The organism is Xylanibacter ruminicola 23 (genome assembly GCF_000025925.1).
In the GTDB taxonomy this organism is placed as follows: Bacteria; Bacteroidota; Bacteroidia; order Bacteroidales; family Bacteroidaceae; genus Prevotella; species Prevotella ruminicola.
In genome coordinates, this window is record NC_014033.1 from 575592 (window position 1) to 690934 (window position 115343).

Consider the following 115343-nt stretch of genomic DNA (forward strand, 5'->3'; position numbering starts at 1 on the left):
AACAAACGATGGCTTGAGTTCGAAGTACTTCAGCACATCGAAGGCCACCGATTTCTTGATAACGATGAAATCGTAACGCCCCCAGCGGTAGTGGTGGCGCTTGCGGGTTCTCACCTTCTTCAGTCGGCGCTCTATGCGTGTAATATGGTCACTGGCATCATCTACATCGACGAATGCCTGCAGTTTAATGCCTTTCTTGGTAAGATAGCCTAACGTCAGGTCGGCGGTGTCATCAAAGGTATCGTTGATGGCCTGCAGAATATCTGCGTTTACGGGCGCATGACTGGCGTTGGCAAAGATTAGCCAATCGTTTTTCGCTGCCTTGATACCAATGTTATAGGCCTGCTTTTTGCTCATGGCATGCCCTTCTGACTTGGGTAGGAAGGTGGTATAGAGGTTGGGGTAATCTTTTTTAAGAAGCTTGAGTATATCAGGCGTCTCGTCGGTAGAAGACTCATCTACCACCACAACCTCGTAGCCAGGCTGGTACTGCTGCGTGAGGAAGGCCGTTAGGTTTTCCTGCAGCTCGTACGCCTGGTCGTACACGGTCATGATAACAGAGAATCTCCGTTCGTCTTTATTCATTTTATAATTTTTACATTTTTACATTTTGCTTACAGCTCATCGCTCATGTAGCCCTTTGGCAGGCGGCGACAGTTGTACTGCGACGCCATAATCTCGCCATAGGCACCAGCCGATCGGATGGCCAGCAAATCGCCACGCTTAGCCTTGTTCAGGTCGATCTGCTTAGCAAACACGTCGGTGCTCTCGCAGATAGGACCTACCACATCATAAGCCTCGGGTGCTTCGTCGCTGGTGATATTCTCAATCTTATGGTAAGCCTGGTAGAGTGCCGGGCGGATGAGATCGGTGAAGCCTGCATCGACAATGGCAAACTTTTTAACTGCACCTTCCTTAATATATAAGGTACGTGTGATAAGGCTACCGCACTGAGCCACAACGGCACGTCCCAGCTCAAAGTGCAGGGTTTGTCCGGGTTGCAGTTTCAGCTTCTTGGCATAGGTGTCGAAGTAAGCCTTGAAATCGGGAATGGGCACACGGTTGGGGTGCGCATAGTCGATACCCAGTCCACCACCCACGTTGATATGCTCAACACGGATGCGATGACTGATAAGCTCCTGCTGCAGCTCGTTTACGCGATTGCAGAGTGCCTCGAAATCGCCCATATCCAATATCTGCGAACCAATATGGAAGTGCAAGCCTACAAATTTTACGTTCTCCATCTTCTCGGCCTCGCGAATCACCTTTACCATATCGCCCATAGCGATGCCGAACTTGTTCTCGGCCAGTCCGGTGGTGATGTTAGCGTGGGTGTGGGCACCCACATTGGGATTCAAACGGAAAGCCACGCGAGCCACCTTGCCCTTCTGGGCTGCCAGCTCGTTGATAACCTCGAGCTCGGGGATGCTCTCTACGTTAAAACAGAAGATGTCGTTGTCCAGTCCAAGTTTGATTTCCCAATCGCTCTTACCTACACCAGCATAAACGATTTTCTCCTTGGGGAAGCCTGCCTTGATTGATGCTTCAACCTCGCCGCCGCTTACGCAATCGGCACCCAGTCCGGCTTCGCGTATGATGCGCAGAATGCGTGGGTTGGCATTTGCCTTCACGGCATAGTGCACCACAAAGCCTTCGTGCTTGCTGGCTTCGCTGTTAATCGTTTGTAATGTCTGGCGCAGCAGAACTGTGTCGTAGTAGTAGAAAGGTGTCTCAATCTCGTTGAACCTCTCTACTGGGAATATTCCTTTAGCCATTGTCTTGTTTGTCTCTTTCTAATTTTTACATTTTTAAATTCTTACATCTTTATTTTTTAAAGATGGTGTCGCTCAGCTTCTGCAGGGCGCGCTTCTTATCCTCCTCGCGGATGAGGAACGAGATGTTGTAGTTAGAACCACCGTAGCTTACCATGCGAACGGGGATATCCTTCAGCGCGTCGAGGGCGATAGTCTCGAAGCCTACATTGCTCCAATCCAGGTCGCCAACCACACAGATAATACACATGTTGGTATCAACGGTAACGGTGCCGTACTTCTTCAACTCGTCCACAATCTCGCCCAGGTGAGCGCTGTTGTCGATACTCATCGATACACCAACCTCTGAGGTACAAACCATATCGATAGGAGTCTGGTAGCTCTCGAAGATCTCGAATACCTTACGCAGGAAACCGGTAGCCAGCAGCATGCGTGATGACTTGATCTTGATAGCGGTGATGTTGTCCTTAGCAGCGATAGCCTTGATCTTGCCATACTCGGTCTTGTTGCTGATGGTAGTACCCTCGGCCTCAGGATCCATGGTGTTGAGCAGGCGAACGGGGATACCAGCATACTTGGCAGGCTGCACGCAGGTTGGGTGCAGAATCTTAGCACCAAAGTAAGCCAGCTCGGCTGCCTCCTCAAAGTGCAGCTGGTGAACAGGCTCTGTGCCGTCAACCACACGTGGGTCGTTATTGTGCATGCCGTCGATATCGGTCCATATCTGAATCTCATCAGCACCGATAGCAGCACCAATCAGCGAGGCTGTGTAGTCGCTACCACCACGCTGCAGGTTGTCGATCTCGCCATAAGCGTTGCGGCAGATAAAGCCCTGAGTAAGGAATACCTGAACACCCTCGTGCTCCTGCATCAGCGCAGCCAGCTTCTCCTTGATATATACAGGATCGGGCTCGGCATTCTTATCGGTACGCATAAAGTCGAGTGCGTTCAGCAATACGGCCTTGATACCAATCTCGTTCATGTAGTTAACCACCATGTTGGTCGACATCATCTCGCCCTGAGCCACGATGCTCTTCTCCTCGAAAGAAGTAAAGAGCTCCTTGGTGAACGAGCGCAGGTAGTCGAACTCGCTCTTCAGGAACTCGCGGGTTGCGGCCTTGGTCTCGTCCTTGCTGTAAAGCTCGTCAACATGCTTGTCGTACTTCTGCTCCAAGCGGTTAATCACCTCGTTAGCACCATCGGGGTTCTTCTTGTAGAGATAGTCGGAAATCTCGACAAGACTGTTGGTGGTGCCCGACATAGCTGAGAGCACTACGAAAACTGGTTCGTTAAACTTGGTAACAAGTGCTGTTACCTCCTTCATTCTCTCTGGTGAGCCGACGGATGTTCCGCCGAATTTCATTACTTTCATAAGCCTTATATTTTTAATTTTCTAATGCTCAATCTTTAATGTTTAATCTTTAATGTTTAATGTTTAATGTCTCAAGCCTTTGGCTTGATCACCACTTGTTCTATCTTGCCATCCAGGCACTGGAAGGCTTTGCCTGGGTACTTGTTTACCAAGCCGATGTTGTGGGTCGACATGATAACGGCAGTACCTGTTTCGGCGATGCTCTTCAGCAGCTGCATAATGCTGTCGGCTGTGTCCTTATCCAGATTGCCTGTAGGCTCGTCGGCGATGATGAGCTTAGGATGATTCAGGATGGCGCGGGCGATGGCCACACGCTGCTGCTCGCCACCCGACAGTTCGTTGGGCATCTTAAACAGCTTCTCGTCCAGTCCTATCTGCTCCATCACCTCGCTAATGCGGTTGTTGATGGCATCGTTATCTTTCCAACCTGTGGCCTTGAGCACAAAGCGCAGGTTTTTATATACGGTGCGGTCGCTGAGCAGCTGGAAGTTCTGGAACACCACGCCCAGGTCGCGACGCAAGCCAGGAATATCTTTGCGGCGGATGGTCTTCAGGTCGCGATCCAGCACGATAGCCTCGTCGGCCTCGTCAACATCCAGTTCGCCGTAGAGTGTCTTCAGGAGCGAACTTTTACCCGAGCCTACGCGACCAATCACGTAAACCATCTCGCCCTCGTTAACCTCAAGGTTCACCCCCTCGAGCACCTTAATGCCCGAATCCTGGTAAACGTTTACATTCTTATAATTAATCAGCATTCTATTATTTTTTTTTGCCAAAATTTACTATTTCATTTTGCCTGCGGCTTTGGCTTCGCGGCGCTGCTTGTCCCAGTTGGGATCGTGGCGCTTGTGCAGCTCGTCGGCCACCTGCTCAATACGCAAACCCTTGCTGGTGAGCAGTACGGTGAGGTGATATAGCAGGTCGCTGGCCTCGTAAACCAGGTGCTCGTCGGTACCGTTGGTAGCCTCGATCACTGTCTCCAAAGCCTCTTCGCCCACCTTTTGGGCAATCTTGTTGATACCATCCTTAAACAGTTTGGTGGTATAGCTGCCCTCGGGCATCTCCTGGTGGCGCTTGTCGATAAAGTCCTGAAGCTCGGTCAGGAATGTTACGCCGCTGTCGTTGGTCTCGCCCCAACAGGTGTCGGTACCTGTGTGACAGGTTGGTCCGTCGGGTGTTGCCTTTACCAGCAGGGTATCGTTATCGCAGTCCACTTTGATATCTACCAGATGCAGGAAGTTGCCGCTGGTCTCGCCTTTGGTCCAAAGGCAGTTACGACTGCGACTCCAGAATGTAACCTTCTTGGTATCGATGGTTTTCTGGTAGGCTTCCTCGTTCATATAGCCCAGCATCAGCACGTTCTTAGTTTGGGCATCCTGGATAATAGCGGGCACCAGGCCTCCGCTCTTTTCAAAATCTATCTTCATTGTTATATTTGACAATTTGACTATTTACTATTTTACAATCTGACGTTTATACCCTCATCTTTTAGATAGCGTTTCAGCTCGGGGATGGGGATTTCGCCGAAGTGGAACACACTGGCGGCGAGGGCGGCATCGGCATGACCATCGATAAAGGTGTCGCGGAAATGCTCGCGCTTACCGGCACCACCGCTGGCGATGATGGGTATAGAGAGGTTGTCGGCCAATTCGCGGAGGGCTTCGTTGGCATAACCGTTCTTCACACCATCGTGATCCATACTGGTAAACAGTATCTCGCCTGCACCACGCTCCTGGGCCTCGTGTGCCCATTCAAACAGGCCGCGCTCAGTACGCTCGCGTCCACCTTTCAGGTAGCAATGCCATCCATCAGGATCGAATCTCGCATCGATGGCCACTACGCATACCTGCGAACCAAAGCGACTGGTAATCTCGTTAATCAATTCGGGGCGGCGGATGGCAGCGCTGTTCACGCTCACCTTATCAGCTCCGGCATACAGCAGGCGCTCTACATCGGCCAACTCGTTGATGCCACCACCCACGGTAAAGGGGATATTTATCTCTTTGGCCACACGTGTTACCATATCGGTAAACGTTTTGCGACCCTCGAAACTGGCTGTGATATCCAGGAAGCAGAGCTCGTCGGCACCTTGCTCGCTGTAGGCTTTGCCCAGTTCAACCGGGTCGCCAGCCGAACGCAGGTTTACAAAGTTGGTGCCTTTAACGGTTTCGCCATCCTTCACGTCCAAACAGGGTATGATTCTTTTTGCTAATCCCATCTTTATCTATTAAGTTTAATCAGTTCGCGAAGGTCGATCTTACCTTCGTAAATGGCTTTGCCGAACACAACGGCAGGTACGCCGATTGCTTCGAGGGCCTTGATATCTTCGATACACGATACACCGCCACTGGCTATCAGGTGCAAATCGGGATATTTCTTCATCACGTCAGCATAGAGTTCAAAGGCTGGACCGCCGAGGGTGCCGTCTTTCGAAATCTCTGTGCACAACACGTTCTTCACACCAGCATCCACGTATTTCTTGAGGAAAGGCAGCAGGTCTTCTTCCGAATCCTCCTTCCAGCCGTTGATGCTGATTTTGCCATTGCGCACATCGGCACCCAGAATCATGCGGTCGGGACCGTATTTCTGTAGCCACCAGGTAAACAGGTTGGGCTGGGTAACGGCAATAGAACCAACAGTTACCATCTGTGCGCCAGCATCAAAGGCAGCCTCGATATCGGTATGGGTCTTAATTCCACCACCGAAATCTACTTCGAGTGATGTTTCAGACGTGACCTGAGTGAGCACCTTGCTGTTAACAATATGTTTTGATTTGGCGCCATCAAGATCTACCATGTGCAGACGCTTAAAGCCGATGCGTTCAAACTCGCGGGCCATCTCTAAAGGCTCGCCGTACTCGGTTTTCTGGTTGTAGTCGCCCTTGGTCAGTCGTACACACTTACCAGCAATAATGTCGATAGCGGGAATCAGTTCAATCATAAATCGATGAAGTTTTTAATGATTTGTTCGCCCACCTTACCACTCTTTTCGGGGTGGAACTGGCAGGTATAGAAATTATCCTTGTGCATTGAGGCCGAGTAGGGCAGAATGTAGTCTGCCGTAGCGATGGTCTCGTTACACACAGGCACATAGTAGGAGTGTACAAAGTAAACGTAAGGAGCCTCCCCCGACCCCTCCAAAGAGAGGGGAGATAGGATGCCCTTGTATAGAGGATTAACGCCCCCCTCCTTTTGGAGGGGCTGGGGGAGGCTTATCTCCTGCCATCCCATACACGGCACCTTATCCTCGTGGCGCTGGGGCTGGAAACGTTTTACTTCGGCATCAAAAATGCCTATACACTCGGTATCGCCCTCCTCAGAGTGGCGACATAATAGTTGCTGACCTACGCAGATGCCGAAAACGGGCTGCTTCAGGTCGCGTATCAGCAGGTCGAGCTTGCGGGCCCGCAGATAGTCCATCGCTTCGCCAGCATGACCTTGTCCAGGAAACAGTACCTTATCGGCCTTCATCAGCAGTTCAGCATCGTCGGTCAGCGTGGGCTCTATACCCAGGCGCTTCAGTGCGTTCACCACCGAATAGATATTTCCTGCGTTGTATTTTACTATTGCAACTTGCATTCTTTTTCTCTTTTTTGCTAAATATTAGCTAAATATAATCGTTTTGTTCTTGTATGTGAGGATTTTGCGCTGGATGTGCTTGCTCACAGCGTGTGAGAGCACGATTTTCTCCAAGTCCTTACCCTTCAGCACTAAGCTCTCGGGGGTGTCCTTGTGGGTAATGCGGGTAACATCCTGCTCGATGATTGGACCGGCATCCAGCTCGGCTGTAACATAGTGGCTGGTGGCACCGATAATCTTCACGCCGCGCTCGTAAGCCTGATGATAGGGCTTGGCACCGATAAAGGCTGGCAGGAACGAGTGGTGGATGTTAATGATATGATGCGGATACTCGGCTATCATCTCGTCGCTGATAATCTGCATGTAGCGGGCCAGCACGATAAACGAGATATCCTCCTTCTTCAGCAGCTCCATTTCAGCCTTCTCTACCTCCTCCTTGTTGCTGTGGTCTTTCTTAATGCTCCACACGTAGTAGGGAATGCCGAACTGGTCGGCCACGTAGCGCAAATCCTCGTGGTTAGATACGATACAAGGAATGTCGCAGTTAAACTCGCCAGCCTTCCATCGTGCCAGCAAGTCGTACAGGCAGTGACTCATCTTACTAACGAAGATAGCCATACGTGGACGCTTATCGCTGAAGTACAAGCTGAATTTCATTTGGTAACGCTGCGCATAAAGGGTGGTGATGTACTCGTAAATCTTGTCGCGAGGAATCATAAATCCTTCCAGTTCCCACTCTATACGCATAAAAAACATGCCGTCCACCTTGTCAACATACTGATCCAGGTAAACGATATTTCCCTTATTATCGGTGATAAACTTAGTTACTTCCGAAATAATGCCCTGCTGATCGGGGCAGTGGAGTAGCAGAATTGCTGTTGTTTCCATCTCTACATCTTTATTTTTTTTACCTATAAAATTCAAGGTGCAAAGATAAATAAAAAGATTGTAAAAACTGCCGAAATTTGAATAAATATCTAAACTTTGCCAAAAATAGTGCTCTAAATCGTAAAATATGCGTTTTTTTTGCTAATTTTGCAGCCGAATTGATAGTAAATAACACGAAATTGTATCATTATGGAATATATGTCGCAAGAAGGCTGGGACAAGCTCGTAGCCGAATTGAAACAACTGGAGACGGTAGATTTACCTGCTTGTAAGGATGCCATCAGCGAGGCGCGCGATAAGGGCGACCTGAGCGAGAACTTTGAGTATCATGCTGCCAAGCGCGAGCAGGGCCGCCTGTTGGGTCGTATCAGCTTTCTGCAGAAGGTGCTCGAGAATGCACGCGTGATTGATACCTCGCTGTTGGGTAAGGACTGCGTGGGACTTCTGAGTAAGGTTGAGATGACCAATTTAAATAACAATGCTAAGATGACTTACACCATCGCAAGTCCCCACGAGGCAAACCTTCGCGAGGGTAAAATCAGTATCAAGTCGCCTATCGCTCAGGCCCTGTTAAATAAGAAGGTTGGCGATGTGGTAGAGGTGCGTGTGCCCGCTGGTATGGTGAAGCTTAAGATTGAAAATATCACAATGGAATAAATAACACAAAAATTATGAAAAAGATTGTATTGATTACAGGTGCCACAAGTGGCATTGGCGAGGCTTGTGCCCGCAAGTTTGCCCAGAATGGCGATAAGGTGATTTTGACTGGACGTAACCAGGTCCGTATGACAGCGATTGCCGACGAGCTGAAGGCCCAGGGTGCCGAGGTGCTTACCTTGATGTTTGACGTGCGCGACCGCGAGGCTGCCCGTCAGGCTATCGAGAGCTTGCCTGCTGAGTGGCAGGAGATCGACGTGCTGGTGAACAACGCTGGACTGGCCTTAGGTCTGGAGCCCGAATTCGAGGGTAACAGCGATGATTGGGACGGTATGATTGATACCAACGTAAAGGGACTTCTGACTATGACCCGCCTGATTGTGCCTGGTATGGTGGCACGCGATCGCGGACATGTGATTAATATGGGTTCGGTAGCTGGTGATGCTGCCTACGCTGGCGGTAACGTGTACTGTGCTACCAAGGCTGCCGTTAAGGCGCTGAGCGATGGACTGCGTATCGATGTGGCTAACACCGCCGTACGTGTAACCAACCTGAAGCCCGGACTGGTAGAGACCAACTTCAGCAACATCCGTTTCCACGGCGACGAGGAGCGCGCTGCCAATGTATATAAAGGTATCAAACCTCTTACCGGCGACGATATTGCCGATGTAGCTGTTTACGCTGCAAACGCTCCCGCTCACGTGCAGATAGCCGAAGTGCTGATTCTGGCTACCCATCAGGCAAGCGGAAGCGTGATTGTTCGCAAATAAAATCTATGCGGCTGCGCTGTTTTATTGCGCGGTGGCTTGTTTCATCCCCTCAACAAACTTGGCTTGTAACTGTGCGGCCAGTAGGTTGTGGGGATTTAATTTGAGTGCTTTCTCGAAGTTCTGTAGCACATCCAGATAGTACTTCTGTCCGTTCTGCGCTGGGTTCTGCACAATACGCGTCATGTACAGGAAACCACGCAGGGTGCACAGATCCGACTGGTCGGCTCCCTTCATCTGTGCCATCTGATTGATGGTCTGTTCGGCCTGTGCCAGCATCGGTTCAGCCTGGGCGGCATGCGGGTTGGTGATGGCGAAATTCAAACTGGCCAGCGCCAATTTGTACTTAGGTGCCACGCTGTCGGGCTGCATGGCCTCCAGGCGCTTCAGCATGCCAATCTGGTTCAGCATCTCATCGGCCGATGGCTGCTGTGCCTGCTGGGCATACAGGTTAATCACACTTGCAAAAACTAACACTACTGTAGCAACTACGTGCTTAAAAATTACTGATGTCATAAGCTTTATTATTTTTAAGTGAAACTAAAATGGTTACATAGAAAAATCTGTCGCGATTAGATATGATGCCCTTTCCGTTGGCATCGTAACGATGGATGTTGGTGCGGCCCAACACGTTATTGAGCGAGGTGTAGATAATCACCTTGGGACTGAGCAGATACGTCAGGTTTACATCTACGCTGTTGTAATGCGGGGTGGTGCCCTGGGCAAAATGTCGCCCTGTGGCATAGCTCTCGCTCACACCTAAGATACATTTGCCAATGCTGTATTTGGCTGACAGGCGCAGGTTGTGGCGCGAGGCAAAGCTGGGTGTGCTTAGCTCGGTATAATCCTGATACAGACGCTCTGAATCGTTCAGCGAGTAGGCGAGGGTGGTAACGAGGCGTGGACTGATAGAATGGTCCTCAACGAACACATCCACACCCCTGCTGGTGCCATAGCCATCAGCCAGCCACTCGCCCTGCGGTATTCGGGGCAGATGACGATAGCGCTTTAGATAAGGCTCGATACGCAGCAGACTCGATGCACCCTTGTACTGCATGCTCAGTATCACGTGATTAGCTGTGCTCTGGGGTAACGTGTTGTTGCTCTGAGCCAGCTGGTCGTCGTTAGGTGTCTGACTGTACCGGCCTGCCACCAGCGATACCTGCCACTGCTTGTTGGGTATATAGCTCAGGGTGGCGCGTGGCATCAGCTGCCAGCGGGTGCGCATCAGTTCGGCACGGGCGGATAGGTTCACAAATACCTTAGGCATTACGCGCAACTGGGCATCGGTGTGGGCACCAAATATGTTGTAATCAAGTGTGTACTGATAAGGCATGAAGTCCAGCGTGCTGTGGCGCAGGTAGTCTTCAATACCTGTCGACACCTTCAAACGGTCGTTCACCACCTTGCGCAGTTCGGTCTTCAGGTGTATCTCGTTGCGATGGTTGCGGTAGTGGTCGCCAGCGCTTACGGCATCATCGATATGATTCCAAACACTCGAGTTGGCTATGCCTGCAAACAGCGTGGTGCCGCGGGCGATAGGCGCCTTGTAAGTCAGGTTGGCATAAATGTTGTGTTCTTTCAGACTGAGGTGGCGATCGTCCTCATGCAGGCCTACCGAAGTCAGGTCGTAACCCACATACGATTTCAGCACGCCGCCACGGGTATATTCTTTTTTATATTGTGCCTCGCCCGATAGCTTGCGATAGGGTCGGGTAAAGTCCTGGCGCTGGGTAAACAATCGGTCGTACAGGGCCATGCTGGTATAAGTGGCGTTAAACGACAGGGCGCTGTTGGTAAACGCTTTGGTACCGCCTATGTTCCAATCCACCAGCGAGGCACTTACGCCCAACTTATCGCTGGTTGCCATATCGGTAGTCTCCATCGGCAGCACGGCACTCAGCGCTTGTCCGTACTCGCCGTTGTAGCCACCTAAGGTAAAATTGATACCCTTAAACAGGAATGGCGAAAAGCGGCCACGCACGGCGGTATTCTCGGTATTGGTGCTGTAGGGCACCAGCACGTGCATGCCGTTCACAAACGTCTGGCACTCGTCGCTTTCGCCGCCACGTACGTACAGCTTGCCGTCTTCGCCCACCTTCTGGGTGCCGGGAAGCGACTGCAGGGCAGCTACCACGTCGCCACATGAGTTGCCACTCATCACTACATCCAGCGCGTCCATCGTTTTAAAACCGTCGCTCTTGCCAAAGCTGTAGGTGCTGGCAGTTACCACCACCTCGCTGATGGCTGTGGCACGTTCCTGCATGCGTACGTCTATATCCTTCAGCGTGCTTACAGGGGCGGTGCGGGTGTAGTCGTCGTAACCCATATAGGTCACCTTCAGTGTTACGTCGCCCGTCTGGGTGGTCATAAAACTGAATCGACCTAAGGTATCGGTCAGACATCCGTCTATCGTACCTACAATAAATACATTGGCGGCGGGCAGGGGTGTGCGGCCGTCGGTTACTGTTCCCGTTACGGTGGTTTGTGCGGCCAGGTTGCAGGCCCAGAGCAAACCGATGATGATATGTGCAAACTTCTGTTTCATGCCGCAAATGTACGGCACGTTTTTCATAGTTCCAAATTTTGCTGACCATCAGCTAAAACTACTGACGGAAAGCTAGCTGCGCTGACGAATGACGCGTTTCGAGGACGAATGACTAGGCAATAAAATCCTTCAGTCGGGGCACGTATTGGCGCGAAACAGGTATGGTGGTATAGCTGTTGGTCAGGCGCAGCTGGTAACCGTTGCTGTTGCCTTTGGCCTGGGTGATATTATTCACGTTTACCACAAACGATCGGTGGCACTGAAAGATATTCTCGTACTGTCGCAACTCATCGATGGCTGCCGATAGGGTGGTGTGCAGCTCAATGGTGGTGGGCTTGTCGTCGCGCAGGTAACAAACCGAAATATTGTTTTTCTGCGCCTCAATATATAATAGGTTATTAATGGGCAGCTCCAGATCGTTGCCACGCACGTTCTGATCGTGTATCGTGATGGTAATGTCGCGCTGTTCCTCGGTGGTGTTGTTCAGCAGCGCCTCCATCTGGTGCTTCAGATAGCGGTTGTACTCTATGCCTACCGATATGGCTGTAATGGCGGCACCTATAATCAGCGTCCACCACAGAAACTGCAGGAACACACCCGCACTGAAGGGCACGCTGAACAACAATACCAACAGCATGAAATTGCCGATAGCAATAAACAGTATCAGTCCTAACACCGCCGCAGCATCGTGCCATACGCGCAGGGGTTTAACCAGTTTGGGTAAATTTTGCATCACCGTGTAGCCATACACTATGTAGCACACCATCGTTACCAAGCCGAAAGCAGCTGCCACCAGGCATTTGTTGCCCTGATACTGACTGAATCCGAACGGCTGCAGTAAGTAGAGTATGGCCCAGATAATCACACCATATATCACACTGTCTCTCAACCAGTGTTTGCTTTGCCCAAAGGGGTATTTTCGTGTCAACAGATTCTTCATCCTGCGTTAAAGTTTAAGCTATTATCGCCTGCAAAGGTAAGCAAAAAATCGCAATTCCCTCAAAGAAATAGGGATTTTCCTATCCGTCGTATCGAAAAATTTCGCATCTTTGCACCGTTGAACCAATCAAAACATGAAAGCGTATGAAAGAGAATCGACTGATTGCATCGGCACTGATAGCTATAGGTATCGTGCTTTTGGGCGTGTTTATCAAGGCTGGTATTGATAACTTTGCCAACAAGGATCGTAAGGTAACGGTTAAGGGTCTGGCCGAGCGCGAGGTGCCTGCCGATAAGGTTACATGGAGCATTGGCACCAAGGTTACAGGCAACGACCTGCCCCTACTGTACGAGAACATTAACCTGCAAACCAACAAGATTAAGAAGTTCCTGACCCAGAACGGACTCGAAGAGAAGGAGATAACGGTTAATCCGCCTACTATCAGCGACCTGGAGGCACGCGAGTGGGGCGACAACCAGAAGAACTTCCGCTACATTGTTAACACCACCATTACGGTGGCCACCAACAAGGTAACCGAGGTTAATAAGGCCATCTTTAAGCAGGCCGAACTACTAAAGCAGGGTGTGGCAATCGAGAACAGCAATCCGCAGTACGAATATGCCTCGTTCCAGCAGATGAAGCCTGAGATGATGGCCGAAGCCATTAAGAATGCGCAGAAAACCGCCGTACAGTTTGCCGAGGCCAGCAATAGTGAGCTGGGCCAGATACAAACAGCCGGACAGGGTCAGTTCGAGATCGAGGATCGCGACCAGAACACGCCTTACATCAAGAAACTGCGCGTGGTAACCACGATTACTTATTCACTGAAAGATTAGTTTTTTAAGGCGTACGGCCATCATCAATCGATGATGGTCATACGCATATCAATATCGTTGGTGGGGCGATCGGCACGGCCTGTAGCTGTGTTCTGAATCTGCTCTACCACGTTTAATCCTTCCTCAACCTCGCCAAACACGGTGTACTGTCCGTCAAGATGGGGTGTGCCGCCTACGGTAGAGTACAGCTGCATCTGCTGGTCGGTCAGTCCCTGCTTGCCAACCTTGTTCTCAGCTTCGGCTATCAGCTGGTCCTGCAGCTCCTGCAATCCTGCACGGTTGCGCTCGCGGCGCATCTGCATAATTTCTTCGCGACGGGCTTTGGCCAGGTCGTTAAACGCATCCTGCACCTTCTGCATACGTATCTGCTTACCCAGCTGGTTCAGCTGATTCTCCTTATACACCTGTCCCCATACAATGTAGAACTGCGAGCCGCTGCTACGGCGCTCGGGGTTAACCTCGTCGCCCTGACGTGCTGCGGCCAGCGCGCCACGCTTGTGGTACAGGTTGTCCTTAATCTCTGCCTCCAGTGTGTAGTCAGGACCGCCCACGCCCAGCATCTTGCCGGCAGGCGCTCCCTTCGAGTCGGGATCGCCACCCTGAATCATAAAGTCCTTAATCACACGATGGAACAAGGTGCCATCATAATAACCCTCCTTTACCAGTTTTACAAAGTTGTCGCGGTGGATAGGAGTCTCGTCGTACAGGCGAACGATGATGTCGCCCAATGTAGTTTCAATCTTAACTTTCATATGCTCAAATTTTGGGTGCAAAGTTACTAAAAATTTGGCTTTTGGCGCACTATTATCATCATTTTGTTTGGTGGTTTAAATCTAAAAGCGTATTTTTGCACCCCGAAACTGTTATGCGTCGTAAAGAAATCATGCAAGGCTTTCGCGACGGCATCCCCATAGCCTTAGGCTATTTTGCCGTTGCTTTCTCGCTGGGCATCATTGCCAAGCAGGCAGGCTTGTCGGCTGTTATCGGCTTTTTTAGTAGTTTCTTTACCCGTGCCTCTGCTGGCGAATATGGTGTTTATACGTTGGTGGCTGCCCAGGCCGCCTATGCTGAGATTGTAGCCATGTGTTTGGTGGTTAATCTGCGATATATGTTGATGAGTGCCGCACTCTCACAGAAAATCGCCCCTGGCACCTCGTGGCTGCATCGTGTGCTGATGGCCATCTGCGTAACCGACGAGATTTTCGGCATCTCCATCGCCCGTCAACCTTACTGCCCGCCCGCTTACACCTATTCCGCTGCCCTTATCTCTACGCTGTTTTGGGCGTCGGGCTGTGCGGCAGGCATTGTGGCTGGCGGCATGCTGCCTGCTAACATCGTAGCCGCCTTGAGTGTGGCCCTTTACGGCATGTTCCTGGCCATTATCATGCCCCCTGCGCGTGCCGATCGTAATGTGCTGTATGCAGTGGTGGCCAGTTTTGTGCTCAGTGGTCTCTGCGCTGTAGCTCCTGTAGTGAGTGGCTGGAGTAGCGGCACCCGCACCATCGTGCTCACCATCCTTATCTCGGCTGTTGCAGCCTGGTTGAAACCTGTTGATGTCAAGGAGGAGGCTTATGGATAATCGTAGTATCATTATCTGCATCCTGCTGGCCATCATCACCACCAATTTAATTCGTGTGGTGCCCATGTTGCTCATCAAAGGCGAAATAAACAACCGCTTTGTGCGCAGTTTCCTGTATTATGTACCTTATGTCACGCTGGCCGTCATGACCTTCCCCAGTATGATACAAACCACCATCTCGCCTCTCTCAGGTATTGTGGCCCTCCTTGTAGGCATTATCGCAGCATGGCGCCGTTTGGGACTCTTTCCCGTGGCTGCCATTTGTTGTGCCATCGTTTACCTGATGGATAGCGTGATGTAATAATATTAAAACAATGAGAAATAAACTATTAATGATGCTAATCTGCTGCATGGCAGCAAATGTATTGATTGCCTGTTCGTCGGCTTCTGGTAACGTTTCCGACAGCACCATCGACGAACCTACTGAGAATGAAGAACAGAACCAACAGGACCTGCCCTTTGGCTTTTGCGCCCTGTCTTCACGTACCGACGCTACCCAAACCTATCATATCACGGGCGGCGGCTATTATTCCTACCCTGTACCAGAAAGTGCTACAGGTGTGGTAGTATTGACATCTGATGGTCGGGACATGAAAGCTGCTATCGAAAGTGCCATCAAGAACAGTAAGAACAAAGTGATTATCTTCGATGGCTCGAATGGCGACTTTATCGTGTCATCTACTATCAAAGTAACCGTTTCGGGCAAAACACTGCTTGGCATCAATAATGCCCGTCTCTGCACCCAGTGGGCTTTGACCGATGAAATGAAAAAAGCCCTGAACGATGCTGGTGTGCTCAGCATGAGTACCAGCGATGGGGGAGGAGTGTTAGTAAACGGCACTGAGGTAAAAGAGCAGGCTGAATACAACACACGTAAGATACTGATTGAGATGACAGGCGATAAAAGCGAGAACTATCGTCAGGCTGGCATTTTTACCCTTAATAACTGCCAGAACATCATTGTACGCAATCTGAAATTTGTTGGCCCTGGGGCTGTTGATGTTGGCGGCACCGACCTTCTTTCATGCACAGGCACTAAGAATTGTTGGGTAGATCATTGTGAGTTTACCGATGGATTAGACGATAACTTTGATATCACGAAGTCGTCCGACTTCCATACTGTTAGTTGGTGCACCTTCAGTTATACCAATCGTTCGTATATGCACCAGAACTCCAATCTCATTGGTAGCAACGACAACGAAGCAACAGGTTTCCTGAACACCACTTTCGCCTTCAACTGGTGGGGTGTGGGTTGTCAAGGACGTATGCCTATGGCCCGTGTTGGTAAGATTCACATGCTGAATAATTATTTTAGCAGCACCACGGCCTACAATGGCATCAATCCACGTAAGAACTCAGAATTCCTGATAGAGGGTAACTATTTCGACAAGGGCGTTGCCAAATATTACAGTCAGAACGATGCTGTGGCTGTAACCTGGGCGGCTGATAACTATATAGCCGAAGCAACCAGCATCCCATCCTCTGTTGGCGCCACTGTTTCGGTGCCTTATCAGTATTCGGCAGTGCCCGCCAGTCAAGTTCCCACATTGGTCAAACAGGGTGCCGGCGCCACTCTCTTTCGGTAGTCATCAATTTAACAAGCTCACCCCGCTTCCCATAGAACAGCGCGCTCAGCGTGAGCCTTTTTTATTTCATGACCAGTGTTATTCATAAATGCTAAAAAAATAGAGCCGAAAGTTTTTTGCTTTCGGCTTTTTTCGTATCTTTGCGATAGAAATCGCGAAGATACTCACGCTCGGCATAAAAAAGATTGAAAATCTTTTGTTCTGCTCTCGACTTTTTCGTATCTTTGCAGGCATGAAACCAGCTCAGATATTTTACCAGTACATCTGGATTATTAATACGCTTAGGGCCTATCATAAGTTGACCCTGGGCGAACTGAACCAGAAGTGGATGGATGATGGCGTAATCGACGGCAACCCGTTGCAGCGTTCGACGTTTAACCGCCATCGCGACTCCATCCTGGCTATGTTTGGCATCATTATCGATTGCGAGCCGAAAACGTATAAGTACTACATCAGTAACATGGAGGCTCTGAGCGATGGTGCTGTAGAAAGTTGGCTGTTCTCCACGCTTACTGTGCATGGCGTGCTGGCTGATAGCGCTGCTGTGAAGGATAGATTGGTGCTTGAAAATGCACCTGCTGGCGAGGAATATCTCGACGTGATTATCCGAGCCATCCACACGAATCGTCGCCTGCGTATGGGCTATAAGAAGTTTGAGGCTGAGGGGTACGAGAAGCTGGTTTGTCCCTATGCCTTGAAGTTGTTTCACCAGCGCTGGTACTTGTTGGCACTTAACGATGAGGAGCAGATGCGTATATACGCCCTGGATCGCATGACGATGATGGAAATAACCGACGAGACTTTTGAGATGCCCGCCAATTTCTCGCCGCAGGAGTATTTTGCTGAATATTATGGTGTGCTGACGGATAATACGCCAATGGCACACGTGGTGGTGCGAGCCCATAAGTGGATGCCGAACTATCTGCGCACGTTGCCCTTGCACCACTCGCAGCGAGAGTTAGAATCGACACCCGATTATACGGATTTTGCGTTCGATATCCGACCAACATCCGACTTTTTGGGCGAGCTGCTGCGCCACAGCGATGGCATAGAAGTGCTGGAACCACAGGAAATTCGTGTGAAAATACGTAAAATGATAGAGAAAACGCTTAAAAGATATTAAAATTCAGGAGGGTGTCCCAACTTTTGGGACACCCTCCGGTTTATTTTGCACCCGATAACTTAATTGTCGAACTAAAAAATGATTATTGTTATGGAAGGTGCATTTATTATGTTTGTAATCGTGTTTGCCGTAGGTAGCATGGTGAGCGAGCTGATTAAGAATGTTGATACAGATTCAACGGTAACTGAGTAGGAATGAAGATTATTCATGTGGATATGGACCAGTTTTTCGCGGCTGTAGAGCAGCGCGATAATCCGGAACTGAAGGGCAAGCCGATAGCGGTGGGGCACGACGTGGAACGTGGCGTGGTGTCGACTGCAAGCTATGAGGCCCGACGGTTCGGGGTGCATTCGGCGCAATCTATACAGTTGGCTAAGCGTCTGTGTCCGCAACTAATCATCGTTGAGCCGCATTATCAGCGTTATAAAGAGGTGTCGATGCAGCTACACGAGATATTTCACGATTATACCGACCTGATTGAGCCGATATCGCTGGACGAGGCTTTTCTGGATGTAACGGAGAATAAGCGGGGGATAGAACTGGGTGTGGATATCGCACGCGAAATAAAGCAGCGCATACGTGAGACTACCGGACTGACGGCATCGGCTGGTGTGAGCTACTGTAAGTTTCTGGCTAAGATTGCCTCTGACTGGCGCAAACCCGATGGACTGACGGTGATTCACCCCGACAGGGCGCTCGACTTTATTGCACAGCTGAAGGTGGAGAAGATTTGGGGCGTGGGTCAGAAAACGGCTGAGAAGATGCACCGTATGGGCATTTTTACGGGTATGGATCTGAGGAACACGTCGCTGGCACGATTGACTCAGGACTTTGGTAAGATGGGGCAGGTGTTTTACGACTTTGCGCGAGGTATTGATACCCGTCCTGTAATCAGTGAGTGGGAGCGGAAAAGTGTGAGCTGCGAACAGACTTTTGAGACGGATATCAGCGAGAATGCAGCTGTTACCATCCACCTATATCAAACGGTGATGGAGCTGGTGCGCCGTATCGAAAAGAACGATTTTGAGGGGCGTACGTTGACGCTTAAGGTTAAATTCCTGGATTTTAAACAAATCACCCGCAGCATGACTGTGGATCATGTTCTTTGCACAAAAGATGATATTCTGCCATTGGCCAAACAACTGATGCAAGGAGTAGAGTTTCACTCGCATCCCATCCGTTTGTTAGGCTTGGGAGTATCCAATCCAGGAAGCCACCCGTTAAGCGGGGGGCTGGCCTCTCGCCAGGGGGAAAAATGGATAGAGCTAGAACTCCCCTTCGCCCCCTGGCCCGATGAATAAAGATACATCCATCGGCTTACTCACTAAGGAGGATATGTAAAAATGATATCTTTCTTTTTTCGATTTTTTAAGATGAAAAGTGTATTGTGTTTGACGTTTTTTTTGTACCTTTGCAGCCGTTTTTAGGATTTCGTAATTAATAGTGCTCGAAATTCTTCTCTGGATTTGTTCCCTAATCCGAGAGGTTTGTAGCGCATTGTGGCAAACGGGAGGTTTGTCCGAACCATGAAGGTTCATTATTCGTATTTCCGAGGGAAGGAATATTTTTAGTACGAGTAATGAATTATAAGAGAAAAAATTTCTTTGTAATGAGTAGTCGCAAGTATTTTTGTGCTCTGACAGTCTCGATGATCGTCGGAGCAGGGTGCTGTGTACCTACGTATGCACAGCACAAGATGAGTCTTCAGTCGCTTTTTGACCTGGCTGACCGTCAGAATCAGCGCATCAAGGTGAGCGAGGCGGCATTGAAGGCAGCAGAAGAAGGGGTGGCATCGGCAAAATCTGCCATGTTGCCAAGTGTTGAATTCAGCTTGCAAGGCTCTTACACGGGCAATGCTTTCCTGATGTCAAGAGGTTTCTCTACCAGTGGCACCACGGAGTATATCGTTCCTGGGTTGGGCCCTCAACAGGTGCAGAATGGCAAGCAGCCCACACCACATTGGGGCAACAGCTTTACCGCCCAGGCCAGCCAGGTGATCTATACTGGTGGGGCCATCAGCTCAGGCATTGAAATGGCAAAGCTGGGACGCCAGTTGGCAGAGCTTGATGTGGAGAAGAATCGCCAGGAGGTGCGCTTCTTGCTTACCGGTTATTATCTTGACCTCTACAAACTGCAGAACCAACTGCAGGTGATAGCGAAAAACATAGAACTGACAGAGAAGGTCATCGAACAGATGAAGGCGCGCCGCGAACAGGGAACGGTGCTGAAGAACGACATCACGCGATACGAACTGCAACTGCAAAGTCTTCTGCTTACAAAGACCCAGCTTGATGATGCCCAGAAGATTATCCGTCATCAGATAAGCACAGCCATCCATCTGCCTGAGGGTGAGGATTTCGATGTGGATACGCAGTCGTTAGAGCAGGAGAGTAGGGCACTAAAAACACTCACCTCTGAAGACGTGTGGCAACAGACTGCAGCTGAAAACAACATTGGCATTCGTCAGGCTTCGCTGGCCACAGAGATGTCGGAACAGAAAATCAGAAACACGCGTGCGGCTTCACTGCCATCGGTGGCTGTAGTGGCAGAAAACGACCTCGCGGGTCCATATACCTCCGATCTGATTCCAAAGGATGCCAACGTTAACGTGTGGTTTGTTGGCATTGGTGTGAAATATAATCTGTCAAGTCTCTGGAAGAACAAGCATGCTATCCGTAAGGCAAAACATGAAAACATTCAAGCAGATGAACGAGTGCAGTTGGCTCGTGAAGGCGTAGAGAATGGTGTACAGGCCTGCTATACCAATCTGCTGACCAGCTCGGTAGAGGTGAGCACACAGGAGAAACAGGTTGAACTGGCCAATCAGAACTACACCGTGGTGAGGAATCGTTACGACAACGACCTGGCCTTGCTCACCGACATGCTCGATGCCTCGAACATGAAACTTTCTGCCGATATGGCGCTGGTGAATGCGCGCATCAACATGCTATACAACTATTTCAAACTTAAATATATAACAAATACACTATAAAGATGGAAAAGAATAAGATTACGACTTATATTTATAATGCGATTGTGATACTTTGTATCGTAGGCGGCGCTGTTTATGCTGCCAGTCAGTTTATGCATTTCGGTGGTGGCGAGGTGACGGATAATGCCCGTGTGTGCCAGAATATCGTACCCCAGAATTGCCGCGTGCAGGGCTTTATACGCGAGGTGCGCTTCAATGAATTTCAGGAGGTGAAGAAGGGCGATACGCTTGTTGTCATTGAGGATGCCGAGTTCCGGCTTCGTCTGGCTCAGGCAGAAGCCGATTTGACCCGTGCTGAGCGCGGTTCGCAGGGTACAGCAAGCAGTATCCATACCACTAAGACCAGTATCGGCGTGACCGAAGCAGGCATTGAAGCTGCTCGTGTGCAGATGGAGAATGCAAAGAGAGAGGATGCGCGTTTTCAGAAACTTCTGGAACAGGATGCCGTTACACAGCAGCAGTATGACAATGTCCACACGGGGTATCTGAGCGCCAAGGCCGGATATGAGCAGGCACTTCGTTCGCGCAACACACAGACGGCCGTTGTGGCAGAGCAAGGACATCATCTCTCGGCCTCAGAAGCTGCCATCGAACTGGCACGTGCCCAGGTGGAGATTGCCCGCCTGAACCTCTCGTATTGCTACATCATTGCCACTTGCGATGGTGTGGTGGGTAGCAAGGATATTCATGTGGGGCAGCTGGTTAATCCCGGTCAGACAATGGTGAGCATCGTTGACAAACATGAGAAATGGGTGGAGGCCAACTATCAGGAGTCGCAGATGCCAAATATCAAGGTGGGCGACAAGGTGCGTTTTACGGCCGATGCCGTGCCCGATGTGGAGTATACCGGTGTGGTAGAGCGTATCAGCGATGCAACAGGTAGTGCGTTCTCGTTGGTGCCTATCGACAATGCCACCGGCAATTTCGTCAAGGTGGAGCAGCGCGTGACGGTGCGTGTGAAGATTGATGTCAACGATGAACTGCAGAAGCTGCACGGTGGTTATAACGTTGTTTGCAAGGTAGAAGAGTAATGGGAAAGCTGACTGAGTTTTTGATGAAGGCACCACCGCCACCAGCAGGTATGGGGTTCGCTATGCCGATGATGAAAGGGTGGGTGCCTCGCAAGTTGCAACCTTGGATTTACGTCCTTACGGCTCTGTGCTTCCAATTCTCGGGTGGCATCTATCTAGGTGCGCTCGACGAGATTCGTGGCACCACCAACTTCATGATTGAGGATGTGATGTTTCTGCTCTATGCCACGCTGGCAGGCATGGCCGTGTGGTTCCCCATGCTGTTCAGGATGAAGTTCCGCTTCACCAATCAGCAGCTGCTGTGCACCTCGGCCATCGTGATGGGCATCTGCAACGTTATCACCATGCATAGCCAGTCGATGCCAGTCCTCATGTTGGCCTGCTTTATTGCGGGCATAGCCAAGATCCAGGGCACGTTCGAGTGTATGAGCAACATCCAGTTGTGGATTACGCCAAAGCGCGACTTCGCCGTCTTCTTCCCTGTGCTCCACATCATCCTTCTCACCGCCATCGAGGGTGGGGGATGGCTTGCTGCCTGGATGGGGCATCATTTTACATGGCAGATGATGCACACCTTTACCGTAGGCACCATGTCGTTCGTGCTGCTGTCACAGATAGTGCTGTGTCGTCCGTTCTGTCCTATGCCCAACAGGTTCTCGCTGAAGGGGACCGATTGGCAGGGCGCTTTACTCATCTGCGTCACAATGCTTCTGTTCTCGTACATCTTTGTCTATGGCGATCACTACAGGTGGTTCGCAAACCGGCATATCAGAATGGTGGGAGCTTTTGCACTCATCTTTGCAGGACTCACCCTTTACCGGCTGATTCACAACCGCTATCCATACGTAGAGCTTCGCCTGCTGAAATGCCGCAATGTGGTACCCATACTCATCGTCACCATATTGGCAGAACTGGCTTTCGGTGCCGAGCATACACTTGAGGAGATACTCTACACAGAGGTCGTCGGATTGGAAGAACTCACCAAGGAGAGTCAGTACATGTGGGCATTGCCAGGCATGTTCCTGGGTATAGCGTTCGACCTCTACTGGCTAAAGGTTCAGAAGTGGAAGGTATGGAAACTGATAGGTATAGCCTTCCTCTCCATCAGCGCTTACGCCTTGCTGATGTATTCCACGTTGGGTATGGCGGTGAACATCGAGCAATACCAACTGTCAATCATGCTCCGCGGCTTTGGTTATGGTGTTCTTGCACCAACCCTGATGTGGGCTTTGGATGAATCGGTACCCAGTCTTGAGATGTTCTTTATGGGACTGTTCGTGTTCAACATCCCGCACATGTATCTTGGTGGTGCTATGGGCTATGGTTTCTATACCACCATTTTCTCGCATTTCCTGAATGAGGACATGATGAACTATGGTCGTCAGCTGACACTCACAAACCTCGACCTCTCACAATTTGATTTCGGGGCGTTCATGGGCAATAGTTATTTGCATTCTATGATGCTCGTAGCTATTAAACAGGTGTATGGTTACGTCATCTGGTTTGCCCTGCTTCTGGCGTCTGTCTTCCTGTTGTGTGATATTCCCGCTGTCAGAACAAACATACGCAAAGTGCCTCTATGGCCTGTATTGGCAATAGAATATCTGGCGAGGAAACATAAGAATGCTTAACTGAGTTTAATGGAGTGCCATACCTTCAATCGGTTACCACTTCATTGAAATGTTCCTTGCCCCAAGCTATCAGAGCCGTGAGTGCTGGCATCAGCGATTTGCCTGTCTCTGTCAGGGAATATTCCACTCGGGGAGGGACCTCCGGATAGACCTCACGATGTACCAGGTGGCTCTGCTCCAGATTCTTCAGCGTCTGCGAGAGCATCTTCTGGGAACAGTCCGTCATCAGACGACGGATCTCATTAAAGCGCAATATACCCGTCATTCCCGACCCTTGGTCGCCTACCCGTTGCCTTTCGCTGGTATAGAGCATATAGAGCACCAGCATAGACCACTTGTCGCCAAAACGACTCACTACTTGCCTGATAGGACAGGCTAAATACTCTGCTTTAATATCTGCCATAACTATTGATTTTGCCGCAAGGACAGTGCCGCTCGACCTTGGTCGCTTGCTACCATCGGGACGCAAGAAACCGAATGCAATCGAGCTCGCTCGAATTGCTGAGGTGCAGCCTGTTCTCGCTGAGTTTACTCAGCAAAGGTAGCAAAAAGTTACCAAGTAACATCATTATACTTGGTTAATCTAAGTTAAAGATGATTTTGCAAAAGTCCGAATCTGTCACAATTCCTACCATTTGGTAACTATGGCACAAAAAAGTGCCTTCTTGTGGGAATGAAAAACTTGCCGTACCTTTGCAGCGTCAAAACGAACAAATAACATTTTAAACGAATAAGAATTATGAAACAGATTGAGACAATTAAGAGTGGTAAGAATTACAGCGCAGTAAGCGTAGGTAAGATGAGTGAGATTATCGAGCACGTGCTTCCGATGGGCCCCAACGTAACCATTCAAGGTAAGGTATTCGCAGGTCAGGCCGTAGGTGCAACTGGCAGCGAACTGAGTTTCCAGACGCTCGTTCCTGGTCAGGACAGCGGTTTCCTGCACACCCACAAGACTCACGAGGAACTTTACATTATCCTGAAGGGTGAAGGCCAGTATCAGGTGGATGGTGAGATCTTCCCTGTCAGCGAGGGCACCATTATCCGCGTCGCTCCCGATGGCAAGCGTGCGCTGAAGAATACTGGCAGCGAGAACCTGACTATGCTCTGCATCCAGTACAAGGCCAATGCCTTCACTGAGGCTGACAGCCCTATGACCGACGGTGTAATTCTGCAGGAAGAACTGAAATGGTAAGCGAGATGTTCGACAAAGCAATTCAGTTTCTGAAAGACCACAAAGAGATTGCCTTCGCTACCAGCGAGGGCAATTTGCCTAAGTTGCGCATCTTCCAGATTATGAAGCAGGAAGGGCATGTGCTCTACTTCGCCACTTCTGCTAAGAAGGCTGTCTATCGGGAGTTACGCCAGAATCCCAATGTTGAGATACTGGCCTACGCAGATAATATTTCCGTTAGATGTTCTGGTATGGTGAACTTCAACGTGGAAGACGATGTGAAGCGATGGATTTATGACCATAATCCCGTGCTGTCCCGCCTCTATACGAGCTATGACCAGATGGAATACTTCTGCCTGCCAATAGCAGAGATGGACTATTTCGACCTGTCTCCAACACCGCCGGTATTCCAACATTTCGATCTCATTTCAGGCGAAATAGGCAACGGTTTCGTTGGTGAGAGATACAAGAAATTGCGATGCTCGCAGAAGTAGATACCCTGCCATGTGCCGAGATTCAACTTTTGTTAAAACTGATGGCAAAGATAGCGATTTTACGCTGATTATTGGTAATTTTGCAACAAAAGTTCTTTTTTTTATGAAAAGCGAACAAGTTCGAGCGGCGAAAATGGGCTGCATCTCAGCAAAAAGCAAGCTTTCTGCATTCGATTTGCACCATCTTTGCCACCATATTTAAATGAATTTAGGGCAAAAGAGTATTATAAAACAAATAATATGAAGAGTTTTAAGTCAACAGCGTGGCTACTGCCACAACCAGTGCTGATTATCGGCACTTACGATAAAGAAGGAAAGCTCAAGCATAAATGCTGCAAGGACTGTGGCCGTAGAGATTATTGTTCAGACCCGATAAAATAAACGAATATGAGGAAATCAAGCAGAGAAATGGATGCCACCTTCGCTTTTGAGGTGCTGGATAAGGCTCCGTATGTCACCGTCAGTTTTACACGACTAGATGGTAGCCCTTATGGTGTACCCTTGTCATTGGTACGTACAGACGATAAGACTTTCTACTTCCATTGTGCTATGGAAGGAGAAAAACTGGACTGTATAACAGCTAACCCGATTGTTGCATTGTCGGCAGTCACCAGATGCACTCCTACCGTTGGCCCAAAGGACGGAAGTTTTTCACTCCAATATAAATCAGCGATGGCAGTTGGAAAAGCAGAAATCGTATCAGATAGAGAAGAGAAGATAGAGGCTCTGAGGGCAATATGTCTGCGTTTTCTCCCCAAACATATGGATGCCTTTGATGATGCAATCCAGCGTAGTTTAGAAAGAACGGCAGTAGTTAAGATAACTCTTACAGCACCTCCTACTGGTAAGCGTAAACAGTATGACAAGCAGGGGGAAGAAATGAAATGGGGACGAATGGAATGAACAAAGTACGAATCACAGCCATACGTCAGACTGTCTATCATGATCAATCGATTTTTATCTCTCTTATGACATCAAGTGGGACTTTCTTCCCGTTTGTAAACTCGATGCACTTTTCGTATTCATCGATGCGTTTCACATTACCGGTATAAGACTGATAGGAACCTCCTGCCTTATGCTCGTCTGGCACGAAATACTCGATGGTCACAGAAGGATGCTCTGGCAATATGGAAACAATCAATTCCATTTTTCGATTCATTTCCTCATTGCCTGATTCACTCAAACCTAACCAGTCGTCCGTCAAACGGCCTGACTCCTGAATGGCTGCGTCGTAGCCAGTCAATGCGGCGAAGGGTGCAAACTGGGCTGCACGGTTCCACATCGACATCCTTGGATGATGCTTGGGCTCGTAGTGTGGCTGATTGATGATGTCGTCGTAATCGTTGGTCATGCCTTGTGTCCTCCTATTTGTTCGTTACGTTCCTTGGCAGTGGCTCCCTCCTCGAAATTCAGGCCTCTGAGGATGGCGTTCTTGCCGAAACGCTGTTTGATTTTCAACTGTGCTTCCTGCATTCGGCGTTCTTTGTCCAGCTTTGCTTGCTCCTCCTGACGCTGTTTCTCTAATGCTTCGTAATCAGTGAAGAGATCAAGCTGCTGGGGAGCATTGGCCTGTGCAAATACCGATGCCTCCGATACCACATGGTTCGTTGTCAGGTTCAGCCTGCGAATCAGCAAATCTGGATTCACATGGCTGTCAAACAACTCTGAAGCACCTTCCATGATAAGGCGCGAGGATGATGTGGGTTTCTCGAAATTGAACGTGCCGTGAGCATGTTTTGGCACATTCTTCCCGTAATAATTAGCAGTAATCTCACCGTGATATTTCTCACGAATTTCTGGTCGTGTCAGACATTCTGCATCATAACCTACGGTCAGCACCAGCTGGTCAGTCATCAGACGCTTCGATACGAGATCGAGTGCCATTCCTTCTGCCATTTCCTGTATCACCACACGGGCTTTCTTGAATGTGTAAGGCTCCTGCAGCACCTGTCCGCTACTGAAGGAGTTGGTCTCAGGACGATATGCCTTTACAGACTCCATCGTACACGGCTCCCATCCCCAAGCATGGTCTATCAGCAGTTCGGCATTCACGCCAAAGAGCCGGTAAAGCAATCCTTCGTTCTGTACAGACATCCTGGCCAACTTACCCATCGTGTCAATACCATAGACAGCCAGTTTCTCAGCGATTCCACGTCCTACACGCCAGAACTTCGTGATAGGCTGGTAGTCCCACAACTCACGTCGATACGACATTTCATCTAGTTCTGCGATACGCACTCCGTCTTTGTCGGCAGGTGCTTTCTTGGCTACAATGTCCATTGCCACCTTTGCCAGATACATGTTTGTGCCGATGCCAGCCGTAGCTGTGATGCCCGTAGTGGCCAGCACGTCGCGGATCATCTTCATGGCTAGTTCATGCGCCGACAACTTATAGGTTCTCAGATAGGCTGTCACATCCATAAACACCTCGTCGATGCTATAGACATGAATATCCTCTGGAGCAATGTATTTCAAGTAGGTCTCATAGACCTTGGTGCTCACCTCCATGTAGTGAGCCATACGTGGCGGTGCAGCGATATAGTCGAGTTCGAGACTTGGATTGGCTTTCAGTTCCGGGCCATTGTAGAATTTGCCTGTCATCCTCCACCCGGCAGATCTCTTGCGCTCGTTGTTCACCTCGCGCACTCTCTGAACCACCTCGAACAGTCGCGCACGTCCTCCGATGCCATAAGCTTTGAGCGAAGGAGAAACAGCCAGACAAATGGTTTTCTCCGTCCGGCTTACATCTGCTACCACGAGATTGGTGGTCAGCGGGTCAAACCCTCTGTCCACACACTCCACTGAAGCGTAAAACGACTTCAGATCGATGGCAATATATGTCCGCTGCTGCTCCGACATACCTTAATTATTCTCAAAAACAGCCACAAAATTACTCATAAAACCTCAGAATTTATCAGAAATGACTAATTTTGCAACAAAGTTTAATAATACAGGCAGATAAATCGGAATTTACAATGATGAAGACAAACTATAAGGTAATTGACAGAGATAAATACTATAGGAAAGGTGTATTCCGTCACTTTTCAGAAGATTGTAAATGCTCTACTTCCATAACAGCGAGGATAGACGTAACAGAACTTGTTGGATATTCCAAGAAAACAGGGACAAAGTTTTATATCAACTTCCTGTATGTCCTCTCCAAGGTGATGAATTCCCGTGAAGACTACAGAATGGGGTATCTTTGGCAGACGGATGAACTCATCTGCTACGACGTGATAAATCCAACACAGTATGTTTTTCATGAAGATACGGAAACATGCACACCTGTCTATACAGAATACTTTGAGAACTACGAAAAGTTCTATGCTTCTGCTTTGCGGGATGTTGAAGAGGCAAAGAAAACAAGGGAATACGGACTGGATATGGCGAACCACCCGAACTGGTTTGATGCATCGTTCATATCATGGCTCTCATACGATTCGCTGAACATAGAACTGCCCGATGGGCATCTGTATTTTGCGCCTATCGTCAACTGGGGGAAATACAGGGAAGAAAACGGCAGGCTTGTCATGCCAGTGACTGTTCGCCTGAATCATGCGATTGCTGATGGCTATCTGGTTGCAAATGTATTCCGCCTCTTGAAGCAAGAAATCAAGGCGTTTGTAGAGAGATAATGGTTAAATTCCAATTTAGCTGATAGCAGATCATCAATTTCAATATCACATCATGAAACTGAAGAAACGAAAAATCAAGTATTCGGCAATATTCCTTCTCTGCTGGTTTGCCTTTCTGGTCTTTCTGGTGGATGGAGTTCTGAAATTCCAGACATTGGTTGACTATTTCGGCTCGTATGCTTTGGTAGAGGTTGTGTTGCTGCTATTGGTCATTCTACCCACATCGACTGTTTACAGACTTACAAAAGAAACATGACGCTGACCTACATCTTCCATAGCGGCTTTGTGCTTGAAACGGAGCAGTCCATCCTAGTATTCGACTACTGGATGGATCCCAGTGGTGTGATGGATGGTGTGCTAAGGAGCGAGAAGCCCATGTATGTCTTCTCCAGCCACTTCCACGAAGACCACTTTACGAAGGATATCTTTGAGTGGAAGAAGCTGCGTGAAGGTATCACCTACATTCTCTCCAAGGACATCTACAAACATCGGAGAGCCAGCAAGGAGGATGCTGACGTATGGTTGGCAAAAGGTGGTATATGGTCTGACGATACCATATCCGTATGGGCGTTAGGCAGCACAGACAGCGGCGTATCGTGGATTGTTGAGACTGAGGACAAGGCTGCGAATAAGCGAGAGCAGAGCCAAACTTGCTTGGAGTCTGCCGAGCGTAAGCAGGCTCGACCAAAGGTCAAACGTATCTTTCATGCGGGTGACCTGAACAACTGGTATGCCAAGTTCCTGTCAGACGACAATCCTGATCAGCAGCGATACAGCTTTGAGATGGAGGAGGTGTTTAACCCGATAGCTCACGAGAAGCAATTCCTTGGCGAGCTGAAGGACATCCGCAAGGTTGCCGACAGTTTCGATGTGGTGATGTTTCCCATAGATGGACGTGTCGGCAACGGCTATACCCTTGGTGGCCGGCAATTCATCGAGCGGTTCAAGGTCGGACTGTTCGTTCCTATGCACTTCACTACAGGCTTCGAATCTTCATGGCGCATGAAGGAATTTACTGACGAAAAGGACATCACTTTCTGGGAAATCAACAGGGAAGGAGAAACTATTGAAATCTGAGTGCCGCTCGGCTTTGCCGCTTGCCTAAGCAAGAACTTTTTCCTATCAATATACGTCTTACAGATAGAAAAAGAATATATCTTTTAAATTGCATTTTATAAATCATCTGTGCCAACTGCTATATTATTGCCTAACTTTTATATAAACTTGTTTTTATAACTCTATCACACGGAAAGTGTAAGGGGGTAGCGTGAGGGCGTTGGGGCCTGCTACTCCTTGCTTCATCTCAAGCGTCTGGTCGGTGGGCTGACCGCTGAATTCCTCGGTCTTGCTGTCGGCTGGGATAGTGAGGCCGTTGGCTTTGATGGTGAGCTCTACGGGCAGGGCGTTTACCAACTTGAGATAGCGACGGCCGGTGGCACTGTGGCGAACCAGACTGACGCCTACGCGATGTTTAAGTTCGGGGGCAATCTGGATGTCGGTGCTCACGTACTTGTCGCCACCATATACCGAGAACATGCGCTGAACATGGTAGGCAGGGGTGGGGCGGACTTCGGTGTTAGAGAAGTAGATCATGTCGGGATCCCAGTTGTGGTGCTTATCCTTGGCCAGCATCGGGGCGTAGCTGGTCATCTCTACCACGTCGCCATTGCGCTCAACATCGGTGAGATAGAGGGCTTCGGCCAGTGCGGTCTCGATATTGGGACGCTTGACATTGGTTGAGGCTGCATATTCGCCAAGATAAACCTTAGGCATGGTGCGATCGTAACCGTCGTAATAGTTGCGATGGTGCATGAACCAACCGGTTGACTCGTAGTAGTGCTCATCAACCATATACTGCAGCTCGGGATGGCGCTTGGTGAAGTCCCATCCTTCGACGTAATCGGCACTTGGGGCGTGGAAAGGTCCTACGGTGCCACAAATCTTAATCTCGGGATATTTCTGACGGATGGCCTTGCAGATCATCTCGTAGCGCTCTTCGAACACGGTGCCGATGATGTCCTCGTTGCCTATACCTATATATTTAAGGTTGAATGGGGCGGGGTGACCGGCATCAGCGCGAAGCTTGGCCCACTTGGAGGTGGCGGGATCGCCATTGGCCCACTCAATCAGGTCGAGCAGCTCCTGGATGTAAGCTGGCATCTGATCCATAGGGATGCCGCACTGCTGACCGCCTATACCCTGGGCGTTGGCGGCTGAGTTCTGGCATGGAACGCCTGCTGCAAGCACTGGGAGTGGCTCGGCACCGATGTCTTCGCAGAACTGGAAATACTCGAAGAATCCCAGTCCGCGTGTCTGATGATAGCCCCAGATATTGAAGTCGGGTTTGCGGTCCTGAAGTGGACCTACGGTGTGGTTCCAATGGTAGATATTGTCGAGGCCCTGACCATGGCTCATGCAACCGCCTGGGAAACGGACGAACTTGGGCTTTAGGTCGGCGATGACCTGAGCTAAGTCGCGACGCAGACCGTTAGGACGGTTCATAAATGTTTCTTGTGGAAAGAGCGAAATCATATCGAGTCCCACACGGACGGACTTCTGCGGAATGATGGCCAGATGGGCCTTGGTGCAGCTCTTCTTGGTGCTGAGCACGCAGGTGTACTGTTGCCAATCGGTGCCCTGGGTTTTGAGTTTGCTGCTGGCAAGTATGGTGCCATCGGTGCCTATTAGCTGAATCGTGAAGTTCTGCTTCTGACCGTCGGCCAGAACATACATCGAGAAGTTGTACTTATGGCCGGCCTCTACGGCGATGCCATCCCAACCCTCGTTCCACAGTGTGTCGGCAGCAATCACTGCATAGTGGGGATTGTTGCTGCTGAGTGGGTGCTGGGTGGAAATATCGATAGGACTGGCTGAGTGCCAGGCGGTGGTGGCGTTCCACTCGCGACGATCTTTTGCGTTGTATTCGAAGTCGCGGTTCTGAATCAGTTCGGCATACAGACCGCCATCGGCAGCATAGCTGATGTCTTCGAAGAAGATACCTATCAGTTTGTCGCTGATGGTCTTCTCGCTGTTGCTCACGTGAAGTGTGGCTGTCACAGGCTGATGGGGCTGCAGGGAATTCTTGGCATCGTCGTGCATGCGCTCACTGCTGAGACGTGCGTCGGCCTGCAACTGTTGGAAGTGACTAGTGATGGTGCTGAGCTCCTGCGCTGTGATGTCGAAGGTGTTGCCCTCGTGCAACTTGCCTGCTATGGTGGCGGTGTCGCGCGTCCAGGCAGCCTGATCGATCAGGCTCTTCTGGTCTTTGCTGAATTGACGGAAGTTGCCTGATGCAGATACCCAGCGCTTGTCGCCGGTTTTCGTCTGATAATAGATGTCGAAGGTGCCATTGTCATTGGCAAAGACTACCGGCTTGAGGCACTGTGGCGTTGACATCACAGGATAGTCTTGTGGGCGCCAGGTTACCAAGTTGCGGCTATAGGCTGCGGCAAAGAGTGGTGAACTGTCGTTGACCTGAAACACCAGGCGCCAGGTGCCATCGGCAGCGCGGGCCACTGAGGGGTGGTACATACGCTTCTCGGCTCCCCATGTGCCATAGTCGGACGAGCACAGCTGACCCAGCTCCTGCCAACCGTTGTGGGTGAATTGTGCTACATGCAAGCCGGCGTGCTCACCTGGGCTATAGACAAACACGCGCTTGGTGGTCTGAGCGCAAACGCTGATAGACGCTGTGGCGAAAATGCCTAAGAGGTAAAATCTTGATTTCTTCATTATTATTGTGTCATTAATTCTTTGAGGATGCAAAGGTAATGAATTATAGCGTAAAAATGCAAGTGAAATTCAGAAAAATTTGCTTGGGAAGGAAATATCTTCAAAAACTTTTGTATATTTGCACCAGATATGATTATTACTATCTTTTTAAAACGTTACTATTTTGGGACATTTTTTGTTGCAAAACGTTTTTTCTTGCATAGTTCTTCTTTATTTCCGATTTTTTTGTATCTTTGCACCTTGGATATGAAACAGAATAATAACCATAGGACCGAGGAGGATTATTATATAGAGAGTAAAAGGCTTAGGGCTGAAGTGATGCAGATAGCAGATACTTTGAAGAATTGCCCTATGCGTTTTACTGTTACTAATGGCATTAGAATGGATGTTGAGGTCACAAAGTCTGATTTAAAAACCATCGCTAGTAAGAATACCCAAGATAACCGATTCAATGCTTTTAAGAATAAACTCGCACAGGATATCAAAGGTTTTATTGAAAAGGCAAAATATGAGGGATGGCGTGAGGTTATACCTGGCAAGCATCCAGAAACAGCTTTTTTTGCATATTTTAGTCGTGAACTTGGCGAAAAGGCCTATCTATGTATCCGTAAAATTAGTAATACGGGGTTGTTTAAACCATACGCAATAATAGACCAAAAAACTTTTGATGCCGAAATACAAAACCTTAGAAAATAAAAAACCGCTGAACTGATTTGCTAACCCGATTACGGTGCTACTCTTTCATTTCAGCGGGAGGAAATCGTTTCCTTTCATGGTGCAAAGATACGAAGTAATCCTGAAACTTCCAAATATTTGGGGGACTTTTTTTGTTGCAAGACGTTTTTTCTTGCTTAGTTCTTCTATATTTCCAATCTCATTAATAATTATTAACAATCAGTTTTATCCAAATTCAGATATTTCTTATTATATTTGCACCATCTATTAACTGAAATATTTAAAACTAGTAATTATAAAAAAGTGTTTTGAGGAACATTTTTTCTAGCAAATTCCAATATGAGAAAGAATCTATTAACGATGCTGGCTGCGCTGCTGATGACTGCCTGTGGCGGGTGTTCAGCGACTGACGATAAGGTTGACGGTGACGAGGTAATGGATGCCGACAGCCTTGTGGTGGGCGACCAGTTGCCAGCGTTTGAGGTGACGATGAACGACGGTTCGGTGGTGCGCACAGCCGACCTCAAAGGTCAGCCCTCAGTGGTGGTGCTGTTTTCGGTGGATTGTCCTGACTGCCGCCATGAACTGCCCGAAGTGCAAAAGCTGTGGGATAGGAGTCGCCAAGGCGAACTGACTGGCGACGGCAAGCCCTTGCCCATCGTGCTTATCGCCCGTAAGAACCTGACAGAGGATATTGAGCCCTTCTGGAAGTTTGCCGAGCTCACGATGCCTTATTCGCCTCAGCCCGACCGCAAAGTCTATTCGCGTTTCGCTCCCTCGCGCATCCCTCGCATTTACATCAGCGATGCCAGCGCCACCATCCGTGTGGCCTATGCCGATACCGGCATGCCCACCGCTGAGACCCTCGCAGAAGAAATATCCCGTTTGAATGAATAATCCAATGAAAAAGAGTCTGAGCTTTATATTATTGGCCGGCATGTTGCTGACGTGCTGCACCAAGGAGGGAGATACTATCTATCTGCCCAATCCTGACGAGGAACAGCCCAGTACGGCGCCGCTGGTGACGGTCATCTACGACGTCAACGGCCTGGGCGACCGTTCGTATAATGATAAAATTTTCCGCGGCATAGAGAGTGCGGCCAAGAAGCATGGCTTCAGAACCCTCCAGCTGGTGCCCGACAGCTATGAACAGGGACTGGCCTATCTGGAAACCGTGTTCCGTCAGATGGAAAGCGCTCAGGACACGGTGCGCCGTCTGTTCATCGCCCCATGCCAAGGCTACGATGAGTTTATCCGCAAGAACAACCGCCGCCTGGAGCGTAACCCCTATGCCGACCTGCTCTATCTGGAAACATCGACCCCCCTTGAGGGCAAGGGCTCCACATTCTACATCGACTACTACGGCGCGATGTACATGGGGGGCTATCTGTGTCAGGACTACTATTCTTCAAAAGTGATATTGCTGGTACTGGCAAACCCCTACACGCAGTGGGTCGTTGAAGCCGGAAAAGGCTTTGTGGATGGTTTTAACTCCATGACGTCGAAGTATAATAAGACCTTGAAGACACATTATCTGAGCAATGAGCCCGGTGGGGGATTCCAGCTGGCCGACACCACTGCGCTGCGCATCTACCAAGAGGCGAAGGTCAATGAAACAGATAATGTGTGCGTCGTGCCCATCTGTGGCGGTGCGATGAATGCCTTTTTCCGTATCTTACCCAAATTTTCCTATTATGTTGGTGTTGACGACTATGTCTTCTCCCCATTGATTAATAATTATATCAACGTCATTAAGAACATTGACACGGTAATGGAATACTATATCGACCAGTGGGCAGATGGCACCCTCCCCAAGCACCGGACGTTCGGGCTGAGAGATGGCGCAACAGACATCTATTTGTCGCAATTTCACTACATGAGTCGGGAGGATCATCAAGAACTGCGCCAAGAAGCCATCAGAAAGGAGGAGGAACGGTATGAGAAGTAAGATGGAAGAAGGAAGATGGAAGATGGCTGATGGAAGATGGATGATGTGGCTGTGCGCCATAGCACTATTCACTATTCACTGTTCACTATTCACTTCGTGTAAGACGGAGGATGATACCATCGTCTATAAGGACACGCGCCGCTGGGTGGAGAAGACCGTGGCCGTGGTGGCGCCGCTGAGCGATCCCATCATGAAGGCCCGCCTGGAGCGCACGGCCGAGTGGATGCTCAGTAGCCTGCACAACGCCCAGCTGCACGACACGCTCTGTGTCGACCTGAAGCTGGAATGGTACGACGAAAACGGCAATGACCTGAAATCGCTGGGTGAGCGACTGGCCAACCGCGACGACCTGCTGGCCGTCATCGGTCCTTTCGACAACGACCATGCTGACGTTGTGGCCCTCTACTGCCAGCAGAAGAGCAAGCCGCTGATCCTGCCCACCGCCTCCAGCGAGAGCCTGATCCGCCGCTATGCCATCACCAGCACTGGCGACGGGCAGCAGCCTTTCCTATGGTCGCTCACCGAAACCGACATCTCGCTCTCGGAGGTGATGCTGAGCCGTCATGCACAGATGATTCGGCATAATGAGTGGTCTGGTGAGATTGCCGATAGTGCCGGACTGTTTACGCCAGACAATATATATGGTCAGACCTTCTTTGAGTGGGCGCCTTTCCAGGCCACGGAGATGGGCATTGGTTTCCGCAGGATTGAGCAGTACTCCGATTCGGAGACGCTTTACCAGAAGCTGAGAACATTCTACGGAAGCATCAGTACCATCGATGTCAACCTTGTGATGCCTGCCTTTGTGGTAATTGATCGTCTCGAGCAGCTGGCAGAGATCAGCAAGATACGCTATCAATGGTGGGGCACCGATATCTATGAGTATATAAAGGAGTGTCAATTAAATGGCGCAAGTACTACGGCCGAGTTGTATGATTACATGCATTCTTATCAGATGTTAACCAGTGCCTGGTCGCCCACATTCTTTGTGATGCCCAACCTCACCGACGAGGCGATAGAGGCACTCGGCACTATCGATGCCGTGATTTGCGATCAGTATGAGGGCTTCTCGCCTTATGCCGACCCCATGACGGGCTTCGAGATGAGCTACGAGGGGCGCTACGGCACCAAGCCCACCTTCGCCGAGTGTAAGTTCTACGATGCTCTGTTGCTCTCTGCCTTCGCCGCTTCCTATCTGGAACATCACCCGGAAGTTGACAATCTCAACGCCGCCGTGGCCAAGATCACCACCACCGACAATATCCTTTCGGGCCATGCCTGGAGCGAGTCGGGCATGGAGCTCTACCTCTCTGCTTTAGAGCAGGGGCAGCTCATCGGATTCAAAGGCGCCTCAGGGCCCGTGCAGTTCGACAGCGAGTGCTTTACGGCTGCGCTCAACACCACCTACGTCCATTGGGTGATCTGGCAGGGCCATGTGCAGCATCAGGGCTACTATAGTCGCTCGGGCGGTGTCCAGACGGCCCAAACCCTTGCCTCGTGGAACTGGCTGGTACAGAATGCCGAGGAGAATTTCGACGAGCAATATAGCAGCACCACAGCAGCCGTCACCTATCCCGCCCTCACCGACCAGTATGCCGTGCTGGTGCAGGGCAGCAACGGCTGGAAGAACTACCGCCACGAGGCCGACGTGCTGAACATCTACCAGATGCTGAAGGCCGGTGGCTACGACGATGACCATATCATCCTCGTCAGTGCCGACGAATGCGCCGATGCACCGGAGAACAGCGACAAGGGTGCCGTGCGTACCGACCCTGATGGCAGGAACCTGCGCGAGGGTGCCGTCATCGACTACCGGAATGCCGACCTCACGCCGCAGGACATCTGTAATATCCTGAAGGGTGTGAAGACCGATAAGACGCCAGTCGTGCTGCCTGCCGATGCAGGGCAGAACGTGCTGCTGTTCTGGAGCGGCCATGGGCACCGAAGTTATATTAACGGTATCAACGAGATGGTGTGGCGCGACGAGATGGCAGGCAACGGCATGACCGACGACCTGCTGGCAGAGACCCTTCGCACGATGAGCGACCTGAAGCAGTTCCGTCAGATGCTCGTCTGCCTGGAGCCCTGTTTCTCTTCCAATATGGGCAAGGCCCTTGAGGGTATCCCCGGTGTGCTGGCCATCTGCTCGGCAGGACCTTACGAACAGTCGTTTGCCGACTCGTGGAGCAACGAACTGGGCGTGTGGATGTGCGACCGCTTCAGCCGCAACTTGGTGGGCCACGCTGCCAGCCATCCCAACGGCACCTACCGCGATCTCTACCTCTACTGCGCCCAGCACACGCTTGGCTCGCATGTAAGTATCTACAATTACACTAACTTCGGCAACCTGTACACCACAGGCCCGAAAGACTTCTTCGTCAAGAAATAACTAAAAATTTATATAACAATGAACTAAATAATTATATAACAATGAAAAAGAATCTTTTATGGATGCTGGCCGCCATCTTTGTTTGCGGCCTTACAGTGACAACGCTGAGCGCCTGCTCGAGTGATGACGACAAAAACGACAAGGCCGATGCGACTGTCGAGAAAGAGATTATGTACGCTGTACAGATATCCGACGATGTGCTTAAAGTGGCCAATGTAGAAGTGAACTATGTGGACCAGACGGGCGCCAAGAAGAAGGAAGCACTTTCTTCGGCACAATGGACAAAGTCACAGAAGTTGAATAACACGTCACCACTTGCCCAGGGAATCTGGGTCAAGATCACTCCGAAAACAAATGTCGCCTCCGGCACTTACCAGCTGAAGGTTACAACAGGTGTGGCTTGCAAGGCAACCCTTGCAAACGGGAATAGTATCATGGATTTTTCGGGCAACGACCCTCAAAAAGCACCTGTCACGGCGCAGACTGCAGAAGAAATCGCCGACTGGTGTTCCAAGAGCCCTACTGGTGGTCTGCTTGTAGATCCATCGGGTTATTGCAAACAGCAGCATGTGGACTTTGGAGGAAATAATGACGACATGCCTGAAAATGTAGCAGCTCTTTGTGGTCTCTGTGAACTCTTTTCGTGGTTGTGGGTGTTTGATGATATGCCAGAAGATTTCTGTGATAAACCTTGTGGTAGATAAAAATAATAGACAATGAAAAAGAACATTTTATGGATGCTAGCCGCCATCCTTATTTGCGGCCTGACAGTGACAACAATGAGCGCCTGCTCGAGTGATGATGATGACAAGACCGAGGGTAAGACCGAGGTGACGATGATGTATATAGTGAAGGTTACTGACGACGTGCTGAAGGTGGCCGACGTGGAAGTGAACTACATCGACCAGACGGGCGCAAAGAAGAAAGAGAAACTGGGCACTACCGAGTGGAAGAAGACCTTCTCCACCAATACCCTGCCACTCACCGAGGGCGTTTGGGCAAAGATGACACCAAAGACAAACATCGGTACAGGCAGCTACTCGTTGCAGGTGACCACGGCAGCAGGCTACCAGGCCAAGCTGGCCAATGGCAAGACCGTTGCCGACGGCTACGGCAGCGACCCGGAGGCAAAGCCCACTACCGCGCAGACTGCCGGAGAGATCGCCGACTGGTGCAGCCAGAGTCCTACGATAGGCATCGCTATCGACCAGACAGGTTATAGCAAGCAGCAGCATGTAGATTTCGGAGGAAATTTCTTAGGTGGATTCTTTGACAAAAAAGATGCTTGCGAATGGTTGATGGAATTATTTGGTGCAGATAAAGATTATTGCTATGAATAATATACTCCTAAGATATGATAAATGACACAAAAGTTATAGTAACATTACAATGAAAAAGAACATTTTATGGATACTAGCCGCCATCCTTATTTGCGGCCTGACAGTGACAACGCTGAGCGCCTGCTCAAGTGATGATGATGACAAGACCGAGGGTAAGACCGAGGTGACGATGATGTATATAGTGAAGGTTACTGACGACGTGCTGAAGGTGGCCGACGTGGAAGTGAACTACATCGACCAGACGGGCGCAAAGAAGAAAGAGAAACTGGGCACTACCGAGTGGAAGAAGACCTTCTCTACCAATACCCTGCCAGTCACCGAGGGCGTTTGGGCAAAGATGACACCCAAGACAAACATCGGTACAGGCAGCTATTCGTTGCAGGTGACCACGGCAGCAGGCTATCAGGCTAAGCTGGCCAGTGGCAAGACCATCGCCGACGGCTACGGCAGCGACCCGGAGGCAAAGCCCACTACCGCGCAGACTGCCGGAGAGATCGCCGACTGGTGCAGCCAGAGTCCTACGATAGGCATCGCTATCGACCAGACAGGTTATAGCAAGCAGCAGCATGTAGATTTCGGAGGGAATCGTGATGCTGTAATTGATATGCATGCAGTTTGTATCTGGTTTTTTGGATTGTTTGGCGAACCTCCCTCATTTTGCGATAAATGACACAAAAGTTATATTATAATTATTATTAAATGAAAAAGAACATTTTATGGATGTTGACAGGCTTGGCCGCCATCCTTATTTGCGGCCTTACAGTGACAACGCTGAGCGCCTGCTCGAGTGATGACGACAAAAACGACAAGGCCGATGCGACTGTCGAGAAAGAGATTATGTACGCTGTACAGATATCCGACGATGTGCTTAAAGTGGCCAATGTAGAAGTGAACTATGTGGACCAGACGGGCGCCAAGAAGAAGGAGGCACTTTCTTCGACACAGTGGAAAAAGTCACAGAAGTTGAATAACACGTCGCCATTTGCCCAGGGAATCTGGGTCAAGATCACTCCGAAAACAAATGTCGCCTCCGGCACTTACCAGCTGAAGGTTACAACAGGTGTGGCTTGCAAGGCAACCCTTGCAAACGGGAATACCATCATGGATTTCTCGGGCAACGACCCAGAAGCAGCGCCTGTCACGGCGCAGACTGCAGAAGAAATCGCCGACTGGTGTTCCAAGAGCCCTACTGGCGGTCTGCTTGTAGATCCATCGGGTTATTGCAAACAGCAGCATGTGGACTTTGGAGGAAATGCCAGGGATACAGATTTAGCTATTGTTGATTGTTATGCCTGTAGATTCTTTGAATATATATTTGGTGGTGATATTTCTTACTGTGAGGAACTTTGTAAAGACTGTTTTTTTTGTAATTTATAAATAAAAGCAATGGCACAAAGTGGTCAGTCACCTCTGTGACACAATAAATAAAATCCCCGAGCCCACTAACGGTCTCGGGGATTTCACCGAGAGCGACTTCTGCTCCCCCGCTGTGTGTAAAAATATAAATCTTAAGCAATTTATTCCAAATAGATTTGCTATCTCATTACATTCTGCGTAGGCAGCCTTTCTGAGGCTCTTCATAAGAGTGCAGCGCAAGTGTATAGTGCATTGCGCTCATCGGGCGTGCTGAAGGTGGCCGATGTGGGGCAGAACGTGCTCTTCTTCTGGAGCGGCCACGCCACCGAATATCCCAACGGCACCTATCGCGACCTCTACCTCTACTGCGCCCAGCACACCCTTGGCTCGCATGTGGGTATCTATAACTACACCAACTTCGGCAACCTCTACACCACGGGGCCGAAGGACTTTTTTGTCAAAAGAAATTATTAACCCCAAAATTACACTTACAATGAAAAAGAACTTTATGTGGATGCACGCCGCCATCCGACCACCGGTACTCGCCATGGTCATCTGCGGCCTCACAGTGACCACCATGACCTCGTGCTCTAACGACGACAGCCCCGTCGCACCCGTACTAACCACGCCTGAGACGCTCCTTGGCGAATGGTGTACCAGTGTGAACCAAGGAGACATCGACGAGGATGCCCACGAGAATGATGTCACCGACATGCTGATCTCCTTCAACGAGAACGGCGTTATCATACAACGCGTCTATGCCGGTAACAAGACCGAGTCTGTCAGTCAATGGGAGCGTTTTCGCCGCCACGGCATCTATTCCGTCGACAATGCGACCCATACCATCAGCATGAAAAACATCTCCCTCACCCCCGCCAAAGCGGTATACAGCTTTGACGGTGACAAGCTCGTACTGACATTTGACGACGAGGAGAACCCCGGGGAGAAGCTGTCGATGACACTTCACCGCCCCTCGAAGACTGAAAAGAAACTCTATGCCATTTACGACAGATCCATAGAGGCCGACGACTATATTGGCAAGTGGTTCGGCGTCAACGAGTTCAACGGCCTCTACACCTACGTGATGAACGAGTTCACCGGAAACAGCAAGCTGAAGACCATCCGTTACTCGGTCTATGAGAATAAGTGTACCCGCACCGAAACGACCTGGGATTTCAGACAAATCAAAGTGGCCGAAGGAGAGTACGACGAGCCGACAATAGAGCTCTACAGCCCTGACGACGACTCGAAGTCGACACTCTACTGGTGGAGGATAGAAGACGACAACCTCGTGTTGGGCATGTGGGAATACGAGAATATGTTCTCGGCATTCCACCCCATTACACAGGCTGACATCGACCTGATGGCCGAGTTAGACAGGATGAGTGAAAGCAACGACTAAAAACGAGTAATAATATGCAGAAAATGAGATTCATAATCGCCCTCTGGCTGACGATAGCCGCCATCGGGGAGTGCACAGGGAAACGCCACCGTGGGTGCCGAGCGTATGCCCGACCAAGTGCTGATGAGCGACGGCAGTACGCAGGGCACTGGCATATCGCACGACGGTGCCACCGAGGACAACCGATAAAGTAATCATAATGTAAAAAATAAAAGAAATACCCTCAGGCTCGCTTGCCCGAGGGTATTCCTTTTTTTTACAGGGTGCAAAGGTAATACATTAGAAAGGCGGTTGCAAGCTTTTTGGCGTTTTTTATGCAACAAAATATCTAAAAGATATTAAATTCTAGGGGGTGCATCGAGTTTTGATGCACACTTGTGTTATCTTTGCACCAGTATTAGCATCAAGAGTGCTTAAGTGCACACCAACCGGCCTGTAAATGTATAAATAAGGTTAATTATAATATATTTTATTTTCAAAATTTGGCTTTTAAGTATATTATTATTAACTTTGCAATATGTTTAAAGATGATATATACGCACAATCAAATTCATCAATTATCGCTGGACTTGGAAAAAGAGTGCGTGAATACAGAATGAAGGCGCAGTTGACTCAGGAAGAGTTAGCTGCAAAGGCTGGTATATCGGTGTTGACACTAAAGAAGTTTGAGAATGCTAAGACTGCAAATATAAACATGCAGTCCTTCCTTGCTATTCTGAGGGCTTTACAGCAGTTGGAGTGTGTCGGGAATATCCTTCCGGAGCTTCCTGTTCCTCCATCGGTACTAAGACAATATCAAGAGAAAACTCCAAAGAGGATAAGGCATGGAAAATAATATTGTAAAGGTTAGTCTTTGGGGGCAGACCATAGGCGAGATATATTGGGATGAAAAGAGGAAACAGTCATGTTTTTCCTTTTCGAGTGATTTTGTTGCAAAGGGCCTTGACATAGCACCTTTGACGGCATCCATTCATAATCCGCTATTAGCTCAGGGTGAAGTGTATCTCGGAAACAAGAAAGACTTGTACAAAGGACTGCCAGAGTTTCTCGCAGACTCTCTGCCGGATAATTGGGGCGAGAGGGTGATGAAACATTGGGCAGACCACTATGGGGGAAAGGTACGCCTTACTCCAGTTGATGCTCTGTCGCTTATGGGAAAACGTTCTATGGGAGCCTTGGAGTTTGAACCGTATATGGAAAAGTGGGAGAAAACCACGGATATCCTGCTGCCTGAACTATATAAGTTGGCCAGTATAATAATGGAGGAAAGTAAGTTCCCTGAAGGGGAAGATCCGCTGATACACCTCCAGAACCTTTTTAGTGTGGGAACCTCTGCGGGTGGCAAACGTCCGAAAGCAATCATTGCAATCAATCAGAAAACAGGTGAAATTAAGTCTGGACAGGGGCTTCTTTCCGATGAATACAAATACTATATTCTGAAGTTTAATGAGCGCAAGCAGTTCCCTACCACGCTGCTTGAGAAGACTTATTATGACATGGCTGTTGCGGCTGGCATCCCTATGATGCCATCGTCGCTCATGGATATTAATGGAATTCCTAATTTCTTGACAGAGCGTTTCGATAGGGTGGATGGAACTAAAGTCTATACTCAGACATTGGCAGCATTGGCGCCGGAAGCTGATTCTTATGAAGATCTTTTCAGCGTGGCAAGGAAATTAGCAGTACCTTATGACGAACTTGTAAAGCTGTACCGACAGACAGTGTTCAACTTCCTTGGTGATAACCTTGACGACCATAATAAGAACTTCTCGTTTGTTATGAAAAAGAATGGAGATTGGCATATATCCCCAGCATACGACTTATGCTTTACATACGATCTGACAGGTATGGGCTTTGCCAACCGCCATGAATTATCTGTGTGTGGTAAGGACAAAGATATTACGAAAGATGATCTCCTGAATTTCGGAAAGGCAAACGACATACGGGCTGCCGAATCCGTCATCAGGGAAATATCTGACGTCTTGATGAGATTTAAGGAGTTTGCCCTGAAAAACGGAGTGAGCGAGGTCTATGCAGAGGTTATCCAGAAGAAACTCTGTCAGAACTTAGATGTCAAGTCTGAGAAAGATGGGGAGCAGAGGGTTGACGATGATTCAGAACAGTCTGGCATTTTCGACAGTGTTGTAATTCGGAAGAACAAGGAGAAATATACTATACACGCCAGCAAAAACGGAGTCAGACTTCGTGAGAAGAGACTTTCGCAAGAGGAGTATATGGCATATTCTTTTGGACTTGTATCAAAGGAAAAACTTGCACTAAAGTATTTCCGCGATGAAATAAATAATACATAATGTAGTCTAGAAAGTCCCAATTTGGGACTTTTTTGTTGCAAGACGATTTTTCTTGCAAAGTTGAGAAGAGCCATGAGCCTCTTGACTGAATTATTGCCTAACTTTTATATAAACTTGTTTTTATAACTCTATCACACGGAAAGTGTAAGGGGGTAGCGTGAGGACGTTGGGGCCTGCTACTCCTTGCTTCATCTCAAGCGTCTGGTCGGTGGGCTGACCGCTGAACTCCTCGGTCTTGCTGTCGGCTGGGATAGTGAGGCCGTTGGCTTTGATGGTGAGCTCTACGGGCAGGGCGTTTACCAACTTGAGATAGCGACGGCCGGTGGCACTGTGGCGAACCAGACTGACGCCTACGCGATGTTTAAGTTCGGGGGCAATCTGGATGTCGGTGCTCACGTACTTGTCGCCACCATATACCGAGAACATGCGCTGAACATGGTAGGCATGGGTGGGGCGGACTTCGGTGTTAGAGAAGTAGATCATGTCGGGATCCCAGTTGTGGTGCTTATCCTTGGCCAGCATCGGGGCGTAGCTGGTCATCTCTACCACGTCGCCATTGCGCTCAACATCGGTGAGATAGAGGGCTTCGGCCAGTGCGGTCTCGATATTGGGACGCTTGACATTGGTTGAGGCTGCATATTCGCCAAGATAAACCTTAGGCATGGTGCGATCGTAACCGTCGTAATAGTTGCGATGGTGCATGAACCAACCGGTTGACTCGTAGTAGTGCTCATCAACCATATACTGCAGCTCGGGATGGCGCTTGGTGAAGTCCCATCCTTCGACGTAATCGGCACTTGGGGCGTGGAAAGGTCCTACGGTGCCACAAATCTTAATCTCGGGATATTTCTGACGGATGGCCTTGCAGATCATCTCGTAGCGCTCTTCGAACACGGTGCCGATGATGTCCTCGTTGCCTATACCTATATATTTAAGGTTGAATGGGGCGGGGTGACCGGCATCAGCGCGAAGCTTGGCCCACTTGGAGGTGGCGGGATCGCCATTGGCCCACTCAATCAGGTCGAGCAGCTCCTGGATGTAAGCTGGCATCTGATCCATAGGGATGCCGCACTGCTGACCGCCTATACCCTGGGCGTTGGCGGCTGAGTTCTGGCATGGAACGCCTGCTGCAAGCACTGGGAGTGGCTCGGCACCGATGTCCTCGCAGAACTGGAAATACTCGAAGAATCCCAGTCCGCGTGTCTGATGATAGCCCCAGATATTGAAGTCGGGTTTGCGGTCCTGAAGTGGACCTACGGTGTGGTTCCAATGGTAGATATTGTCGAGGCCCTGACCATGGCTCATGCAACCGCCTGGGAAACGGACGAACTTGGGCTTTAGGTCGGCGATGACCTGAGCTAAGTCGCGACGCAGACCGTTAGGACGGTTCATAAATGTTTCTTGTGGAAAGAGCGAAATCATATCGAGTCCCACACGGACGGACTTCTGCGGAATGATGGCCAGACGGGCCTTGGTGCAGCTCTTCTTGGTGCTGAGCACGCAGGTGTACTGTTGCCAATCGGTGCCCTGGGTTTTGAGTTTGCTGCTGGCAAGTATGGTGCCATCGGTGCCTATTAGCTGAATCGTGAAGTTCTGCTTCTGACCGTCGGCCAGAACATACATCGAGAAGTTGTACTTATGGCCGGCCTCTACGGCGATGCCATCCCAACCCTCGTTCCACAGTGTGTCGGCAACAATCACAGCATAGTGGGGATTGTTGCTGCTGAGTGGGTGCTGGGTGGAAATATCGATAGGACTGGCTGAGTGCCAGGCGGTGGTGGCGTTCCACTCGCGACGATCTTTTGCGTTGTATTCGAAGTCGCGGTTCTGAATCAGTTCGGCATACAGACCGCCATCGGCAGCATAGCTGATGTCTTCGAAGAAGATACCTATCAGTTTGTCGCTGATGGTCTTCTCGCTGTTGCTCACGTGAAGTGTGGCTGTCACAGGCTGATGGGGCAGCAGGGGATTCTTGGTATCGTCGTGCATGCGCTCACTGCTGAGACGTGCGTCGGTCTGCAACTGTTGGAAGTGACTAGTGATGGTGCTGAGCTCCTGCGCTGTGATGTCGAAGGTGTTGCCCTCGTGCAACTTGCCTGCTATGGTGGCGGTGTCGCGCGTCCAGGCAGCCTGATCGATCAGGCTCTTCTGGTCTTTGCTGAATTGACGGAAGTTGCCCGATGCAGATACCCAGCGCTTGTCACCGGTCTTCGTCTGATAATAGATGTCGAAGGTGCCATTGTCATTGGCAAAGACTACCGGCTTGAGGCACTGTTGCGTTGACATCACAGGATAGTCTTGTGGGCGCCAGGTTACCAAGTTGCGGCTATAGGCTGCGGCAAAGAGTGGTGAACTGTCGTTGACCTGAAACACCAGGCGCCAGGTGCCATCGGCAGCGCGGGCCACTGAGGGGTGGTACATGCGCTTCTCGGCTCCCCATGTGCCATAGTCGGACGAGCATAGCTGACCCATCTCCTGCCAACCGTTGGGGGTGAATTGTGCTACATGCAAGCCGGCGTGCTCACCTGGGCTATAGACAAACACGCGCTTGGTGGTCTGAGCGCAAACGCTGATAGACGCTGTGGCGAAAATGCCTAAGAGGTAAAATCTTGATTTCTTCATTATTATTGTGTCATTAATTCTTTGAGGATGCAAAGGTAATGAATTATAGCGTAAAAATGCAAGTGAAATTCAGAAAAAGTTGCTTGGGAAGGAAATATCTTCAAAAACTTTTGTATATTTGCACCCGATATGATTATTACTATCTTTTTAAAACGTTACTATTTTGAAACTATTATGAACTGTAAAAAATCGCTCTTTATGGGCTGCTGGGCTGCTATGGCTGCCACTGCACAGGCTCAGATAACCATTGATATCGATGCACAGCAGCGAGGCCCTAAGGTGAGCCCCATGCTTTATGGCATCTTTTATGAGGATATCAACCATGCCGCTGATGGAGGCATCTATGCCGAACTGATCAGAAACCGCTCGTTTGAGGATGGACCGCGCTTTGGTGCTCCTGCCGACATGCAGGGGTGGGCTACCGTGGCTGCAGAGCCTTCTGTGTTGGCCGCCCGTCTCATTCAAGACTCGAAGAAAACGCCTCTGCTCAATAGTGCCCAGCACCATGCCCTGCAGTTGGATGTCAAGGCATCACCAGCTGCGCCTGTAAGTCTGATTAACGAGGGCTACTGGGGGATTAACGCCGTGCAGGGACGCACCTATCGCCTGTCGTTCTGGGCCAAGGCGCCAGCCTATAGGGGCACCGTGAAGGCAGAACTGCGCTCGGCCGACGGAAAACAGGTGTACGCTCAGCAGCAGGTGGCTGTATTCGCCGCTGCTAAAAAGCGGGGGTGGACAAAATACGAGGCCACGCTGACCGCTCTTGACAATGATGCCCAGGCGCAGTTCGCGCTTGTGTTCGATGGTGTAGGACAGGTGCAGCTGGATATGGTGAGCCTCTTCCCACCCACATTCCGCAATCGTGAGAACGGTATGCGTCCTGATTTGGCCAACATGCTGTGGCAGTTGCATCCTAAGTTTATGCGATTCCCTGGTGGTTGTTTCGTGGAGGGGCAGGAGAGTCCCGACAATGCCTTCCGCTGGCAGCGCACCATCGGTCCTGTCGAAGAGCGTGAAGGCCACTGGAATGTGAACTGGGGCTACCGTACCACCGATGGACTGGGGTATCATGAGTATCTGCAGTTGGCTGAGGATCTGGTGGCCAAACCGCTCTACGTGGTGAACGTGGGGATATGGCACGGCGGACAAACACCTTACGATAGTATCCAACCATGGATAGACGAGTGCTTGAATGCGCTGGAGTATGCCAACGGTCCCGTCAGTTCCAAGTATGGAGCCATGCGTGCCAAAAACGGTCATCCAGAACCCTTCGGAATAGAATATCTTGAGGTGGGTAATGAGAACAACCAGCCCGATCCGCGGCAGCAGAGCGATCACTATTACGAGCGTTACGAACAGTTTTACAATGCCATCAAGGCCAAATATCCCGATATGAAAATCATAGGCAATGTGGTGGCTTGGGGCGATGATAATCCGAAATGGGGCAGCAGTCTGCCCGTGGATTTGTTGGACGAGCATTATTACCGCTCGCCCGACTGGTTTGCTGATGCTTTCCACAAATACGACAGCTACGACCGCCAAGGACCTAAGGTGTATGTGGGTGAATATGCCGTGACCAATGGCTACGGCACGCTGGGCAATATGAATGCTGCACTGGGCGAGGCCATCTATATGATGGGTATGGAGAACAATGCCGACGTGGTGGAACTGGCATCTTATGCCCCTATCTTCGTCAACGAGAATGATGCCCGTTGGCGCCCGGATATGATACGCTTCAGCAGCAGTCGTGCGATGGGCACTCCGAGCTACTACGTGCAACAGCTCATGCCACAGCATCTGGGCACGCAGGTGCTGAAAGTGCAGCTAACTAATCCTTATAAAGATAAGGTGGTGAAACAGATTACGCCAAAGCAGAGTAGAGTGGGGTATGGTACATGGAACACACGCGCCACTTTCCAATGTGATAAAGAGGTGGACTGCATGTATGGCGACTGGCAGATAGAGGGTGGCATGCTGCACCAGACTGGACATAAGGATGCCACGCGCTGCATTCAGAAGGATGTCATAGACGGCGATCACTATACCTGTAAGTTCCGCTGTCGCAAAGACGAAGGGGCCGAGGGCTTTATCGTCATCTTTAACTATGTGGATGACAAGAACTACTGTTGGGTGAACCTTGGCGGATGGACCAACTCGCAGCATGCCATCGAGCAGATTAGCAATGGCGGCAAACTGCTGACCGACAGTAAGCGTGGGCGCATTGAGGCAGGACGCTGGTATGATGTTACCCTGCAGGTGGCAGGCGACAGTGTGAAGGTATGGCTCGACAATGAGCAGCTGTTTGATACTGTGCTCAAGCGCGACCACACCAAGGGTATCTACTCATCGGCCACCATCAACGACGCCACTGGCGAGATTATTGTAAAAGTGGTGAACAACGATGATGCTGCCACCACAGCTCGTATTAGTCTGAAGAACTTTGCGCCAAGCGAAGCCCGAGTAGTGAGGTTGGCTGCCAACGACGGTATGGAGGAGAATACGCTCCAGCAGCCCACAACCATTCATCCCGTAGAGCAACAACTCTCGACAGCTGATGACCACGTGATGCTAACCGTGCCCCCATATTCGCTGAACATCGTCACAATAAAAACAGATGACTATCTGTTCTCTAAGGGCATTTCAACTGCCAACAACGAAACTGCCAGCACCTTAATTTCAGGAAAAGGGCCGCTATATCGTCGGAAAATAGTGGGACAGGAAGCCACGACATTTTGAAACATCCTCTTCGCTTGAGAATGCGCGAGTCATCGGGCAAGGCATTATAGCTCAATGCCAGCTCAATGGTCTCAACCCTGAAAGTGAGGCTGACCATAAGACTGCCTCCAAGGGCATTGTAGAGATGGCTGAGGAAACAGTTGGTTCTATCTCTCAATATATGTGGGACATTGCAGTACTTCGTATTGGTCAACAGGCTTCAGAGTTGAACGTCTCGATGGGCGGTCAGTCGGTTGGTGGCAGTAACGGTAATGCTGATGAGTTGACCAACTGGGACGGAACTAAAAAGAAAGGACTTGGGAGGTGAATTGATTATGCCATTGTTTGAAAGATGCGGTGTTAAGCCGCATCTTTTGCTTTACTGCCTTAATAAACTCTAAAAAATAAGCAAATATGATTCTGATTGAAGATTTTTCACTAACTTTACACCCAAACTAAAAATTTGAAATGTATGCAAGACGTAAATCGCCTGAAATTAGTGTTAGTGGAACAGAAGAAAACCAGTAAATGGCTTTCTGAGGAACTTGGAGTGAGTCCATCTACTGTTTCCAAGTGGTGTACCAATTCTTCCCAACCTGATATTGAAACCCTTGCAAGAATTTCAAGGCTTTTGGGTGTTGGTATAGAAGAATTGTTCAATAAGAAGTTTATTGAATCTGTTTCATTTTAAAAGATTGATATAAGATGATAGATTTTAAGAATTCCAACTGGAAAAATATATTGCGAGATATTTATTCTCCAGAAATCGGTTCAATTTGGGTCGCTCCAAATGGGATTTGGAACAATTCTTTTGCCCATAACAAAGATAAGGATGACATTCATCCGTCAGTTATTGGGCGAGTTTATGATGAGAATAGAAAATGCTGGTTAATCCCAGGTACTTCAAAAGATTATAATAAAGGTACCAGTGTATACAGGGTTAAATTAGACCCAAGCGACCCCGAATGTCCATATTCTCATTTTCTTATAAAATTGAGGATGACGTATAATTCTAAAGACCTAAACAATCTTCAAAGAGGTTGGAATGGTATAGAAACTCTTAGTGGCGAGCAAATAGAGGATTTAAAATTGCAAATCAAATTTAGTTTAGGAATCAATGTTTAAGGAAGAATATATATTAGAATTGCTTTCCGGGCATTTGACGATGCAAGGCTATAATAGCATTATCAGCACCATCGGTAGCATGGCCAGACATTTTAATTGGCCAAAAAACATTATCGTTTCCTCATCGTCAGATATGAATTGGAACAGCGACGATATTAAAGAGTTGGCACACCAGTTCTTCGAGTGGATTATAGCGAAAAACAAATTAGCATATGTTGAAAAAATACCTTACGAATATCTTTCATTCTATTTTACTCAGATGCTAGTTTCATTTGTGTCTAATAGAATTAAAGAAGAACAGCAAAAAATAGGAATAAGCTTCCAGAAATGTCAGGAGCTTGTTTTTGAAATATGTTCAGAAGATTATACCATAGCGGAAGTGTCTGGGCAAAAATATGTAATAGTTAATCAAGAATCTATGGGAATTCAAATATCCGATTTATCGAATGCTGTAAAATATCTTCCAGCTTATGTTATAAAACCGACAACAAAACATTACAAGCCAATAATAAGGATGGCTGTACATGATGTTTTGTCAGATATTAATGGGATGGTTTCTGCTGTTTTACTTGTAAAAACCATATATGGGTTGTTGGATCAAAGTTCTTTGATAAAAGAACAAATTACGGCAACAGAGGATTTTGATGATATAGACAATGAAGACAAATACATTCCTTATGTATCATCGATTCTAACAAATGTCTCCAAGATTGAGGCAAAGATGTATTTGGAATACATTTTTGAGGATGGTGGTAAAAAATCATTGGCCGAGATATCTTCTAAATACGGATTACCCAAAAGTACCGCACATAAAAAAATAGAAGAATTTAAGCATAGAATTTTTTCTACTTATATGCCAGAGAATGAGTCCGATGGAGAAATGTTTTTAAAAAAACTTGCTCTCTCCTTGGACGAAATTGCAAATTAGTGGTATTATATCAATGTAGCAGATTAGAAAATATGAATATTATAAACCAATTCTTAGAAGACCCATTCTTGCAAGACAACGAGAATGAAGCATTCACAAACGATAGTCACAGATTGGCTGAAATTAATGAATCCTTTTCTCAGCATCCTTACAATAAGCCTACTTTGCATTTATTACCATCGGTAAAGCAGAATCAAATATGGTCGATAAAAAAAGAATATCTTGATTATGAAGGAACCCTTCAAATTAATCAAGTACCGATGTTGGTACTATCAACTACTGACCCAGAATATTTAGATGACGACAATGGGTTTATTAGAGTGTGCCCTATTACACCTTTTGTCGAAATGGCTGCAGATTCCGACCAAGTTTGCGATGATCTATCTATTTTAGGATTCCCATTTATGATAGAAACCTGGAACGAACAGCCAATATTGTTGGATTTGTTGGACAAATTTTGTGGTCATTATTATGCAGATATGACCGAGCAAAACGACTCATTAAATATTGATCAACGAAAATTCCGTGAATTAGAGATTTCAAGGGCTAGATTTTTAAATCACTCAATTATTGCATATACAAATGAGTCAGACAGAGCGAAAGCATTTTCTTTCACGGTTGATTTGTGTTATTCTAATGCGGTCAAAACAAAACATATGCCTCGGGTAAACAATATGACTCCCGTGTTTATAAATCTTCGTGACAATGAAGAATATGCAACAGCAGCAAAACATGGTAGAGTATTATCTGAAAATGACTGTATAGATTTCGAGAGCGAAGAAATGCCAATCAGAATAGAGGTTAGAAAAAAATCTCAAAAATTTGTATTAACAATAATACCAAAAGTGGAAATACAACTAATCTCTTCTGACAAGAAAACAATAAATGGCACGTCAAATGATGAAAGAATAGTCTTTGATGGTCTTAAATCCGGACTATATAAAATTATATTATCCGATAATAAAACAATCTCAATAAGAATTAGATAGCAATGGCAGAAACTTATATTTCACAAATAAAGTCGACCGAATGGGTTGATTTAAGTAACGAGCACAAGAGAATCAGAACCTCTCTTGAGCATGTTATTGAAAACACATGTTGTAGCAATGGATATAGTCAACCCATTATGTTACAAGGTGCTTTTGGTATAGGGAAAACAGCAACATTAAATTACTTGTTCCATTATGCATGGGAAGTATTAAAAGTCCCGACTTTTCACTTGTTACTTTCTGATTTGGTGGATATAATAAAGGAAGTAGCGAAGCAACAAGGTGTTGACCAAATACAGAATGAAGATTTGGGACTGATAATCAAGAATACAATTGATAATCAAATCCAAAAACTTAAAAATGAAGATTGGTCTAATTTGACCAATGTGATGTTTCCTGAATTCACATCTATGGATATAGAGCATCCCTTAGTACTTGAGACTTACTTAAAAGATTTTGAAGCAGTCCAAATTGATGCAGATATAGATGAGAAGACTAAAGATTTGTTATCCAAAGGATTCACAAAAGAAGTGATAGAGGAGGCTTTAAACTCAAAGAATGTTCCTCTTTTGCTAATTGATGAGTTTGAATCCAAGTTTACTGATTTAAAAAAAATTGTCACTTCTTCAGGAGGTGGCATTCTTAGGGCATTATTCGACCAAGTTGTTTCAAATAAGCCATTTTATCTTATTATTGGCAATGGACCAGGGTCTGCATATGAAATATCTAAAGAGCAAGGTACTGAAGAAAGTACAGATAATGAGGCTGCTGGTAATCGAAGACTTAAGCCAATGCAAATTCCATTCCCAACAGTACAGTTGTTACAACAGAAGTTCATGCATGGGGAATGCAAAGGATATGTGAATTTTATATGGTGGGTATCTCGATGCAGGCCAGGCCAAATAAAACGTCTTCACGATACTATAGATTATAAGATCTATTCGAATTTGGATTTCTCAGTTTTTATTACTCAGTCAATTTTCTCAGAACCGATTGATGGTACCGGAAACGATGCGGTTAAATATCTTAAAACAGAATATTTTAATAGCATTGATAGTAATCTTTGGGCATCAATGGGAACATGGCTATTGAATTTTGAACCTTGTAAAATAAATGTCACGAGAGATGTACGAGATGCATTGATGCGTTGTGCGGACGCATTCTTTGTGTCAGAAGAAACTGTAAAGTCTGAAAAAATTGCAGTTGGCTTACAGAAAGATTTAAGTAAGTATTTAAAGATTAAACAAGATGAGGGACTTTATCCTCGTGTTGATTATCTCAAAAATCTTCACAAATATTTTAGCTATGTATTAAATGCCTGTTCTAATGCAGATGGCGAAATAGCATTTAAGACAGCAAGTAGAAGATACGAAGAGTCTTTTACCAAGGCTTTCGCAATACCTATGTTGGAAATCGTATATGATTTTATCAGCCAATATGAGGATGATAATGATGTTAGCTTTAAACAAACAAAAGATTTTATTCTTGACTGTATAAAATGGACTGAAAATGCAGTTGAGGAACGGGATCTTAATCTTAAATATGATGAAACGTATCGCTTGTTTGATTATAGCCGTTGCGATTTAAGGCCAAACGACGAGGTTATGATTCAATACTCTTTTGACTCTATTCGGCAAATGATCGAACAGCCCATTGGAGACCCACGGCTAAAATATAAAGATGCTTCTTTGGATGTGTTGCTATCAAGTGTTTCTATGAATAATGCTGCAATTGCTTTTGCGGAGAAAAGCGATTGTAAGATATTGTTTATACCCCAGTTGGAAGACAACGCAATTAAGGAATATCTAAAAAGGGTAAAATCATTCGTATCTGCCAGCATGTCTCATATGCTTCATCGTGGCGTTGAAACCATGAGGATCGTTTTTCTTGGTAACCAAGATTATATAGGCGAATTTAAGGATGAGGTCTTGAAAACAGCAAATGGTGAGTTAACTCCTGCCGCCAAAATGTCAAAAATAGGTATAGATTCCTATGATGAATTCAATTTCAAATTTGGAGGTAAAACTTGCGACTTTATAGATTCTGTAGTAAAAATTATTATTATTGGTTCTTCAAAAGGAACATTATCCGATTCTCATCCGGATAATTGTTATGACATCGTCAAGGTAATGGAAACGATTAGCTTAAGTAGCTGGTCACCTAGAAAAGAAGATCGAAGAACTATAGAGCATTATTCTAAGCTCGTAACAGAAGGAGAAAATAGTACAATAGATACTATATCAAGAAAAGCAATAGAACTTTATCATAATGCGTTAGGTAATTTACTGTGTCCCCTTGAAAGATATGACAGTAATCTTGACTATGAGCTTTCGACACTTTTCGACGAGAACACAATTACGTACGAGCCGCTTTCTCGCTTTGTATGTATGATGTATATCATAGAACATGCTGGTAAATGCCAAGCTGTGAGCCAGAATTTACTAGAATTGTTAAAGATGGTGGGAGTACGTTCAAATCCTCTATACTTTGAACCTAAGGTAGAAGAATCTTCAGTTCACGAATCTTATCATTTGGACCAGATTCACAATATTCTTAAGAATAGTGATAAAGTTAATTATTTATTAAAGCACATTGACACATCTACCGACTTATACGTGGCAATTAATAATTTTACATCGATGTTGGTTGATGAAAAAATCGCAGGCAATCTAACACATCAATTTATTAAATTCTTACGAAATGACATTTCCAACCATTGGATTGGGGAATACAATTCTGTGATGTCGAAGTATTCTTCTTATGAAGGGGACATGCTAGTACGTCTATCATATGCTATGTCAGTTTCTAAAATGGTGAGCTATGACAAGTTGCGGCAAGAAACCGTAAACAGAGTTGATACATCGATAAATCACATTCAGGAAAAACGTAGTGAAATTGTTGATACTATTGAAGGATTTCAAGACAGATTTATACCCTATTGGATCACGACATTTTGGTGAACCATTAGCTGGTTATATTCAATTATTACAAAGAATAATATCAATGTGTAAATTGATCAAGCAGGAATTGGAAGATGATTCAGCAAGCCTATCTACATATTTGATTTTGGAAACTCTCTCATGGAGAGTTGAAAACATGAAAACCTCTATTAATACATTGTGTGGACAATTAAAGGATATTGCTGAACGCATCTCGCGTAAAAGAACTGAAATTCGGACAAAATATCAAGTACCAATTGATGCGCTTCTCGAAAACCAATGGGTGTCTTTGTTGATAAATGACTGTGCCCCGATAGGTACTATTAAACCACCGTTTGATAACGATATTCTATGGAAAAAATATGCATGGAAGATTGGATCCTCAGACAAAATGAAATATATCATGTTTGAAATGAATCCCTCTCCCAAAGACAAGGAAGCATACTTTAAGTTTGAAGATATAGAATCCATTCGTAAAACAATAGAGTCTGTTTATACAGATTTGTGTAACTCGGCATATGTTCCAATACATAATTTGTGCAAAGAGTCACTTAGTCGCGTACAGAATTACACAACTTTGCAAACCTATATAGAGAATCTCATAAATAATAAACAAGATGATACAGATAGATAAATACTCAAAAAAATACAAGATTGCTTTAGAACGACGGAAAAGTCCTCAGTTCGTCTCAATGCTTGACTCCGAGCTAAAAAGTTCGGAATGGGTAGCACAGCTGGCAGCTTGCCAATTGTCATTAGACAACATTACTAAGGCTGCGGATTTTGAGACAAAAGAAAATGCGATCAAAAGCTTGTTCAATCAGTTGTATGAGAAGATTACTGCTCCTGGTTTGGATGCATTTATTGGATGGATTGGTAGTTTGACCACATCAAAAAACGGAGAAAACATAAAAGCATTTAAGAAATTCTTAAAGGACAACTATGACAGCTATGCTGATGATATAGAAAAAATATTATCTGCGAAGGAAGTAGTATCCAAGATTGACGAAAAAAGCATCTTCGGTAAACTAATTTCTAATTTTGGAAACAAAATCAAGAAAATAGTTACTGAATTCATTGATAACAACACGTTTGAAAATGAAATAGATGGATTGCTAAAACAATTGAAGAATGAATATGAGGGTGTCTCGAGTATATCTGAACTTAACTATACTTCAGTAAAGGACCTGTATACTGCCGAACAAAAACAAGATAACACCATTGACTTTTATAGTGACATATTTGAACAGGCAAGAAAGAAGTTTCAATCTATGGATGTTCAAAAAGGTGAAGACAAAAACACCAATTATTTCACTATAATACGCAATCGTGTTACTTCATTAACCAAATCAATATCATATTTGGTAAATAGCGGCGTGGCAAAGAATAATGATATGAACATCAAAGCATTATTCCTAAAATTCCAAAAAGAAATGCCTATAGTTGAGGACGACTATCTTCAATCTCTTAAAGAATTTATAACAAAGGATTGGGAGAGCTTTCTAATAAAATATGAAACAATAAAGACCTTTTATTCGTCTCCGATTTTAAATATCCCATCATCAAATTATGATGGTCTTAAAAGTGGTTCCAATATAAGCAATCTTATACTCAATTATACAAAGTTGTATAATGAAGGATCTATAAGAATAGTTCCTTCTATATCAGCTTCTGACATGAAAAATCAGCTTGCCAAGAAGGCAAAGAGTATAAAAGACATGAACGATGAAGCTGCAAAAATCATGCAATCGGTAAATGAGGAATTTACTGACTTTATTGAAAAATATGAAAATCAGAAAGAAATGTTGGAGAAATCAACTGATAATGATGCCAGCCTTAAGGACAACTACGATTCCATATATGGTCAAGATGGAAGCTTGGACAATCTTAGGAACGGAATAACCGAATGCCTCTCTGATGGATGTAATTTTTTTAACACTTTAGCTAACCAAAGTATATTCCAAATGATCGAACTAATGAAAACAACAACAGAAAAGTTCGAGGAAACATTAAAACTTACCGGTTTGCAAGCTCCGATGGAATGGTTAGACTCTTTGCCAGATTTGATGAACTTAACAGAGTCTGATATAGACGAAAAGAAGATAAAATTGTTACTAAGCAAGGGCTTGATTAAGTTGGAAATTAAGAAAACTTATAACTGATATGAAACAATTACATAAAGATATTATTGGTGCTCTAGATAGATTGAGAGTAAGCAGTCTTTACGTTCATAACGCAGAATTACCTGGCGCTCATTTTTCGATACCAGAATTAAATGGAAGAAAGGTATATCTTGTAGAGACACTGGCTGTAATCAATGCCATAGTTGAACGTGGAACTATGATGTTGTACGGTGGACATGGTGGAGGCAAAACGACTCTTTCAAAGTATTTGGGGCAAATATTCATGCATTATTCAAAAGATAAAATTGAAGACTGCATATTACGAGGACACCCGCAGTTAACAGAAGAAAAAATTCTTGGCAGCCTAGATTTTGCGCAAATGATGAATCCTGAATTAATCAAAGAGGGCAAAGTAAAGGTTATATGGAACGACTTTGTTGATTCCTCTTGGAAAATAATAGATGAAATTAATCGTCTTTCTCCATATGCTCAGAATATATTGTTGTCTCTTTTGGCAGAAGGTTCTGTAAAATATCATAATCAATCACGTACACTTGCTCCTTTTACTTTATTCGCAACTATGAATCCAAAGGACAACGCAAACTTTGAGCTGTCTTTGCCTTTTTTAGACCGATTCGCATTGGCTCTGCCCATTACAATGCCAGACTATGATAGTTTTAGTACAATTGGACGCAAGGACAAAATTGACAACAACTTAAATGAATGGTTAAGGGACTTTTCTTTGCAGGATGTTCAAGAAGAAGTAAAGAATATTCACTATACAGATGAAGCAGAACTATTTGTTAACTTTTTAATAGATTCATATCGACTCTGCTGTCGCATATCAAAAGAAACTAACGAGTCTCTTTCTGTTGATAAGACGTTATGTAAAGGATGTCATATGGATGCCAAAGATAAAGTATGCTGTAAAATAAAGCATCCTTTAAGCGTACGCGTAAAAGAAGATCTTTATAGATACGGAAAAGCTATAGCGTGGTTCTTGGGAGATGAAAAAGTAGAAGTAAAACATATTGAGATACTGGCTCCTTATCTGATTTGGCATCGATCTGAATTAAGTAAAAAATTTTGCGATGAGCTGGTCCAAAACAAATGTGAACACAGTTCTTTACGTACTGATAATGATGTTTTAGTTGACATACAGCTTGATGCCACAAAAGACATTATAAAGCTTATAAGAAAAGAATTTGACGGAGTCAAGAGCTTCTTGTTTGAATTTGAAGATGTAAAAAAGGGGAAATTGTCAGAAGAAGAATTCGACAAGTTAATTTCCGCATCAGAAAGTTCCCAGAATAACTTTTTAATATTAACGTCGGAAATTGTTCCAATCCTTAAGGGGAAATACGCTCCCGTATATAATGAGATTTGTAAATACAATGATAAGATATCCATTACAACTGACTTTAAAACGCTGAAATCTATCAAAGATGAATTGGCATATCGATATGATATTCCAAACAGAGCCTACATATTTGAGCAAATAGTTCAACGGTTAAGAGTATTACAATCTAACGAATATACATTTACTTTGACGGACGAATCAATTAAATCTGTGGATTCTATCCGTAATTTAGTTCTTAAAGTTCAGCCAAATTTCCCCAAAAGGGTCACAATGTTTAAGAAAATTCCTTTGATGGATTTCAATAATGATGAATGTGAGCTTGCAATAAAATGTATATCCCAAGGTAAATGGGAATTCTATTTTAAAGGAGAAGAAACAAATATAATTTATAAGATCCTGTCTGACATAAATGGATAATTCTGCCATTTACTTACAAAAAGCATTAGATGCTGTAGAGTGTGTATTTCAATGTGAATATAAAAATTCACTTGGTATACCTATGCCTGAAATTAAACTATTATTGGCTGACGATAAACATTATACGACAGGTGAGTATTATATCACAATTGGTAACACATGGCAAATACATCTGAATTTTGGGAAATTGCCTGTTAGTTTTGCTGAATTTCAAGAAGAGGTTAAGGTTCTTACACGTCATGAAATAGGTCATTACATGTGCTGCCCATTTGACACGATTACATACTTTCGTATGCTCAAATGCATTTTGTCAGTTTATGACAAAGAATTCAAGCATCTTGATTTGCAAAGAATTAATAGTATCTGTGGAGATATTGCAAATCAAGCAGCAGATATTATTGTTGATTCTAGAAATTTCTATTTCAACCCAAAAGAAACTGTAAAAAGCGAAATTAATTGGATACTAAAATGCGGAGGTATTGAAAATTCTCCTAGACATTCCAAACTCATGTTTCTAATGAAGGAGGCCATTTGGAAAACAAGTCTGAATATTTATGAAAGTGATACTGAGTTAAAAGATATTGTAAGTTCTCTAGCAAACACGTTTCTTGAAGATGGCATAGAAAACAAATCTTTATTTACACATAAAACGGAGGAATATGCCCGAGTATTCTTTCAATTGTTTATAAAAGATAAAAATAAGAATATAAAAGAATCCAACGATCAGCAGCAGAGTGGTCAGCAGCAGAGTGGTCAGCAGCAGAGTGGTCAGCAGCAGAGTGGTCAGCAGCAGAGTGGTCAGCAGCAGAGTGGTCAGCGGCAGAGTGGTCAGCAGCAGAATGGTCAGCGGCAGAGTGGTCAGCAGCAGAATGGTCAGCAGCAGAATGGTCAGCAGCAGAGCGAACAAGAAATCAATGGTTCAATGTCGGTTAAGCCAAAAGACGGTGACAAAGATGGAAATGCTTTAATCTTTTTAGACCCAGAAAAAGTAAAGGATGCATTGGAACAGCTAGCTTCTGAGACAACCATAAGTGAATTTGAAAGAATCTTGTCTGCTGCCGGTTTAAACCAATTGTCAGAAAAAGACAAAGAAAAATTATGGTTTTCAGTTCAAAGTGCAGGAATGATTCCCATAGAAGAAGTCGGCAATGAAGGCGCAAAAGACAATTATACATATCCAACGAATTGGAGAATAGGAGATTCTATAGCAGATTTGGATATGATGTTAACATATTCTACTGCACCAAAATTAATTCCTGGAATTACGACGAAAAAATGGGAACAATCTGTAAACGAGTATTTTGGAGTTGAACAAAGACAAAAGGATGCGTTGCTAGTTGTAGATACTTCTGGAAGTATGGGAGCTGTTTCCAGAGAAACAGACAATATGCATCAAGCTGTTCTCGCAGCTTTTGGTATCCTTAATTATTTTGAATCACGCAAAGGTAAGATAGCCCTTGTAGAATTCTCTGATAATGTTAAAGAGTATATATCATGGACAAATGAGTATGAGAGAATACGCGATAAATTGCTTACAAATGGAAGCGGCGGTACTCAATTTCCAATTCATAGTATTCGAGAAATTCTGGAACAATCAAAGAACGAATTGATTACAGTCATTATAACAGACGGAGAGTTAGGCAACATAAATGAGTCAGTAACTTTTTTTGAAGATTACCTAAATGATGAAAACAAATTATATGTTTTTCTATTGGGTAATAGTAAATCTTGTCGAGGATATGATAGGCTCGCAGAAATTGGAGCTAAGGTTTATCAAGCTGACAATGCGATAGATTTCTGCGACATGGTTATGGATGATCTAAATTAAAATATGAGAAATTGTAATGCTATTTTTCTGACACTTGCACTCTCACTATTAATAATAGCATGTGAGAATAAGTCAAGGCAAACAGAACCGGTTGCCTGTGATAATCCGTCTGTTCTTGAGCAGCATACCCCTGATACAACATCCTCTATTCAAGACAAGTTGCCCAAAACTGAAACTTCTACAAGTATATCATTTTCCTCTTCGCACTTTCATAAGTTAAGCAGTTACGATATTATGCGTGGCTTCGACCCTGCATCTGAGGACGACATGGGCGATAACGGCATAAGTCGGTATATGGAGAATAATGATGATAAAGGTTGGGATTAATGATTATTTGGAAGAAATATTGTAACTTTGCAAAAGATATAAAATATGGCACTGGCAATAAATATAGAAGATCTACTGAACAAGCAGAAGATAGAGTCCAATAGGATTGAGTTCAAGAAAGGTTGGAATCCCGCAAGTATATACCATAGCGTGTGTGCTTTTGCCAATGATTTCGACGATCTTGGTGGTGGATATATATTGGTTGGCGTAGATAGCGATGATGATACAGGGATGGCTATCCGTCCCGTCGTAGGTGTGCCGATAGAGAAAATTGACGGTATTCTTCAGGATATGGTGAGCTATAACAACAAGATGTCACCGTATTATATGCCCAGGACAAGTGTTGAAGAGGTGGACGGAAAGCAGGTTCTGGTGATTTGGTGTCCTGCAGGCATCAACAGACCATACTCTGTACCTGAGAATGTGACTGCAAAGAATGGTAGCAAGGAGTATTTCTATATTCGTAGTGGTACGAGCAGCATCATTGCCAAGGGCGAGGTGCTAGACGAACTACGTGAATTGGCAAGTCGTGTACCGTTTGATGAAAGGGGGAATCCTGACATTAAAGTAGAGGATATATCTACGTTGTTGCTTCGTGAGTATCTGGTTAAAGTAGGCAGTAAGCTGGCTAATGAGTTATACGAAAGACCACTGAGCGAGATTCTGGAGCAGATGGACTTGTATGTTGGTCCATCAGAAAACCGTATGCTGAGGAATGTTGCTGCAATGATGTTTTGCGAGAATCCAAGTAAGTTTTTCAAGCGGACACAGGTAGAAGTGGTTTTCTTCCCTGAAGGACGACTGGTAAATCCCAACAATCTCTATGAGGCTCCTGTCATCACAGGTTCCGTGACACAGATCATTGAGCGGACGTTGGAGTATCTGAATCGCATGGTGGTGATGCAATCCATCATTAAACCCAAGAATGACAACCACAGTATCAAGTTCTATACCTATCCTTACCAAGCATTGGAGGAAAGTATTACGAACTCGTTATATCATCGCGACTATCGGGAATGGGAGCCAGTGGTGATTACTGTCGAGCCGAAGGGTATTACCATTCAGAACGTTGGTGGGCCAGACCGCAGCATCCCAGTTGCTGACATCAATCGTGGAGAATTGCTTATCTCCAAACGTTATCGCAACCGTCGTTTGGGTGAATATCTGAAGGAATTGGAGTTGACCGAAGGACGAAGCACAGGTATTCCTACCATCCAGAATGTATTGAAGGCAAATGGCTCGCCTCGCGCTGTCGTCGTTACGGATGAAGAGCGCACCTTCTTCCGCATCACTATTCCCTGTCATGAAGCAGCGGGCAATGTTATTGCTGACATAGCGACAAGAGAGAAGATAAAGGATAGTTCACAGGAAATGGTCAAGAACATCCCTGATGTCCTGAAGGATGTCCTAAAAGATGTCCAGAAAGATGTCCTAAAAGAACTATCTGAAAGACAGATAGTTATACTTGAATTGATATGCACATCACCAGAGGCAACTCTAATAGAAATGTCCAGAAAGCTTAAGGTGTCCGACAAGACTATTCAACGAGAGTTTACAGCTATTAGGAAACTTGGTATCAATATTGAGCGCCAAAATGGACGCAAGGAAGGTAAATGGGTTATCAAAATTGGGAAATAGGAAATGGAGTTTAGTGAGGAACAGCTTAAAAAACTGTCAGTTCTATTTGAGGAAAAAGTTGAAAAAGAGCTAACAATCGAAGAGGTTCGAAAGTTTGTTCAGTTGGATACAATTGACGATTGCAAACAGTATTTACGGGTGATGCTTGATTTCTTCTTCGAAGTCTTCAAATCACCAGAAGGGCGCAAAGCCATGTCATCTCTCGAAAATGAAAGAAACATTTGGCTTCAAACAATCTTTAGTAAGAGTTGCCATTTCCTATATTTGTTAGATGGTGTGGGGTATAATAATGGTTCCAACCATCTCAATCCTATTATAGACCCATCTGTATTGTTTACTATTGCAAGAAGGATATATGAGTCAGTAATTGCTTTTGAGCTATTATTTGTCATCCCAAGCACAGAAGACGAACAAACAATTCTTTATAATCTTTTCATGGCTCAAGGACTAACAGAGAGATTAAATGATTTTGACGAAGAAATGCGTAGCCACAATCCCCAAAGAGTTGCAGAAGAACAGCAGAACATTGATAACTGCATGAATGAGATAGAAAAAACGGAACTCTATTCGAACCTCAGTCAACAGACAAAGAATCAAATAAAAAATGCTTTTGGTATAAGATACCGATATGTGTTTGAGGAAGACAACACTATGAAACGAGTCAGTTTCGAAGATGCATATAAATATCTTCGAATCAAAAAGGATCTTCTCAAAAACACTTATTCATTCTTCAGTCTTCATGGCCATCCATCATATTTGGCACTTATTCAATTTCATGATGCTTTCAAAAGAGAAAGTCGGGCAGATTTAACAATTATGGCTCCACATGCGACTCAATGTGTCCTGGCATTTATGAGCATTTTCATAGTAGATTATATGAAACTGGTTCCTGAGATTAAAGCCATGTATGATAAACTTGAAGAGCCAAGACGATTTGCAATTGGCATGTACGAGGATGCAATGAAAGGTGAGAAGAAGTTTCAATAAAGAAATGATTCTCTGTGCAAGTATGCGAATATTTTTGGAAGTATCCATATTATAGTTTGATTGTTAGCTAATCTTGGTGGTATCTAATCTCCAAATTTGATGGAACAATTTAAAAATGTTCCATCAATGTTCCATCAAAATTTGATGTGTTTGAAAACAGAAATCCCTGCAAGTGCTTGACTTACAGGGATTTGTTTTGGAGGGTGCCCGGTGGGACTCGAACCCACGACATTCAGAACCACAATCTGACGCTCTAACCAACTGAACTACGGGCACCATTTCTGAATTGCGGGTGCAAAGGTACGGAGTTTTTTTTAATCTACCAAACATTTGATGTAGTTTTTTATAAAAATTTAGTTTTTGGTTAAAAATGTATAACAAAGAGAGGCCGCTCGCGCGCGTTTCAATTATTCTTTGTAATTTTGCAGCCGTGAAGATAAAAGAAGTGCTGAGCGCCCTTGAACGTTTCGCGCCTCTGCCCTTGCAGGAAAGTTGGGATAATGCTGGCTTGCAACTGGGACTGACAGAGACGGAGGTTTCAGGGGCATTATTGTGTCTGGACGTGAACGAACGTATCGTTGACGAGGCTATGGCGAAGGGTTGCAATCTGATTGTAAGCCACCATCCGCTGTTGTTTCGTGGTTTGAAAACCATCAGCGATCTGACCGACGTTCAGCGCACCGTGATGCGTGCTATTAAGCAGGGCATAGCGGTGGTATCGATGCACACCAATATGGATAATGCCCGTGGCGGCGTGAACTTTAAGATAGCCCAGAAGCTGGGTCTGCAGAATGTGGCGTTTTTCGCGCAGAAGCAGGTTGACGGCATTGAGGCTGGCAGTGGGGTAGTGGGCGAGTTGCCCGAAGCTATGGCTGCCGACGACTTTATTATTGGTGTGAAGAATGCCTTTGGTGTGGAGTGTGCGATGTGCAACGAGTTGCTGCGCCGCCCCATTAAGCGCGTGGCTATCTGCGGTGGTGCGGGCGATTTCCTGCTCGACGAGGCCATTAAGAATCAGGCCGATGCATTTATTACTGGCGAGATGCACTACCATCAGTACTTTGGCTATGAGCAGCAGATACAGATTTGCGTGATAGGTCACTATCAGAGCGAACAGTACACTGCCGAAATCTTTGAGGAGATTATCCAGAAGGAGTGCCCCGGCGTAAAAACCTGCATAGCCGAAACATGTACGAATCCAATATTGTATATTTAAATAAATTAGTAGAATTATGGCAAAGAAAGATCCATCAGAACTGTCAGTTGAAGAGCGCCTGAAGACGCTGTATCAGTTGCAGACCGCCCTCTCGGCTATCGACGAGAAGCGTATGTTGCGCGGTGAGCTGCCCCTGGAAGTACAAGACCTGGAAGACGAGATTGAGGGTTTGACCACTCGTGTTGAGAAGATTGCAAACGAGATTGCGGACTACCAGAGAGCTATCAGCCAGAAGAAGGGCGAGATTGCCGATGCCGAGGCCAGCGTAGAGCGCTATAAAGCTCAGCTGGATGAGGTTAAGAACAACCGTGAATACGACACACTCTCGAAGGAGATTGAGTTCCAGACACTGGAAATTGAACTGTGTAATAAGAAGATTCGCGAGGCTAACAACAAGATTGCCGACAAGCAGCGTGAGCAGGAAAGCAGCGAGGCCCTGATTGCAGAGCGCCAGAGCGACCTGGAGGTTAAGAAGAACGAGCTTGAGGAGATTATGGAAGAGACTCGCGTAGAGGAGGAGAAGCTGAAGGAGCAGGTTAAGACACTCGAGGCTAAGATCGAGGGCCGTTTGCTTACTTCGTTCAAGCGCATCCGTAGAAACGCTCGCAACGGTCTGGGTATCGTTTATGTACAGCGTGATGCCTGCGGTGGTTGCTTTAACAAGATTCCACCCCAGCGCCAGTTGGATATCAAGATGCACAAGAAGATTATTGTTTGCGAGTACTGCGGACGTATCATGATCGACCCAGAGCTGGCAGGCGTTAAGATCGACAAGGCAACAGGTGCTACCGAGGAGAAGAAGGGTCGTGCAAAGCGCTCTATCCGCAAGACTTCGACCTCGAAGAAGTCGACCGATGCCAACGATATGGAATAATCGGAAATGTTATAAATTCTGATAGTCGGGGATATCCTCTAAAAAGTAATATTTTTGGTTGGCATAATCCATCTTACAGCAAATGTGCTGCATGCCGTTGCTAACTATCAGATAATCTACCTTCAGCAAAAGATTGTAAGCCGATATTTGGTTGAACGTCTTTTGCTGAAGTTTTATTTGTGGGGCTTTGTACTCGATAATCATCTGTGGGGCTGCCACCTTATTATATAATACGGTATCGCAACGCAGACGCTTCTCGCCCACGCTCAGTTCAATCTCGTTGCCCATCAGTCCGGCTGGGTAACCCTTGTGTTCAACCAGATAATGCACAAAATGCTGGCGAACCCACTCCTCGGGTGTCAGCGCTACGTATTTTCGGCGTAAAAAGTCGAAAATTACCTGTTTATTGCCCTGCTGGGCTATTTTTATTTCGTATGTAGGGAGGTTTAATCGAAACATTTTTGTAAATTTGCAGGCAAAATTACAAATAATAAATGAAATAGCAACATGGCTGAGGCAAAAAATGTGAGTTTTGAGAGCATTATGCGCGATTTGGAGGCTGGAAAATTTGCGCCCGTCTATTATCTGATGGGCGACGAATCGTATTATATCGACAAGATTGCCGATTATATAGCCGACCATGCATTACGCCCTGAGGAACGTGATTTTAACCAGACTGTGGTGTTCGGATCGGACGTAAATGCGTCGCAGATAGCCGACCTGGCACGCCGCTATCCTATGATGGCCGAGCGCCAGGTGGTGATAGTAAAAGAGGCGCAGAATATTAAAAATACCGAGGCACTTGAGCGCTATTTTGCGCAGCCTATGGCCAGCACCGTTTTGGTGATGTGCCATAAGAACGGCAAGGTTGACGGTAGAAAATCGGGGTACGTGAAGGCTATCAAATCGCACGGCATACTGTTTGAGAGTATGAAACTCAAGGATAGAGAGCTGCCAGGTTTTATTGAGAACTATCTGAAAAAACGCCAGATCAGGATTGATGCCAAATCGGTTCAGATGATAGCCGAGAATATTGGCGCCGATTTGAGTAGACTGACAGGTGAGCTGGATAAAGTGATCATTTCGTTGCCCGAAGAGAATAGGGTAGTGACCCCGCAGGTGGTTGAGGAGCAGATTGGTGTGAGCAAAGAGTTTAATGGATTTGAACTTCGCGATGCCATTGTGAACCGAAATGTTTTTAAGGCAAATCAGATAATAAAATATTTTGACGAAAATCCAAAGGCTGGTTCCATCTACTCGTTTCTCCCTTTGCTCTTTAATTACTTCCAGAATTTAATGATTGCGTTTTACGCGCCAAATAATAAGAGCCAAGAGGGCGTTGCAGAGTGGCTGGAATTCAAAAATCCATGGCAAGCCAAGGACTATATGACGGGTATGCGAAACTACTCTGGAATGAAGGTGATGCAGATCATTTCGAAGATGCGAGAGATTGACGCCAAAAGTAAGGGTCTGGATAACCCAAATACACCTGCTGGAGAGCTTATGAAAGAACTGATTTTTTACATTTTGCACTAATTTAGGGCAAAATGTTATTCTAGAATTTATAAAAATGGCGCTTTTGATGAGCGCCTTTTTTATGTCTAAATGTCTGTAAAATAGGGGAGTTACGGCATTTTGTACCCTCTCAAAACTCGCGTATTTCCAGTTTTTCGACCGATGGTTCAGAATACGCGAGAAATGGCAAAATCTGGAATTTTGGAGCTTGCGGAATTTAGTGTTCACATTTATTAGGATTTAATTTCATTGATTTAAATTCTTAAATCTGAACATCTGTTTAGGAATTTATTGGTTTATGGATGTTGATTTTAGGATTTAAAAGCTTAAATCAGATATTTGAATTTAGATATTAATATCTAAATATTGTGATTCTGTTTTGTATATTGATATTTATGCATACTAATTATTGTGCATTTAAGTGGCTAAATATCAATTAGTTATGTAATTTATTTATAAATACCTTGCAGAAATAGTCACCTTATTAAACCGAAAGCTGCAAAAGGGGTTTTAAAAGTATAAAGTTTACGTAACTACCTTATTTATACCCAATTAGTTAGATTAAAACATTAAAATAAGCCTTTGTACAGATTTATAATCGCAAATTTAGATTTAAAAATTTAAAGCCCCGATTTATTCCTAAACGTCTTTTGATTTACAAATATAAAACTATAAACTAAAATTATAAAATCTTAAATTGTATCTACATTTGTTGTATATTTCAATTTTTTGTTTTACCTTTGTAAACTGAAAGAAAACAGGGCCTAATAGCCCCATTAAGCACTTAGTTACAGCAATGAAAGATAGAATCAGGCAAATTATGGAGAGCCAGCACATGACTCAACAGCTCTTCGCCGACTACATCGGTCAGAGTCCAGCTACCCTTAGTAGCATCTTCAACGGTCGTACTCGTCCTACCCTAAACATCGTTGAAGCCATCAAAAAGAAAATTCCTAACATCAATACCGATTGGTTGATGTTTGGTTCGGGTGACATGTATCTGCCCCAAAACACTCCCGATCAGGATCTGTTTTCGGAGGCTGAAGGTACCCCTGGTACCCACCCTATCGAGCAAAATCTGATGTTGAATTTTGATGATGCACCTGTACAAGCCCCCCAAAATGTGGCTCAGCAGCCCCAAAATTATAATAGTGTACGTAATACACACCAAGAAATCGTTCGCGAGGAGGTAAAATTCATTGACAAACCGCAGCGTAAGGTTATCGAGATTCGTGTGTTTTACGATGATCAGACATGGGATACTTTTGTACCTGCGAAGAAATAAAGTTTTGTGGTTTCAAAAAATAATAGTACCTTTGTACCCGAATTAAAAATTTGAAGTATGAAGAAGTATATACTTGACCTCAAGGTGAAGCAGGTAGAGCAGATCCATCAGCGTTATGTACTTATAAAACTAACTGATGATAAACCTCTGCCCGATATGCTGCCCGGTCAGTTTGTCGAGGTGCGTGTAGATGGTTCAACATCTACCTTTTTACGCCGCCCCATTTCCATTAACTTTGTTGATCGCAACGCCAACGAGCTTTGGCTGTTAGTAGCTACCGTTGGCGACGGAACCCGAACATTAGCTAAACTGCAACCTGGTGACACGCTTAACTGTGTGCTGCCATTAGGCAACGGCTTTACTGCTGCCAAGGCTGGCGAAAAGGTGCTGCTGGTTGGTGGTGGCGTAGGTGTGGCCCCCCTGCTGTATATGGGTGCCGAGATGAAGCGCCAGGGTATTGAGCCTACATTCCTGTTAGGAGCGCGTACGGCTAACGACCTGCTGATGCTGCCTATATTTAATATGTTCGGGCGCGTGTACGTAACAACCGAGGACGGATCGATGGGCGAGAAGGGCTTTGTAACTAATCACTCGCTGCTGAACGAGGAGCGTTTCGACCGTATCAGTACCTGTGGCCCTACGCCGATGATGAAGGCTGTGGCTCGTTATGCCCGTCAGAATAGCATCGACTGTGAGGCCTCGTTAGAGAACCTGATGGCTTGCGGACTGGGTGCTTGCTTGTGCTGCGTAGAGAAGACTACCGAGGGCAATTTGTGTGTTTGTAAGGATGGACCCGTGTTTAATATTAAGAAACTGTTATGGCAAGACTAAATGTAAAGATTGCTGACTTGGAGCTGAAGAACCCTGTGATGACTGCATCGGGTACTTTTGGCTACGGATTGGAGTTTGCCGACCTGATGCCTCTGGATGGTATCGGTGGTATTATTGTGAAGGGAACCACCCTGAATCCACGTGAGGGAAACGACTATCCACGTATGGCCGAAACAGCCAGCGGGATGCTGAACTGCGTAGGACTGCAGAATAAAGGCGTAGATTACTTCTGTGAGCACATTTATCCGCAGATTAAGGATATAGATACCAATATGATTGTAAACGTGAGCGGATCGAGTCCTGAGGATTATGCTGAGTGTGCTGCCCGTATCGATGCATTAGAGAATATCCCTGCCATCGAGCTGAATATCTCGTGTCCTAACGTAAAGGATGGAGGTATGGCTTTTGGTGTTACCTGTGCTGGTGCTGCCAGCGTGGTAAAGGCTGTGCGCCAGCGTTACCACAAAACGCTGATAGTAAAGCTGAGTCCTAATGTAACTGATATAGCTGAGATTGCGCGAGCTGTAGAGGCTGAGGGTGCTGATAGCGTATCGCTGATTAATACGCTGATGGGTATGGCTATTGATATCGAGAAGCGCAAAACGCTGTTGAGCATTAATACAGGCGGATTGAGTGGCCCTTGTGTAAAGCCTGTGGCGCTGCGTATGGTATGGCAGGTGGCTAAGGCCGTTAAGATACCTGTAATAGGCTTAGGAGGCATTAGTTGTGCCAAGGATGCCATCGAGTTCCTGATGGCTGGTGCAACGGCCATCGAGATAGGTACAGCCAACTTCCTGGATCCGGCAGTAAGTATCAAGGTGAGGGACGGCATTAACGAGTGGCTTGATGCACACGGCTGTAAGGATGTTAGCGAAATCATAGGGGTTATTTAACCCCTTTTTTGTGCCGTATAGATAAAAATTTGGGGGCTACCAATCGGCAGCCCCCAACCAACACAAAAACTAAACTAGACTTAACTAAAGCAATTCCGGGGTTTTCCCAAATCCCTGATTGCGGTGCAAAGATACGCATAGTTTTTGAAACTACCAAATCTTTTTTGCATTTTTTTGCAATCGGGGTGTCCTTTTCTATAAAATTACCGCATTTCGCAGTAAAATATAGTCTAAAATTGTCATTGCAGCCATCGATTCAACAACTGGTACTGCTCTGGGCAAAACGCACGGATCGTGGCGCCCGTGAGCAGTGAAAGTGGTGGCATTTCCTTCCTTATCTACCGTTTGCTGTTCGGTAAGAATTGTGGCTACTGGTTTAAAGGCCACACGGAAGTAAATGTCCTGCCCGTTGCTGATGCCGCCCTGAATGCCGCCACTGTGATTGGTTGTGGTGGTGATGGGCTGCTGATCGCCAGTTGATGGTACGAACACGTCGTTCACCTGACTGCCGCGCATGGTGGCACTGTTGAAACCATCGCCATACTCAAAGCCCTTAACGGCATTGATGCTGAGCATGGCCTGACCTAACGAGGCGTGCAACTTATCGAACTCAGGCTCGCCTAAGCCTGTGGGGCATCCCTTAATCACACAAGTAATGATACCGCCAATGGTGTCGCCCTCGGCCTTTACCTTTGCTATCAGCGCCTCCATTTCGGCTGCTTTCTGCTGGTCGGGGCAACGTACGGCGTTAGTCTCGGTAAGACTAGGGTCGTAGCGGCTGTAATCCTTATCAAGTGCAATATCGCCTACCTGTGATGTGTAGGCCTGAATACTGATTCCCTTCTGGCGCAATACCAGTTTGGCCAATGCGCCGCCCACGCAACGGCTGATGGTGATACGTGCCGATGAACGGCCGCCACCACGATGATCGCGGATGCCGTACTTCTCGAAATACGTGTAATCGGCATGCGATGGACGGAAAAGATTGCGCATATTCTCGTAATCGTTGGAGTGCTGATTGGTGTTACGAACGATGAATCCGATGGGGCAGCCTGTAGATTTGCCCTCAAACACGCCGCTCAGCAGTTCTACACGGTCGGCTTCCTGTCGTGAGGTGGTGATAGCACTCTGACCAGGGCGACGGCGATTCAGTTCGCTCTGAATAAACTCCATGTCGATGTCGATGCCGGCTGGCATGCCATCAATCACGCCGCCAACGGCCTCGCCATGACTCTCGCCGAAGGTTGTGAGTGTGAATATGTGTCCAAATGTGTTGCGCATAGGGGTAGGGGGAATTTTTTATGGGTTAGTGACAGTGTCCGCAACCGCAACCACAGCCATCGTCGTGGTGGTGATGCTCGTGATCGCAGCCTTCGTGATTGCAGCCCTCGTGGTCGCCTCCGCAGCCACCACAACCGCCGCATCCACCTGTCATATGCTTAATCAGGTGCTGAATCTCCTCGTCGGTAGCCTCGCGGTTCTCAATCACCTTACCCTTGAAGTTCAGGGTTTTGCCAGCCAATGGGTGGTTGGTATCAACGGTAACACCGTCTTCCTCGATCTTTACCACCTTAGCCATGAACTGATGGTCCTCGTTGTCCATCAGGGTGATAACAGCGCCCTCGAAGATGTTGTCGTGATCGAAATGACCGTTAACAGTAAATACCTCGCGGCTAACCTTGTGAACGCCCTCAGTTACATACTCGCCGAATGCCTGAACTGGAGCCAGCTCGAAATCAAAGTCGCTGCCCTTTTCAAGACCCTTTACCTTCTCCTCGAAAGCATCGAGTGCTACGCTGAATCCGGTGATAAACTCAAATGGACGGTCATCGCCAGTCTGCTCCTCAAGCTCACTCTTGCCATCCTTCAGGCTGTACAACTGGTATACAACCGACATGAATCTGTTTTTTGTCTCTTCCATTATACCTATTATATATATATTTAGTTTCAGCCTGCAAAGTTACGCATTTTCTGCCAAATACACGAACGTTTAATTGGAAAAAGTAAAAAAATACTTATTTCTGCCTTTCTTTGATATGTATCAATAAAAAAGCTGTGTTCGCACACAATTACACAAAAATGCTTGTGAGTATCAAAAAATCGCCGTACCTTTGCATCGTCAAAAAGACAAAAGGATAACAAATTAAAGTATAAAAGTAGGTTGGCTGTAAAAAGTCACCGAGTAAAAAAAAGAAAGGGTAAAAAGATGAAAAAGATGATGATGACATTGGTAGCAATGCTGAGCATGACAACTGCATTTGCTGAGGGTGAGAACACTAACGCTGTAGCAAACGTAGAGGCTTACAAGATGGACGTAAACATGGATAAGCTCTCAAAGGTTCTGAACCTGGCTATCGACCAGCGCGAGGCTGTTGAGAACATCCACAATGTATTCAATACTGAGATCTCATATGCAGCTCAGGCTAGCAACAGCGAGCGCGAGGCTATGGTTAAGCACGCTATCGATACCGACGTTAAGCGTATGCGCTACGTACTCAGCGAGGATCAGATGCGTACATACCTGCTGCTGCTGAACACCACTATCAACAACCGTGGTTTGAACAAGTAAATTCGTAGTTTTTTAGTTATTATTGGTCATTCTTTATAGAGGCATTCCTTTGGGATGTCTCTATTTTTATGCTTAAAATTTGCAAATGTCGATTTTTTTTGCTTACTTTGCACGCTGAAAACGATAATAACTAAATAATATCATAACAAGGTATGAAGAAAATTAAGTTTTTACTCATGTCGATGGTTGCCGCTGTGCTGGTTAGCTGCGGTACCACAAGTACTGTGCCTATCACAGGACGTAAGCAGAATCTGATGGTTAGCGATGGTGAGATGCTGAGTCTGTCGACCCAGCAGTATCAGGAGTTTATGAAAACTGCCAAGCTTTCTACCGATGCCGCCAAAACCGCTATGGTTAAGCGTGTGGGACAGAATCTGGCCAACGCTGTGGTAAGCTATCTGAATGCTAACGGTATGCAGAACGATGTGCAGAACTACAAGTGGCAGTTTAACCTGGTGGCCGATAAGCAGGCCAACGCATGGTGTATGCCTGGCGGACTGATTGTGGTTTACGAAGGTATCTTGCCTATCACACAGGACGAGGCTTCGTTGGCTATCGTGCTTGGACATGAGATTGCCCACGCTGTAGCACGTCACTCTGCCGAGCAGATGAGCACCCAGATCAAGCAGCAGTATGGTGTGCAGGGAGCAGGTGCTCTGGCCAGCATTCTGGGTGTAGGCAGCAATACCGTTGCCGTCGGCCAGGCTGTGGTTAGCTCTGGTATCAACTTGTTTAATCTTAAATACTCGCGTAGCCATGAGAGCGAGGCTGATTACATGGGTTTGATTTTTGCTGCGATGGCAGGTTATAATCCTGAGGCTGCTGTTACTTTCTGGCAGCGTATGGCTTCGGCCAGCACCAGCAACACATCTGAGTTCCTGAGCGATCACCCTTCAGATGCTACACGTATCAAGAATATTCAGGGATGGTTGCCCGAGGCTAAGAAGTACTACAAGCCAAAGACCACCACTACGGCTAAGAAGACAACCACCACAAAAAAGACTACAACTAAAAAAACTACAAAAAAGAAGTAAATAAATGAAAAGAAGTACAATTACTATCGCGTTTGCTGCCTGCGCAATGATGGCACAGGCGCAGACACAGGGTGGAGGCATTTCTGCCCAGATGTTACAGGAAATCCAGAAGGAGCAGAAACAGTGTGGCAAGGAGCGTGTTATCGCTAATGCCATCTATGGTATGAGCATTGATGCGCTGGCCAAGAACTACAAGGTGGCCGCCCTGCCTATCGACACTCATTTCTCGGTTGAAACCCGTAAGCAGTCGATTACCGACCAGAAATCATCTGGACGTTGCTGGATGTTCAGCGGACTGAACGTGCTGCGTTCAAACTATATGGCTCAGGCCGATTCAGTAAGCATCGAGTTCTCGCAGGCTTATCTCTTCTTCTGGGATCAGTTGGAGAAGTCGAACCTGATGCTTCAGGGCGTGATTGATACCGCCAAGAAGCCTATGGACGATCAGCGTGTGCAGTTCTTCTTCCATTCGCCTATTGGTGATGGTGGTACTTTCTGCGGTGTGGCCGACTTGGCACCCAAATACGGACTGGTTCCCTCGGAGATTATGCCTGAGAGTTTTACCAGCGAGAACACCTCGAAGGCTCGCAGCCTGATTTCGTCGAAGCTGCGTGAGTTCGGACTCCAGCTGCGTGATATGGTAGCTAAGAAAAAGAGTGCTGCCGATATCCAGAAGGCTAAGACTGAGATGCTGGGTCAGATTTATCGCATGCTGAAGCTGACACTGGGTGTTCCCGTTGAGAAGTTCACCTACGCTTTCCACGATAAGAACGGTCGCCAGCTGGGCGAGGCCAAGGAGTACACTCCACTGAGTTTCTATCAGGAGGTTGTTGGTGGCGATCTGAATGGCACCTTCATTATGGTGATGAACGACCCACGCCGCGAGTATTACAAGACCTACGAGGTAGAGTATGATCGCCACACCTACGACGGCAGCAACTGGCGCTATCTGAACCTGCCTATGGAGGAGATTGAGCAGTTGGCTATTGCCTCGCTGAAGGATGGCCGTAAGATGTATAGCTCGTACGATGTAGGCAAGTTGCTGGATCGTAAGCGCGGCTATGCTTCGTTAGATAATTTCGACTACGGATCGGTATTCGGAACTACCTTTAAGATGGACAAGGCTCAGCGTATTTCTACTTTTGACAGTGGTTCTACCCACGCTATGACATTGACTGCTGTCGACCTGGATAACCAGGGTAAGCCCATTAAGTGGAAGGTTGAGAACTCGTGGGGTGCTACCAGCGGCCAGCAGGGCTGCCTGATTATGACTGCCGACTGGTTCCGTGAGTATATGTTCCGCTTGGTTGTAAATAAAAAGTATGTGTCAGAGAAGTTGCTGAAGGCATACAATACCAAACCGGTTATGGTAATGCCCGAGGACCCATTGTTCTTGCCCGATGAGTAAAGCTATTATTGTAGGCGCCTCATCAGGTATCGGACTCGAAGTGGCCCGTCTATTCATCCAGCGCGGCTGGACGGTAGGCGTGGCCGCTCGTCGTTTAGACCTGTTGCAACCCATTGGCGCCGCCGATGTGGAGCAGATTGATGTGACCAGTGCTGATGCACCCGAAAAGCTGATGCAGTTGGTTGATCGCCTGGGTGGTATGGATTTGTTTTTCTATGCCTCGGGTATCGGGAAGCAGAATCGTGAACTAACGCCCGATATCGAGTTGGCTACAGTTGAAACCAACGGCTTGGGCTTTACCCGTATGATTGGCTGTGCCTATCGCTATTTTGCCCAGCAGGGCAGGGGGCATATTGCAGCCATCACCTCTATCGCTGGTACCAAGGGGCTTGGTCCGGCACCAGCCTATTCGGCTACCAAAGCCATGCAGAACGTGTATCTGCAGGCCTTAGAGCAGCAGGCCAACGCCCGAAAGCTCGATATCAGGTTTACCGATATCCGTCCAGGTTTTGTGGATACGGCCCTGTTGAGTGGCTCATTCCACTATCCCATGATGCTGAAGCCACAGGCTGTGGCACGCGAGATTGTGAGTGCAATCGAACATCATAAGCACATTCGTGTGATCGACTGGAAATATCGCATCCTGACTGCCGTTTGGCGCAGAATACCCAGATGCATCTGGCGTAGAATCAAGTTATAATTCAGTTAAAACTAAACTATATAATAATGAATAAGGTAGAGAAATATCAGTTGCTGCAGCAGCAGATTAAGGCGCTGAGCGCTGGTGAGACCGATCAGGTGGCTGTGATGGCTAATGTGGCCGCAGCCATACATTTGGAGATGGGATTCTGGTGGACAGGATTCTATCGTGTACAGAACGGCGAGTTGGTACTGGGTCCATTCCAGGGACCTGTGGCCTGCATGCATATCGGCTATGGCAAGGGCGTATGCGGAACCTCGTGGAAACAGGGCGAGACCATTGTGGTGCCCGATGTAGAACAGTTCCCTGGTCATATTGCCTGCAGCAGCGAGTCGCGTTCGGAAATCGTTGTGCCTGTAAGATCGGCCGAAGGCGAAATAATAGCAGTACTAGACATCGACAGCAAGGATTTGGCAACATTCGATGAGGTTGACAAGCAGTGGCTGGAAGAGATTGTCAAGGTGTTCGAATAAAAAATAAAAAAACGCAGAGAAATTTTTGGCAGTGTGGGCAGAAATGCTTAAATTTGCACCCGATTTAAATAGTTAACGCCCAAGTCGCATCCTCGTGTAGGGTGTGAGCGAACTGACAAGACGACGGCTCTCGGGTAGGGCTGGCACGGAACGCAGGGATTAAGTACAACTCCTTGGCAAGCTTATTGGCGAGCCGAGTAAAAATTTAAAGCTATATGGCACAAATGAATTTCGGTGGCGTAACAGAAACTGTTGTCACCAGCAAAGAGTTCTCACTTGAGAAAGCACGTGAAGTATTGAAAAATGAGACCATCGCTGTAATCGGTTATGGCGTTCAGGGACCAGGTCAGGCCTGCAACCTGCGTGATAACGGATTTAATGTGATTGTGGGTCAGCGCCCTGGCAAGACCTACGACAAGGCTGTGGCCGACGGTTGGGTTCCTGGCGAGACTCTGTTCTCTATCGAGGAAGCCGCTGAGAAGGGTACTATCCTTTGCATGCTGCTCTCTGATGCTGGTCAGATTCAGCAGTGGCCCACCATCAAACAGTATCTGAAGCCTGGCAAGACTCTTTATTACAGCCACGGTTTCGCCATCAACTGGAGCGATCGTACAGGTGTAGTTCCTCCAAAGGATGTTGACGTAATTATGGTTGCACCTAAGGGTAGTGGTACCAGCCTGCGCACTATGTTCTGCGAGGGTCGTGGTTTGAACTGCTCGTATGCTGTTTATCAGGATGCTACTGGTAAGGCTAAGGAGAAGACTCTGGCCTTTGGTATCGGTATTGGTGCCGGATATATGTTTGAGACCACCTTCGAGCGCGAGGCTACATCAGACTTGACTGGTGAGCGTGGTTCGTTGATGGGTGCCATTCAGGGACTGCTGCTGGCTCAGTACGAGGTACTGCGTGAGCACGGACACTCTCCCTCAGAGGCTTTCAATGAGACTGTAGAGGAATTGACCCAGAGCCTTGGCCCTCTCTTCGGTGCTAAGGGTATGGACTGGATGTATGCTAACTGCTCGACCACCGCACAGCGCGGTGCGCTCGACTGGGCTCCACGATTCCACGATGCTATCAAGCCCGTTATGGAGTGGTTGTACTACTCGGTACAGACGGGTAACGAGGCACAGATTACCATCGACGCTAACTCGAAACCCGACTACCGCGCTGGACTGGAGAAAGAGTTGGAGGCTATGCGTAATCAGGAAATGTGGCGTGCTGGCGAGACCGTACGTAAGCTGCGTCCTGAGAACCAAGACGTATAACACTACAATCACGGGGGTGCACACGCATCCCCGTGATTCATTTTTAAATATGATATGGGAAAATTAGTAATTAATTCGTACGATGAATTCGCAGCCCACTTGGGTGAGGAGCTCGGCGCTTCTGACTGGCTGCAAGTAGACCAAGACCGTATTAATCTTTTTGCCGACGCTACACTGGACCATCAGTGGATTCACGTTGACGTGGAGCGCGCCAAGAAGGAGAGTCAGTATCAGAGCACTATCGCTCATGGCTATCTGACCCTGTCGCTGTTGCCTTATATGTGGGACCAGATTATCGAGGTGAACAACATCAAGATGCTGGTTAACTACGGAATGGACAAGATGCGATTCGGACAGCCAGTTATCACAGGCTCAAAGGTACGTTTGGTCACCAAGTTGCACAACATTCAGAACCTGCGTGGTATCTGTAAGGCAGAGATTGAGTTCAGAATTGAAATCGAGGGGCAGCGCAAACCCGCACTCGAGGGTATCGCTTCGTTCCTGTATTATTTTAATTAATAGGTATGGGTGGATTTTTTGGAACCATTTCCACAAAGTGCTGTGTAAACGATTTGTTCTACGGCACCGATTATAATTCGCACCTGGGTACCAAGCGTGCAGGACTGGTAACATTCGATGAGGAGAAAGGTTTTAGTCGTAAAATCCATAACCTGGAGCGTGATTACTTCCGTTCTAAGTTTGAGGATGAACTCGACTCGTTTTCAGGAAAACAGGGTATTGGCGTAATTAGCGATACCGACCCACAACCCATACTCGTTAACTCGCACTTAGGCCGCTATGCCGTAGTTACCGTAGCTAAGATTAACAACCTGGAAGAGATAGCACAAGAACTACTGGATCGCCGCATGCACTTTAGTGAGTACTCGGCCAATACCATCAACCAGACAGAGCTGGTGGCCCTGCTTATTAATATGGGTCGCACATTTGTTGAAGGTATCAACCTGGTGTACAAAAAGATTGAGGGATCGTGCTCGATGCTGATTCTGACCGAGAAGGGTATTATTGCTGCCCGCGACTTCCTGGGCCGCACACCTATCGTTATCGGACAGAAGGATGGCGCCTATGCCGTAAGTAGCGAGACTACCAGTTTCCCCAATCTCGACTATAAGCGTGTTCGTGACCTTGGTCCTGGCGAGATAGTATTCCTTACTGCCGATAAGCTGGAGGTACTGCAGGAGCCTTGGAAACGTGAGCAGATCTGCTCGTTCCTTTGGGTTTACTATGGTTTCCCCGCATCAGATTATAATGGTATCAACGTAGAAAACGTACGTGAGACCAATGGTAAGATGATGGGTGAGAAGGATGAGACTGAGGTTGACTGCGTTTGCGGTGTGCCCGATTCGGGTGTCGGTATGGCGCTCGGTTATGCAGAGGGTAAGGGGGTACCTTACAAGCGTGCCGTGCTGAAGTACACACCAACCTGGCCCCGTTCGTTTACTCCTGGCAACCAGGAGCGCCGTTCGCTGGTGGCTAAGATGAAACTGATACCTAACCCAGCTTTGCTGAAGGATCAGCGCGTGGTATTCTGCGACGACTCTATCGTACGTGGTACACAACTCAAGGATAACGTAAAGACTTTCTTTGAGTATGGCGCTAAAGAGGTGCACTGCCGTATCTCTTGTCCTCCATTGGTTTATGGTTGTCCATTCATCGGCTTTACCTCGTCAAAGAGCGATATGGAGTTGATTACACGCCGTATCATCAAGGACTTTGAGGGCGACGATAAGAAGAACCTGGAGAAGTACGCTACCACCGACTCGCCTGAGTACAAGCGTATGGTAGATGAGATTGCCAAGCGTCTGGGCCTGACCTCGCTGAAGTTTGCTAAGCTCGAGGATCTGGTTAAGAGCATTGGTATGGACAAGTGCCGCGTGTGCACACACTGCTTTGATGGCAGTAGCTACTGTCACGAGCATGATAAGGAAGACAATCGTCAGCTTAAGTTGGATTTCTGATTTAAGACTTTGCGATACAACCATCCTCCAGTCGGATGATATATTCTTCGTCTGTGAGATATTCAATTGCAGCATCGAGTTCGCTTACGGGCAGCTCGATGCTTTTTAATTCGGTAATAAAGTGGGGTTTGCCATCATCCAGCAACTGCAGGATTTTCTGGGCAGCCGCATTTAGGCGGGCTTCAACCACCATGCCCTCGGCGCGATGAGCCAGACATACATCGCACTGCTCGCAATTATGATCGTTCTCCTCGCCAAAATAGCGTAATAGTTGTCGGCTACGGCATACCTTATCGTTGGTAGCGTAGCGAATCATAGCCTGAATATGTGCTTCGAACTGTACTTTGCGCTCTTCGTACACCTCAGGCATCAGTTGTATAAACTCCTTGTCTTCGCGTCGCTGGGTATAGCGTATGTAAGGCGTTTTTTTCTGAGGAATAAAATGCAGGATATGGCGCTGCGACAAACTCTTGAGTATCAGGTAAACCTGCTGTGGCTTTAAGTTGGTGGCCTGCGCCAGGAAAGCCTCGTCGATAAAATTGTAATCGGTAAACAGGCCGCCGTAGTTGCGCAGCAGGGCCGTGATGATAGCCTCTTCGTTCGGACTGTTGTTTTCCAATCGATACAGGTCGTTACGGCTCACGGTAAACATAACGCGTGCCTTGTTGTCCTGCTCTTCGGTATATTCCAGATAGCCTGCGCGCTGCAGAATCTTGAGGGCCGAATCAACACGGATAGGGAAGTGGTTGAAGTTGTGGCAGAACTTATCGATATTAAACTCGAACGTATGGTTATAACCCGAGCCCACACCTATCTGATAATAATAGGCCAGATGCTCATAAACCTGGCGGATGTAATCCTTATCAGGGAAGGTGTCGGTAATGCGTTTTTTCAGTTTGGTTTCGTCGTGACGGTTATACAGCAGCACAGCATACGCCTTGAAACCATCGCGACCAGCACGCCCTGCCTCTTGGAAATAGGCCTCGATACTATCCGGACAATCCATATGTATCACCACGCGTACATCGGGCTTGTCGATACCCATGCCAAAGGCGTTGGTGGCCACCATTACACGATACTTGTTTTCCTGCCACTCGCGCTGTCGCTCATCTTTCGTGCTGGCATCAAGGCCTGCATGATAGAATGTGGATGTGATGCCGGCCTCGCTGATAATCTGCGAAAACTCCTTAGTGCGCAGGCGACTGCGGGCATACACAATGGCCGAGCCCTTCACGTGTTTCAGAATGTGTATCAGTTGTTCAGTCTTATCCTCAGCATGCCTTACCACATAAGCCAGATTCTTGCGTTCAAAGCTCATCTTGAACACGTTGAAATCACCCGTCAATTTTGCTTGGATATCGTCAACCACTTGTGGCGTGGCTGTGGCAGTAAGAGCCAATACGGGCACGCCAGGCACCAGTTTGCGTATCTGGGCTATCTGCAGGTATGAGGGACGGAAATCGTAACCCCATTGCGAAATACAGTGGGCTTCGTCGACCGTAATAAAGCTCACCTTCATGTGGCGGAGCTTGGTTTGGAATAAGTCGGATGAGAGTCGCTCTGGTGAAACGTAGAGCAGCTTGATGGCGCCAAAGATGGCGTTTTCGAGTGTTACAATGATTTCTTCGTGGGTAAGTCCGCTGTAGATAGCGGCTGCTTTAATCCCTCTGCGGCGCAGATTCTCAACTTGGTCCTTCATCAGGGCTATCAGCGGGGTAATCACAATGCAAGTACCCTCGTGTGCCAAAGCTGGCACCTGGAAGGTAATGGATTTACCACCACCTGTAGGCATCAGTCCTAATGTATCGTGGCCACTACCGATAGACTCGATGATTTCGCGCTGAATACCGCGGAAATCATCGTAGCCCCAGTAGCGATGGAGAATCTCCCTATAATTATCAATTGTCAATTGTCAAATGATTAATTATTCCTCAGAAGGCTGAATATCTTCAATCTGCAGCTGCACTTCGGTGCGCTTGTAGATATTATCTTCGATCGTGTAGACAATATCGAACGAACGCTTTGATTTAATGTAGCGTGCCGATGCACTCTGTCCGAAGGCAATGCCATTGAGCACGTTGCTCGACTTTGAATCAACCAGCTCGAGTTTGATGTGCTCCTGCTGGCGACCCACTACCTTCGAGGTGCCGTAATCGTAAACATTGCGTGTACAGAACAATGGTTTGGGATTATCGGGACCGTGAGGTGCAAACTTCTTCAGATCGTTGTGCAGACGCTTGGTAACATCCTTAAAGTCGATAACCGCATCGATATCGAGTGTAGCCTCAGTCTGTTCAGGCTGAATGTGCTCCATGACGTATTTCTGGAAGCGGCTGCGGAACTCAGGGATGTTCTCGATCTTGAGCGAAAGACCAACAGCATAGGTGTGACCGCCAAAGTTCTCGAGCAAGTCGCGACAGCTCTTGATGGCATCGTACACATCGTAGCCAGCCACACTGCGGGCCGAACCTGTAGCAATGCCGTTGAACTTAGTGAGTACTACCGTGGGGCGGTAGTAAAGCTCAGTGAGTCGCGAAGCCACAATGCCGATAACACCCTTTTTCCAGTTCTCGTCGTAAAGCACGATACTGGCGTGGTGCTTCTGGCTCTCCAGCTTTTCTACAATCTGGTTGGCCTCTTCGGTCATCTGCTTGTCAACATCCTTACGCTGCTCATTATACTCATTGATATGGTTAGCCTCGGCCAGCGCCTTGTTCAGGTCTTTCTCAACCAGCAGGTCGACAGCCTCGGTACCATTCTGCATACGTCCTGATGCATTGATACGTGGTCCAATCTTGAATACGATATCACTCATGGTGATTTCGCGACCGGTCAAGCCACAGATATCAATAATAGCCTTTAAGCCCACCGACGGACTCTGGTTCAGCTGTTTCAGTCCGTGGTAGGCCAGAATACGGTTCTCGCCCATGATAGGCACGATATCAGCTGCAATACTTACAGCACAGAAATCGAGCAGAGGTATCAGTCGCGAGAATGGGATGCCATTGTTTTTGGCAAATGCCTGCATAAATTTAAAACCTACACCGCATCCACACAGGTCTTTGAATGGGTAGGTGGAATCTTCGCGCTTGGGGTTGAGTATCGCGACAGCATTGGGCAACTCATCATCGGGTACGTGGTGGTCGCAAATGATGAAATCTATGCCCAGACTCTTGGCATAGGCAATCTCTTCGATGGCCTTGATACCGCAATCCAGTACAATAATGAGCTTGATGCCTTTTTCTGCAGCATAATGTAGTCCTTTCTTGCTGATACCGTATCCCTCTTCATAGCGGTCGGGGATATAATATTCGATGTTAGAATAGAACTGCTGCAGGAATTTGTACACCAAGGCTACCGCCGTACATCCATCGACATCGTAGTCGCCGTAGACCATGATACGCTCTTTGCGCCCCATCGCATCGTTGAGCCTGTCTACCGCTACATCCATGTCGTTCATCAGGAACGGATCTATCAGCTCGTTGAGCATCGGACGGAAGAAGCGCTTGGCAGCGCTCTCCGTTTTGATGCCTCGCTGGATAAGGAGATTGGCGAGTATCGGACTCATGCCGATTTTCTCACCAAGCTCCTTAGCCGCCGTCTGTTGTTCTGATGTAGGTGGTTGGTAATTCCACTTAAAATGCATTAGATACCTAACTTTTTACGTATGTCGGCAGGAATAGCATTCTTATTAATCAGGAAGTCCATCGTGTTCAGAGCGATGTAATCCTTTGTCATATACCAGATTCCCTTGTAGGCACCAGTCTCGCCCCAAGAGTTCTTCACCAGATAATACTCCTTACCATACTGATCCTTGGCAACACCGTAAATCAGCATACCGTGGTCGTCGGTCAGCTCCCAGTTGTCGAAACGCTCCTGGCGCATCTCCTGTGTAGGCTTAACCTCAGGCACCTTGCAACCCAGTGAGTCGATGATGTTACGCTTCTTGTCCTGAGCCAGGTTCAGCCAGCGAGCCATATCGCTACCAGCGAGGCTCTGAGCAGCCTTACCGTCAACGGCATAAGCCAGACCGTTACGTGTGAATCCCTCTTCTGATACGTCGCCGCCCCATGCGATGGTGTAACCGTTCTCAACAGCGTTGTCGATTACGCGCATCATCTCGTCCATAGGCAGGTTGTAGCTCTGTGGGAAACGCCAGTTGTCCTGTACCTCTACAGCGAAAGTAGAGTAGAAGGGGTGGTGAGTATAGCTGGTAATGCTAACATAATCGTCGAGGTTGATACCTAACGAAGCCATGAAGCTCTTTGGAGTGTACTCCTTACCCTCGAAGGTGAACTTCTCAGGACACTTACCCAGATAAGCATCCAGGATACCCTGCAATCCAACCTTCCACTGGTTAGAAATCTTGCGAGCGCTGCTCTTTGCAATAGCTGCAACGTATGGCTCCATCTGACCAAAGAACTCGTTGAAGTTGTTGAGTGAGTCGCCATAGAGTGAGCCTGGGAAAGGCATGATGCCCTGTGGCACGATACCGTGGGTCTTCAGTGTGTGGAGCACGTCCTCAGCACTTCCACCCTGAGAGAACTGGCAATCGCCATGGAAACGAACCACCTGAATGGCACGATCCATGTAGGTCTTGTTGGCTACGAACGACTCGTCGAGGTCGTAGCTCTTACCTGTTGCCTTCAGAATCTCAGCCTCAAAGAAAGAGAGGGTAGAGTAGTCCCAGCACGTACCCGAACGGTTCTGGTCCTTAATGCTAGTGATAGGGTTCTCCTTGATGGTTGTGAACACGGGTTTGTTCGCATCCTTTGCGGGCGCCTTTTTCTTGGCTGCCGAAGCACTCAAGGCCATGATAGCCACGAGTGCGAGTGTTGTCATTTTCTTCATTTTGTTTTTTATTTTTAATTTATTGATTATTCATTGCCATAAACTCCTCAACATCCTTGGGGTGATAAGGAATTCTGTTTTTGCCCAGGAATCGGCAACCGTCCTTGGTAATCAGGATGTCGTCCTCGATACGGATACCACCAAAGTCCTTGTAGGTCTCGAGCTTGTCGAAGTTCAGGAACTCCTTGCAGTGTCCGCTGGCTTTCCACTCGTCGATGAGCTGCGGAATAAAGTAGATGCCAGGCTCGTCGGTAATCACAAAGCCCTCTTCAAGCTTGCGCCCCATACGCAGACAGTTGGTACCAAACTGCTCCAGGTTAGGACGTGTCTCTTCGTCAAAGCCTACGTAAATCTGGCCCAGTCCTTCCATATCGTGTACATCCATACCCATCATGTGTCCCAGTCCGTGAGGTAGGAACATGGCATGGGCGCCGGCACGAACAGCCTCGTCGGTATCACCCTTCATCAGGCCGAGCTCCTTCAGGCGCTCAGTCATCAGTCGGCATACTGCAAAGTGTACATCCATATATTTTACGCCTGGTTTAGCCACCTCGATTGCATAATCGTGACAAGCCTCTACAATCGAGTAGATTTCCAGCTGGCGCTGATTGAACTTACCGTTAACAGGCATGGTGCGGGTGTGGTCCGAGCAATAGTCGTCCAGTTCGCATCCTGCATCGCAAAGAGCCAGTCGGCCAGCTTCCAGTTTAGCATCCGATGGGTTGCCGTGCATAATCTCGCCATGCTGGCTGAAGATAGTTGCAAAGCTGGTACCCTGAGCCAGACTGCGGGCGATACCGTCCACCTGTCCGCCGATATAACGCTCGGTTACACCTGGACGAATCAGCTTCTGGGCTGTGGTATGCATCATATAGCCCACCTCGCAGGCACGCTCAATAGCCTCAATCTCCTGTGGCTCCTTGGTGGCGCGCATTTTTACTACAGCCTTAATCAGCTGCTGCGAGGCCTGCTCCTTTTGCTGGTTGGGATGAATGCCCAGCAGGTCCATAATCTGTATCTTGGTATCGAAACGGTATGGGGGCAGGAAGTGATATTTGGTATTTGGTGAGAGGTGATGGATATATGTAGCCAGTTCCTTCATAGGAGCGGTCTTCTTTACACCAACCTCAGCAGCCAGATCGGCTACCGATGGTGTAAAGCCCATCCATACGATATCCTCTACGTCGATATCGTCGCCAAAAATCATCTCTTCGTTGTTGTCGATATCAATCACACCTACCAGTCCGTCGCGGTGCTGTCCGAAGTAGTAAAGAAATGAAGAATCCTGTCGCATAGGAGCATAAGCGTTGGCCGGATAATTAACCGGTGCATCGTTGTTTCCAAACAGAATAACAACTCCTTCGCCTACGAGTTTCTTCAGTTCTTCGCGTCTCTTAATATAAGTATCTATACTAAACATTTGTGGAAAATACGTTTAATTTTATCAATTTGTCGGCAAAGATACACATTATTTATCAAAAAGCCATCCCTTTACTCCTATTTTTTACAATAATTATGCAGATTAGTAGAATTTATTTCGTACCTTTGCACGCAAAAATCGAAAAATAAGACTAAAAGACATATGGGAAAAGTAATTTTGACGGGCGACCGTCCCACTGGTAAACTTCACCTTGGACACTATGTCGGTTCGCTGCGCCGACGTGTTCAATTGCAGAATCAGGGCGATTTTGATCGCATGTTTGTGTTTATGGCCGATGTGCAGGCTCTGACTGATAATGCTGATAATCCTGAGAAAATTCGTCAGAATATCATCGAGGTAGCACTCGACTACCTGGCTGCAGGTCTCGATCCTGAGAAGTGTACGCTCTTTATCCAGAGTCAGATTCCTGAGCTGGCCGAGCTTACCACCTATCTGATGAACCTGGTTTCGGTTAGTCGTGTACAGCGCAACCCAACTGTTAAGACCGAGGTAAAAATGCGTGGTTTCGAGGGCGAGAGTATTCCTCTCGGATTCTTCTGCTACCCTGTATCACAGGCTGCCGATATCACACTGTTCAAGGCTACCACCGTTCCTGCTGGTGAGGACCAGGAGCCTATGCTCGAGGTAACTCGCGAGTTGGTTCGCCGTTTCAATCAGATTTATGCACCTGTATTGGTTGAACCTAACATCATGCTGCCTGAGAACCTGACTGCACGCCGCTTGCCTGGTACTGATGGTAAGGAGAAGATGTCGAAGAGCCTTGGCAACTGCATCTACCTCTCTGATACAGCTGAGGATGTATGGCAGAAGGTGCGCTCTATGTACACCGACCCTGAGCACGTGAACCTGAACGATCCTGGTCACGTAGAGGGCAACGCTGTGTTTACTTATCTCGACGCTTTCTCTACCGATGAGGATTTTGCCAACTTCCTGCCTGAGTATCAGAATCTCGACGAGCTGAAGGATCACTACCGTCGTGGCGGTCTGGGCGATATGAAGTGCAAGAAGTTCCTGAATCAGGTGCTCAACCAGTTCCTGGAGCCAATGCGCCTGCGTCGTGCAGAGTTTGAGAAGGATATCCCAGAGATTTACAATATTCTGAAGAAAGGTACCGAGCAGGCCCGCGAGGTAGGCGCCCAGACGATGGACGAGGTTCGCAAGGCCATGCGTATCGACTACTTCAACGATGCAGAACTTATCCGCCAACAGGCTGAGAAGTTCGCAAAATAACCCCAATAAGCTATCCCCGCCAACCAGCGGGGATAGCTTATTTTCTAATCTTCTTACGAAACTCCGGCACTTGCTCTGTGGGCATCATCAGCAGGCATTCTTTGATGCTTTTTCCACCGAGTGGATCGATGCCTTGTTCCATTTGTCGGCATAGCTCCATTCGGATTTTGGCTGTCTGGCATACGTCGCCTTGTATCTCTTTCAGCGTGAAGGTGCCGTCGGGCTTCTTTTCCAAAAACTCGCCTGCATAACAAGGTGTATTGCAGTACTGGCAATAGTCGTGCCTGCCACATGCCGTAAACGTCCGTTTTTGGTCAGTTTGAAGCATCTGCATGCGCTGGGCACTCAGGATGGTCTCCTTGAGTGATGAGTGATGCAAATTGCCATACGTGATAGGAATATTACTGCATCCTCTTACCACTCCACTAGGCGAAATAGTTATTAGTCTGTTGGCATTACAGGGGAATCCGCTAGCGCTGCCAAATGCATAACCGTCGGCCTTCCCATCTTTAGGGATATGATTTTTGGCCAGCGGGTCCATCAGGATGATGCGCAGGGCCTCAGGCCGTGTCTGCAGATGCTCAATCATCGACACATCACCATCGGCACCAGGATTTAGCGTACATGAAACCTCTATCTCAGCCCCCAGTTCATAAGCTATCTTGCGTACCCCGTAATAACTGCGGGTGTTCAGACGGAAAACGGGCGTTTTAATGTTCAGGGGTACAGGCCACGCTGAGAGTTCGCGAAGCACATTCATCGACTGTTCCCATGAGCCTCGCCTACGCGTAATCTGGTCGTGTACCTCAGCATCAGTGCTATAGATCGACACGCTGAGTTGTAGCAGCCCCATGCGGGCTATTCGGCGTATCTTCTCTTTGGTGTTTATGGCTTGGGCGTTGGTAAACAGGTTTACCGCCAGGTTACACTTGTGCATATAGTCGAGAATATCCCAGCAGTGTGGGTAGCTGAACGGGTCGCCGCCAGTAACAGTTACTTCAGGTATCCCTAAATCTACGGCTTCATCAATGATACGTTTGTAGTCGTCCATTGTCAGCATATCAGGGCGCAAGCGGTGCTCCTCATGTAAGTCGCTGCGTGCAGCCCCTTCGTTGAAGCAGTGCAGGCATCGCTCACTGCAGGCATAGGTCAGTTCAAAGTTTATCGAAACCCGTTGTTCCTGGGGTAGTGTGTCCCAATAGTCGGCTGCTGGCTCACTGCCGTTATTACTGATACATGGTGGAAAGTCCTTGCGGTATTGCTGCCACTCATCGTCGCTCCACACATGGTCGTGCACCAGTCCGATAGGTAACAGCTGTTGGCAGCAGAACTCCTCTACTTGTTCCTCTTCAGTGCCTGTCACCCAAGCGATATGTGCTGTGTTGATGGGACTTTCTCTCTCGCCCGCCAGCACCTCTTTGATCAGCAGGGCCGACACGTCATCGAATGTATAGCAAGTGCCGCGGGCCGTGTTATACATCACTGCTCTCTGTGCATGGCGATTGAATGCGCCACAGGTATATAGCGGTCGGATAAAGGTCATACCTTGTTTCGTTGATAATTCAGATAGATACAGTTGATACCGTTCATGTACTTGTGATTGAGATTCTTGCACAAGCGCGACAGAATGGCTCGTCGCAGGTTATTCTCATCTATATCTGCAACTTCTTCATCACTATATTTATAAATCGGATTTCGCAGAGGACCTTTGCTCTTGACTACCGCTGTGAATTCCTTTTCCTTGTCGATGATGCGCACATCAAAGGTCTCATTCGTCTTGGAATTCTGGGGCTCATGGGTCTCCACAATCTCGTAAAGCAACTCCTCCAGGGCAATATCCACAGCCATACCGTCGGGCAGTTCGCAAGCCTCAATAAATGGACGTATCTTGCCCAGAAATGTCGCTACCCCCTCGTTGGTATAAGGTATAGAGAAGGTTACAGCCGGGTTGGATGGTACTGTGTTTTGCAATGTAGGCCAACTATACAAGGAGTTCTTGCGATGAACCACATAAGCCATGCCCAGGATTACCAGCAGCAGGAGCCAGGAGGTGGTGGGCAGGGTATACCATAGGAGCTGAGGGGTATAGAAGGCCATCAGGGCAATAATGCCGATGGTGCCCAGGTTGGTCACTATTTCTATCCATCTGCATAGTTTATGATGTCCCTGTACAAAATAAAGCACGCTGAGCGTCTCGGATATGGCATTAGGTAGAAATGCCAGACTCAGAAGTCGGAACGGGGTGCGACATTCTTCTATCAGCGTGTCGTCGGCTCCAAATATCCTGGCCAGCAAATCAGGGAAAAGGAATATCAGCAGGCTAACCGTCAGCATGACTCCTGTCAACAGGCGGAATATGCGCCGTGTGAGCATGCGGAAGCTGTCGAAGTCCTCTTCGCCCAGCAGGATGCCGCCGATATTGCTGATGGCTGTATTCGAGCCAGACAATGCCAGCATACAGATGGCATTAATCTGGAAGTAGATGGTAAAGATATACATGCCGTCGGCACCAAGTTTGTTCACTACCAGTGAGTTCATGGTAAAAGACATGGCAGGCATAAAGAGTGCTGATATCAGCATGGGCAGTCCAATAGAAAAGCACTCACGATACTGCTTGATGCTACATATCTTCGCAGGATGCCTGAGGCGGAATATCTTACTGTTTTTGCGCAGATAGCCTAACAGCGAGGTGAATGCGAGCAAGTTACTGATACCTGTGGCCAACGAAGCACCTGCCATCCCCATATCAAACACACCGCACAGCAGTATGTCAAACCCTACATTGAGTATCTGTGAGATGATGATGCGTCGGGTGATGAGTCGCGGACTACCGTTTGTGATGACATAGGATAAAGGTACACCGAATACAGCTGCTACGAAGATGGCAAACATGTCGGCATGAATATATGGCCGCAGCATGGGTAGCAGACGCTGGTCGTCGGTAATCAAGCCTGCCACGATATCGAGGAAAGGCAACATGAGAACAATCACCAAAAGCGCGGAGGCGATAACATAGTACAGATGATTATTGAACACACGGTTCACCTGGTCGTAGTTTTGGGCACCAATGCCTCGAGCGCTCAGAAATCTGGCCCCGGCACTCATCATTCCTATAATGATGAACATACAACTCGCAATGGGTTGCCAGATACGTACAATTGACAGCGCATCAGGTGAAACGAGATGAGATACGACAACAGAGTCGGTAAGTCCGCCAAGTTGTAGTATCAGGGACGACATGACGGTCGCCAGGAAAAACGAACCGAACATGTTCTTCAATACATATTCATTACGCTGCATCATATTTTAATCTATAAACTGCCACACCTATCATCGTGAACTTGTCCTTCATAAAAGTGTAGGCATCCGTGTTTGAAAGTTCTAATCTATTTCCTGTGGCATGGTAGAAGTGCAGCCTGCCGCTGATCCATTTGGCTATCAGCAGATGCTTAATCTCCACACCTCTTGCCCAGGTATGCTGATCACACACCACTGCCATGATGTCGCCATCGCGAATCACGCCGAGCTCCGAATCCTGCGGCATGTTCAGCAGTTCACGGGGGATATAGGTAAAGCGCACGCGCTGCTGCTGGCGAAGGGCGATGGCCTTGTAGTTGTCTTCGTCGTCCATCTGTGGGCGGAACAGGTATTTGTTTCTGGTCATATAATTCAGTTGCAGGTCCATCAGTCCCGTAAAAGGAAAGGCGGGCTCGTCGGGGCTGATACGTTCCACGAATCCCTCTTTGATGGCCGACTGCATGATCCAGGTAAAGTAATGATTGCGGGTGGCAAACGATACGACGCCGTCCTGATAATGCATGCGCCGGTAGTAATCCTTCAGGTCTGCCAGCGTGGTGCGCCCGTCTCTGTAGCACAGTGCCAGTGCCAGTACATCTTCTATCACGGTGGTACAATCCACATGACTAAGGCTCACCATCAGATGTTCTTCTTCCATCGGCTGAGTGAATTCTGTTGCAACGCCCTCCATCAGTTGTTGGAAGAAGTATTCAGTCGGCGGCAACGATTGATCCACGTTTTTCATCGCACGTTGCAGTATCTGCTCGTTTTGCGCGTCAAACTGCTGCTCGTTGCGTCGCAGGCGGCGGAGTAGTCTGTTATGGAAAAAACTTGTTGAGATACGGCTGAGAGGCGTCCTGATACAGAACACCAACCATAACGAGCGCAGCGCTGCCAACTGTTCGCGCCAGTAATAGGGGTTGCTCTTCACCTTCTCATAGTCGCTGATGTCAATGCCCCAGGCATCATAACCCAGCCATCGGGCAATGCGCACCGAACGGGCGATATGAAAGCTGCTGGTCAGGATGTAGAATCGGGTTTGCTTGAAAAACAAATTCATATCCCATAATGAGCGGAAGGTGTTATAGCCACAGGAGTCGAGCACAAAGCGCTCTTCAGGAATATGATATTCCTCTACCAGCGTGCGGTAGATGACGGTAGTGTCAGCACGACAACCGGAGATGTAGAACAGCCAGTCGGGATAGGTATTGGCCAGGATGCTCACCAGCCTCACCCGCAACTGCAGGATAGGCGACAGCGAGTTGTCGGGACGCAGTTTGGCACCTAACACCAGGCAGACTTTTACGCCTTCAGGCACCTGTTTGCCCTTCAGCCCCTGCAACCTGTCATGATGTAGTTTAACATACCGCATGGTCCGATTTATGTATTTTTTCTTCTATCTCATGAAGAAGAATGATCTGTTCTCTGACACTGGCAGCAAACGCATCACTGTTTTCCAGAATGTAGGCCTTCAGTTCGGCGATGTCCTGACATTTCAGATGGTGTATCACCATGAAATGCAACCCACACCCCTCGGCATGATGACCGGCACCGTCGAAAAAGGTTACTCTGCCGTCAGTAATATCTGAGTTAGAGCGTGCCCACAAGTGGAATATCCTGTTAATCGCGTTCGTCAGCGGATTGTCGGAATGGCAATAGCAAACCAGTTCGCCTGGATGCTCTTCCAGATATTGTGTAATCACCGCCACAATCATGCGCCCCACTTCCTTGTCAGGCGCACCGCCACGCATCCCGTCGGCAAGCCTGAGCACAAAGTAGAGCACGCGATGACTGCCAATCTCTGCCACCTCAATAAAATGAAGCACATAAAGACGACTCGCGGCATTGTAAAACTCCACCGCCGAATCGCCTCTTTTCCTTAACACCAATTTGGATATGGTGTTAATCTTCGCTATTCCTTCTTCAGATAGAGAATTCGTTGTTCTTGACTATATAAATAATACCTATTTCTTATTCGTTGTTGCACAAAAACTTACACGATCTCCATCATCTAACGTTCTCTGCACATAGTCGTCGAGATTCAGCGCCTGAGCGGTAATAATACTAACAGGTGATTTTCTGATTGCAAATGGGTTGTTTTTCTTTTCCATATTCTTCAAATGTTTAAGTTAAATAATAATATTCAAAAGCTTGTGCTTTAATTATTTGGGCAAAGATACGAATATTTTTATGATTCATCTCGATTTTTGCGTTAATTAACATAAGTTAATCGCTGTCAAGCAAGTCGGGACGGAGACGGCGTGTACGCTCCATGGCCTGTTCAAATTCCCATTCGCGTATTTTTGCTTCGTTACCGCTCAGCAGTATCTCGGGCACTTTCCAACCCTTGTAGTCAGCCGGACGGGTGTAGATAGGTGCTGCCAGAATATCATCCTGGAAGCAGTCGGAGAGTGCACTCTGCTCGTCGCCAATCACGCCAGGCACCACTCTCACGATGGCATCAGCAATCATGGCTGCCACCAGCTCACCCCCAGTCAGCACAAAGTCGCCAATCGAAATCTCCTTGGTAATCAGGTGTTCACGAATACGCTGGTCGATACCTTTATAGTGGCCGGCCAATATGATCAGGTTGCCCTTCATGGAGAGGTCGTTGGCCATGTGCTGGTCGAAACGCTCACCGTCGGGCGAGGTGAATATCACTTCATCATAGTCACGCTCGGCTTTCAAGGCTGTGATACAACGGTCGATAGGCTCGCACTGCATCACCATGCCTGCGCTGCCGCCGTATGGGTAATCATCCACGCGGCGCCATTTGTCCAATGTGTAGTCTCTCAGGTTGTGCAAACGGATTTCAGCCAGTCCCTTCTTCTCTGCTCTTGCCAGAATCGACTCGTGAACAAAGCCTTCCAACATCTCTGGCAGTACGGTTATAATATCTATTCTCATCTAAAAAATGCTTTAATTCGTTCTATATATTTCATACCTGTTTGTCGGCCAATATCATACACACGCTGCATCTCGTCGGGATTGTGAGATATATGTCCGATGGGTAGTTTTTCGTCGGGACGGATCACCAGTGCACGCCCCGTACTTTCTGCTTGATAAACATATGCCAACTGCTGGTTGTACATCAGGTGGCGCTGGTCCATCGCCTCTATCATCTTCGGATATTTTCTCAGCGCTATGCGCATCAGCGGCATCAGCTTGTTGTGCTCCTTCACGTAGCCATCGGGCTGGGTGAGTATCACCAGATTCTTTTCGTAGCCGATGCTTTCAAAATACTCTAGTGGTATCGAGTCGGCCACACCGCCATCCAGCACCTTCATGCCTTCCAACTCAACCACCTTCGACACCAGTGGCATCGAGGCCGAGGCGCGAATCCAGTCGTAGGTGGTGGGTGTCACCTTCGGCAGACTCTTATATACCGCCTTACCCGTCTCGACATCCGTACAAACGGCGATGAACTCCATGGGGTTGGCATCGTAGGCCGCATTGTCAAACACGTCATATTTGGTAGGGATCACATGGTAGCCGAACTCGGCATTGTAGAGATCGCCCGATTTCAACAATGACTGCCACGAACAGAACCGGCTGTCGTGGGCAAATGCCTTGTTGTAGCGTATGGCGCGCCCTATCTGACGACTCTTGTAATTGCAGCCAAAGGCAGCACCAGCCGAAACGCCAATCAGACCATCGGGCTCAATCCTGGCTTCCATCATCACATCGATGATGCCTGCCGTAAACAGCCCGCGCATAGCGCCTCCTTCTAATACCAGTCCCTTTTTCATGGGTGCAAAGATAATTATTTTAATTAAGAATTAAGAAATAAGAATTAAGAAATAACAAAAATTATGTTGATTATTTGGCGATTTCGCTTTTTCTACTTATTTTTGCAGCAGTTATGAATAGGATAGCATTATTGGTTGTATCGTTTATGACGTCGCTGATGGTTTGTGCTCAAGCCATCTATGATCCTAAGTGTATCACCATGATGGATGCACCTTTGGAGGGTACCGATTCGGCGTTTATACCTGCACTTAAAAGCGTGGGATTTGTACCTGTTGAGAACGACGACGAAGAAGAGGGTACCTATCACTTAAAGGGCGACTTTTATGGTATTAAGGATGCCCGTCTTGAGGTAACGGTAAACGATAAGACCAAACTGCTCAGCGAGGCGACTGTTACATGTGGTCCTTATCGCACCCGCGAACTTTACGAGCGTAATCAGAAGTATTTGCTGGGTAAGCTGCAGCGCGAGTGGGGTAACTTTAAGGCCAAGGGCGATGGCTCGCTCTATATCCTGACTGAATACGGCTATATCCGTCAGAGTGTGACGCTCCACGAGAATGGGGCGCACTCCATCAGCTACTATTATCTGAATATGGCACCTTATTATAAAGATGTGTCGAACATGGGATTGAAGGGCTTTGTGCAGGAGGTAATTACTGAGAATCCTGTGGCGGAGAACCCCATCGAACATTTCGATGAGATGGGTAAGATTGAGTCAACTGAACTCACTGAGCGTAAGTATAATCAGGTGGGCTATCTTATCTCGGCTACCACTACCGAGGGTGGAGAGAAAAAGCTGATTACCTACGAGTATAACGACGAGGGTAATCTGAAGCGCACAATTCAGACAAACACAGTTTCAGGTTTGAAACTGGTTACCGAATACAAGTGGAACGATGATGGCGAGATGGTGCAACAGAGTCAGAAAGCTTTTGACAAGACCAACGAGTGCATTATGAGCGTAACGATGAAATACGACATACAGGAACGCGACGACAACGATAACTGGACTCGCAACCAGCTGCACATTACCAACTGGCTAAAAGGACAGCGTGCCCAGACGATGGAAGTCGTCCAGACACGCACAATCTCTTATTGGGATGAAGATTAACCTATCATCTCTAGGAATTCCTCTTCGCTCATAATCTTAATTCCCAGCTTCTCTGCTTTCTGCAGTTTTGATGGTCCCATGTTCTCGCCGGCCAGGATAAACGATGTCTTGCTGCTGATGCTGCCCACATTCTTTCCACCATTCTGTTCGATAATGGCCTTATATTCGTCGCGACTATGATGGGCAAACACACCACTAATCACAATGCTTTGGCCTGCAAGCTTATCAGATATGTTAGCCGTCTGAGCCTCAGATAGTTCCATCTGCAAACCGTAATTTCTGAGGCGTTCGATAATCTTCAGGTTTTCCTCGGTATGGAAGTAGGTGATGATACTCTTGGCCATCACCTCGCCGATACCTTCAATCTCTTGCAACTCCTCGATGCCGGCATTCATCAGCGCATCTATATTCTTAAAATGGCGTGCCAACAGCTTGGCTGATGTTTCACCCACAAAACGGATGCCAAGAGCGAATACCACGCGCTCGAAAGGTACTTCTTTCGAGGCGGCAATGCCGTTTACAATGCGCTGGGCCGACTTGGTTCTGCTACCGTCGCCATTAATCTGCTGTACATCAATGTCGTATAGGTCGGCAATGTTATGTATCAGTCCGTGGCGGTAGTAATCATCCACCGTCTCGGGACCCAGTGAATCGATATTCATGGCCTTGCGGGCAATAAAGTGCTCGATACGACCCTTGATTTGTGGCGGACAACCGCTATCATTTGGACAATACCACGCAGCCTCGCCCTCGTAGCGGACCAATGGGGTGCCGCATTCAGGACAACGCTTAATAAACTCAACGGGCTGGGCGATGATGGGGCGCTGATCGATATCTACACCAACAATTTTGGGGATAATCTCGCCACCTTTCTCTACATATACGTAGTCGCCAATATGCAGGTCGAAACTCTTGATAAAATCCTCGTTGTTAAGGGTGGCGCGCTTAACTGTTGTGCCTGCCAATTGTACAGGATCCATGTTGGCCACAGGGGTGATGGCACCAGTACGACCCACCTGATAGGTAACCTCGTTCAGGCGGGTGCAAACACGCTCGGCCTTGAACTTATAAGCGATGGCCCAACGTGGACTCTTGGCTGTAAAGCCTAAGGCACGCTGCTGTCGGATGGAGTTCACCTTCAGCACGATGCCATCCGTAGCCACAGGCAGTTTTTTGCGCTCGGTGTCCCAGTAGTTGATGAAGTCGTAAATCTGCTGCAGTGTCTTCACCTTCTTCATGCCCTCTGATATCTTGAACCCCCAGCTGCGGGCCACTTCCAGATTCTCATAGTGACCCTCGGCAGGCAACTCTTCGCCTAACAGATAATAGAGGTAGGCGTCCAACTGACGACTGGCCACCAAGCTCGATTTCTGACTTTTCAGCGTACCGCTGGCAGCGTTTCGTGGATTGGCAAACAGGGGCTCTTCGGCCTCTTCGCGCTCCTTGTTAAGGCGTTCAAACACGCTCCAAGGCATCAGAATCTCGCCACGAATCTCAAATTCGCGAGGGTAGGCTGGGGCGGCAAACAGGTCGCCGGCAGCTGGTGGTGTCAATACCAAAGGTATGCTTCGTATGGTTTTTACATTCGTGGTCACATCATCGCCATGCACACCATCGCCTCGTGTCACAGCCTGTGTCAGCTTGCCATCCACGTAGGTGAGCGAAATCGACAGACCGTCGTATTTCATTTCGCAGCACACCTCAAAATCCTCGCCCGCCAGGCCTTTCTTCACGCTCTCGTACCAGTCGGCCACATCCTGCTCGTTGTAGGTGTTGGCCAGCGATAGCATGGGGTATTTATGTTCCACCTGACGGAACTCCTCGTTCAGGTCGCTACCCACACGCTGTGTGGGCGAATTAGGGTCCGCCATCTCAGGGTGCTTAGCCTCCAGGTCCTGCAGCTCGTGCATCATAAAGTCGAACTCCTGGTCGCCGATGGTAGGCTGGTTCAGCACGTAGTATTTGTAATTATGCTCGTGCAACTCCTTGCGTAGCTGCTCAATACGCTTAATTTCGTCCATTATTCATCTATTTTTGTTTGCAAAAATACAAAAAAACTCGAAATCGGAAAAATTTTCAATTATCAATTTTCAATTTTCAATTAATTTGCTACCTTTGTAGCCATTATGTGGATGATGTTTCGTGTGGTGCCCATCATGTGGCATGCTGTTCGTCCCAGTAGGGTGGTTGATATGCCTGCTGTGGTAAACTCTTTCTGGATGCGGAAAGGGTTCGAGGGGCTCACGTTCTTTGGGAATATCCTTACCCCGTCGCAAGCTGAGGCCGATCTATTTGGTCATCATCAAGAGATGAAGAACCACGAGATGATTCATCTGCGCCAAGCCCAGTCGTGTGGCGATTCGTGGTGGCGCTTCTACCTATTATATATATGGTACTGGCTCAAGGCCTTGCCTGCCAATCGGCAGCTAAAGCATGGCGCTTACCTGGTGAATCCCTTCGAGCTGGAGGCCTATCGCCACATGAACGATCTTACTTATCTGGCGAATGGCAAGGCCACTGAATGGCGCCAATACGCCAAAATGTCAATCAAAGAGCGAATAGAATTATATAATCGACAAAAATAAAGTTCAATGTTCAAAGTTCAAAACTCCAAGTTACAAGCGCATAGCGCTATCTTTTTAGCCAACACCATCTTCGGATTAGGTGTTCCTGTAACCAAACTGTTGCTCGATGAGTGGGTTACCCCTATGGGCTATATGGCCTCTCGTTCTTTGGGAGCTTGTATCGTGTTTTGGGCGATTGCGGCTTTTTTACCGAAGGAGAAAGTTGAACGTAAGGACTTGATAACCATATTGTTAGGTGGCTTGCTTGGATTTGTAGTTTCACAAACCCTTACTGCCTGGTCGCTCGATTATACCAGCCCGGTTTACTTCTCGCTTATAGCCACACTTACCCCTGTTGCGGTAATGCTTTGTGCGGCCCTCACCATTGGCGAGAAGATTACGCCTATGAAATCTATAGGTGTGTTGTTGGGTATAGCAGGTGCTGTGTTGATGGTGTTAATGAGTCAGTCGATGGGGTCGGGTAAGAACGATCTTATTGGTATCGTACTTGCCATTCTGAGTGTACTTACCTGGGCCATCTATCTCATTATCACCCGCAATGTGGCCTCCAAGTATTCACCCGTTACCCAGCTGAAGTATGTGTTCCTTATTTCAGCCATCGTTACCGTGCCCATCGCTTGGCCAGAACTCTCTGCTAATGCCCTCTATACCCCAGAGTGGGGATGGGATGGTGTAGCCGAGATGGCCTTTATTGTGATTGGTGCCACAGCCTTAGGTTTCTTCCTCATTCCCTTTGCCATGAAGTATCTGCAGGCCACAACGGTAAGTATCTATACCAACCTGCAACCCGTTATCGCCTCGTTTGTGGCCATCCTTCTGGGACAGGATGTCATAACCTGGGATAAGCCCGTAGCTGGCGCCTTGGTGCTCATTAGTGCCTACATCGTCACCGTTGTTACCGAAAAGAAAAATAGTTGACAATTCCTACTTCGCTTATAAACTCCTTTTGTGCGTTGAATTAATTCAAAAAGGGTATTGAATTAATTCACGAGGGGTTTTGAATTAACTCAGGTGACATACTGTATTCTAAGTTCATGCAAAAACGTTTTTACGTTTTTTACCTTACAGGCATTTGATGATGCTTGTTACTATGCCGATTATTGTGGTGAGGGCTAAATGAATGGCCCAGAGGATAATTGGGTGTAGCATACTTGTTAAATTAAAATTGTGATTATTCGTCTCTATATTCAAGGATGTCGCCTGGCTGACAGCCCAGCTCACGGCAGATGGCTTCGAGTGTGCTGAAGCGGATGGCTTTGGCCTTGCCAGTTTTCAGTATCGAGAGGTTGGCAAGCGTCAATCCTACACGCTCAGCCAGTTCGCTGAGCGACATTTTTCGTTTGGCCATCTCAACGTCTAAGTTTACTACTATTTGTCCCATAGGCTTAAATCGTTAAATCCTGTTCCTCTTTCAATTTCAATCCGATGGCAAAGGCTTCGGCCATAATAAGGATAAAAATACCCTCGGCTGCGATAGTAATACAACTTCCCCAGGTTTCAATCAGATTATCTGTTTCTGGCGTCATCACTGCAGCTAATACAGTAGGCACAATAATGCTGCACCAACCTGCAATGCGTAGTAGCGATACATTATCCCATGTAAACACTTCGCCTTGATTCACACAAAGAATAAAACGGATAAAGCAGGCGATGGCGTATAAACCAACCAAAAAGCATATGAGTACTGTAAACATACACAATATGCCATAGCCGCCCATAGGTTCGTGGTTGTTTGCACCTTCCTCCCAGCCTCGGTGGAAATCGTCTGCACCAGCTACACAACTTAATACAAAGCTGGCAATCATCAGCACCAGCAACAAAATACAGAAGCAATTCAGTTTCTTTTTCATAACATTTATCGTTTTAATTTGTTTATTTATCGTTTATCGATATGCAAAAGTAGAAATTAAATCAATACCAACCAAATAAAAACGATAAAAACTTATCGAAAAACGATAAATTTAACTTTCTATAACTAAATATTCCCCAAATACACATGCTTGATGCCTTCTTCTTCGGCTATCTGCTTGGCAGCATATAGTGTCTGACGAGGGGTAGGTGGGGTATCTTGCATTTTATAGCGAGGGAAGAATCGGCTAAAGTGCAATGGTGCTTCGGATAAGCCATTATCTTTCATCCATTTGCACATTTCTTTAATCATCTGTATATCGTCGTTGATGCCTGGAATCACCAGGTTGGTTATCTCTAACCAAACGCCAGCATCACGCATAGCCAGAATGGTGTCGAGTACAGGTTGCAGATGGCCGCCACTCACACGCTGGTATATACTTTCGCTAAACGATTTTAAATCTACGTTGGCGGCATCAAGATAAGGTAGCAGATGGCTCAGTGGTTCCTGGCAAACATAGCCAGCTGTAACCAATATGTTCCAGAGTCCGGCTTCGTGGGCTTTTCGGGCTATATCTGTAATGTATTCGATATAGGTGAGCGGCTCGGTGTAAGTATAGGCGATGCCTGGACAATGGTGCTTTTGGCATAGTGCTACCACTTCGCTAGGTTGTAGCTCATAGTAGTTCACATCTTGTGATGAAACCTGCGATATCTCGTGATTCTGACAGTTTAAGCAACGGAAGTTACATCCTGTACAAGCTATGGAGAGACATGTAGTGCCTGGATGAAAATGGTAAAGCGGCTTCTTCTCTATCGGATCGATGGCCAGCGAACAAGGCTTGGCATACACCTCGCTCACCAGCGTGCCGCCATGATTCCGTCTACTGCGGCAGATACCCGTTTGGCCATCGCTTATCTTACAGTGATGCGGACATAGTTCGCATTCCACTCGTCCATCCTCCAATCGATGATAATATCTGCACTCCATCAGAAAACTATTGCTTCGTAAACATACAATTCTGCATCGCGCCATCCATCCCAACCTATGCCAGCCTTATCTTGTGCACAATGCCCTATGAATTCTTCTTTAGTCCAGTTCACCTCATCGGCTACTTGTGGAAGGAAAGTGCCGCTACGATAACCTTTCTTAATATAGATGCCATGATGATGCAATTCAAACTCGTCGATATTCTGTATGCGGCGCATAGGTGTGAGCACAGAAATCTCGATGTCGATATCAGTAAGTTCATCACTGGTTACAGGCATAAATCGTGGGTCTTCGAATGCTGCAGCACGAGCCATCTTGGCCACAATCTCATGTAGAGCAAAATCCTCGCCAAAGTGCCCTATACAACCACGCAATCGTCCATGTTTGTGCAGCGATACAAAGGCTCCGCATTTCGAATTGAGAATGGATGAGCGGATTGGTTGCTGTGCGATAGGCTTACCGTCAAGGGTATCTTTAATGCTTTGAAAAGCGATGTCCTTCAGCGCTTTCTTGTCGTCATCAGAAAGAGCGAAACTTGTGTTGTTACGCAGGATGGCGAACGAATGATAGCCCACCACACGACTAAGGTCGCGATTGTCGATATCGCCAGAGTTCTGATACATCAGGTGCTTAACGTCGTATCTACTATCTATCATCAGCATTAACGTAACGATGGCAAATTCACCGCATGCACTCGTTGCCAGATTGCGCTTGCCGCTATTTGCATTGGCTTCGATGGCGGCAATAAACTCCTCTACATCGCCTGTTTCGATGGCTTTGCCTGTTTTTGCATCCACCTCGTAGGCATCTTGGTACGATGGATAATGCGAAAAATCACTGCTGATTACAAACAGATTCTCGTCAGTAAAATACGGTTTCAGCACATCGGCCATCCGTTTAAGTTTGTAATAGTCGTTGGTCGAAATGATGATAGGTACTATTGGGGGCACTTCGCCCAGTTTGCGCTGCAGAAATGGCAGTTGCACCTCCAGACAATGCTCTTGCGCATGAGCCGAACGGTGATAGGCGAAAATGCTATCAGCCTTAGTCAGTTCGATAGCTGTTTCGTGGTCCACTTTTACATTGCCAAGTGGTGTGGCGTAATAGTCGGCCTCGGTGTTTACCGATGCACCATTAAGCCATTCGTGATGGCTGGGACCTAACAAGAAAATGCGTTTGTATTCTTTCTTGGCATCAATCGTCATATAGGCCGATGCTGCCACATTTCCAGAGAAATAGTAGCCAGCATGGGGTACAATGAGTGCTGCCAGATTATCGTAAACCTGACTGTTGTGCTGTTTTAGTAGGCTATCCACCTCATTCTCAAGCTCTTCTGCATCGCCCGTGTAAAAGCGGTTGGCCTGTGTGGCTGGTCTTACTTGTCCTAATTTCATGTCGCAAAGATAGCAATAATCTCCATATCATCCTAATATTTTCGCCATAAAGTTTTGAACTTCCTACTTTTTTATTTTCTTTTGTCGGTGAACTTGTCTCAGTCTTCTTAAGAGATGACTGCAGTCCTGATACTAAATGACTCGAGTCCTTCCTAAGGAGGACTCGAGTCATCAATAAGGAGGACTGGAGCGGGGATTAATCGTTCCAGTTCAGTTTCTCTACATAAGCATCAAACTTTAGCTCTTCGTGGCCGATGGCTTTAAGGGCATCTTCAATTTGCTTGATATCGCTGGGTGAACAGAGTTGGGCACCCTTGCGACGTTCGAAGTAAGGATTACGACCAAACTTGCCCTGCAGTCGATACATAAACGTCTGGTACTCATCGGGTAGCATCTTCTTCTGCATGTTCTTAAAGCCTTTTCCATAAACCTGAGGCTTATCATCGCGATAGTATTCGCAACCTTCGCCAGTTTGGGTTAGCTGTGGATTCAGAATTGTTACTGCTGTCAGGTTGCTAGGCAAGTTCTGCATAGCCAACTGGCGCAAACAGTGGTCAGCCATCTTGCAATCTGCCTTGATGCAATGCAGATAGCAGCCAGGAACTTCATCGTAATTAATCTTGCTCATAAATAGTTTTGTTATTTTTGTTAAACCTCTCACTCAAATACACTGAAAGTCGCATCTGTAAAGGAGTTGAGGCTTATGAGAGGTTTGTGTAACCTCTCACTATACCTCTCACTCAACCTCTCACTTTTTTCATCGTCATGCTGCATCAACAGGCACCACATTGTAGTATTTTACATGTCCGCGCTCAGTATGCTCAAAGCCCAGATCTTTCATCGCCAATCCCAGATGCACCTTGGTGCTAACGGTCTTTTTAAGCGAAGGATACTCCTTGCTAATCAACTCCAGCATCTGCGTGCAGTTCATTGCTTTTACCTTCTCGCCTTCGTTAGGTTTGCGGAAACATGCCTCAATAATCTCTGTAATGTCCTTTTCGTCGGTATAGTTCTGGTTCAGCTCCTGAATACGTGCCACCTGCTCGTTGGTAAACCAGTAAGGTGCCTTCAACTCGTTCACCTCATACACCAACTGAGCATATAGCTGCTCGTAATCAATCTCACCAGCATTGTCGATATACTGCCCATCAGGAATCTCAATACAGATGAATCGACGACTACCTGTTACATCCGACAAGGGATGGGGATTGTTGGTAGTGGCCACGAACGATGCATAACGAGGGCGATCCTGCTGCGAACTGCCATAAATAGTACGTCCGTTAACCTTGATTTTCGAGAGCGTCTGCTTCAAGGCCGCCTGCTGACTGGGGCGGATGGCATCCAACTCGTCTAGGTTCACCAGCAGGTTGTTAGTCAAGGCCATCTCCTTATCGAACTTGTTTGATAGGTTCAGATGGTCGAGATAATACTCCTGTAGTTCAGGAGGCAGCAAGCGCGCTATGAAGGTTGATTTGCCACAGCCCTGTGAACCAATCAACGTGGGCACACTCTCGTTGGCGTGCAGCTTATCCTTCTGCAACCAATGCGCCACAGCCGAGCGGAACCAGATAATCAGGAAGTCCAACTGCTCGCTGCTAATGCCAGGCAAGCGGCTGAACAACTTGGCCAGATGATTCTGCCCGTCCCATTTGGGCAGTTGCGATAGAAACTCGCTGATAGGATTGTACACGGGCGTTGCATCCGAGTAGATTACCTCCTGGATATCAGTCTTAGGACTGTTTTTGGTAATCTGCTCCTGCTTAGCCTTGCGAACGATGCTGTTCAGGGCTTCAGGTGTTAGCGTTCGCCAAACAGACTGATTATCAGTCTGTTTGGTAGTCAAGATTAGATACTCTACCTTACCGTTGAGAATGTTTCGACGGAACAGGTAATTGTCAGTAAGGAACTGCTCAACCGCGAGCGAGTTCTGCAGAGAGGCTCCTAGAGACTCTCCGTTAATTGTCATTTTATTCATAAGTTGTTATCAGTTTATAATTAATAATTTCTGTTATGTGCACTTTTCATACTCACGTATGTCTTTGTGTACGGTTTTTGCTATTGCGCTGGCAAAGGTACAAAATTTAAAAGGCGGTTTCAAGTCTTTTGTGTTAAATTTTTGTTAAATTACCCAATTGTTAAAATCGAGTGAGAGGTTGAGTGAGAGGTTAGGTGAGAGGTTTGCCCAACCTCTCATGTCTCAAAATCCCAGTGTTTATGCACCTTTCGCCGCATTTGAGTGAGAGGTTGATATCTTGCCATTAAATGTGCGTGTGTTTCTGTAATGTTCTCCATAAAATCAAGTTTTCTGTCTAAAGTTTGGAACTTTCGGCTTTTTTATTTACTTTTGCAAGCGAAATACATATTTGATATGGGAAAGGATGAATGTATCAAACTGCTGAAGAAGTATATGACTATACTTAAAGAAAAGTATGGTATAACTTCTTTGTCTCTGTTTGGTTCTACTGCACGTGGAGAGCAAACGGAGCAGAGTGATATAGATCTGTTTGTAGATACGCAAACACCAAATCCTTTCTTGCTGCAGGATGCTAAAGAGTTCTTGGAAAAAGAAACAGGAACCTCCGTTGATATTATCCGCAATCATCAAAACCTTAACCCACGATTAAAAAAACGTATCTTAAAAGATGGAATCTTTATCTTCTGAAAGCAAGGGAATAGCATTAGATATTCTTGAAGACATTCTTTCGGCTATCGAGAGGCTTGAAGATCGTACAAAGGATGTGCAAACTATAGATGATTTTCTATGTTCGTCTTCTGGTATGGTATTGCTTGATGCTACATGTATGCTGCTGATAGCAATAGGCGAGAGTCTTAAGAATCTTGATAAGACTACAGACGGTAAACTTCTTCCTACATATCCTTCTATTCCTTGGAAAAACGTGAAAGGTATGAGGGATATTATTGCTCATCATTATTTCGATGTTGATGCATCCCAAATCCTATGGATAATCAAGAATGAGATTGCTCCATTAAAGACCGCTATCCAGTTCTTTATTGATGAGTTGAAGAAATAACTTTGGAACCAAATTCCTTCCGCCGAAATGGTAGAGTAGCACCGTAATCGGTTTAGCAAATCATTTCTGCGTTTTTTTTGAGACGTTTATCCTGTATCATTATCGCAAAGCTGTCACTTTATTTTTGGATGAGGCTAGATAATCAACTTTAAAACTCTTTTTTATTAAAAACAATATATATTCGAAAATAGCGTTATTTTACAAAATATAAAACAAGTAAAAATGTAACTAAACTTCTTTAGATAGTAATTCTTTGGTCAGAATTTCATCAATTCGGTCTAAGTCCCAATATGGAATTTCAATAAGTCGAATGTCGTTGTCTTTGCTGTATTTACGTAGATAACGGTCGCGATGTTGTTGAACGGTGAAGTTACGGATACGACCTTTATAATAAAAGTCAATGTCTTCATAATGCTGCTCACCGTGAAATTCTATTATAATATTATGGCCATTGTAGCTTGGCAACCAAAAGTCGGCAGAGAGATACTGCAATGGCAGCGTGGGGTCGTTATTGGGGATAGGCTGTTCTTGGATGAATTCGATAATGTCGTGTTTCTGCAACCAACGACGTACCTCTGCTTCGCCCATAGACTCTTTAAACTCTGCAGCACAAAGGGGGCATGAACCATTGACGGTTCGTAAATTGTTGTCAGGAGTAGTTTGAAACCAATGGTCATGTATGCAGCATCGAATCCAAATTAGGCTGTCATTGTTCACATAATCCTCATGGGCACGACAATAATCATAGCGATTTTTTCCGTACTTTGCTTCGCATTGGGCAATCCACTCATCGCATCGTTGTAATGGCGGTTTTTTGTTGGGATAGTTGGCGCACTTGGGACATCCACATCCTTGACTTACATGGACGTCATAGCGCTGTTTCTGTAGTCCATGCTCCTTACAGATATAGTGTATGTAGTCTGCCTTCGTTCTTGGCGGGACACCTACGTATTGGAATTTGTCGCCATGAACTGCTTGCGCATTCTTTATCCAGTCGGCAGGCCAGAATTTTCCATTGCAGTAGTCGCAACCCTTACCATCGAGCCACCATTTTGCATCATGTATTATCTTACCGTGCTTGGCACAAGTGACGCTTATCTTAGTATGCACAGAAACTTTACGCTTACGTTCAAAGGAGAAATCATTATTTCGATATATGATGTTTACACGTCGATAGAATTCTTTGGCGGTTAGTTTTGGATTATCCTTGGGGGCGGGTATTCCACAGCATTTCCAGCAACCGTGAGGAGGTCGTTTATAGTCTCCTTTGCTTATACCAACAAGGAGTATTCTTGGTTTTATCTCAAAAATGCCATGGTCTCGACAAATCAAAGTCACATTTTTATCGTTGCCTTGATAGTCGACGAGTGAGGTATCTAACTGGTCTCCATACATGTTATGTACGCGCTCTATAAAGCGGGCTTCCTCAAAGCTCTTACCATGCCAATGTTGTAGGTAGGCTTCTTTTTCTCGTTTTTTAGCTTCTTTTGCAGCTTTTTCTGCGGCAATTTGCATTGGAGTCTTTGCTTTCCTAGATGATATGGCTTGTATTCTCCCTACACGACTATTCTTTTCACATAACTTGAGATATTTATTCCAATCTTTGCCGTAGTCTGTTTTGTGAGTTATCTCAGCCCTACATATAGGACAGCCTGTTGGCGTAAATGTACCATGTGGCTTCATTATATGGTTTTGCGCCATAGCTACACGAAAATGATAGTCATGTTTGGGACAATATATGATTATCGGTTTTTTTCCGCCATCATATACACTCTCTGAATAGTCATATCGGTTCCCCCATATCTCATGAGCCTGCTCAATATAACGAGCTAGAGACTTTGTGTTGTCTGGAATATTGCTATTTTTCATATCGACCTAGTCAGTGATCATTATTTATTCATATAGCATCATCAAATAATTATCAGAATAATCCCTTGTTATTTCTCTAAACTTTAATTAGGCATAACCCAGTATTTTCTGCAAATATACGAATAATAATCGAATCTGCAAAATCTGCTGATATTTTTGGATAGATATTTGTAAATTTCAAAACAATTTTGTACTTTTGCGCCCAGAATAAGCATCAAGAGTGGCATAATGCACACCAACCGGCCTACACAGAATCGTTGGCAGCGGTGGTAAAAGGATGCGAGTGAATGTTTAATCCACTAAAGATAAACGATTATGGAAATCAAGAAGATTGAAAAGAGTGACTTTGTAATGTATCCACGTATGCAACATCGTGGGTTGGAGTTCAGGCATGTAGAACGTGATGCGTTTAAGGCAGAGTTGCGCCATGTTGAGGAACATGGTGACTATTGGCTGATTCATCAGCAGTCGAAGCCTCATGTTGTGGCCCACGTCCAATTACCCAAGACGGAAGCAGAGTTTGATAATATCCTTGGCTGGTGTTTGGGACAAAACCATTGGTGCGAGTACATTGAGGGGGATTTCTCTTTCCTCTGTGTTATAGCAGGCTTCAATGCTGCAGAACTCACTCCTAAATACCCAGACTTTATCAGCGAACGTGTTTATGCTCTTGGTGATGCTACTCGCTGGTGGTATGAGTATGGAAAGGATGTTCTGATACAAAAGACAACATAAGGATATCAGATTATTCTTTGAAAATGGCTATGATAAGATTTTTTTCGTATATTTGCAGCATCATTTAAAAGATTCTGATTATGGCAATATTTGATTTTCTAAAATCCCACGAAGAAAAAGTAAACGAGAGAAAAGCAGAAATAGCAGCTTTGCAGCAACAAGTTGTTTCTTTACGTGACGAGGTGGCTTCTGAGGAGAAAGAAAAAGAAGAGTTAAGAAGTCAGATTGTTGAATTGAAGAATCTTGTTGTGGCTCAAAAGAATGAACTATATGATTTGCAACAGGACAAAGAAAAAACAAAGAAGCAAGTTGATAGCCTTCATGAAAGATATGAAAAGTTGCATGCTTTGTTAACGAGATCAACCAGAAAATTAAATTGTATGGAATCTTCTGATGAATTCTTGTTATTTGACGTTGGATCTCCATATTTGGTTGCGTTGGATGAAGTAGATTATGAAGAATTGTGTAAATATCACAATCTTAGAGAAGAAAATCATTCTTATTATGATAAGAAGAAGCAAAGAGAGGATGAATTACATGCCATAGAGCTGAAAATTGAAGATGCAAACAAAGAACTAACCAATCTTCGAGAGGAATTGGTAAAACAGCGTGATATTAATTATGCCTATGAAATAAACAATATTAAAGAACAAACTAGTGAATATATTCATGAATTGAATGACATAAAAGCAGATATTAATAGTTATCTGAAAAATCATAAAGACAAGATTCGCTTAGAGGTAATACATGAAATATACCAAAGAGCAAATCTTTGTGAAGATGAGGCTTTGAGAAATTTGCGAGAAACTATTGACGGTGTTAATATTGACCAGATACAACTTGCTTTGGATTTAAAGAAAATGTTGTTGAAACCTCCATATAAAGTTAATCCACAGGAATGGACTTTTGCTGAAATATATTTGTGTAATTTGTTAAATGAATTTGCACAACTCAATATTGTTAAAATCATAAAAGAAATGAAAAACTCAGATTGGGATACGATTAAAGTCAAAATAGGTTCTCTTGTTAATATTTTAGAATTGCGTATGATTGGAACGGGATTTCGAATAGATCCATCATATGGAAAGAATCTATTCAATTATATGGAAGCAAAGTATTTATATATACAAAAGCAACAGATTGAACGAGAAAAGGAGCGAGAAGAACGTGAGGCACAACGTGAATATGAGCGTGCTATAAAAAAGGCTCTAAAAGATGAAGAAAAGGCACAAGAGGCTCTTGAAAAGAAGAAAAGAGAAATGGCAGAAGCGCAGACTCAGGAAAAGATACAGAAATTGCAGGAACAGATAAAGGGACTGGAGAATGCTCTTGTTGAAGCTCGTGAACTAAGAGAGAGAGCAATGAGTATGGCACAACAAACTAAGATAGGCTATGTTTATGTTATCTCTAATATAGGTTCTTTTGGAAAAGATGTCTATAAGATTGGAATGACTCGTCGATTAGACCCGATGGAGCGTATTATGGAATTAAGTAACGCTAGCGTTCCATTCCCATTTGACGTACACACCTTTATATATAGTGAGGATGCACCAGCATTGGAGGCAGACTTACATAGAAGATTCGATGCCAAGAAGGTTAACTCTATAAACTATCGCAAAGAATATTTCAATGTGACGTTAGATGAAATAAAAGCGGCATTGAAAGAGAAAGGAGTTGATGCAAACTTTGTAGACGAACCTGATGCATTCCAATACAGAGAAAGCCTTATGAAAAATCGCGATGGTATTCTCTCTACAATACAGCAGTGAAAAGTATAGATATTAGTAGATGGCTATAGTTGGGTGAAGTTGATAGGGGATTTTCTTTGGACCTGGTGGCGGAAAGATTGTAATTATCGATAACGTCGTATATGGGAGTGCTGTAAATAAAGAATTGCTTGAAGCCAAATGGTTGACTGGTAGATACATTGAGAATTTCCCACAAGTTGTGGAAAAATGTGAGAATTAACTCACGTCGCTTACTATACCGTCTATTCTCGAAACTTGATGGTTTGGGTTTCGTAGTTCATCTCTTCGATGATGGCGAGGGATTCCAGGTGGTAGCCTTCTTCACGAAGTATGCGACCGCCATTCTGGTTGCCCTTTTCTACGGCGATACCAATGCCTGTTATTGTGGCACCTGCCTGGCGGGCGATGTCGATAAGGGCGTGAACAGCTTCGCCTTCGGCAAGGAAATCATCTACTATCAGCAGATGGTCAGAAGCTGAGAGATAGGGGGCTGAAACAAACACCATGTTCTGCTTCTTATGGGTAAAAGAATAGGCGTGCGACATGTATTTGTCGTCGCTGCTATTGAGTGTCTGGCTCTTCTTAGCAAACACTACGGGCACATCAAGACTGTTGCCAAGCATAGTGGCAATGGCTATGCCGCTGGCTTCGATGGTGAGAATCTTGGTAATCTTGGTGTCTGCAAACCTTCTCTTGAACTCCAGGGTAATAAACCGCATCACGTCCATCTGAATCTGATGATTGAGAAAACTGTCAATCTTCAGAATATTACCAGGTCTGACCTCACACTCTTGAAGGATTTTCTGTTCTAGATAGTTCATAAAAACACAAAAAGCCCCACCTTAGCGGTGAGGCTTTAATTATTATTTTAGTTTGCTGATTCGAATTCTTCGAGGAATCGGGTGTCGTTCTCAGAGAACATACGGAGGTCGCTGACACGGTACTTGAGGTTGGTGATACGCTCAACACCCATACCGAAGGCATAACCGGTGTACTCCTTTGAGTCGATGCCGCAGAGCTCGAGCACGTTAGGATCAACCATACCGCAACCCAGAATCTCTACCCAGCCGGTGTGCTTACAGAAGCCGCAGCCCTCGCCACCACAGATAAAGCAAGAGATATCCATCTCGGCACTGGGCTCGGTGAATGGGAAGTAAGATGGGCGCAGACGAATCTTGGTGTCGGCACCAAACATCTCCTTAGCGAACGAAAGCAGAACCTGCTTCAGGTCGGTAAACGATACGTTCTTATCGATATACAAACCTTCTACCTGATGGAAGAAGCAGTGTGCACGGGCGGTGATGGCCTCGTTACGATATACACGACCTGGACAGATAACGCGGATAGGAGCAGTAAGCTTGCCGTTCTCGTCGTGCATGTGCTCCATCACACGAGCCTGAACACTTGATGTGTGCGAACGCAACAGGATATTCTTGGTAACATCGTTAGGATGCTGCGATACAAAGAAGGTATCCTGCATATCGCGTGCGGGGTGATCGGCTGCAAAGTTCATCTTGGTAAAGATGTGGTTATCATCCTCAACCTCAGGACCATCGGCGAGCACAAAGCCCATACGCGAGAAAATATCGATAATCTCGTTGGTTACGATTGTAAGTGGATGGCGTGTACCCAGCTCAATGGGGTAGGGTGTGCGGGTAAGGTCGAGAGCCTCTTCGCCTCCCTCCTGGGTTTCGCACTCCTCGCGCAACTGATTGATGCGCTCGGTGGCCAGTGTTTTCAGTTCGTTAATCTTCATGCCGACAGTTTTTTTCTGATCGGCAGCAACCTCGCGGAAGTCGTTCATCAGGGCTGTAATCTCACCCTTCTTGCTCAGATATTTCAGTCGGAGCTGCTCAACTTCCTCTGCGTTTTTGGCGCTCAAATTCTGTACTTCTTTCAGAAGTTCGTCTATCTTATCAAGTATCATAAACTATAAAAATTGCAATTTTGCGTGCAAAGGTACTTATTTTTTGGGATAAAAAGAACAAAAGAACAGAAAAAAGTTTGTTCTTGTGTACTTATATCTAAAAAAATGTGTATCTTTGCCGAAATTTTGAGAGAAATTAGAAAGATTAGGGTACTACATTAAGTAGATGAAAAGGTTTTTTATCGCGATTTTCGCAACGGTACTGATCATGTTCTCATGCACAGGGAACAAAGCCAATCAGACAGAAGAGGTGCCAGCCGATAGTGTGGCTGACTCTATTGACACCACGGATGTTGACTCGATGGAGATGCTGATTACAGAAACTCCAATGCCAAGAGCTGCTGATGCCATGTTCGACGATTTCTTGTTTAACTTCCTGGCTAACAAGAAATTACAGAAGGAACGCATTGTTTTTCCACTCAGAGTAACGGAAAACGGCAAAACCACCACAGTTGAGAAAGCTAACTGGAAGATGGAACACCTGTTTATGCGTCAGGGGTACTATACCTTATTATTTAACGACGACAAGCAGATGCAGCTGATGAAGGATACGGCCGTGAGCGAGGCTGTAGTAGAAAAAATTCTGCTTTCGAAGAATCAGGTAAAGAACTACGTGTTCCAGCGTATCAAAGGCGCATGGCTGTTGCTCGAAATCAGAGTTACGCCACTGCAGGCTGATGCTAACTCATCGTTCTTGAGTTTTTATCGCCGATTTGTAACGGATAGTGCTTTCCAGGTAAAGAGCCTGAGCGAAACGGTGGATTTTGTGGGGCCTGATCCCGACGACGACTTTAACATGATGGAAGGTGTGATTACACCTGATACATGGGAGGCTTTTGCACCAACTCTGCCTCATAAAACCCTGTACAACATTATTTATGGTAAGCCACAGCCAGAGGGTAAACAGAAGATTTATCTGCTGCGGGGGGTAGCTAACGGACTCGAAATGGAGTTGCGCTTTAGAAAAGAAGGTGGCAAATGGCTGCTGAAGAAAATGATGACGTGAGTTTAGTTGAGAGTTGAAAGTTGATAGTTGAAAGTGAGAATAGAGAAGGATTATAGTCTGAAGCAACATAACACATTTGGTATTGAGGCTAAGTGTGCACAGTTTGTGGAGTATAGCAGCGAGGCTGAAGCCAAAGAGGTGGCTGAGTTGCTGCGTAACACGCGCGTACCTTATATTATAATAGGTGGTGGCAGTAATCTGCTGTTAACTCGCGATTACGAGGGTATCGTGGTTCACTCTGCCTGCAAGGGTATTGAGCGCCATGGCAACCGCTTGGTGTGTGGTAGCGGCGAGGTGTTCGACGATGTAGTGGCCCAGAGTATTGAAATGGGACTTTATGGGGCCGAGAACCTGTCGTTGATTCCTGGCGATGTGGGTGCGAGCGCTGTTCAGAACATCGGTGCTTATGGTGCTGAGGCTAAGGACTTGATTCGTAGCATTCGTGCTGTTGAGATTGCCACAGGAAATGTGTGCGTGATTGAGAATGCTGAGTGCGAATATGGTTATCGTCAGAGCAAGTTTAAGCACGATTGGAAGAATCAGTTCCTGATACTGAGCGTAGAGTACGAATTTGCAGCTACGTTCGAGCCCCGATTAGACTATGGTAATATACGTGCCGAGCTGGTGAAGGAGGGCATCAGCCTGCCTACTGCCCAGCAGTTACGCAATACGATTATCCGCATACGTGAGGCCAAGTTGCCCGATCCCAAGGTGCTGGGCAATGCAGGCAGCTTTTTTATGAACCCCATTGTGGGGCGCCAGAAATACGAGGCGTTAGCTACCCAGTACGAAGGTATGCCGCATTACGATATCGATGCCGATCATGTAAAGATACCTGCTGGCTGGATGATTGACCAGTGTGGTTGGAAAGGCAAATCGATGGGTAGGGCAGGCGTACACGACAAGCAGGCTTTGGTGCTGGTAAATCGTGGTGGCGCAACAGGTCAAGAAGTAGTGGCACTTTGCCAGCAGATTCAGGCCGACGTGAAGCAGAAATTTGGTATCGATATCTATCCGGAGGTGAACGTGATATGAAGCTGACTTTCTTAGGTACAGGAACCTCGTGTGGCGTGCCCGTTATCGGGTGCCAGTGTAAGGTGTGTAAAAGTACCGATCCTAAGGATAAGCGTACACGCTGTTCGGCATTGGTTGAAACAGATAATACGCGTATATTGATAGATTGCGGACCTGATTTTCGTGCGCAGATATTGCCACAGCCATTCCGCAAGATTGATGGTATACTGATTACCCACTCGCATTACGACCATATGGGAGGTATGGATGATATCCGTCCGTATTGTCAGTTTGGCGCTATCAATGTGTATGCCAATAAGCTGGCCAAGCAGTCGATGCTGGAGATGCTGCCTTATTGCTTTGCAGAGAACCGCTATCCGGGTGTGCCCGCCATCGGACTTCATGAAATCGAACCTCATGTGCCTTTGCAGATTGGCAATCTGGAAGTGCTGCCTATCCAGGTGATGCATGGTAAGTTGCCTATCCTTGGATATAAGATTGGTAAGCTGACGTATATCACGGATATGAAGACCATTGATGATGGCGAGCTGACATATCTGGAAGGTACTGAGTTGCTGGTGGTTAATGCCCTGCGTTTCGACAAGCCGCACCACTCGCACCAGCTGATGGACGATGCCATTGCTTTTGCCCGTAAGGTGGGAGCCAAGCAAACGCTAATCATCCACGTATGCCACGATGTGGGTTTGCACGAAGAGGTAAATAAATTGCTGCCAGAAGGTATTGATCTGGCTTATGATGGACAAGAAATATATCTGTAATTATGTAAAATATGTTGCTGGTTTCTTTAAAATAAGTTAATTAATAATCATATTTTAGGGGAATTTTTTGCAGGTGTCGAAAATAGTCGTATCTTTGCACCGTGTGTTTTTCATAGTATTAGATTTAAGGTTAACAAAGGTTAGGGTCACAGCGGTGACCCTTTTTTTATATCCATCTTCTGCGTTTGCCCTTATCTTTGCCAAACAGCGAGCTGTAGCCTTTCATGAGTTTGCGTACCAGTAGAATAGCATCTACAGCCATAAAACCATTGCTTACCAGGCTGGCAATATAGTCGCCCTTCGACACCTCGTCGCGCTTCAGGAATGTCTGGTTCCAAAGCGACGAAACCTTGTCCTTATCTTTCTGGATCTCGTCAAGCAAAGCATCCTTGCGCTCGCGAATCTCTTCGAGCGTGCAAAAATCGGTGGTTGTTTTCTTGTTGTACGGCATAGTGCTTATTTACTGAGTAGCAAACCTGCCAAGAACCTAACCAGAGGTTTCTCGATCCAAGGTTTGCGGAAGATGATAAATAGAATGAACAGCAGCAGATAGAGTAGCGATATGATGAGGAAAGCCAGAGCCGTACCAGTATATGTTGCCAACCAGAAGGCGAGGGCAAACGACAGGTAGGTAAGGCAAGCCGCTATCACCAGTATAAACACGATAGCCAAGGCGGCAGCCGTAACCAGACGTACCACCTTGTCTATCATATCGAGCTTAACGTATTCCGTTTGTAGCCCGAGATAGTGTTTCAGCACCTCTATCAGCTGTGCTATATTCTCAACGTTCTTATCGCTCGACAGCATGGGTTACTCCTCCTCGGTTGCTGCGTCCTGAATGTCGTCAACGAGATCAACTACCTCTTTACGGCTCAGTTTGATGTTGTGCTTCTTCAGGAAGTCCTCTACAGCATCAGTGATACGAACGCGAGTGTCCTGTC

At 46.7% G+C, this 115343-nt stretch carries 114 protein-coding genes, 1 tRNA gene and 1 riboswitch (2 of these 116 cut by a window edge); of the genes, 69 read left to right on the plus strand and 46 right to left on the minus strand.

Annotation, left to right across the window (positions count from 1 at the left end):
* From PRU_RS02420 to purU, 9 genes are all read right to left on the minus strand, one after another.
* Positions 1-585 carry the 5' portion of a glycosyltransferase family 2 protein gene (locus PRU_RS02420; RefSeq protein ID WP_013064473.1) on the minus strand. It extends 84 nt beyond the left edge of the window, so 585 of the gene's 669 nt are visible here — the first part of the coding sequence; its start codon is at positions 583-585; its stop codon lies off the left edge, out of view.
* A 29-nt stretch (positions 586-614) separates the two neighbouring features.
* Entirely contained in the window at positions 615-1775 is a 1161-nt protein-coding gene (gene lysA, locus PRU_RS02425) for a diaminopimelate decarboxylase (protein ID WP_013063629.1), read from the minus strand.
* A 49-nt stretch (positions 1776-1824) separates the two neighbouring features.
* A complete protein-coding gene (locus PRU_RS02430; RefSeq protein ID WP_013063559.1) occupies positions 1825-3144 on the minus strand; it encodes an aspartate kinase in 1320 nt (439 codons plus the stop codon).
* A 71-nt stretch (positions 3145-3215) separates the two neighbouring features.
* On the minus strand, positions 3216-3899 hold the full coding sequence (locus PRU_RS02435; RefSeq protein ID WP_013064368.1) for a cell division ATP-binding protein FtsE: 684 nt from the start codon (positions 3897-3899) through the stop codon (positions 3216-3218).
* A 27-nt stretch (positions 3900-3926) separates the two neighbouring features.
* Positions 3927-4571 (minus strand): bifunctional phosphoribosyl-AMP cyclohydrolase/phosphoribosyl-ATP diphosphatase HisIE, encoded by a 645-nt coding sequence (gene hisIE / locus PRU_RS02440; protein ID WP_013064526.1) that lies wholly within the window; start codon positions 4569-4571, stop codon positions 3927-3929.
* A gap of 32 nt (positions 4572-4603) precedes the next feature.
* Positions 4604-5362, minus strand: a complete 759-nt coding sequence (gene hisF, locus PRU_RS02445; protein ID WP_013063202.1) for an imidazole glycerol phosphate synthase subunit HisF — start codon at positions 5360-5362, stop codon at positions 4604-4606.
* A gap of 2 nt (positions 5363-5364) precedes the next feature.
* Positions 5365-6084 carry a 1-(5-phosphoribosyl)-5-[(5-phosphoribosylamino)methylideneamino]imidazole-4-carboxamide isomerase gene (hisA, locus tag PRU_RS02450; protein WP_013065640.1) on the minus strand — a complete coding sequence of 240 codons (720 nt, stop codon included), beginning with the start codon at positions 6082-6084 and terminating at the stop codon, positions 5365-5367.
* Positions 6081-6722 (minus strand): imidazole glycerol phosphate synthase subunit HisH, encoded by a 642-nt coding sequence (gene hisH, locus PRU_RS02455; RefSeq protein ID WP_013064857.1) that lies wholly within the window; start codon positions 6720-6722, stop codon positions 6081-6083. Before hisH ends, hisA begins: the two co-directional genes overlap by 4 nt.
* Before the next feature lie 24 nt (positions 6723-6746).
* Positions 6747-7610: a formyltetrahydrofolate deformylase gene (gene purU / locus PRU_RS02460; protein WP_013063047.1), complete on the minus strand. Its 864-nt coding sequence runs from the start codon at positions 7608-7610 to the stop codon at positions 6747-6749.
* A gap of 189 nt (positions 7611-7799) precedes the next feature.
* On the opposite strand from purU, the gene greA reads away from it, so the two are divergent.
* Both greA and PRU_RS02470 read left to right on the plus strand, forming a co-directional pair.
* Positions 7800-8267 (plus strand): transcription elongation factor GreA, encoded by a 468-nt coding sequence (gene greA, locus PRU_RS02465; protein ID WP_013063638.1) that lies wholly within the window; start codon positions 7800-7802, stop codon positions 8265-8267.
* A gap of 14 nt (positions 8268-8281) precedes the next feature.
* Positions 8282-9037 (plus strand): SDR family oxidoreductase, encoded by a 756-nt coding sequence (locus tag PRU_RS02470; protein ID WP_013064615.1) that lies wholly within the window; start codon positions 8282-8284, stop codon positions 9035-9037.
* Between the two features lie 21 nt (positions 9038-9058).
* Here the strand turns inward: PRU_RS02470 and PRU_RS02475 are convergent, their stop codons facing one another.
* The 3 genes from PRU_RS02475 to PRU_RS02485 form a co-directional block, all read right to left on the minus strand.
* Complete coding sequence (locus PRU_RS02475) at positions 9059-9550, minus strand: hypothetical protein (protein ID WP_013063834.1); 492 nt, start codon at positions 9548-9550, stop codon at positions 9059-9061.
* The gene (locus tag PRU_RS02480) at positions 9531-11582 is read right to left on the minus strand and encodes a TonB-dependent receptor (protein ID WP_041385565.1); all 2052 of its coding nucleotides are present in this window, start codon (positions 11580-11582) and stop codon (positions 9531-9533) included. Before PRU_RS02480 ends, PRU_RS02475 begins: the two co-directional genes overlap by 20 nt.
* 112 nt (positions 11583-11694) lie before the next feature.
* Positions 11695-12522: a LytTR family DNA-binding domain-containing protein gene (locus PRU_RS02485; RefSeq protein WP_013065323.1), complete on the minus strand. Its 828-nt coding sequence runs from the start codon at positions 12520-12522 to the stop codon at positions 11695-11697.
* Between the two features lie 143 nt (positions 12523-12665).
* On the opposite strand from PRU_RS02485, the gene PRU_RS02490 reads away from it, so the two are divergent.
* Entirely contained in the window at positions 12666-13358 is a 693-nt protein-coding gene (locus PRU_RS02490; protein ID WP_013064955.1) for an SIMPL domain-containing protein, read from the plus strand.
* 23 nt (positions 13359-13381) lie between these two features.
* Here the strand turns inward: PRU_RS02490 and PRU_RS02495 are convergent, their stop codons facing one another.
* Entirely contained in the window at positions 13382-14110 is a 729-nt protein-coding gene (locus tag PRU_RS02495; RefSeq protein ID WP_013065474.1) for a peptidylprolyl isomerase, read from the minus strand.
* Positions 14111-14223: 113 nt separating this feature from the next.
* On the opposite strand from PRU_RS02495, the gene PRU_RS02500 reads away from it, so the two are divergent.
* From PRU_RS02500 to PRU_RS02535, 8 genes are all read left to right on the plus strand, one after another.
* On the plus strand, positions 14224-14937 hold the full coding sequence (locus tag PRU_RS02500) for an AzlC family ABC transporter permease (protein ID WP_041385566.1): 714 nt from the start codon (positions 14224-14226) through the stop codon (positions 14935-14937).
* The gene (locus PRU_RS02505; RefSeq protein WP_013064808.1) at positions 14930-15238 is read left to right on the plus strand and encodes an AzlD domain-containing protein; all 309 of its coding nucleotides are present in this window, start codon (positions 14930-14932) and stop codon (positions 15236-15238) included. Before PRU_RS02500 ends, PRU_RS02505 begins: the two co-directional genes overlap by 8 nt.
* A 13-nt stretch (positions 15239-15251) precedes the next feature.
* Positions 15252-16523 carry a pectate lyase family protein gene (locus tag PRU_RS15175; RefSeq protein WP_013065359.1) on the plus strand — a complete coding sequence of 424 codons (1272 nt, stop codon included), beginning with the start codon at positions 15252-15254 and terminating at the stop codon, positions 16521-16523.
* Between the two features lie 232 nt (positions 16524-16755).
* Positions 16756-17646: a helix-turn-helix transcriptional regulator gene (locus PRU_RS02515; RefSeq protein WP_013063571.1), complete on the plus strand. Its 891-nt coding sequence runs from the start codon at positions 16756-16758 to the stop codon at positions 17644-17646.
* Positions 17647-17840: 194 nt separating this feature from the next.
* Positions 17841-18947 carry a DNA polymerase IV gene (gene dinB, locus PRU_RS02520; RefSeq protein ID WP_013064823.1) on the plus strand — a complete coding sequence of 369 codons (1107 nt, stop codon included), beginning with the start codon at positions 17841-17843 and terminating at the stop codon, positions 18945-18947.
* 308 nt (positions 18948-19255) lie between these two features.
* The gene (locus PRU_RS02525; RefSeq protein WP_013064809.1) at positions 19256-20638 is read left to right on the plus strand and encodes a TolC family protein; all 1383 of its coding nucleotides are present in this window, start codon (positions 19256-19258) and stop codon (positions 20636-20638) included.
* A 2-nt stretch (positions 20639-20640) separates the two neighbouring features.
* Complete coding sequence (locus tag PRU_RS02530) at positions 20641-21669, plus strand: HlyD family secretion protein (protein ID WP_013064584.1); 1029 nt, start codon at positions 20641-20643, stop codon at positions 21667-21669.
* A complete protein-coding gene (locus PRU_RS02535) occupies positions 21669-23300 on the plus strand; it encodes a hypothetical protein (protein WP_041385567.1) in 1632 nt (543 codons plus the stop codon). Before PRU_RS02530 ends, PRU_RS02535 begins: the two co-directional genes overlap by 1 nt.
* A gap of 25 nt (positions 23301-23325) precedes the next feature.
* Here PRU_RS02535 and PRU_RS02540 read toward each other — a convergent pair whose 3' ends face one another.
* Complete coding sequence (locus PRU_RS02540; RefSeq protein WP_013065526.1) at positions 23326-23703, minus strand: winged helix-turn-helix transcriptional regulator; 378 nt, start codon at positions 23701-23703, stop codon at positions 23326-23328.
* Between the two features lie 336 nt (positions 23704-24039).
* Between PRU_RS02540 and PRU_RS02545 the strand changes: the two genes are divergently transcribed.
* From PRU_RS02545 to PRU_RS02560, 4 genes are all read left to right on the plus strand, one after another.
* Positions 24040-24495: a cupin domain-containing protein gene (locus tag PRU_RS02545; protein ID WP_028912316.1), complete on the plus strand. Its 456-nt coding sequence runs from the start codon at positions 24040-24042 to the stop codon at positions 24493-24495.
* A 5-nt stretch (positions 24496-24500) separates the two neighbouring features.
* The gene (locus tag PRU_RS02550; RefSeq protein ID WP_041386558.1) at positions 24501-24968 is read left to right on the plus strand and encodes a pyridoxamine 5'-phosphate oxidase family protein; all 468 of its coding nucleotides are present in this window, start codon (positions 24501-24503) and stop codon (positions 24966-24968) included.
* Between the two features lie 240 nt (positions 24969-25208).
* Positions 25209-25349, plus strand: coding sequence for a hypothetical protein (locus tag PRU_RS16240; protein ID WP_224083013.1), 141 nt, complete (start codon positions 25209-25211; stop codon positions 25347-25349).
* 6 nt (positions 25350-25355) lie between these two features.
* Entirely contained in the window at positions 25356-25871 is a 516-nt protein-coding gene (locus PRU_RS02560) for a pyridoxamine 5'-phosphate oxidase family protein (protein ID WP_013063714.1), read from the plus strand.
* A 43-nt stretch (positions 25872-25914) separates the two neighbouring features.
* On the opposite strand, the gene PRU_RS02565 is transcribed toward PRU_RS02560, so the two are convergent.
* Both PRU_RS02565 and PRU_RS02570 read right to left on the minus strand, forming a co-directional pair.
* Positions 25915-26319 carry a YolD-like family protein gene (locus PRU_RS02565; protein WP_013065597.1) on the minus strand — a complete coding sequence of 135 codons (405 nt, stop codon included), beginning with the start codon at positions 26317-26319 and terminating at the stop codon, positions 25915-25917.
* Positions 26316-27827 (minus strand): Y-family DNA polymerase, encoded by a 1512-nt coding sequence (locus PRU_RS02570; protein WP_013065167.1) that lies wholly within the window; start codon positions 27825-27827, stop codon positions 26316-26318. The genes PRU_RS02565 and PRU_RS02570 overlap by 4 nt, the downstream gene beginning before the upstream one ends.
* Positions 27828-27943: 116 nt before the next feature.
* On the opposite strand from PRU_RS02570, the gene PRU_RS02575 reads away from it, so the two are divergent.
* Genes PRU_RS02575 through PRU_RS02585 form a run of 3 tightly spaced genes read left to right on the plus strand, consistent with a single transcriptional unit; the run spans position 27944 to position 29680 of the window.
* Positions 27944-28603 carry a CatA-like O-acetyltransferase, family 3 gene (locus PRU_RS02575; RefSeq protein WP_013064414.1) on the plus strand — a complete coding sequence of 220 codons (660 nt, stop codon included), beginning with the start codon at positions 27944-27946 and terminating at the stop codon, positions 28601-28603.
* 52 nt (positions 28604-28655) lie between these two features.
* Positions 28656-28859, plus strand: coding sequence for a hypothetical protein (locus tag PRU_RS02580; protein ID WP_041385568.1), 204 nt, complete (start codon positions 28656-28658; stop codon positions 28857-28859).
* Positions 28856-29680, plus strand: coding sequence for an MBL fold metallo-hydrolase (locus PRU_RS02585; protein ID WP_013063950.1), 825 nt, complete (start codon positions 28856-28858; stop codon positions 29678-29680). Before PRU_RS02580 ends, PRU_RS02585 begins: the two co-directional genes overlap by 4 nt.
* Before the next feature lie 153 nt (positions 29681-29833).
* Here the strand turns inward: PRU_RS02585 and PRU_RS02590 are convergent, their stop codons facing one another.
* Positions 29834-32335 carry an alpha-L-arabinofuranosidase C-terminal domain-containing protein gene (locus tag PRU_RS02590; protein WP_041385569.1) on the minus strand — a complete coding sequence of 834 codons (2502 nt, stop codon included), beginning with the start codon at positions 32333-32335 and terminating at the stop codon, positions 29834-29836.
* A gap of 129 nt (positions 32336-32464) precedes the next feature.
* On the opposite strand from PRU_RS02590, the gene PRU_RS02595 reads away from it, so the two are divergent.
* The 12 genes from PRU_RS02595 (at position 32465) to PRU_RS02650 (ending at position 43757) form a co-directional block, all read left to right on the plus strand.
* Positions 32465-33031: a hypothetical protein gene (locus tag PRU_RS02595; protein WP_041385570.1), complete on the plus strand. Its 567-nt coding sequence runs from the start codon at positions 32465-32467 to the stop codon at positions 33029-33031.
* Positions 33032-33349: 318 nt separating this feature from the next.
* The gene (locus PRU_RS02600; RefSeq protein ID WP_224083014.1) at positions 33350-33907 is read left to right on the plus strand and encodes a TlpA family protein disulfide reductase; all 558 of its coding nucleotides are present in this window, start codon (positions 33350-33352) and stop codon (positions 33905-33907) included.
* A 4-nt stretch (positions 33908-33911) separates the two neighbouring features.
* Complete coding sequence (locus PRU_RS02605; protein WP_074684092.1) at positions 33912-34958, plus strand: hypothetical protein; 1047 nt, start codon at positions 33912-33914, stop codon at positions 34956-34958.
* Positions 34948-37347: a C13 family peptidase gene (locus PRU_RS02610; RefSeq protein ID WP_224083015.1), complete on the plus strand. Its 2400-nt coding sequence runs from the start codon at positions 34948-34950 to the stop codon at positions 37345-37347. The genes PRU_RS02605 and PRU_RS02610 overlap by 11 nt, the downstream gene beginning before the upstream one ends.
* A gap of 41 nt (positions 37348-37388) precedes the next feature.
* Entirely contained in the window at positions 37389-38051 is a 663-nt protein-coding gene (locus PRU_RS02615; RefSeq protein ID WP_013064591.1) for a hypothetical protein, read from the plus strand.
* A gap of 12 nt (positions 38052-38063) precedes the next feature.
* Positions 38064-38687, plus strand: a complete 624-nt coding sequence (locus PRU_RS02620; protein WP_013063157.1) for a hypothetical protein — start codon at positions 38064-38066, stop codon at positions 38685-38687.
* A gap of 49 nt (positions 38688-38736) precedes the next feature.
* Positions 38737-39357, plus strand: coding sequence for a hypothetical protein (locus tag PRU_RS02625; RefSeq protein ID WP_013063732.1), 621 nt, complete (start codon positions 38737-38739; stop codon positions 39355-39357).
* Between the two features lie 29 nt (positions 39358-39386).
* On the plus strand, positions 39387-40064 hold the full coding sequence (locus PRU_RS02630; protein ID WP_013065684.1) for a hypothetical protein: 678 nt from the start codon (positions 39387-39389) through the stop codon (positions 40062-40064).
* Between the two features lie 219 nt (positions 40065-40283).
* A complete protein-coding gene (locus PRU_RS02635; protein WP_013063672.1) occupies positions 40284-40517 on the plus strand; it encodes a hypothetical protein in 234 nt (77 codons plus the stop codon).
* Positions 40518-40536: 19 nt separating this feature from the next.
* Positions 40537-41445, plus strand: coding sequence for a hypothetical protein (locus PRU_RS02640; protein ID WP_041385575.1), 909 nt, complete (start codon positions 40537-40539; stop codon positions 41443-41445).
* 517 nt (positions 41446-41962) lie between these two features.
* The gene (locus tag PRU_RS02645) at positions 41963-42280 is read left to right on the plus strand and encodes a helix-turn-helix domain-containing protein (protein WP_041385576.1); all 318 of its coding nucleotides are present in this window, start codon (positions 41963-41965) and stop codon (positions 42278-42280) included.
* On the plus strand, positions 42270-43757 hold the full coding sequence (locus tag PRU_RS02650; RefSeq protein WP_013064776.1) for a type II toxin-antitoxin system HipA family toxin: 1488 nt from the start codon (positions 42270-42272) through the stop codon (positions 43755-43757). Before PRU_RS02645 ends, PRU_RS02650 begins: the two co-directional genes overlap by 11 nt.
* Positions 43758-43877: 120 nt before the next feature.
* Here PRU_RS02650 and PRU_RS02655 read toward each other — a convergent pair whose 3' ends face one another.
* Complete coding sequence (locus PRU_RS02655; RefSeq protein ID WP_041385577.1) at positions 43878-46379, minus strand: alpha-L-arabinofuranosidase C-terminal domain-containing protein; 2502 nt, start codon at positions 46377-46379, stop codon at positions 43878-43880.
* 174 nt (positions 46380-46553) lie between these two features.
* Here PRU_RS02655 and PRU_RS02660 point away from each other — a divergent pair, with 174 nt between their 5' ends.
* From PRU_RS02660 to PRU_RS02720, 14 genes are all read left to right on the plus strand, one after another.
* Positions 46554-49115 (plus strand): alpha-L-arabinofuranosidase C-terminal domain-containing protein, encoded by a 2562-nt coding sequence (locus tag PRU_RS02660; RefSeq protein WP_080517222.1) that lies wholly within the window; start codon positions 46554-46556, stop codon positions 49113-49115.
* 124 nt (positions 49116-49239) lie between these two features.
* Positions 49240-49422, plus strand: a complete 183-nt coding sequence (locus PRU_RS02665; protein WP_013064276.1) for a hypothetical protein — start codon at positions 49240-49242, stop codon at positions 49420-49422.
* 144 nt (positions 49423-49566) lie between these two features.
* Positions 49567-49785, plus strand: a complete 219-nt coding sequence (locus tag PRU_RS02670; RefSeq protein WP_041385578.1) for a helix-turn-helix transcriptional regulator — start codon at positions 49567-49569, stop codon at positions 49783-49785.
* Between the two features lie 14 nt (positions 49786-49799).
* On the plus strand, positions 49800-50219 hold the full coding sequence (locus tag PRU_RS02675) for a hypothetical protein (protein WP_041385579.1): 420 nt from the start codon (positions 49800-49802) through the stop codon (positions 50217-50219).
* The gene (locus PRU_RS02680) at positions 50212-51147 is read left to right on the plus strand and encodes a hypothetical protein (protein ID WP_041385580.1); all 936 of its coding nucleotides are present in this window, start codon (positions 50212-50214) and stop codon (positions 51145-51147) included. Before PRU_RS02675 ends, PRU_RS02680 begins: the two co-directional genes overlap by 8 nt.
* A gap of 32 nt (positions 51148-51179) precedes the next feature.
* The gene (locus tag PRU_RS02685; RefSeq protein WP_013065503.1) at positions 51180-52136 is read left to right on the plus strand and encodes a hypothetical protein; all 957 of its coding nucleotides are present in this window, start codon (positions 51180-51182) and stop codon (positions 52134-52136) included.
* A 2-nt stretch (positions 52137-52138) separates the two neighbouring features.
* Positions 52139-55096: a hypothetical protein gene (locus PRU_RS02690; RefSeq protein WP_013063489.1), complete on the plus strand. Its 2958-nt coding sequence runs from the start codon at positions 52139-52141 to the stop codon at positions 55094-55096.
* 43 nt (positions 55097-55139) lie between these two features.
* Complete coding sequence (locus tag PRU_RS02695; protein WP_013064114.1) at positions 55140-55709, plus strand: hypothetical protein; 570 nt, start codon at positions 55140-55142, stop codon at positions 55707-55709.
* The gene (locus PRU_RS02700) at positions 55693-57237 is read left to right on the plus strand and encodes a hypothetical protein (protein WP_013065187.1); all 1545 of its coding nucleotides are present in this window, start codon (positions 55693-55695) and stop codon (positions 57235-57237) included. The genes PRU_RS02695 and PRU_RS02700 overlap by 17 nt, the downstream gene beginning before the upstream one ends.
* Before the next feature lies 1 nt (position 57238).
* On the plus strand, positions 57239-58975 hold the full coding sequence (locus PRU_RS02705) for an AAA family ATPase (RefSeq protein WP_049769063.1): 1737 nt from the start codon (positions 57239-57241) through the stop codon (positions 58973-58975).
* Positions 58968-60803 (plus strand): vWA domain-containing protein, encoded by a 1836-nt coding sequence (locus tag PRU_RS02710; RefSeq protein WP_013064041.1) that lies wholly within the window; start codon positions 58968-58970, stop codon positions 60801-60803. The genes PRU_RS02705 and PRU_RS02710 overlap by 8 nt, the downstream gene beginning before the upstream one ends.
* A gap of 3 nt (positions 60804-60806) precedes the next feature.
* Entirely contained in the window at positions 60807-61130 is a 324-nt protein-coding gene (locus tag PRU_RS15775; RefSeq protein WP_143040157.1) for a hypothetical protein, read from the plus strand.
* A 45-nt stretch (positions 61131-61175) separates the two neighbouring features.
* Complete coding sequence (locus PRU_RS02715) at positions 61176-62768, plus strand: RNA-binding domain-containing protein (RefSeq protein WP_013064888.1); 1593 nt, start codon at positions 61176-61178, stop codon at positions 62766-62768.
* Positions 62769-62771: 3 nt separating this feature from the next.
* Positions 62772-63755 carry a hypothetical protein gene (locus PRU_RS02720; protein ID WP_013063244.1) on the plus strand — a complete coding sequence of 328 codons (984 nt, stop codon included), beginning with the start codon at positions 62772-62774 and terminating at the stop codon, positions 63753-63755.
* Between the two features lie 202 nt (positions 63756-63957).
* Here PRU_RS02720 and PRU_RS02725 read toward each other — a convergent pair.
* Positions 63958-64031: transfer RNA gene (locus PRU_RS02725), tRNA-His, on the minus strand.
* A 154-nt stretch (positions 64032-64185) separates the two neighbouring features.
* Between PRU_RS02725 and PRU_RS02730 the strand changes: the two genes are divergently transcribed.
* Together PRU_RS02730 and PRU_RS02735 are read left to right on the plus strand one after the other, a co-directional pair.
* Positions 64186-64971: a Nif3-like dinuclear metal center hexameric protein gene (locus PRU_RS02730; RefSeq protein ID WP_013063944.1), complete on the plus strand. Its 786-nt coding sequence runs from the start codon at positions 64186-64188 to the stop codon at positions 64969-64971.
* 16 nt (positions 64972-64987) lie between these two features.
* Complete coding sequence (locus PRU_RS02735; protein WP_028907532.1) at positions 64988-65845, plus strand: zinc ribbon domain-containing protein; 858 nt, start codon at positions 64988-64990, stop codon at positions 65843-65845.
* 9 nt (positions 65846-65854) lie between these two features.
* Here the strand turns inward: PRU_RS02735 and PRU_RS02740 are convergent, their stop codons facing one another.
* Positions 65855-66304: a type I restriction enzyme HsdR N-terminal domain-containing protein gene (locus PRU_RS02740; protein WP_013065492.1), complete on the minus strand. Its 450-nt coding sequence runs from the start codon at positions 66302-66304 to the stop codon at positions 65855-65857.
* Positions 66305-66352: 48 nt separating this feature from the next.
* Here PRU_RS02740 and holA point away from each other — a divergent pair, with 48 nt between their 5' ends.
* The 4 genes from holA to PRU_RS02760 all read left to right on the plus strand — a co-directional run bounded on the left by holA (position 66353) and on the right by PRU_RS02760 (position 70369).
* Positions 66353-67381 (plus strand): DNA polymerase III subunit delta, encoded by a 1029-nt coding sequence (holA, locus tag PRU_RS02745; protein WP_041385583.1) that lies wholly within the window; start codon positions 66353-66355, stop codon positions 67379-67381.
* Between the two features lie 775 nt (positions 67382-68156).
* Positions 68157-68645 carry a helix-turn-helix domain-containing protein gene (locus PRU_RS02750; RefSeq protein ID WP_013063305.1) on the plus strand — a complete coding sequence of 163 codons (489 nt, stop codon included), beginning with the start codon at positions 68157-68159 and terminating at the stop codon, positions 68643-68645.
* A gap of 57 nt (positions 68646-68702) precedes the next feature.
* Complete coding sequence (locus PRU_RS02755; RefSeq protein WP_041385584.1) at positions 68703-69476, plus strand: dihydroorotate dehydrogenase electron transfer subunit; 774 nt, start codon at positions 68703-68705, stop codon at positions 69474-69476.
* Positions 69464-70369 carry a dihydroorotate dehydrogenase gene (locus PRU_RS02760; protein WP_013065029.1) on the plus strand — a complete coding sequence of 302 codons (906 nt, stop codon included), beginning with the start codon at positions 69464-69466 and terminating at the stop codon, positions 70367-70369. The genes PRU_RS02755 and PRU_RS02760 overlap by 13 nt, the downstream gene beginning before the upstream one ends.
* A 195-nt stretch (positions 70370-70564) precedes the next feature.
* Here the strand turns inward: PRU_RS02760 and aroC are convergent, their stop codons facing one another.
* Both aroC and PRU_RS02770 read right to left on the minus strand, forming a co-directional pair.
* Positions 70565-71650, minus strand: coding sequence for a chorismate synthase (aroC, locus tag PRU_RS02765; protein ID WP_013065628.1), 1086 nt, complete (start codon positions 71648-71650; stop codon positions 70565-70567).
* A gap of 25 nt (positions 71651-71675) precedes the next feature.
* Positions 71676-72290: an FKBP-type peptidyl-prolyl cis-trans isomerase gene (locus PRU_RS02770; RefSeq protein WP_013064445.1), complete on the minus strand. Its 615-nt coding sequence runs from the start codon at positions 72288-72290 to the stop codon at positions 71676-71678.
* 285 nt (positions 72291-72575) lie between these two features.
* Here PRU_RS02770 and PRU_RS02775 point away from each other — a divergent pair, with 285 nt between their 5' ends.
* The 8 genes from PRU_RS02775 to PRU_RS02810 all read left to right on the plus strand — a co-directional run bounded on the left by PRU_RS02775 (position 72576) and on the right by PRU_RS02810 (position 79794).
* Entirely contained in the window at positions 72576-72938 is a 363-nt protein-coding gene (locus tag PRU_RS02775) for a hypothetical protein (RefSeq protein ID WP_013065240.1), read from the plus strand.
* Positions 72939-73090: 152 nt separating this feature from the next.
* Positions 73091-73972 carry a M48 family metallopeptidase gene (locus PRU_RS02780; protein ID WP_013063130.1) on the plus strand — a complete coding sequence of 294 codons (882 nt, stop codon included), beginning with the start codon at positions 73091-73093 and terminating at the stop codon, positions 73970-73972.
* Between the two features lie 4 nt (positions 73973-73976).
* Entirely contained in the window at positions 73977-75380 is a 1404-nt protein-coding gene (locus PRU_RS02785) for a C1 family peptidase (protein ID WP_041385587.1), read from the plus strand.
* Complete coding sequence (locus tag PRU_RS02790) at positions 75373-76080, plus strand: SDR family NAD(P)-dependent oxidoreductase (RefSeq protein ID WP_013064603.1); 708 nt, start codon at positions 75373-75375, stop codon at positions 76078-76080. Before PRU_RS02785 ends, PRU_RS02790 begins: the two co-directional genes overlap by 8 nt.
* Before the next feature lie 26 nt (positions 76081-76106).
* Entirely contained in the window at positions 76107-76553 is a 447-nt protein-coding gene (locus tag PRU_RS02795) for a GAF domain-containing protein (protein WP_013063368.1), read from the plus strand.
* Between the two features lie 215 nt (positions 76554-76768).
* Positions 76769-77818, plus strand: coding sequence for a ketol-acid reductoisomerase (gene ilvC, locus PRU_RS02800; protein ID WP_033151233.1), 1050 nt, complete (start codon positions 76769-76771; stop codon positions 77816-77818).
* A 54-nt stretch (positions 77819-77872) separates the two neighbouring features.
* A complete protein-coding gene (locus PRU_RS02805) occupies positions 77873-78337 on the plus strand; it encodes a MaoC family dehydratase (protein WP_013065248.1) in 465 nt (154 codons plus the stop codon).
* A gap of 5 nt (positions 78338-78342) precedes the next feature.
* On the plus strand, positions 78343-79794 hold the full coding sequence (locus PRU_RS02810) for an amidophosphoribosyltransferase (RefSeq protein WP_013064641.1): 1452 nt from the start codon (positions 78343-78345) through the stop codon (positions 79792-79794).
* 1 nt (position 79795) lies between these two features.
* Here PRU_RS02810 and PRU_RS02815 read toward each other — a convergent pair whose 3' ends face one another.
* Genes PRU_RS02815 through PRU_RS02830 form a run of 4 tightly spaced genes read right to left on the minus strand, consistent with a single transcriptional unit; the run spans position 79796 to position 86065 of the window.
* Positions 79796-81703 carry a RecQ family ATP-dependent DNA helicase gene (locus PRU_RS02815; protein ID WP_013063725.1) on the minus strand — a complete coding sequence of 636 codons (1908 nt, stop codon included), beginning with the start codon at positions 81701-81703 and terminating at the stop codon, positions 79796-79798.
* A gap of 15 nt (positions 81704-81718) precedes the next feature.
* The gene (gene recJ / locus PRU_RS02820; RefSeq protein ID WP_013063106.1) at positions 81719-83440 is read right to left on the minus strand and encodes a single-stranded-DNA-specific exonuclease RecJ; all 1722 of its coding nucleotides are present in this window, start codon (positions 83438-83440) and stop codon (positions 81719-81721) included.
* Positions 83440-84645, minus strand: coding sequence for a C1 family peptidase (locus tag PRU_RS02825; protein ID WP_013063989.1), 1206 nt, complete (start codon positions 84643-84645; stop codon positions 83440-83442). Before PRU_RS02825 ends, recJ begins: the two co-directional genes overlap by 1 nt.
* A gap of 19 nt (positions 84646-84664) precedes the next feature.
* Positions 84665-86065, minus strand: a complete 1401-nt coding sequence (locus PRU_RS02830) for an aminopeptidase P family protein (protein WP_013063221.1) — start codon at positions 86063-86065, stop codon at positions 84665-84667.
* 162 nt (positions 86066-86227) lie between these two features.
* On the opposite strand from PRU_RS02830, the gene trpS reads away from it, so the two are divergent.
* Positions 86228-87316, plus strand: coding sequence for a tryptophan--tRNA ligase (trpS, locus tag PRU_RS02835; RefSeq protein ID WP_013065489.1), 1089 nt, complete (start codon positions 86228-86230; stop codon positions 87314-87316).
* Positions 87317-87353: 37 nt separating this feature from the next.
* On the opposite strand, the gene PRU_RS02840 is transcribed toward trpS, so the two are convergent.
* From PRU_RS02840 to PRU_RS02865, 7 genes are all read right to left on the minus strand, one after another.
* Positions 87354-88859, minus strand: a complete 1506-nt coding sequence (locus tag PRU_RS02840; protein WP_013064442.1) for a radical SAM protein — start codon at positions 88857-88859, stop codon at positions 87354-87356.
* Complete coding sequence (locus tag PRU_RS02845; protein WP_013063384.1) at positions 88856-90619, minus strand: MATE family efflux transporter; 1764 nt, start codon at positions 90617-90619, stop codon at positions 88856-88858. Before PRU_RS02845 ends, PRU_RS02840 begins: the two co-directional genes overlap by 4 nt.
* The gene (locus tag PRU_RS02850; RefSeq protein WP_013065693.1) at positions 90606-91985 is read right to left on the minus strand and encodes an N-acetylmuramoyl-L-alanine amidase-like domain-containing protein; all 1380 of its coding nucleotides are present in this window, start codon (positions 91983-91985) and stop codon (positions 90606-90608) included. Before PRU_RS02850 ends, PRU_RS02845 begins: the two co-directional genes overlap by 14 nt.
* A complete protein-coding gene (locus PRU_RS02855; RefSeq protein ID WP_143040158.1) occupies positions 91972-92499 on the minus strand; it encodes a hypothetical protein in 528 nt (175 codons plus the stop codon). The genes PRU_RS02850 and PRU_RS02855 overlap by 14 nt, the downstream gene beginning before the upstream one ends.
* Before the next feature lie 78 nt (positions 92500-92577).
* Positions 92578-92724 (minus strand): hypothetical protein, encoded by a 147-nt coding sequence (locus PRU_RS15970; protein ID WP_177168194.1) that lies wholly within the window; start codon positions 92722-92724, stop codon positions 92578-92580.
* Positions 92725-92839: 115 nt separating this feature from the next.
* On the minus strand, positions 92840-93520 hold the full coding sequence (gene trmD, locus PRU_RS02860) for a tRNA (guanosine(37)-N1)-methyltransferase TrmD (protein ID WP_013063161.1): 681 nt from the start codon (positions 93518-93520) through the stop codon (positions 92840-92842).
* Positions 93517-94362, minus strand: a complete 846-nt coding sequence (locus PRU_RS02865) for a patatin-like phospholipase family protein (protein ID WP_013063166.1) — start codon at positions 94360-94362, stop codon at positions 93517-93519. The genes trmD and PRU_RS02865 overlap by 4 nt, the downstream gene beginning before the upstream one ends.
* A 113-nt stretch (positions 94363-94475) precedes the next feature.
* Here PRU_RS02865 and PRU_RS02870 point away from each other — a divergent pair, with 113 nt between their 5' ends.
* Positions 94476-95474 carry a hypothetical protein gene (locus PRU_RS02870; RefSeq protein WP_143040159.1) on the plus strand — a complete coding sequence of 333 codons (999 nt, stop codon included), beginning with the start codon at positions 94476-94478 and terminating at the stop codon, positions 95472-95474.
* On the opposite strand, the gene ligA is transcribed toward PRU_RS02870, so the two are convergent.
* Positions 95471-97495 carry an NAD-dependent DNA ligase LigA gene (ligA, locus tag PRU_RS02875; protein WP_013064666.1) on the minus strand — a complete coding sequence of 675 codons (2025 nt, stop codon included), beginning with the start codon at positions 97493-97495 and terminating at the stop codon, positions 95471-95473. The two genes, PRU_RS02870 and ligA, sit on opposite strands and share 4 nt — an antisense overlap.
* A gap of 105 nt (positions 97496-97600) precedes the next feature.
* Between ligA and PRU_RS15180 the strand changes: the two genes are divergently transcribed.
* A complete protein-coding gene (locus PRU_RS15180) occupies positions 97601-98059 on the plus strand; it encodes a hypothetical protein (protein WP_049769064.1) in 459 nt (152 codons plus the stop codon).
* Positions 98060-98065: 6 nt separating this feature from the next.
* Positions 98066-98977, plus strand: a complete 912-nt coding sequence (locus PRU_RS02885) for a DMT family transporter (RefSeq protein ID WP_013065310.1) — start codon at positions 98066-98068, stop codon at positions 98975-98977.
* 253 nt (positions 98978-99230) lie between these two features.
* Here the strand turns inward: PRU_RS02885 and PRU_RS02890 are convergent, their stop codons facing one another.
* From PRU_RS02890 to PRU_RS02915, 6 genes are all read right to left on the minus strand, one after another.
* A complete protein-coding gene (locus tag PRU_RS02890) occupies positions 99231-99440 on the minus strand; it encodes a helix-turn-helix domain-containing protein (RefSeq protein ID WP_013065331.1) in 210 nt (69 codons plus the stop codon).
* Positions 99441-99444: 4 nt separating this feature from the next.
* The gene (locus tag PRU_RS02895) at positions 99445-99909 is read right to left on the minus strand and encodes a DUF2975 domain-containing protein (RefSeq protein ID WP_013063759.1); all 465 of its coding nucleotides are present in this window, start codon (positions 99907-99909) and stop codon (positions 99445-99447) included.
* Between the two features lie 125 nt (positions 99910-100034).
* Positions 100035-100898 carry an AmmeMemoRadiSam system radical SAM enzyme gene (gene amrS, locus PRU_RS02900; RefSeq protein ID WP_013064384.1) on the minus strand — a complete coding sequence of 288 codons (864 nt, stop codon included), beginning with the start codon at positions 100896-100898 and terminating at the stop codon, positions 100035-100037.
* Entirely contained in the window at positions 100898-102292 is a 1395-nt protein-coding gene (gene amrB / locus PRU_RS02905) for an AmmeMemoRadiSam system protein B (protein WP_013065694.1), read from the minus strand. Before amrB ends, amrS begins: the two co-directional genes overlap by 1 nt.
* Before the next feature lie 196 nt (positions 102293-102488).
* On the minus strand, positions 102489-102920 hold the full coding sequence (locus PRU_RS02910) for a DUF6078 family protein (RefSeq protein WP_041385596.1): 432 nt from the start codon (positions 102918-102920) through the stop codon (positions 102489-102491).
* A gap of 135 nt (positions 102921-103055) precedes the next feature.
* Positions 103056-104267 (minus strand): VapE domain-containing protein, encoded by a 1212-nt coding sequence (locus PRU_RS02915; protein WP_013063467.1) that lies wholly within the window; start codon positions 104265-104267, stop codon positions 103056-103058.
* Positions 104268-104660: 393 nt separating this feature from the next.
* Between PRU_RS02915 and PRU_RS02920 the strand changes: the two genes are divergently transcribed.
* On the plus strand, positions 104661-104954 hold the full coding sequence (locus tag PRU_RS02920; RefSeq protein ID WP_013063229.1) for a nucleotidyltransferase family protein: 294 nt from the start codon (positions 104661-104663) through the stop codon (positions 104952-104954).
* Positions 104935-105324, plus strand: a complete 390-nt coding sequence (locus PRU_RS02925; protein ID WP_013063946.1) for a HepT-like ribonuclease domain-containing protein — start codon at positions 104935-104937, stop codon at positions 105322-105324. The genes PRU_RS02920 and PRU_RS02925 overlap by 20 nt, the downstream gene beginning before the upstream one ends.
* Before the next feature lie 228 nt (positions 105325-105552).
* Here the strand turns inward: PRU_RS02925 and PRU_RS02930 are convergent, their stop codons facing one another.
* Positions 105553-107193, minus strand: coding sequence for a hypothetical protein (locus tag PRU_RS02930; RefSeq protein ID WP_013065347.1), 1641 nt, complete (start codon positions 107191-107193; stop codon positions 105553-105555).
* Between the two features lie 206 nt (positions 107194-107399).
* Positions 107400-107510, plus strand: a riboswitch (SAM-I-IV-variant riboswitch).
* On the opposite strand from PRU_RS02930, the gene PRU_RS02935 reads away from it, so the two are divergent.
* Positions 107509-107928 carry a hypothetical protein gene (locus PRU_RS02935; protein ID WP_013063509.1) on the plus strand — a complete coding sequence of 140 codons (420 nt, stop codon included), beginning with the start codon at positions 107509-107511 and terminating at the stop codon, positions 107926-107928. (Overlaps the previous riboswitch by 2 nt.)
* 80 nt (positions 107929-108008) lie before the next feature.
* Complete coding sequence (locus tag PRU_RS15185; protein ID WP_013064113.1) at positions 108009-109697, plus strand: GIY-YIG nuclease family protein; 1689 nt, start codon at positions 108009-108011, stop codon at positions 109695-109697.
* Positions 109698-109918: 221 nt separating this feature from the next.
* On the opposite strand, the gene PRU_RS02945 is transcribed toward PRU_RS15185, so the two are convergent.
* Positions 109919-110497: a xanthine phosphoribosyltransferase gene (locus tag PRU_RS02945; protein ID WP_013064629.1), complete on the minus strand. Its 579-nt coding sequence runs from the start codon at positions 110495-110497 to the stop codon at positions 109919-109921.
* A gap of 47 nt (positions 110498-110544) precedes the next feature.
* Entirely contained in the window at positions 110545-111603 is a 1059-nt protein-coding gene (gene pheS / locus PRU_RS02950) for a phenylalanine--tRNA ligase subunit alpha (RefSeq protein ID WP_013064371.1), read from the minus strand.
* Positions 111604-111769: 166 nt separating this feature from the next.
* On the opposite strand from pheS, the gene PRU_RS02955 reads away from it, so the two are divergent.
* From PRU_RS02955 to PRU_RS02965, 3 genes are read left to right on the plus strand one after another with little or no spacing between them, the layout of a single operon-like run.
* Complete coding sequence (locus PRU_RS02955) at positions 111770-112609, plus strand: DUF4348 domain-containing protein (protein ID WP_013063719.1); 840 nt, start codon at positions 111770-111772, stop codon at positions 112607-112609.
* 33 nt (positions 112610-112642) lie between these two features.
* Positions 112643-113644 carry a UDP-N-acetylmuramate dehydrogenase gene (gene murB, locus PRU_RS02960; protein WP_013064596.1) on the plus strand — a complete coding sequence of 334 codons (1002 nt, stop codon included), beginning with the start codon at positions 112643-112645 and terminating at the stop codon, positions 113642-113644.
* Positions 113641-114402 (plus strand): MBL fold metallo-hydrolase, encoded by a 762-nt coding sequence (locus tag PRU_RS02965; RefSeq protein WP_013065367.1) that lies wholly within the window; start codon positions 113641-113643, stop codon positions 114400-114402. The genes murB and PRU_RS02965 overlap by 4 nt, the downstream gene beginning before the upstream one ends.
* Before the next feature lie 166 nt (positions 114403-114568).
* Here the strand turns inward: PRU_RS02965 and PRU_RS02970 are convergent, their stop codons facing one another.
* The 3 genes in view from PRU_RS02970 to PRU_RS02980 are tightly spaced (at most 5 nt apart) and all read right to left on the minus strand, a layout consistent with a single transcriptional unit that may run on beyond the window.
* Complete coding sequence (locus tag PRU_RS02970; RefSeq protein WP_013063440.1) at positions 114569-114853, minus strand: hypothetical protein; 285 nt, start codon at positions 114851-114853, stop codon at positions 114569-114571.
* A 5-nt stretch (positions 114854-114858) separates the two neighbouring features.
* On the minus strand, positions 114859-115209 hold the full coding sequence (locus PRU_RS02975) for a phage holin family protein (RefSeq protein ID WP_013064154.1): 351 nt from the start codon (positions 115207-115209) through the stop codon (positions 114859-114861).
* Between the two features lie 3 nt (positions 115210-115212).
* On the minus strand, positions 115213-115343 hold the 3' portion of the coding sequence (locus tag PRU_RS02980; protein WP_013065308.1) for a YtxH domain-containing protein. 85 nt of this gene lie beyond the right edge of the window; the window shows 131 of its 216 coding nt (coding positions 86-216); its start codon lies beyond the right edge, outside the window; it ends in the stop codon at positions 115213-115215.

Excerpts from the sequence above, each read along its gene's own strand:
- lysA (WP_013063629.1), bottom strand. The coding sequence starts at position 1,775 with ATGGCTAAAGGAATATTCCCAGTAGAGAGGTTCAACGAGATTGAGACA.
- PRU_RS02430 (WP_013063559.1), bottom strand. The coding sequence starts at position 3,144 with ATGAAAGTAATGAAATTCGGCGGAACATCCGTCGGCTCACCAGAGAGA.
- PRU_RS02435 (WP_013064368.1), bottom strand. The coding sequence starts at position 3,899 with ATGCTGATTAATTATAAGAATGTAAACGTTTACCAGGATTCGGGCATT.
- hisIE (WP_013064526.1), bottom strand. The coding sequence starts at position 4,571 with ATGAAGATAGATTTTGAAAAGAGCGGAGGCCTGGTGCCCGCTATTATC.
- hisF (WP_013063202.1), bottom strand. The coding sequence starts at position 5,362 with ATGGGATTAGCAAAAAGAATCATACCCTGTTTGGACGTGAAGGATGGC.
- hisA (WP_013065640.1), bottom strand. The coding sequence starts at position 6,084 with ATGATTGAACTGATTCCCGCTATCGACATTATTGCTGGTAAGTGTGTA.
- hisH (WP_013064857.1), bottom strand. The coding sequence starts at position 6,722 with ATGCAAGTTGCAATAGTAAAATACAACGCAGGAAATATCTATTCGGTG.
- purU (WP_013063047.1), bottom strand. The coding sequence starts at position 7,610 with ATGGAAACAACAGCAATTCTGCTACTCCACTGCCCCGATCAGCAGGGC.
- greA (WP_013063638.1), top strand. The coding sequence starts at position 7,800 with ATGGAATATATGTCGCAAGAAGGCTGGGACAAGCTCGTAGCCGAATTG.
- PRU_RS02470 (WP_013064615.1), top strand. The coding sequence starts at position 8,282 with ATGAAAAAGATTGTATTGATTACAGGTGCCACAAGTGGCATTGGCGAG.
- PRU_RS02475 (WP_013063834.1), bottom strand. The coding sequence starts at position 9,550 with ATGACATCAGTAATTTTTAAGCACGTAGTTGCTACAGTAGTGTTAGTT.
- PRU_RS02480 (WP_041385565.1), bottom strand. The coding sequence starts at position 11,582 with ATGAAACAGAAGTTTGCACATATCATCATCGGTTTGCTCTGGGCCTGC.
- PRU_RS02485 (WP_013065323.1), bottom strand. The coding sequence starts at position 12,522 with ATGAAGAATCTGTTGACACGAAAATACCCCTTTGGGCAAAGCAAACAC.
- PRU_RS02490 (WP_013064955.1), top strand. The coding sequence starts at position 12,666 with ATGAAAGAGAATCGACTGATTGCATCGGCACTGATAGCTATAGGTATC.
- PRU_RS02495 (WP_013065474.1), bottom strand. The coding sequence starts at position 14,110 with ATGAAAGTTAAGATTGAAACTACATTGGGCGACATCATCGTTCGCCTG.
- PRU_RS02500 (WP_041385566.1), top strand. The coding sequence starts at position 14,224 with ATGCGTCGTAAAGAAATCATGCAAGGCTTTCGCGACGGCATCCCCATA.
- PRU_RS02505 (WP_013064808.1), top strand. The coding sequence starts at position 14,930 with ATGGATAATCGTAGTATCATTATCTGCATCCTGCTGGCCATCATCACC.
- PRU_RS15175 (WP_013065359.1), top strand. The coding sequence starts at position 15,252 with ATGAGAAATAAACTATTAATGATGCTAATCTGCTGCATGGCAGCAAAT.
- PRU_RS02515 (WP_013063571.1), top strand. The coding sequence starts at position 16,756 with ATGAAACCAGCTCAGATATTTTACCAGTACATCTGGATTATTAATACG.
- dinB (WP_013064823.1), top strand. The coding sequence starts at position 17,841 with ATGAAGATTATTCATGTGGATATGGACCAGTTTTTCGCGGCTGTAGAG.
- PRU_RS02525 (WP_013064809.1), top strand. The coding sequence starts at position 19,256 with ATGAGTAGTCGCAAGTATTTTTGTGCTCTGACAGTCTCGATGATCGTC.
- PRU_RS02530 (WP_013064584.1), top strand. The coding sequence starts at position 20,641 with ATGGAAAAGAATAAGATTACGACTTATATTTATAATGCGATTGTGATA.
- PRU_RS02535 (WP_041385567.1), top strand. The coding sequence starts at position 21,669 with ATGGGAAAGCTGACTGAGTTTTTGATGAAGGCACCACCGCCACCAGCA.
- PRU_RS02540 (WP_013065526.1), bottom strand. The coding sequence starts at position 23,703 with ATGGCAGATATTAAAGCAGAGTATTTAGCCTGTCCTATCAGGCAAGTA.
- PRU_RS02545 (WP_028912316.1), top strand. The coding sequence starts at position 24,040 with ATGAAACAGATTGAGACAATTAAGAGTGGTAAGAATTACAGCGCAGTA.
- PRU_RS02550 (WP_041386558.1), top strand. The coding sequence starts at position 24,501 with ATGTTCGACAAAGCAATTCAGTTTCTGAAAGACCACAAAGAGATTGCC.
- PRU_RS16240 (WP_224083013.1), top strand. The coding sequence starts at position 25,209 with ATGAAGAGTTTTAAGTCAACAGCGTGGCTACTGCCACAACCAGTGCTG.
- PRU_RS02560 (WP_013063714.1), top strand. The coding sequence starts at position 25,356 with ATGAGGAAATCAAGCAGAGAAATGGATGCCACCTTCGCTTTTGAGGTG.
- PRU_RS02565 (WP_013065597.1), bottom strand. The coding sequence starts at position 26,319 with ATGACCAACGATTACGACGACATCATCAATCAGCCACACTACGAGCCC.
- PRU_RS02570 (WP_013065167.1), bottom strand. The coding sequence starts at position 27,827 with ATGTCGGAGCAGCAGCGGACATATATTGCCATCGATCTGAAGTCGTTT.
- PRU_RS02575 (WP_013064414.1), top strand. The coding sequence starts at position 27,944 with ATGATGAAGACAAACTATAAGGTAATTGACAGAGATAAATACTATAGG.
- PRU_RS02580 (WP_041385568.1), top strand. The coding sequence starts at position 28,656 with ATGAAACTGAAGAAACGAAAAATCAAGTATTCGGCAATATTCCTTCTC.
- PRU_RS02585 (WP_013063950.1), top strand. The coding sequence starts at position 28,856 with ATGACGCTGACCTACATCTTCCATAGCGGCTTTGTGCTTGAAACGGAG.
- PRU_RS02590 (WP_041385569.1), bottom strand. The coding sequence starts at position 32,335 with ATGAAGAAATCAAGATTTTACCTCTTAGGCATTTTCGCCACAGCGTCT.
- PRU_RS02595 (WP_041385570.1), top strand. The coding sequence starts at position 32,465 with ATGATTATTACTATCTTTTTAAAACGTTACTATTTTGGGACATTTTTT.
- PRU_RS02600 (WP_224083014.1), top strand. The coding sequence starts at position 33,350 with ATGAGAAAGAATCTATTAACGATGCTGGCTGCGCTGCTGATGACTGCC.
- PRU_RS02605 (WP_074684092.1), top strand. The coding sequence starts at position 33,912 with ATGAAAAAGAGTCTGAGCTTTATATTATTGGCCGGCATGTTGCTGACG.
- PRU_RS02610 (WP_224083015.1), top strand. The coding sequence starts at position 34,948 with ATGAGAAGTAAGATGGAAGAAGGAAGATGGAAGATGGCTGATGGAAGA.
- PRU_RS02615 (WP_013064591.1), top strand. The coding sequence starts at position 37,389 with ATGAAAAAGAATCTTTTATGGATGCTGGCCGCCATCTTTGTTTGCGGC.
- PRU_RS02620 (WP_013063157.1), top strand. The coding sequence starts at position 38,064 with ATGAAAAAGAACATTTTATGGATGCTAGCCGCCATCCTTATTTGCGGC.
- PRU_RS02625 (WP_013063732.1), top strand. The coding sequence starts at position 38,737 with ATGAAAAAGAACATTTTATGGATACTAGCCGCCATCCTTATTTGCGGC.
- PRU_RS02630 (WP_013065684.1), top strand. The coding sequence starts at position 39,387 with ATGAAAAAGAACATTTTATGGATGTTGACAGGCTTGGCCGCCATCCTT.
- PRU_RS02640 (WP_041385575.1), top strand. The coding sequence starts at position 40,537 with ATGAAAAAGAACTTTATGTGGATGCACGCCGCCATCCGACCACCGGTA.
- PRU_RS02645 (WP_041385576.1), top strand. The coding sequence starts at position 41,963 with ATGTTTAAAGATGATATATACGCACAATCAAATTCATCAATTATCGCT.
- PRU_RS02650 (WP_013064776.1), top strand. The coding sequence starts at position 42,270 with ATGGAAAATAATATTGTAAAGGTTAGTCTTTGGGGGCAGACCATAGGC.
- PRU_RS02655 (WP_041385577.1), bottom strand. The coding sequence starts at position 46,379 with ATGAAGAAATCAAGATTTTACCTCTTAGGCATTTTCGCCACAGCGTCT.
- PRU_RS02660 (WP_080517222.1), top strand. The coding sequence starts at position 46,554 with ATGAACTGTAAAAAATCGCTCTTTATGGGCTGCTGGGCTGCTATGGCT.
- PRU_RS02665 (WP_013064276.1), top strand. The coding sequence starts at position 49,240 with ATGGCTGAGGAAACAGTTGGTTCTATCTCTCAATATATGTGGGACATT.
- PRU_RS02670 (WP_041385578.1), top strand. The coding sequence starts at position 49,567 with ATGCAAGACGTAAATCGCCTGAAATTAGTGTTAGTGGAACAGAAGAAA.
- PRU_RS02675 (WP_041385579.1), top strand. The coding sequence starts at position 49,800 with ATGATAGATTTTAAGAATTCCAACTGGAAAAATATATTGCGAGATATT.
- PRU_RS02680 (WP_041385580.1), top strand. The coding sequence starts at position 50,212 with ATGTTTAAGGAAGAATATATATTAGAATTGCTTTCCGGGCATTTGACG.
- PRU_RS02685 (WP_013065503.1), top strand. The coding sequence starts at position 51,180 with ATGAATATTATAAACCAATTCTTAGAAGACCCATTCTTGCAAGACAAC.
- PRU_RS02690 (WP_013063489.1), top strand. The coding sequence starts at position 52,139 with ATGGCAGAAACTTATATTTCACAAATAAAGTCGACCGAATGGGTTGAT.
- PRU_RS02695 (WP_013064114.1), top strand. The coding sequence starts at position 55,140 with ATGTGTAAATTGATCAAGCAGGAATTGGAAGATGATTCAGCAAGCCTA.
- PRU_RS02700 (WP_013065187.1), top strand. The coding sequence starts at position 55,693 with ATGATACAGATAGATAAATACTCAAAAAAATACAAGATTGCTTTAGAA.
- PRU_RS02705 (WP_049769063.1), top strand. The coding sequence starts at position 57,239 with ATGAAACAATTACATAAAGATATTATTGGTGCTCTAGATAGATTGAGA.
- PRU_RS02710 (WP_013064041.1), top strand. The coding sequence starts at position 58,968 with ATGGATAATTCTGCCATTTACTTACAAAAAGCATTAGATGCTGTAGAG.
- PRU_RS15775 (WP_143040157.1), top strand. The coding sequence starts at position 60,807 with ATGAGAAATTGTAATGCTATTTTTCTGACACTTGCACTCTCACTATTA.
- PRU_RS02715 (WP_013064888.1), top strand. The coding sequence starts at position 61,176 with ATGGCACTGGCAATAAATATAGAAGATCTACTGAACAAGCAGAAGATA.
- PRU_RS02720 (WP_013063244.1), top strand. The coding sequence starts at position 62,772 with ATGGAGTTTAGTGAGGAACAGCTTAAAAAACTGTCAGTTCTATTTGAG.
- PRU_RS02735 (WP_028907532.1), top strand. The coding sequence starts at position 64,988 with ATGGCAAAGAAAGATCCATCAGAACTGTCAGTTGAAGAGCGCCTGAAG.
- PRU_RS02740 (WP_013065492.1), bottom strand. The coding sequence starts at position 66,304 with ATGTTTCGATTAAACCTCCCTACATACGAAATAAAAATAGCCCAGCAG.
- holA (WP_041385583.1), top strand. The coding sequence starts at position 66,353 with ATGGCTGAGGCAAAAAATGTGAGTTTTGAGAGCATTATGCGCGATTTG.
- PRU_RS02750 (WP_013063305.1), top strand. The coding sequence starts at position 68,157 with ATGAAAGATAGAATCAGGCAAATTATGGAGAGCCAGCACATGACTCAA.
- PRU_RS02755 (WP_041385584.1), top strand. The coding sequence starts at position 68,703 with ATGAAGAAGTATATACTTGACCTCAAGGTGAAGCAGGTAGAGCAGATC.
- PRU_RS02760 (WP_013065029.1), top strand. The coding sequence starts at position 69,464 with ATGGCAAGACTAAATGTAAAGATTGCTGACTTGGAGCTGAAGAACCCT.
- aroC (WP_013065628.1), bottom strand. The coding sequence starts at position 71,650 with ATGCGCAACACATTTGGACACATATTCACACTCACAACCTTCGGCGAG.
- PRU_RS02770 (WP_013064445.1), bottom strand. The coding sequence starts at position 72,290 with ATGGAAGAGACAAAAAACAGATTCATGTCGGTTGTATACCAGTTGTAC.
- PRU_RS02775 (WP_013065240.1), top strand. The coding sequence starts at position 72,576 with ATGAAAAAGATGATGATGACATTGGTAGCAATGCTGAGCATGACAACT.
- PRU_RS02780 (WP_013063130.1), top strand. The coding sequence starts at position 73,091 with ATGAAGAAAATTAAGTTTTTACTCATGTCGATGGTTGCCGCTGTGCTG.
- PRU_RS02785 (WP_041385587.1), top strand. The coding sequence starts at position 73,977 with ATGAAAAGAAGTACAATTACTATCGCGTTTGCTGCCTGCGCAATGATG.
- PRU_RS02790 (WP_013064603.1), top strand. The coding sequence starts at position 75,373 with ATGAGTAAAGCTATTATTGTAGGCGCCTCATCAGGTATCGGACTCGAA.
- PRU_RS02795 (WP_013063368.1), top strand. The coding sequence starts at position 76,107 with ATGAATAAGGTAGAGAAATATCAGTTGCTGCAGCAGCAGATTAAGGCG.
- ilvC (WP_033151233.1), top strand. The coding sequence starts at position 76,769 with ATGGCACAAATGAATTTCGGTGGCGTAACAGAAACTGTTGTCACCAGC.
- PRU_RS02805 (WP_013065248.1), top strand. The coding sequence starts at position 77,873 with ATGGGAAAATTAGTAATTAATTCGTACGATGAATTCGCAGCCCACTTG.
- PRU_RS02810 (WP_013064641.1), top strand. The coding sequence starts at position 78,343 with ATGGGTGGATTTTTTGGAACCATTTCCACAAAGTGCTGTGTAAACGAT.
- recJ (WP_013063106.1), bottom strand. The coding sequence starts at position 83,440 with ATGCATTTTAAGTGGAATTACCAACCACCTACATCAGAACAACAGACG.
- PRU_RS02825 (WP_013063989.1), bottom strand. The coding sequence starts at position 84,645 with ATGAAGAAAATGACAACACTCGCACTCGTGGCTATCATGGCCTTGAGT.
- PRU_RS02830 (WP_013063221.1), bottom strand. The coding sequence starts at position 86,065 with ATGTTTAGTATAGATACTTATATTAAGAGACGCGAAGAACTGAAGAAA.
- trpS (WP_013065489.1), top strand. The coding sequence starts at position 86,228 with ATGGGAAAAGTAATTTTGACGGGCGACCGTCCCACTGGTAAACTTCAC.
- PRU_RS02840 (WP_013064442.1), bottom strand. The coding sequence starts at position 88,859 with ATGACCTTTATCCGACCGCTATATACCTGTGGCGCATTCAATCGCCAT.
- PRU_RS02845 (WP_013063384.1), bottom strand. The coding sequence starts at position 90,619 with ATGATGCAGCGTAATGAATATGTATTGAAGAACATGTTCGGTTCGTTT.
- PRU_RS02850 (WP_013065693.1), bottom strand. The coding sequence starts at position 91,985 with ATGCGGTATGTTAAACTACATCATGACAGGTTGCAGGGGCTGAAGGGC.
- PRU_RS15970 (WP_177168194.1), bottom strand. The coding sequence starts at position 92,724 with ATGGAAAAGAAAAACAACCCATTTGCAATCAGAAAATCACCTGTTAGT.
- trmD (WP_013063161.1), bottom strand. The coding sequence starts at position 93,520 with ATGAGAATAGATATTATAACCGTACTGCCAGAGATGTTGGAAGGCTTT.
- PRU_RS02865 (WP_013063166.1), bottom strand. The coding sequence starts at position 94,362 with ATGAAAAAGGGACTGGTATTAGAAGGAGGCGCTATGCGCGGGCTGTTT.
- PRU_RS02870 (WP_143040159.1), top strand. The coding sequence starts at position 94,476 with ATGAATAGGATAGCATTATTGGTTGTATCGTTTATGACGTCGCTGATG.
- ligA (WP_013064666.1), bottom strand. The coding sequence starts at position 97,495 with ATGGACGAAATTAAGCGTATTGAGCAGCTACGCAAGGAGTTGCACGAG.
- PRU_RS15180 (WP_049769064.1), top strand. The coding sequence starts at position 97,601 with ATGTGGATGATGTTTCGTGTGGTGCCCATCATGTGGCATGCTGTTCGT.
- PRU_RS02885 (WP_013065310.1), top strand. The coding sequence starts at position 98,066 with ATGTTCAAAGTTCAAAACTCCAAGTTACAAGCGCATAGCGCTATCTTT.
- PRU_RS02890 (WP_013065331.1), bottom strand. The coding sequence starts at position 99,440 with ATGGGACAAATAGTAGTAAACTTAGACGTTGAGATGGCCAAACGAAAA.
- PRU_RS02895 (WP_013063759.1), bottom strand. The coding sequence starts at position 99,909 with ATGAAAAAGAAACTGAATTGCTTCTGTATTTTGTTGCTGGTGCTGATG.
- amrS (WP_013064384.1), bottom strand. The coding sequence starts at position 100,898 with ATGGAGTGCAGATATTATCATCGATTGGAGGATGGACGAGTGGAATGC.
- amrB (WP_013065694.1), bottom strand. The coding sequence starts at position 102,292 with ATGAAATTAGGACAAGTAAGACCAGCCACACAGGCCAACCGCTTTTAC.
- PRU_RS02910 (WP_041385596.1), bottom strand. The coding sequence starts at position 102,920 with ATGAGCAAGATTAATTACGATGAAGTTCCTGGCTGCTATCTGCATTGC.
- PRU_RS02915 (WP_013063467.1), bottom strand. The coding sequence starts at position 104,267 with ATGAATAAAATGACAATTAACGGAGAGTCTCTAGGAGCCTCTCTGCAG.
- PRU_RS02920 (WP_013063229.1), top strand. The coding sequence starts at position 104,661 with ATGGGAAAGGATGAATGTATCAAACTGCTGAAGAAGTATATGACTATA.
- PRU_RS02925 (WP_013063946.1), top strand. The coding sequence starts at position 104,935 with ATGGAATCTTTATCTTCTGAAAGCAAGGGAATAGCATTAGATATTCTT.
- PRU_RS02930 (WP_013065347.1), bottom strand. The coding sequence starts at position 107,193 with ATGAAAAATAGCAATATTCCAGACAACACAAAGTCTCTAGCTCGTTAT.
- PRU_RS02935 (WP_013063509.1), top strand. The coding sequence starts at position 107,509 with ATGGAAATCAAGAAGATTGAAAAGAGTGACTTTGTAATGTATCCACGT.
- PRU_RS15185 (WP_013064113.1), top strand. The coding sequence starts at position 108,009 with ATGGCAATATTTGATTTTCTAAAATCCCACGAAGAAAAAGTAAACGAG.
- PRU_RS02945 (WP_013064629.1), bottom strand. The coding sequence starts at position 110,497 with ATGAACTATCTAGAACAGAAAATCCTTCAAGAGTGTGAGGTCAGACCT.
- pheS (WP_013064371.1), bottom strand. The coding sequence starts at position 111,603 with ATGATACTTGATAAGATAGACGAACTTCTGAAAGAAGTACAGAATTTG.
- PRU_RS02955 (WP_013063719.1), top strand. The coding sequence starts at position 111,770 with ATGAAAAGGTTTTTTATCGCGATTTTCGCAACGGTACTGATCATGTTC.
- PRU_RS02965 (WP_013065367.1), top strand. The coding sequence starts at position 113,641 with ATGAAGCTGACTTTCTTAGGTACAGGAACCTCGTGTGGCGTGCCCGTT.
- PRU_RS02970 (WP_013063440.1), bottom strand. The coding sequence starts at position 114,853 with ATGCCGTACAACAAGAAAACAACCACCGATTTTTGCACGCTCGAAGAG.
- PRU_RS02975 (WP_013064154.1), bottom strand. The coding sequence starts at position 115,209 with ATGCTGTCGAGCGATAAGAACGTTGAGAATATAGCACAGCTGATAGAG.